Source organism: Arthrobacter sp. fls2-241-R2A-200, assembly GCF_030209745.1.
Classification (GTDB): Bacteria; Actinomycetota; Actinomycetes; order Actinomycetales; family Micrococcaceae; genus Arthrobacter.
Genome location: NZ_JARVRJ010000001.1, coordinates 1 through 114394 on the forward strand (window position 1 = coordinate 1; position 114394 = coordinate 114394).

106 protein-coding genes, 2 tRNA genes, 1 rRNA gene, 1 pseudogene and 3 riboswitches (1 of these 113 cut by a window edge) are annotated in these 114394 nt (G+C 62.5%); of the genes and pseudogenes, 62 read left to right on the forward strand and 48 right to left on the reverse strand.

Annotated features, from left to right (window positions below; all coding sequences use genetic code 11):
* Positions 1 to 203 precede the first annotated feature (203 nt).
* From rrf to QRN42_RS00020, 4 genes are all read left to right on the forward strand, one after another.
* Positions 204 to 320, forward strand: a 5S ribosomal RNA gene (gene rrf, locus QRN42_RS00005).
* A gap of 117 nt (positions 321 to 437) precedes the next feature.
* On the forward strand, positions 438 to 932 hold the full coding sequence (locus QRN42_RS00010; RefSeq protein ID WP_284977445.1) for an SRPBCC family protein: 495 nt from the start codon (positions 438 to 440) through the stop codon (positions 930 to 932).
* A gap of 93 nt (positions 933 to 1025) precedes the next feature.
* Positions 1026 to 2399: an FAD-binding oxidoreductase gene (locus QRN42_RS00015; protein ID WP_284977446.1), complete on the forward strand. Its 1374-nt coding sequence runs from the start codon at positions 1026 to 1028 to the stop codon at positions 2397 to 2399.
* 79 nt (positions 2400 to 2478) lie between these two features.
* On the forward strand, positions 2479 to 2940 hold the full coding sequence (locus tag QRN42_RS00020; RefSeq protein ID WP_284977447.1) for a pyridoxamine 5'-phosphate oxidase family protein: 462 nt from the start codon (positions 2479 to 2481) through the stop codon (positions 2938 to 2940).
* Positions 2941 to 3010: 70 nt separating this feature from the next.
* Here the strand turns inward: QRN42_RS00020 and QRN42_RS00025 are convergent, their stop codons facing one another.
* From QRN42_RS00025 to QRN42_RS00045, 5 genes are all read right to left on the reverse strand, one after another.
* Complete coding sequence (locus tag QRN42_RS00025) at positions 3011 to 4432, reverse strand: DUF4032 domain-containing protein (protein WP_284977448.1); 1422 nt, start codon at positions 4430 to 4432, stop codon at positions 3011 to 3013.
* Complete coding sequence (locus QRN42_RS00030) at positions 4429 to 6024, reverse strand: beta-N-acetylhexosaminidase (RefSeq protein ID WP_284977449.1); 1596 nt, start codon at positions 6022 to 6024, stop codon at positions 4429 to 4431. The genes QRN42_RS00025 and QRN42_RS00030 overlap by 4 nt, the downstream gene beginning before the upstream one ends.
* A gap of 78 nt (positions 6025 to 6102) precedes the next feature.
* Positions 6103 to 7185, reverse strand: a complete 1083-nt coding sequence (locus tag QRN42_RS00035; RefSeq protein ID WP_284974099.1) for an ABC transporter ATP-binding protein — start codon at positions 7183 to 7185, stop codon at positions 6103 to 6105.
* A 206-nt stretch (positions 7186 to 7391) separates the two neighbouring features.
* Positions 7392 to 8192 (reverse strand): trehalose-phosphatase, encoded by an 801-nt coding sequence (otsB, locus tag QRN42_RS00040; RefSeq protein ID WP_284977840.1) that lies wholly within the window; start codon positions 8190 to 8192, stop codon positions 7392 to 7394.
* A complete protein-coding gene (locus tag QRN42_RS00045; RefSeq protein ID WP_284977450.1) occupies positions 8182 to 9684 on the reverse strand; it encodes an alpha,alpha-trehalose-phosphate synthase (UDP-forming) in 1503 nt (500 codons plus the stop codon). Before QRN42_RS00045 ends, otsB begins: the two co-directional genes overlap by 11 nt.
* A gap of 175 nt (positions 9685 to 9859) precedes the next feature.
* Here QRN42_RS00045 and QRN42_RS00050 point away from each other — a divergent pair, with 175 nt between their 5' ends.
* From QRN42_RS00050 to QRN42_RS00065, 4 genes and pseudogenes are all read left to right on the forward strand, one after another.
* Complete coding sequence (locus tag QRN42_RS00050) at positions 9860 to 10738, forward strand: DsbA family protein (protein WP_284977451.1); 879 nt, start codon at positions 9860 to 9862, stop codon at positions 10736 to 10738.
* 166 nt (positions 10739 to 10904) lie between these two features.
* Positions 10905 to 10981 (forward strand) — tRNA-Thr (locus QRN42_RS00055).
* A gap of 230 nt (positions 10982 to 11211) precedes the next feature.
* Entirely contained in the window at positions 11212 to 11892 is a 681-nt protein-coding gene (locus tag QRN42_RS00060; protein ID WP_284977452.1) for a FadR/GntR family transcriptional regulator, read from the forward strand.
* 41 nt (positions 11893 to 11933) lie between these two features.
* Positions 11934 to 12700, forward strand: a pseudogene (locus tag QRN42_RS00065) (alpha-hydroxy acid oxidase); the annotation flags it as partial.
* Between the two features lie 106 nt (positions 12701 to 12806).
* Here QRN42_RS00065 and QRN42_RS00070 read toward each other — a convergent pair.
* From QRN42_RS00070 to QRN42_RS00080, 3 genes are all read right to left on the reverse strand, one after another.
* Entirely contained in the window at positions 12807 to 14030 is a 1224-nt protein-coding gene (locus QRN42_RS00070; protein ID WP_284977453.1) for a GGDEF domain-containing protein, read from the reverse strand.
* A gap of 184 nt (positions 14031 to 14214) precedes the next feature.
* Positions 14215 to 15297, reverse strand: coding sequence for a DUF1648 domain-containing protein (locus QRN42_RS00075; RefSeq protein ID WP_284977454.1), 1083 nt, complete (start codon positions 15295 to 15297; stop codon positions 14215 to 14217).
* Positions 15294 to 15686, reverse strand: coding sequence for a GntR family transcriptional regulator (locus tag QRN42_RS00080; protein WP_284974106.1), 393 nt, complete (start codon positions 15684 to 15686; stop codon positions 15294 to 15296). The genes QRN42_RS00075 and QRN42_RS00080 overlap by 4 nt, the downstream gene beginning before the upstream one ends.
* A 71-nt stretch (positions 15687 to 15757) precedes the next feature.
* Between QRN42_RS00080 and QRN42_RS00085 the strand changes: the two genes are divergently transcribed.
* On the forward strand, positions 15758 to 16591 hold the full coding sequence (locus QRN42_RS00085) for an SAM-dependent methyltransferase (protein ID WP_284974107.1): 834 nt from the start codon (positions 15758 to 15760) through the stop codon (positions 16589 to 16591).
* A gap of 110 nt (positions 16592 to 16701) precedes the next feature.
* On the opposite strand, the gene QRN42_RS00090 is transcribed toward QRN42_RS00085, so the two are convergent.
* The 4 genes from QRN42_RS00090 to QRN42_RS00105 all read right to left on the reverse strand — a co-directional run bounded on the left by QRN42_RS00090 (position 16702) and on the right by QRN42_RS00105 (position 19417).
* The gene (locus QRN42_RS00090) at positions 16702 to 17595 is read right to left on the reverse strand and encodes a glucose 1-dehydrogenase (protein ID WP_284974108.1); all 894 of its coding nucleotides are present in this window, start codon (positions 17593 to 17595) and stop codon (positions 16702 to 16704) included.
* Between the two features lie 184 nt (positions 17596 to 17779).
* Entirely contained in the window at positions 17780 to 18217 is a 438-nt protein-coding gene (locus tag QRN42_RS00095; protein ID WP_284974109.1) for a response regulator transcription factor, read from the reverse strand.
* Positions 18218 to 18267: 50 nt separating this feature from the next.
* Positions 18268 to 18705: a hypothetical protein gene (locus QRN42_RS00100; RefSeq protein ID WP_284977455.1), complete on the reverse strand. Its 438-nt coding sequence runs from the start codon at positions 18703 to 18705 to the stop codon at positions 18268 to 18270.
* Between the two features lie 49 nt (positions 18706 to 18754).
* Positions 18755 to 19417 carry a signal peptidase I gene (locus QRN42_RS00105; protein WP_284977456.1) on the reverse strand — a complete coding sequence of 221 codons (663 nt, stop codon included), beginning with the start codon at positions 19415 to 19417 and terminating at the stop codon, positions 18755 to 18757.
* 203 nt (positions 19418 to 19620) lie between these two features.
* On the opposite strand from QRN42_RS00105, the gene QRN42_RS00110 reads away from it, so the two are divergent.
* From QRN42_RS00110 to QRN42_RS00125, 4 genes are all read left to right on the forward strand, one after another.
* Positions 19621 to 19989: an ArsR/SmtB family transcription factor gene (locus tag QRN42_RS00110; protein WP_284977457.1), complete on the forward strand. Its 369-nt coding sequence runs from the start codon at positions 19621 to 19623 to the stop codon at positions 19987 to 19989.
* A complete protein-coding gene (locus tag QRN42_RS00115; RefSeq protein ID WP_284977458.1) occupies positions 19982 to 20455 on the forward strand; it encodes an SRPBCC family protein in 474 nt (157 codons plus the stop codon). The genes QRN42_RS00110 and QRN42_RS00115 overlap by 8 nt, the downstream gene beginning before the upstream one ends.
* Positions 20452 to 21267 (forward strand): alpha/beta fold hydrolase, encoded by an 816-nt coding sequence (locus QRN42_RS00120; RefSeq protein WP_284977459.1) that lies wholly within the window; start codon positions 20452 to 20454, stop codon positions 21265 to 21267. The genes QRN42_RS00115 and QRN42_RS00120 overlap by 4 nt, the downstream gene beginning before the upstream one ends.
* Before the next feature lie 139 nt (positions 21268 to 21406).
* Complete coding sequence (locus tag QRN42_RS00125) at positions 21407 to 23083, forward strand: RecQ family ATP-dependent DNA helicase (RefSeq protein WP_284977460.1); 1677 nt, start codon at positions 21407 to 21409, stop codon at positions 23081 to 23083.
* On the opposite strand, the gene QRN42_RS00130 is transcribed toward QRN42_RS00125, so the two are convergent.
* Both QRN42_RS00130 and QRN42_RS00135 read right to left on the reverse strand, forming a co-directional pair.
* Entirely contained in the window at positions 23080 to 24018 is a 939-nt protein-coding gene (locus QRN42_RS00130) for an NAD(P)H-hydrate dehydratase (RefSeq protein WP_410549659.1), read from the reverse strand. The genes QRN42_RS00125 and QRN42_RS00130 overlap by 4 nt on opposite strands.
* Positions 23996 to 24772 (reverse strand): histidine phosphatase family protein, encoded by a 777-nt coding sequence (locus QRN42_RS00135; protein ID WP_284977462.1) that lies wholly within the window; start codon positions 24770 to 24772, stop codon positions 23996 to 23998. The genes QRN42_RS00130 and QRN42_RS00135 overlap by 23 nt, the downstream gene beginning before the upstream one ends.
* Before the next feature lie 139 nt (positions 24773 to 24911).
* On the opposite strand from QRN42_RS00135, the gene QRN42_RS00140 reads away from it, so the two are divergent.
* A complete protein-coding gene (locus QRN42_RS00140; protein WP_284977463.1) occupies positions 24912 to 26189 on the forward strand; it encodes an NAD(P)/FAD-dependent oxidoreductase in 1278 nt (425 codons plus the stop codon).
* A 50-nt stretch (positions 26190 to 26239) separates the two neighbouring features.
* Here QRN42_RS00140 and QRN42_RS00145 read toward each other — a convergent pair whose 3' ends face one another.
* The 7 genes from QRN42_RS00145 to QRN42_RS00175 all read right to left on the reverse strand — a co-directional run bounded on the left by QRN42_RS00145 (position 26240) and on the right by QRN42_RS00175 (position 33486).
* A complete protein-coding gene (locus QRN42_RS00145; protein WP_284977464.1) occupies positions 26240 to 27094 on the reverse strand; it encodes a class II fructose-bisphosphate aldolase in 855 nt (284 codons plus the stop codon).
* On the reverse strand, positions 27085 to 28059 hold the full coding sequence (locus QRN42_RS00150) for a 1-phosphofructokinase family hexose kinase (protein WP_284977465.1): 975 nt from the start codon (positions 28057 to 28059) through the stop codon (positions 27085 to 27087). The genes QRN42_RS00145 and QRN42_RS00150 overlap by 10 nt, the downstream gene beginning before the upstream one ends.
* An 81-nt stretch (positions 28060 to 28140) precedes the next feature.
* Positions 28141 to 29298, reverse strand: a complete 1158-nt coding sequence (locus tag QRN42_RS00155; protein WP_284977466.1) for an SIS domain-containing protein — start codon at positions 29296 to 29298, stop codon at positions 28141 to 28143.
* 119 nt (positions 29299 to 29417) lie between these two features.
* Entirely contained in the window at positions 29418 to 30383 is a 966-nt protein-coding gene (locus tag QRN42_RS00160) for an ROK family protein (RefSeq protein WP_284977467.1), read from the reverse strand.
* Positions 30380 to 31216: a carbohydrate ABC transporter permease gene (locus tag QRN42_RS00165; RefSeq protein ID WP_284977468.1), complete on the reverse strand. Its 837-nt coding sequence runs from the start codon at positions 31214 to 31216 to the stop codon at positions 30380 to 30382. The genes QRN42_RS00160 and QRN42_RS00165 overlap by 4 nt, the downstream gene beginning before the upstream one ends.
* Positions 31216 to 32157: a carbohydrate ABC transporter permease gene (locus tag QRN42_RS00170; RefSeq protein ID WP_284974124.1), complete on the reverse strand. Its 942-nt coding sequence runs from the start codon at positions 32155 to 32157 to the stop codon at positions 31216 to 31218. Before QRN42_RS00170 ends, QRN42_RS00165 begins: the two co-directional genes overlap by 1 nt.
* Positions 32158 to 32163: 6 nt before the next feature.
* Positions 32164 to 33486, reverse strand: coding sequence for an ABC transporter substrate-binding protein (locus QRN42_RS00175; protein WP_284974125.1), 1323 nt, complete (start codon positions 33484 to 33486; stop codon positions 32164 to 32166).
* A gap of 198 nt (positions 33487 to 33684) precedes the next feature.
* On the opposite strand from QRN42_RS00175, the gene QRN42_RS00180 reads away from it, so the two are divergent.
* Complete coding sequence (locus tag QRN42_RS00180) at positions 33685 to 34443, forward strand: DeoR/GlpR family DNA-binding transcription regulator (protein WP_284977469.1); 759 nt, start codon at positions 33685 to 33687, stop codon at positions 34441 to 34443.
* Between the two features lie 32 nt (positions 34444 to 34475).
* Here the strand turns inward: QRN42_RS00180 and QRN42_RS00185 are convergent, their stop codons facing one another.
* Positions 34476 to 34778: a DUF3040 domain-containing protein gene (locus tag QRN42_RS00185; protein WP_284974127.1), complete on the reverse strand. Its 303-nt coding sequence runs from the start codon at positions 34776 to 34778 to the stop codon at positions 34476 to 34478.
* 158 nt (positions 34779 to 34936) lie between these two features.
* Complete coding sequence (locus QRN42_RS00190; RefSeq protein WP_284974128.1) at positions 34937 to 35668, reverse strand: DUF72 domain-containing protein; 732 nt, start codon at positions 35666 to 35668, stop codon at positions 34937 to 34939.
* Positions 35669 to 35849: 181 nt separating this feature from the next.
* Here QRN42_RS00190 and ftsW point away from each other — a divergent pair, with 181 nt between their 5' ends.
* Entirely contained in the window at positions 35850 to 37082 is a 1233-nt protein-coding gene (ftsW, locus tag QRN42_RS00195) for a putative lipid II flippase FtsW (protein WP_284977470.1), read from the forward strand.
* Here ftsW and QRN42_RS00200 read toward each other — a convergent pair.
* Positions 37048 to 37506: a MarR family winged helix-turn-helix transcriptional regulator gene (locus QRN42_RS00200; RefSeq protein WP_284974509.1), complete on the reverse strand. Its 459-nt coding sequence runs from the start codon at positions 37504 to 37506 to the stop codon at positions 37048 to 37050. The two genes, ftsW and QRN42_RS00200, sit on opposite strands and share 35 nt — an antisense overlap.
* A gap of 142 nt (positions 37507 to 37648) precedes the next feature.
* Between QRN42_RS00200 and QRN42_RS00205 the strand changes: the two genes are divergently transcribed.
* The 10 genes from QRN42_RS00205 to QRN42_RS00250 all read left to right on the forward strand — a co-directional run bounded on the left by QRN42_RS00205 (position 37649) and on the right by QRN42_RS00250 (position 47215).
* The gene (locus QRN42_RS00205; RefSeq protein ID WP_284977471.1) at positions 37649 to 38602 is read left to right on the forward strand and encodes an SDR family NAD(P)-dependent oxidoreductase; all 954 of its coding nucleotides are present in this window, start codon (positions 37649 to 37651) and stop codon (positions 38600 to 38602) included.
* A gap of 2 nt (positions 38603 to 38604) precedes the next feature.
* On the forward strand, positions 38605 to 39495 hold the full coding sequence (locus QRN42_RS00210; RefSeq protein WP_284977472.1) for an amidohydrolase family protein: 891 nt from the start codon (positions 38605 to 38607) through the stop codon (positions 39493 to 39495).
* Position 39496: 1 nt separating this feature from the next.
* On the forward strand, positions 39497 to 40717 hold the full coding sequence (locus tag QRN42_RS00215; protein ID WP_284977473.1) for an acyl-CoA dehydrogenase family protein: 1221 nt from the start codon (positions 39497 to 39499) through the stop codon (positions 40715 to 40717).
* A 55-nt stretch (positions 40718 to 40772) separates the two neighbouring features.
* The gene (locus tag QRN42_RS00220) at positions 40773 to 41228 is read left to right on the forward strand and encodes a MaoC family dehydratase (RefSeq protein WP_026542563.1); all 456 of its coding nucleotides are present in this window, start codon (positions 40773 to 40775) and stop codon (positions 41226 to 41228) included.
* Between the two features lie 37 nt (positions 41229 to 41265).
* Entirely contained in the window at positions 41266 to 42591 is a 1326-nt protein-coding gene (locus QRN42_RS00225) for an MFS transporter (protein ID WP_284977474.1), read from the forward strand.
* An 11-nt stretch (positions 42592 to 42602) separates the two neighbouring features.
* A complete protein-coding gene (menE, locus tag QRN42_RS00230; RefSeq protein WP_284977475.1) occupies positions 42603 to 44156 on the forward strand; it encodes an o-succinylbenzoate--CoA ligase in 1554 nt (517 codons plus the stop codon).
* A 158-nt stretch (positions 44157 to 44314) separates the two neighbouring features.
* Complete coding sequence (locus tag QRN42_RS00235) at positions 44315 to 44809, forward strand: DUF805 domain-containing protein (protein ID WP_284977476.1); 495 nt, start codon at positions 44315 to 44317, stop codon at positions 44807 to 44809.
* Positions 44810 to 44927: 118 nt separating this feature from the next.
* Entirely contained in the window at positions 44928 to 46133 is a 1206-nt protein-coding gene (lhgD, locus tag QRN42_RS00240; protein ID WP_284977477.1) for an L-2-hydroxyglutarate dehydrogenase, read from the forward strand.
* 104 nt (positions 46134 to 46237) lie between these two features.
* Complete coding sequence (locus QRN42_RS00245) at positions 46238 to 46540, forward strand: DUF4193 domain-containing protein (RefSeq protein WP_284974137.1); 303 nt, start codon at positions 46238 to 46240, stop codon at positions 46538 to 46540.
* Between the two features lie 129 nt (positions 46541 to 46669).
* Complete coding sequence (locus QRN42_RS00250; protein ID WP_284977478.1) at positions 46670 to 47215, forward strand: AMIN-like domain-containing (lipo)protein; 546 nt, start codon at positions 46670 to 46672, stop codon at positions 47213 to 47215.
* Positions 47216 to 47307: 92 nt separating this feature from the next.
* Here QRN42_RS00250 and QRN42_RS00255 read toward each other — a convergent pair whose 3' ends face one another.
* Both QRN42_RS00255 and map read right to left on the reverse strand, forming a co-directional pair.
* Complete coding sequence (locus tag QRN42_RS00255; protein ID WP_284977479.1) at positions 47308 to 48879, reverse strand: APC family permease; 1572 nt, start codon at positions 48877 to 48879, stop codon at positions 47308 to 47310.
* A gap of 360 nt (positions 48880 to 49239) precedes the next feature.
* Positions 49240 to 50016: a type I methionyl aminopeptidase gene (gene map / locus QRN42_RS00260; RefSeq protein ID WP_284977480.1), complete on the reverse strand. Its 777-nt coding sequence runs from the start codon at positions 50014 to 50016 to the stop codon at positions 49240 to 49242.
* Between the two features lie 179 nt (positions 50017 to 50195).
* Between map and QRN42_RS00265 the strand changes: the two genes are divergently transcribed.
* Positions 50196 to 50417, forward strand: a complete 222-nt coding sequence (locus QRN42_RS00265) for a hypothetical protein (protein ID WP_284977481.1) — start codon at positions 50196 to 50198, stop codon at positions 50415 to 50417.
* 26 nt (positions 50418 to 50443) lie between these two features.
* On the opposite strand, the gene QRN42_RS00270 is transcribed toward QRN42_RS00265, so the two are convergent.
* Entirely contained in the window at positions 50444 to 51664 is a 1221-nt protein-coding gene (locus QRN42_RS00270; RefSeq protein ID WP_284977482.1) for an amidohydrolase, read from the reverse strand.
* Between the two features lie 74 nt (positions 51665 to 51738).
* On the opposite strand from QRN42_RS00270, the gene QRN42_RS00275 reads away from it, so the two are divergent.
* Positions 51739 to 52398 (forward strand): cyclodeaminase/cyclohydrolase family protein, encoded by a 660-nt coding sequence (locus QRN42_RS00275; protein ID WP_284977483.1) that lies wholly within the window; start codon positions 51739 to 51741, stop codon positions 52396 to 52398.
* A gap of 56 nt (positions 52399 to 52454) precedes the next feature.
* On the opposite strand, the gene QRN42_RS00280 is transcribed toward QRN42_RS00275, so the two are convergent.
* Complete coding sequence (locus QRN42_RS00280) at positions 52455 to 54005, reverse strand: MFS transporter (protein ID WP_284977484.1); 1551 nt, start codon at positions 54003 to 54005, stop codon at positions 52455 to 52457.
* Positions 54006 to 54077: 72 nt separating this feature from the next.
* Here QRN42_RS00280 and QRN42_RS00285 point away from each other — a divergent pair, with 72 nt between their 5' ends.
* The 8 genes from QRN42_RS00285 (at position 54078) to QRN42_RS00320 (ending at position 65219) form a co-directional block, all read left to right on the forward strand.
* Positions 54078 to 54617: a TetR/AcrR family transcriptional regulator gene (locus tag QRN42_RS00285; protein WP_284977485.1), complete on the forward strand. Its 540-nt coding sequence runs from the start codon at positions 54078 to 54080 to the stop codon at positions 54615 to 54617.
* 92 nt (positions 54618 to 54709) lie between these two features.
* Positions 54710 to 54807: riboswitch (glycine riboswitch) on the forward strand.
* A gap of 177 nt (positions 54808 to 54984) precedes the next feature.
* Complete coding sequence (gene gcvP / locus QRN42_RS00290) at positions 54985 to 57831, forward strand: aminomethyl-transferring glycine dehydrogenase (protein ID WP_284977486.1); 2847 nt, start codon at positions 54985 to 54987, stop codon at positions 57829 to 57831.
* A gap of 12 nt (positions 57832 to 57843) precedes the next feature.
* Entirely contained in the window at positions 57844 to 58992 is a 1149-nt protein-coding gene (gene gcvT / locus QRN42_RS00295; RefSeq protein ID WP_284977487.1) for a glycine cleavage system aminomethyltransferase GcvT, read from the forward strand.
* Between the two features lie 43 nt (positions 58993 to 59035).
* Entirely contained in the window at positions 59036 to 59422 is a 387-nt protein-coding gene (gcvH, locus tag QRN42_RS00300; protein ID WP_284977488.1) for a glycine cleavage system protein GcvH, read from the forward strand.
* A 252-nt stretch (positions 59423 to 59674) separates the two neighbouring features.
* Positions 59675 to 61087, forward strand: coding sequence for an L-serine ammonia-lyase (locus QRN42_RS00305; protein WP_284977489.1), 1413 nt, complete (start codon positions 59675 to 59677; stop codon positions 61085 to 61087).
* A gap of 103 nt (positions 61088 to 61190) precedes the next feature.
* Entirely contained in the window at positions 61191 to 62279 is a 1089-nt protein-coding gene (locus tag QRN42_RS00310; protein WP_284977490.1) for a lipid II:glycine glycyltransferase FemX, read from the forward strand.
* 107 nt (positions 62280 to 62386) lie between these two features.
* Positions 62387 to 63703 (forward strand): peptidoglycan bridge formation glycyltransferase FemA/FemB family protein, encoded by a 1317-nt coding sequence (locus QRN42_RS00315; protein WP_284977491.1) that lies wholly within the window; start codon positions 62387 to 62389, stop codon positions 63701 to 63703.
* A gap of 28 nt (positions 63704 to 63731) precedes the next feature.
* Positions 63732 to 65219: a threonine/serine exporter family protein gene (locus QRN42_RS00320; RefSeq protein WP_284977492.1), complete on the forward strand. Its 1488-nt coding sequence runs from the start codon at positions 63732 to 63734 to the stop codon at positions 65217 to 65219.
* A gap of 13 nt (positions 65220 to 65232) precedes the next feature.
* Here the strand turns inward: QRN42_RS00320 and QRN42_RS00325 are convergent, their stop codons facing one another.
* Together QRN42_RS00325 and QRN42_RS00330 are read right to left on the reverse strand one after the other, a co-directional pair.
* A complete protein-coding gene (locus QRN42_RS00325) occupies positions 65233 to 66075 on the reverse strand; it encodes a siderophore-interacting protein (protein ID WP_284977493.1) in 843 nt (280 codons plus the stop codon).
* 175 nt (positions 66076 to 66250) lie between these two features.
* Positions 66251 to 67021 carry a uracil-DNA glycosylase gene (locus tag QRN42_RS00330; protein ID WP_284977494.1) on the reverse strand — a complete coding sequence of 257 codons (771 nt, stop codon included), beginning with the start codon at positions 67019 to 67021 and terminating at the stop codon, positions 66251 to 66253.
* 127 nt (positions 67022 to 67148) lie between these two features.
* Here QRN42_RS00330 and QRN42_RS00335 point away from each other — a divergent pair, with 127 nt between their 5' ends.
* The 5 genes from QRN42_RS00335 to QRN42_RS00355 all read left to right on the forward strand — a co-directional run bounded on the left by QRN42_RS00335 (position 67149) and on the right by QRN42_RS00355 (position 71677).
* Positions 67149 to 67460 (forward strand): DUF3263 domain-containing protein, encoded by a 312-nt coding sequence (locus QRN42_RS00335; RefSeq protein ID WP_502869470.1) that lies wholly within the window; start codon positions 67149 to 67151, stop codon positions 67458 to 67460.
* A gap of 49 nt (positions 67461 to 67509) precedes the next feature.
* Complete coding sequence (locus tag QRN42_RS00340) at positions 67510 to 68124, forward strand: LytR C-terminal domain-containing protein (protein WP_284977496.1); 615 nt, start codon at positions 67510 to 67512, stop codon at positions 68122 to 68124.
* Positions 68125 to 68309: 185 nt separating this feature from the next.
* Positions 68310 to 68513 carry a cold-shock protein gene (locus QRN42_RS00345; protein ID WP_284974157.1) on the forward strand — a complete coding sequence of 68 codons (204 nt, stop codon included), beginning with the start codon at positions 68310 to 68312 and terminating at the stop codon, positions 68511 to 68513.
* A gap of 310 nt (positions 68514 to 68823) precedes the next feature.
* Complete coding sequence (gene groL / locus QRN42_RS00350) at positions 68824 to 70449, forward strand: chaperonin GroEL (RefSeq protein WP_284977497.1); 1626 nt, start codon at positions 68824 to 68826, stop codon at positions 70447 to 70449.
* A gap of 145 nt (positions 70450 to 70594) precedes the next feature.
* Positions 70595 to 71677 (forward strand): RNase H family protein, encoded by a 1083-nt coding sequence (locus tag QRN42_RS00355; RefSeq protein ID WP_284977498.1) that lies wholly within the window; start codon positions 70595 to 70597, stop codon positions 71675 to 71677.
* A 126-nt stretch (positions 71678 to 71803) separates the two neighbouring features.
* Here QRN42_RS00355 and QRN42_RS00360 read toward each other — a convergent pair whose 3' ends face one another.
* From QRN42_RS00360 to QRN42_RS00375, 4 genes are all read right to left on the reverse strand, one after another.
* Positions 71804 to 72094: a WXG100 family type VII secretion target gene (locus tag QRN42_RS00360; RefSeq protein ID WP_284974160.1), complete on the reverse strand. Its 291-nt coding sequence runs from the start codon at positions 72092 to 72094 to the stop codon at positions 71804 to 71806.
* Positions 72095 to 72224: 130 nt separating this feature from the next.
* Positions 72225 to 73670, reverse strand: coding sequence for a sensor histidine kinase (locus tag QRN42_RS00365; RefSeq protein WP_284977499.1), 1446 nt, complete (start codon positions 73668 to 73670; stop codon positions 72225 to 72227).
* 2 nt (positions 73671 to 73672) lie between these two features.
* Positions 73673 to 74383, reverse strand: a complete 711-nt coding sequence (locus tag QRN42_RS00370) for a response regulator transcription factor (RefSeq protein WP_284974162.1) — start codon at positions 74381 to 74383, stop codon at positions 73673 to 73675.
* Positions 74384 to 74493: 110 nt separating this feature from the next.
* Positions 74494 to 75126 (reverse strand): LysE/ArgO family amino acid transporter, encoded by a 633-nt coding sequence (locus tag QRN42_RS00375; protein WP_284977500.1) that lies wholly within the window; start codon positions 75124 to 75126, stop codon positions 74494 to 74496.
* A gap of 69 nt (positions 75127 to 75195) precedes the next feature.
* Here QRN42_RS00375 and QRN42_RS00380 point away from each other — a divergent pair, with 69 nt between their 5' ends.
* Both QRN42_RS00380 and QRN42_RS00385 read left to right on the forward strand, forming a co-directional pair.
* Positions 75196 to 76122 (forward strand): LysR family transcriptional regulator ArgP, encoded by a 927-nt coding sequence (locus QRN42_RS00380; RefSeq protein WP_284977501.1) that lies wholly within the window; start codon positions 75196 to 75198, stop codon positions 76120 to 76122.
* A 96-nt stretch (positions 76123 to 76218) separates the two neighbouring features.
* Complete coding sequence (locus tag QRN42_RS00385; RefSeq protein ID WP_284977502.1) at positions 76219 to 76443, forward strand: hypothetical protein; 225 nt, start codon at positions 76219 to 76221, stop codon at positions 76441 to 76443.
* Between the two features lie 477 nt (positions 76444 to 76920).
* Here QRN42_RS00385 and QRN42_RS00390 read toward each other — a convergent pair whose 3' ends face one another.
* The 3 genes from QRN42_RS00390 to QRN42_RS00400 form a co-directional block, all read right to left on the reverse strand.
* On the reverse strand, positions 76921 to 78579 hold the full coding sequence (locus QRN42_RS00390; protein WP_284977503.1) for a DNA repair helicase XPB: 1659 nt from the start codon (positions 78577 to 78579) through the stop codon (positions 76921 to 76923).
* A gap of 40 nt (positions 78580 to 78619) precedes the next feature.
* On the reverse strand, positions 78620 to 81082 hold the full coding sequence (locus QRN42_RS00395; RefSeq protein ID WP_284977504.1) for a helicase-associated domain-containing protein: 2463 nt from the start codon (positions 81080 to 81082) through the stop codon (positions 78620 to 78622).
* 90 nt (positions 81083 to 81172) lie between these two features.
* Complete coding sequence (locus QRN42_RS00400) at positions 81173 to 81388, reverse strand: hypothetical protein (protein ID WP_284977505.1); 216 nt, start codon at positions 81386 to 81388, stop codon at positions 81173 to 81175.
* A 222-nt stretch (positions 81389 to 81610) separates the two neighbouring features.
* Between QRN42_RS00400 and QRN42_RS00405 the strand changes: the two genes are divergently transcribed.
* Together QRN42_RS00405 and QRN42_RS00410 are read left to right on the forward strand one after the other, a co-directional pair.
* Complete coding sequence (locus QRN42_RS00405) at positions 81611 to 81994, forward strand: cold-shock protein (RefSeq protein WP_284974169.1); 384 nt, start codon at positions 81611 to 81613, stop codon at positions 81992 to 81994.
* A gap of 8 nt (positions 81995 to 82002) precedes the next feature.
* Entirely contained in the window at positions 82003 to 82566 is a 564-nt protein-coding gene (locus QRN42_RS00410) for a DUF3027 domain-containing protein (protein WP_284977506.1), read from the forward strand.
* Positions 82567 to 82673: 107 nt separating this feature from the next.
* Here QRN42_RS00410 and serC read toward each other — a convergent pair whose 3' ends face one another.
* Positions 82674 to 83804 carry a phosphoserine transaminase gene (gene serC, locus QRN42_RS00415; RefSeq protein ID WP_284977507.1) on the reverse strand — a complete coding sequence of 377 codons (1131 nt, stop codon included), beginning with the start codon at positions 83802 to 83804 and terminating at the stop codon, positions 82674 to 82676.
* A 299-nt stretch (positions 83805 to 84103) separates the two neighbouring features.
* Here serC and QRN42_RS00420 point away from each other — a divergent pair, with 299 nt between their 5' ends.
* The 10 genes from QRN42_RS00420 (at position 84104) to QRN42_RS00465 (ending at position 95298) form a co-directional block, all read left to right on the forward strand.
* A complete protein-coding gene (locus QRN42_RS00420; protein ID WP_284977508.1) occupies positions 84104 to 84799 on the forward strand; it encodes an iron-dependent transcriptional repressor DtxR in 696 nt (231 codons plus the stop codon).
* Positions 84800 to 84940: 141 nt separating this feature from the next.
* Positions 84941 to 85182, forward strand: a riboswitch (cyclic di-AMP (ydaO/yuaA leader).
* Positions 85183 to 85186: 4 nt separating this feature from the next.
* Positions 85187 to 86011, forward strand: coding sequence for a M23 family metallopeptidase (locus tag QRN42_RS00425; RefSeq protein WP_284974173.1), 825 nt, complete (start codon positions 85187 to 85189; stop codon positions 86009 to 86011).
* 145 nt (positions 86012 to 86156) lie between these two features.
* Positions 86157 to 86316: riboswitch (cyclic di-AMP (ydaO/yuaA leader) on the forward strand.
* 61 nt (positions 86317 to 86377) lie between these two features.
* Positions 86378 to 87082, forward strand: a complete 705-nt coding sequence (locus QRN42_RS00430) for a C40 family peptidase (protein ID WP_410549680.1) — start codon at positions 86378 to 86380, stop codon at positions 87080 to 87082.
* Positions 87083 to 87181: 99 nt separating this feature from the next.
* Positions 87182 to 87979 carry an NlpC/P60 family protein gene (locus tag QRN42_RS00435; protein ID WP_284977510.1) on the forward strand — a complete coding sequence of 266 codons (798 nt, stop codon included), beginning with the start codon at positions 87182 to 87184 and terminating at the stop codon, positions 87977 to 87979.
* 285 nt (positions 87980 to 88264) lie between these two features.
* On the forward strand, positions 88265 to 88765 hold the full coding sequence (locus QRN42_RS00440) for an HNH endonuclease (protein ID WP_284977511.1): 501 nt from the start codon (positions 88265 to 88267) through the stop codon (positions 88763 to 88765).
* Between the two features lie 54 nt (positions 88766 to 88819).
* Positions 88820 to 89419 (forward strand): molybdenum cofactor guanylyltransferase, encoded by a 600-nt coding sequence (mobA, locus tag QRN42_RS00445; protein ID WP_284977512.1) that lies wholly within the window; start codon positions 88820 to 88822, stop codon positions 89417 to 89419.
* On the forward strand, positions 89409 to 89726 hold the full coding sequence (locus tag QRN42_RS00450; protein ID WP_284977513.1) for a DUF6457 domain-containing protein: 318 nt from the start codon (positions 89409 to 89411) through the stop codon (positions 89724 to 89726). The genes mobA and QRN42_RS00450 overlap by 11 nt, the downstream gene beginning before the upstream one ends.
* The gene (locus tag QRN42_RS00455; protein WP_284977514.1) at positions 89723 to 91195 is read left to right on the forward strand and encodes a molybdopterin molybdotransferase MoeA; all 1473 of its coding nucleotides are present in this window, start codon (positions 89723 to 89725) and stop codon (positions 91193 to 91195) included. Before QRN42_RS00450 ends, QRN42_RS00455 begins: the two co-directional genes overlap by 4 nt.
* Positions 91183 to 92049 carry a formate dehydrogenase accessory sulfurtransferase FdhD gene (gene fdhD, locus QRN42_RS00460; RefSeq protein ID WP_284977515.1) on the forward strand — a complete coding sequence of 289 codons (867 nt, stop codon included), beginning with the start codon at positions 91183 to 91185 and terminating at the stop codon, positions 92047 to 92049. The genes QRN42_RS00455 and fdhD overlap by 13 nt, the downstream gene beginning before the upstream one ends.
* Before the next feature lie 183 nt (positions 92050 to 92232).
* Entirely contained in the window at positions 92233 to 95298 is a 3066-nt protein-coding gene (locus QRN42_RS00465) for an alpha-mannosidase (protein ID WP_284977516.1), read from the forward strand.
* Between the two features lie 9 nt (positions 95299 to 95307).
* Here QRN42_RS00465 and QRN42_RS00470 read toward each other — a convergent pair whose 3' ends face one another.
* The 5 genes from QRN42_RS00470 to QRN42_RS00490 form a co-directional block, all read right to left on the reverse strand.
* Positions 95308 to 96114, reverse strand: coding sequence for an amino acid ABC transporter ATP-binding protein (locus tag QRN42_RS00470; protein ID WP_284974182.1), 807 nt, complete (start codon positions 96112 to 96114; stop codon positions 95308 to 95310).
* Complete coding sequence (locus QRN42_RS00475; RefSeq protein WP_284977517.1) at positions 96101 to 96760, reverse strand: amino acid ABC transporter permease; 660 nt, start codon at positions 96758 to 96760, stop codon at positions 96101 to 96103. Before QRN42_RS00475 ends, QRN42_RS00470 begins: the two co-directional genes overlap by 14 nt.
* The gene (locus tag QRN42_RS00480) at positions 96761 to 97576 is read right to left on the reverse strand and encodes an amino acid ABC transporter substrate-binding protein (RefSeq protein ID WP_284977518.1); all 816 of its coding nucleotides are present in this window, start codon (positions 97574 to 97576) and stop codon (positions 96761 to 96763) included.
* 230 nt (positions 97577 to 97806) lie between these two features.
* Entirely contained in the window at positions 97807 to 98535 is a 729-nt protein-coding gene (locus QRN42_RS00485; protein ID WP_284977519.1) for a hypothetical protein, read from the reverse strand.
* Positions 98532 to 99254 carry a hypothetical protein gene (locus tag QRN42_RS00490; protein WP_284977520.1) on the reverse strand — a complete coding sequence of 241 codons (723 nt, stop codon included), beginning with the start codon at positions 99252 to 99254 and terminating at the stop codon, positions 98532 to 98534. Before QRN42_RS00490 ends, QRN42_RS00485 begins: the two co-directional genes overlap by 4 nt.
* A 187-nt stretch (positions 99255 to 99441) precedes the next feature.
* Here QRN42_RS00490 and QRN42_RS00495 point away from each other — a divergent pair, with 187 nt between their 5' ends.
* Positions 99442 to 101103, forward strand: a complete 1662-nt coding sequence (locus tag QRN42_RS00495) for an ABC-F family ATP-binding cassette domain-containing protein (RefSeq protein ID WP_284977521.1) — start codon at positions 99442 to 99444, stop codon at positions 101101 to 101103.
* Between the two features lie 3 nt (positions 101104 to 101106).
* A complete protein-coding gene (locus QRN42_RS00500; protein ID WP_284977522.1) occupies positions 101107 to 103020 on the forward strand; it encodes an ABC transporter ATP-binding protein in 1914 nt (637 codons plus the stop codon).
* A 33-nt stretch (positions 103021 to 103053) separates the two neighbouring features.
* Here the strand turns inward: QRN42_RS00500 and QRN42_RS00505 are convergent, their stop codons facing one another.
* The 3 genes from QRN42_RS00505 to QRN42_RS00515 all read right to left on the reverse strand — a co-directional run bounded on the left by QRN42_RS00505 (position 103054) and on the right by QRN42_RS00515 (position 103996).
* Complete coding sequence (locus QRN42_RS00505) at positions 103054 to 103467, reverse strand: NUDIX hydrolase (RefSeq protein ID WP_284977523.1); 414 nt, start codon at positions 103465 to 103467, stop codon at positions 103054 to 103056.
* 2 nt (positions 103468 to 103469) lie between these two features.
* A complete protein-coding gene (locus QRN42_RS00510) occupies positions 103470 to 103922 on the reverse strand; it encodes a DUF6314 family protein (RefSeq protein ID WP_284977524.1) in 453 nt (150 codons plus the stop codon).
* A 1-nt stretch (position 103923) separates the two neighbouring features.
* Positions 103924 to 103996 (reverse strand) — tRNA-Arg (locus tag QRN42_RS00515).
* A gap of 107 nt (positions 103997 to 104103) precedes the next feature.
* Between QRN42_RS00515 and QRN42_RS00520 the strand changes: the two genes are divergently transcribed.
* A complete protein-coding gene (locus tag QRN42_RS00520; protein WP_284977525.1) occupies positions 104104 to 104901 on the forward strand; it encodes a hypothetical protein in 798 nt (265 codons plus the stop codon).
* On the opposite strand, the gene QRN42_RS00525 is transcribed toward QRN42_RS00520, so the two are convergent.
* Positions 104898 to 105581, reverse strand: coding sequence for a hypothetical protein (locus tag QRN42_RS00525; protein ID WP_284977526.1), 684 nt, complete (start codon positions 105579 to 105581; stop codon positions 104898 to 104900). The genes QRN42_RS00520 and QRN42_RS00525 overlap by 4 nt on opposite strands.
* A 33-nt stretch (positions 105582 to 105614) precedes the next feature.
* On the opposite strand from QRN42_RS00525, the gene QRN42_RS00530 reads away from it, so the two are divergent.
* From QRN42_RS00530 to sucD, 4 genes are all read left to right on the forward strand, one after another.
* Positions 105615 to 106460, forward strand: a complete 846-nt coding sequence (locus QRN42_RS00530) for an inositol monophosphatase family protein (RefSeq protein WP_284977527.1) — start codon at positions 105615 to 105617, stop codon at positions 106458 to 106460.
* Positions 106461 to 106570: 110 nt separating this feature from the next.
* Complete coding sequence (gene pcrA / locus QRN42_RS00535; protein WP_284977528.1) at positions 106571 to 109093, forward strand: DNA helicase PcrA; 2523 nt, start codon at positions 106571 to 106573, stop codon at positions 109091 to 109093.
* Positions 109094 to 109325: 232 nt separating this feature from the next.
* Positions 109326 to 110495, forward strand: coding sequence for an ADP-forming succinate--CoA ligase subunit beta (sucC, locus tag QRN42_RS00540; RefSeq protein ID WP_284977529.1), 1170 nt, complete (start codon positions 109326 to 109328; stop codon positions 110493 to 110495).
* A 12-nt stretch (positions 110496 to 110507) separates the two neighbouring features.
* A complete protein-coding gene (gene sucD / locus QRN42_RS00545) occupies positions 110508 to 111410 on the forward strand; it encodes a succinate--CoA ligase subunit alpha (RefSeq protein ID WP_284977530.1) in 903 nt (300 codons plus the stop codon).
* Positions 111411 to 111638: 228 nt separating this feature from the next.
* On the opposite strand, the gene QRN42_RS00550 is transcribed toward sucD, so the two are convergent.
* Positions 111639 to 114394: the 3' portion of a chitobiase/beta-hexosaminidase C-terminal domain-containing protein gene (locus QRN42_RS00550; protein WP_284977531.1), read on the reverse strand. 187 nt of this gene lie beyond the right edge of the window; only the last 2756 of its 2943 coding nucleotides appear in the window; its start codon lies off the right edge, out of view; it ends in the stop codon at positions 111639 to 111641.

Below are 114394 nucleotides of genomic sequence, written 5' to 3' on the forward strand. Positions count from 1 at the left end.
AAAGACTCGTGAAGCTGACCGGTACTAATAGGCCAACAACTAACACCACACACAACACACTGCACGCGTCCACTATGTGGTTCCCAACCAACAACCCGGGAACAAAACACACAACTGAATAACAACCAAGCACCACAGTTGTAACCACAACATACTTCCCACCCACAAACCCACACGGGTTTGGCAGGGACGGGTAACAAGGTTACGGCGGTCATAGCGTGGGGGAAACGCCCGGTCCCATTCCGAACCCGGAAGCTAAGACCCACAGCGCCGATGGTACTGCACCCGGGAGGGTGTGGGAGAGTAGGACACCGCCGGACATACTTTAGGTAGAGACCCCCCGAACCACACGGTTCGGGGGGTTTCTCATTTAACTACCGGTCTATTTAGGCGCTGTCCATTTAAGCGCGCCCGCACCGCAGGTAGAGTTGGTGCTCATGGAAAGCCTCTTCAGTCATCCCGTAGCGGAACCAGACCCGAGCCAGCCAGGCAGCAGTGACCTGGACCCTTTGGTTTTCACGGTAGTAGTGCCGACGAACGTATCGCACGCGTTCATGGGTTTCACGGATCACCCGCACCTTTGGTGGCCGTTGGAGGAGTTAAGCGTCTTTGGTGCCGACGCCCACGTGGAATTCGAGGAGAACCTCATCCTCGAGACTGCAGAGGATGGCCGAACGTCGGTTTGGGGGACCATTGATGATTGGCAGCCGCCTTTGTCCTTCCACGCCGACTGGTATCCAGCAAGCACTGCTCTCTGGTCCACGGAGATCCGCGTAGTTTTTCGAGCTGTAAATGGAGGCACCGAGGTAAGGGTCATCCACGATGGCTGGGAGGGCGCCGAAGAGCCCTTAGCCACGCGGGATTCCTATGCGGACAGGTGGCCACGAATACTAGAGAGATTCACACGGTTCATGGGCGGAGTTGTTGGCTAGATCATGCAGGGAACGCCCTTGACCGATGGAACTCCGTCCGATGGACCTCCGGCCGATGGACCTCCGTCCGATGGACCTCCGCCTGCGCACGACATGACGCATGGCTTCCTGCAGGAGCTGGCCGATGGCTTGGAGGTCGGGCAACTTTCCCAAGACCGCGGCGTTCTTCTGGCGTACTCTGCCGATCAGGGGCCACTGCTGGAGCGTCACCTTCCTGTCGCCGTCGTATGGGCAGAGTCTGTTGAGGACGTTCAGCACGTTGTTCGCAGTTGCGCGCGCTTTGCAGTGCCCGTAGTCGCCCGCGGCGCAGGGACCGGTGTTTCGGGAGGTGCCCACGCTACTCCAGGCTGCATCGTGCTGAGCCTTGAGCGCATGAATCGTATCCTGGACCTCAGCCCTGACGATGAGACCGCCGTCGTCGAACCTGGCGTTATCAACGCGGACCTCAATGCTGCAGCTGCCGGTCACGGCCTGATGTACGCGCCGGACCCTGCAAGCTACAAGATATCCACCATCGGGGGAAATGTGGCCACCAACGCCGGGGGGCTGCGGTGCGCCAAATACGGCGTGACGCGGGACTCTGTCCTTGCGTTGTACGTGGTGCTGGCTGATGGTTCTTTGATCCACACGGGCCACCAGACTTTCAAAGGCGTTGCAGGCTATGACCTGACGGCACTGATGGTCGGCTCGGAGGGAACGCTGGGCATTGTGGTGGGGGTGACCGTTCGGCTGAAGTACCTGCCTTCCGTGGTGCGGACCATGGCTGCGTTCTACGGGGACTTCCGCAGCGCGGCCGCCGGTGTTCTGGCTGTGGGAAGGGCCCGTGTGCAGCCGGCAATCATGGAACTCCTGGATAGCGGCACGCTGGAGCAGCTGGACAAACTGCACGGCAGTGACCTCCAGAAGCGTGGCCGGTCGCTGCTGCTGATCCAGACCGATGGTTTCGGCGCGGACGCGGAGGCGGATGTGGTTCGGCGCGTCCTGGCCGACGGCGGGGCCACAGTAACCACCGAAGCCAGCGCAGAAGCTGAGATGTTGGTGGAACTTCGCCGGAGCAGCCGTGGCGTGGAGATGGACGATGAGTTCCGAGTGGGCGAAGACATTGCAGTGCCGCGCTCCCGCTTGGTGGACTTCGTTGCCGAGCTTGAGGCCATGGCTTCACGCTTCCAGGTTCGACTCAAGGTAGTGGCGCATGCGGGCGACGGCAATCTCCATCCAACATTTTGGATGGAGCGGGTTGATCCGGTGACTGATGAGCACGCCCGACTCCGGCTCAACGCCGCCCTCGATGAGTCCATCCGCGTGGGGCTGGAGATGGGCGGAACGATTACCGGCGAGCACGGTATCGGGCAGTACAAGCTGCGGTGGCTGGGCCAGGAACAGCCCGAACCAGTACGCACATTGCAACGCCGCATCAAGGAACTCCTGGACCCCGCCGGCATACTAAACCCAGGGAAAGCCATCTAGCGGGATTGAGGAGCCACGCGGGGCCTTGGTGCCCATCGGAGGCCTGTTGGCGCGTCAGGGGCTGGCGTATCCTCGCCCTATGACGAACAAACCCGCTACCGAAATTTTGGAGACCCATCAATGCTGGGACCTCCTGCGCGGAGTTTCTGTGGGCCGGCTCGCCGTCGTCGTTGACAGCGAGCCGGACATCTTCCCTGTGAACTACAAGGTCGACCATGGAACTCTTGTCTTCCGTACGGGCGAAGGCACCAAGCTTCACGCAGCACTCAGCGAAGGTCCTGTCGCCATGGAAGCCGACGGCGTCAATGCCGAAACCGGTGTTGCGTGGAGCGTAGTAATCAAAGGAAACGCCTCAGCCGTGAAACTCACCGAGGAAGTGCTGGACACAGTGGGGCTACTCCTGTTCCCCTGGGAGGCAGGGCAAAAGGACCACTTCATCAGGATCACGCCAAGCAAGGTGACTGGCCGGCGCTTTACAGTAACACCGCCGGTGACCTGGTGGACGCCCTTGGACGAAGCGCCCAGCGCACGCAACGAGTAAATCCCCGCCTTGTCGCGATTCGCCCGTCGCGATTCGCCCGTCCCGATTCCCTTGTTACGGCCCCAGGCCTTCAGTCGTCGGAGTCCGGGTATTCCTCTTCAGCTTCGTCGTCGTAGCGCCCGGACTCCTCGACTTCGACCTCGAGGATCTTGAGCATTTCGGTGTCCGGGTTGAGCATGATGGCTGCTTCGTCGCGCCGGTGCTGGAGCACGGTGTCCAGATAGGACTGCACGGTCTCGGCCAGGGGAACGTACCTGTCCTGCTTCTGGCTCATGTACCAACGGTGCTCTAATACTTCGTGCACCACCTCGGCTGGCTCCAGCTTCCCGGCCAGATGCCGGGGGATGGAACGTACGATCGGCTCGAAGATCTGGCTGACCCAGGCATGGGCGCTGATTTCCTCGTCAAGATCCGGATTGTTGTCGGCCCGGAACTGGTCCATGTCGTTGAGGAGCCTGCGAGCCTGGTTCTCTTGGGCGTCCAAGCCGGTAAGCCGCAGTAGCCGCCGTTGGTGGTGGCCGGCGTCGACGACCTTTGGCTGGAGCTGGATGGTGGAGCCGTCCGCCGTCGTCTTGATGGCGTATTCCCCGACGTCGAAGCCGAGCTCGTTCAGTCGCCTGATGCGGGCACCGACGCGCCAACGTTCGCCGAGCTCAAAGGACTCCTTCTCCGTGAGCTCGGTCCAGAGGCGGCGGTAACTGCCCATGATCAGTTCACTGGTGGCCACTGGGTCCACCTTTTCCTCGATGAGCCCGCCGTCCAGCAGGTCCATCAGTTCTCCGGCAATGTTCACGCGGGCAATCTCGAGGTCGTACTCACGCTGGCCCATGGACAGATCCGGGTAGAGCTCGCCCGTTTCAGCGTCGACCAGGTAGGCCGCAAAGGCGCCCGCATCCCGGCGGAACAACGTGTTGGACAGCGAGACGTCACCCCAGTAGAAACCGATCAGATGCAGCCGGACCAGGAGCAACGCTTGGGCGTCGATGAGCCGCGTCAGGGTGTCCTTGCGCAACATTTGGGAGAAGAGTGCGCGGTAGGGCATGGAGAATTTCAGGTGGCGGGTCACGAGGACGGGGTTCAACGGCCTGCCGTCCACAGTAGTGCGGCCTGTAATGACCGCCACTGGTTCCACGCACGGGACATCCAACCGGGCGAGCTTCCGCAGCATGTGGTATTCGTGGCGGGCCACGTGCTCGGACGTTTCCTTGATGGCGATCACTGAACCGCCCAGGTGGGCGAAACGCACGATGTGACGGGAGATACCGCGGGGGAGCGCTGCGAGGTTGTCGGCGGGCCAATCTTCCAAGGCGATGTGCCACGGCAGATCCAACAGTTCCGGATCCGCTGCTGCTGCGGTGATGTTAAGGGAACCGATGACGCTCGCCGGCGGACTGGCGTCCTGGCCGCTGGCGGAGCTTGTCCTGGGGAGCTTGCCGATCTGCCCGTAGTCGGTGGGTTCGTCGTGCCACTGGGCCTCGTTGTACTCGCTCATGCTTCAATTCTTCCGTATTCTCCCGTGGCGGATGCCGAACTGTCGGTGAAGGGCCACTCAGGCCTGGCCGACCAGTCGACGTCGGGCGCTTCCTGGAAGGCGACTCCCTGCCTGGCGAGCCGCTCGCCCATGGCACCCAAACGACGTCGGAAGTCGCCTGCGTTGCGCATCTCCTGCCCGGTCCACCCGACTTCCGCCAAGGAAATGGCTCGCGGGTACAGGAGCCACTGTGCCTGCTGGTTGGTGCGGACGGTTTCGGACCACAAGGGGCCTTCGACGCCGAGGATGTGCTGATCGTGCAGACGGCCCTGGGCGGGATCCCAGTTGTAGTACTCGGACCACGTGAAGGGGCCGCCTTCTACCCAGGAAAGGCCGATCGGGCTGTCAGGCCCGTACTTCTGGTCCAAGTAGGTGGTCGCGGACGGAGACATAAGGACCTTGACGCCGTTTGTCCCAACCTGCTGGAGTACAGGATCGAAGTCGCCGTGCCAGTACTGGACCACGGCCTGTTCTGGCAGCTCGACGGCGGCGTACTCGTTCCAGCCCATCACGGCTTTTCCGGTCTCAGCAGCAATGCGAACAAACTGCTGCACCATAGCGACGTAGTCGTCGTGGCCGGTGACGTGGGCTTCATCGCCACCGATGTGGAGGTAAGGCCCAGTTGTGATCTCAGCAAGCTGGCGGAGGACCTCACGGACGAATTCGTAGGTGGCAGGCAAATCCGCGGTCATGGTCGACCAACCCACCTCCGCCGTGGTGCTCATGGGCTTGGATTGGCCGTCCGGGTTGAGCTGGGGGATCGCCGCGAGGGCTGCGTTGACGTGGCCCGGTAGGTCGATTTCGGGCACCACCAGGACGTTCTTACTGGCCGCGTAGGCCTGGATGTCCCTGAAGTCTTGCTGGGTGTAGAAGCCGGACTTACCGCGGGGAGGAACCGCTGTGGCTACCTCAACGGCACCGGCCCCGCCCACCGCTGTGAGCTGGGGGTAGTCCAGCCCAGACGGGTTCTCCGCTGGCTCAAGAATTTCGATCCGCCACGCCTGATCGTCCGTGAGGTGCAGGTGCAGGGCGTTGAGTTTGAACTGGGCCATGATGTCGATCTGCTCCTTCAACTCCTCCACGGAGAGGAAGCTGCGTGCAACATCAAGCATCAGGCCGCGGTACGCGAAGCGTGGGGTGTCTGCGATCTCGACGGCGGGAATTTCCCAGGTGGCGGTGGTGTGGCCGGCGCTGGGGTGGCTTCCTTCGAATGCGGGTGGGAAGAGTTGCCGTAGGGTTTGGACTCCGTTGAAAAGCCCGGCGCCAGTGGCTGCTGTGATGAGGACCCTGTCTTCGGTGGCGGAGAGTGTGTAAGCCTCAGGGCCGCCGTCGAACTTTTCCTCCAACGCGAGGATGATGTCACCGCTTTCGCGGTCTTCGGCCAGGGGCAAGGCGAAGCCGGTACCGCGTCGAAGCTGTGAGGCAAGCTGTTCCGCTGCCGGTGCGGAGCTGCCGTTCGCAATGATCCGTGCCGTCGGCGAAAGGATGAAGGCCTGCCGATCGGAGAACTCAACGTGCGAAGGCCGGGGAATCAGGTTATCCGTCGTGTTCATGCCGTGCTTCCTGGGAGAAGGTTAAAGCGAGAGCGGCCCGACCTGGAGGGGTCGGGCCGCTATCACACTGCGGATCCGCTAGTCGCCCAAACGCAGGCCTGTCTTGGTGTCGAACAGGTGCACGTGGCCGGACTGCGGACGAACGAAGATGGACTCGCCCTTCATCGGGGGGCGGCGGCCGTCGACGCGTGCCACGATGTCGTAGCTCTTGCCGTCGAGCATGGTGTGACCGTAAACGTAGGCGTCCGCGCCGAGTTCTTCGACGACGTCGACCTCAACCTGGAGTCCTTCGCCGTTCCCGACGGTCTCGAGGTCTTCCGGACGGGAACCGACGGTGACCGTCTGTCCGTGAGCTTCTTCGAGCACATTGCGCGGCACGGGGTAGACTGTACCGCCGAACTGAACGCCGCCGTCAACCACGGGAAGTTCCAAGAGGTTCATGGCGGGGGAGCCGATGAAGCCTGCAACAAAGACGTTCACCGGGCGGTCGTACAGGTTGCGCGGCGTGTCGACCTGCTGGAGGAGGCCATCCTTCAGGACTGCCACGCGGTCACCCATGGTCATGGCCTCGACCTGGTCGTGGGTCACGTAGACGGTGGTAACCCCAAGACGCCGGGTCAGGGAAGCGATCTGCGTGCGGGTCTGAACGCGGAGCTTGGCGTCAAGGTTGGAAAGCGGCTCATCCATGAGGAAGACCTGCGGGTTACGGACGATTGCACGGCCCATGGCAACACGCTGGCGCTGGCCACCGGAGAGTGCCTTCGGCTTGCGGTCCAGGTACTGCTCAAGGTCCAGAAGCTTGGCGGCTTCGCGGACACGCTCTGCGCGCTCTTCCTTGGAAACGCCCGCGATCTTCAGTGCGAAGCCCATGTTGTCGGCGACGGTCATGTGCGGGTACAGAGCGTAGTTCTGGAAAACCATCGCGATATCGCGATCCTTCGGCGGAACATCGGTGACGTCGCGATCACCAATCAGGATGCGGCCGGCGTTGACATCCTCAAGGCCTGCGAGCATGCGCAGCGAGGTGGATTTACCGCAACCGGAGGGTCCAACGAGGACCAGGAATTCGCCATCGGCGATGTCGATGTTGAGCTTATCGACGGCGGGCTTATCTGTGCCCGGGTACAGACGCGTAGCGTTATCAAAAGTAACTGTAGCCACAGTTATCAATCCCTTCACCGGCAGGTACGTGCCGGACGATCCGTTGTGAATGGTTCATTTTCTTCAGTTGAACTCCCCGGCCGAGGGCCGGGGAGGATCGTGTGACGCCGCACGGTACTGTGCGTCACATCACACTCAAGAGTATGTCAGATTTATGCATGAACTACCTAAACGTTACGAACGTCACATGTGTGACTGGTCACGCACTAGCCTTCTGTTGTAAGACGGCGGCGCTCCCGAAGTAGGGCTTCCAGCAATTCGGCAACATGTATCGGAGCCTCGACGCGGTACTGGGCCTGGGTGAAATCGAGGCCCACCTTGACGCCCAGATCATCGCCACTGAGCCTGCCGAGCGCGTCCTCATCAGTCACGTCATCTCCGGCGAACAGAATGGCGGTAGCTCCCGTGGCTTGCCGCAGGAACTCCACGGCCTCACCCTTTGATGCCTGGACTACCGAGGTCTCCAAGACCCGTTTACCCGTCTTGAGGTAGACGCCGGGATGGTCGCTGAGCACACGTGTAGCGGCTTCGACGGCGTCTTCGGCAACGTCGTCGTCCGCCATTCTGGTGTGGAGGACGACGCCGGCTGGCTTGTCTTCGAGCACCGTCCCCGGAGCTTGCTTGACGATGTCCGCGAGAACCTCGCGGACCGCCGACAGCCTTGCGCGTTGGTCCTCGTCCAACTCCAGGCCGACCGACCCCTCGCCCAGCCACACTTCAGCTCCGTGGCTACCGATCAGCAACGTGTTCGCGGGAGGCGAGGCGACCAGCCGCAAACTGTCCAATGCCCGGCCCGAAATGAGTGCCGTCGTCGTGCGGGGAAGCTCGGCGAGGTCAGCAAAAGCTGCTGCCGAGCGCGGCAGGGGACGCGCATCCTCCGCGCGGTCAACCAGCGGAGACAGCGTGCCGTCAAAGTCCAAAGCCACCAAGAGGTGGTCCGTAGCGGCAATCTTGCGGATGGCGTCCAAGAGTTCGGGGGCAAGCGTCAATGACTGCTCAGCTGTCATCACGAACCACTTTCTCCTCAAGCGCGGCTAGGAACTCCGCGGACCAGTAGTCGACGTCGTGGTCAAGGATCTGCTTGCGCATGAGCTTCATGCGGCGACGCGCTTCCCTGGGAGGCAGATTGATTGCCTTCAAAATGGCGGACTTCAGGCCGTCGATGTCGTGGGGGTTAATGAGGAGTGCCTGCTTCAACTGGTCCGCGGCGCCGGCGAACTCGCTCAGGACCAGTGCGCCGTCGTCTTCAGACCGGGCGGTGACGTATTCCTTGGCGACCAAGTTCATGCCATCACGGAGGGCGGTTACCAACATGACGTCGGCGGCGAGGTAAAGGGCCACCATCTCCTCCACCGGGTAGCTGTGGTGAAGGTACCGGACGGCCGTGTTTTGGATGGTGTCGTAGGTGCCGTTGATGTGGCCCACGGTTCCTTCGATTTCCTCGCGCAGAAGCCTGTATTGTTCCACGCGCTCACGGCTGGGACTCGCTACTTGGATGAGGGTGGCGTCTTCAACTTTGATGCTGCCATCGCGCAGGAGTTCCTCGAAGGCTTTGAGCCGGTGCCCGATGCCCTTGGTGTAGTCCAGCCGGTCCACTCCAAGAAGGACCGTCTTGGGGTCGCCCAGATCCCTCCGGATCTGCCGGGCGCGCTCAATGATCTCGGGCTTGGCGGCAAGCTCCCTGATCTGATCCACGTCGATGGAGATCGGGAAGGCTTGTGCCCGGGCAATGTGGGTGACCTTGCCGTCGGGGCCCTTGACGTGGATCTGCTGTTGCTTGACGCTCGCACCGAGGAACCGCCGCGCGGAACGCATGAAGTTGCCGGCGTCGCTTGGACGTTGGAAGCCCAAAAGGTCAGCGCCCAGCAGCCCGTCAATGATTTCGCGGCGCCAGGGAAGCTGCGCGAAGATCTCCGGGGGCGGGAACGGTATGTGGTTGAAGAAGCCGATCTTCAGGTCCGGGCGTGCTTCACGCAGCATGCGGGGAACCAGTTGGAGTTGATAGTCCTGGACCCACACCGTGGCACCGTCGGCGGCGTGGTGAAGGACGGCGTCGGCGAATTTCCTGTTGACCTGACGGTACGAGTCCCACCATGTTCGGTGGAATTCCGGAGGCGCGATGACGTCATGGTACAAAGGCCAAATAGTCGCGTTGGAGAAGCCCTCGTAATAAAGCTCAACTTCGTGGCTGCTCAGCTGAACCGGGACCAGGTCCATTCCTTCGTGGCTGAACGGATCAACGGTCTCATCAGGAGCCCCGTGCCATCCCACCCACGCGCCGTCGGACTTGGTCATCATGGGCGCGAGCGCAGTGACGAGCCCGCCGGGGGACCTGCGCCAGCCGTCGCCGCCGTCGTCATTGCCGTCGGTGCTGCAGCGATCGACCGGCAGCCTGTTGGAGACCACCATGAAATCGAACGAGTTGGCAGACGGCTGTTGAGCGTGTGGCGTCTTGCCGCTTTGCTCGGTTGTGAGTTTTTGGCTTGCCGGTTCCTGCATTAATGCTCCCTGGGGTTGCTGTGACTCACCTTCCAGCCTACTAGCGGAATCTTCTGCGGCAGTTGATCGTTCAACAACGGGAGTCGGCAAGGTGCGGTCAAGCTCCGGGTTGGCTCCCGTAAACTGTCCCCGTTGCCCTAGCTATCCGTACGACGTCGAGTAACCCGAGGAATTGATGAGTCCCGCAAACGAACCCCGCCTGTCCAAGGCTGAGAAGACCGCCCAGGCCCGGGAAAGAGCGCGCCAGATCCGCGAAGCGCAGGTGAAGAAGGACAAGCGCAACAAACTCCTCATCGGTTGGGGCATCGTGGTAGCCGTTGTCGCGATCATCACCGTCATCGCCTTGGTCGTCTTGAACAGCGTCCAGCAGAACGCTCCCATCGCTGACAAGGGCCCGACGCCGGCCAACGCCAACGCTCACGGCGGCGTCACCCTCCTGGCAAACAGCAACGTGGTCAAGGTGGACCCCACTACGGTCAACGTCGCCGATGTTCCCTCCGCCCCGGCCACCAAGCCAACCACCATTGCAGTTCCTGGCGGCGCTCCTGAGGCCGGTAAGCCTGTGAAGGTCATCGCGTACGTCGACTTTATCTGCCCCATCTGCAAGAAATTTGAAACGACTTACAGCGATGCGCTGACCAAGTTCCGTAACGACGGCAAGATCTCCCTCGAGTACAGGCCGATCGGCTTCCTGGACGCCTCCTCCACCACCAACTACTCGTCCCGCGCGGCCAATGCAGCGGCGTGCGTTGCCAACGTATCCCCGGATAAGTACGCAGATTACTTCAACCTCCTTTACTCCCGTCAGCCGGCTGAAGGCAGCGCAGGCATCGCGGACAAGGACCTGAAGTCGATGGCCACAGAAGTCGGTGCGGCGAACATCGATTCCTGCGTGGACAGCAAACAATTCCGGCCCTTTGTGAAGGTGGCAACGCAAGAGGCCGCCGCTATCGGAGTCTCCGGCACCCCGACGGTGTTCGTTGACGGCAAGCAGTGGGACGGTACCAGCGACTTCAACGCTGTGGTCCAAGCCGCGATTGACGCCAAGAAGTAAGTTCAGTCAAAGCACGACGGCGATCGGGCACTTGGTGGGACCGTTGCGGTTCCGGCTAGTGGCCGATCGCCGAATTTCCGTGCGGGGATTGTCTGGGCTACCCTTATCTAGCGCCGTTTTGTTGGCAGGGGTCACTGCTGTTGCCCCACGAATGCCGCGCGGTTTCGCCTCCTTAGCTCAGTTGGCCAGAGCACCGCTCTTGTAAAGCGGGGGTCGTCGGTTCGAATCCGACAGGGGGCTCCACGAACCCCTCCGTTCCGGCGATTTTGCCCGGGATGGAGGGGTTTCTTGTTTGAAAAGCAGGGCACTACGCGCTTAGGGCACGCCTTCAGGAAGCCTGACGACACCAGCGGACTAACGGGCGGAGGCCGCCCGCGGACCGATACCCGTGCCGGGCCAAGCGGGCTCCCGTCACCGTGCTCACCACCGGGATGTCGAGTGGTGGTGTGCTTGACCTGCAATAATCGATGGAGATGAAAGCGCACGAAGCAGTGATGAACTGGGTGACCGCAGAACTGTCGAGCGGTCGTCTTCGAATCGGCGACCACCTTCCGAGTGAACGGGCGCTGGCTGAAACGTTGCAAGTCTCTCGGAGCTCGTTGCGTGAGGCATTAAGGGTTCTTGAGGCCCTTGGAACAATTCAGGCGACCACTGGTTCCGGGCCGCGTTCGGGCACCGTCGTGACTGCGGCACCCGAGCAGGCGTTGGCACTGGCGCTGAACCTGCAGTTAGCGACGAGCCACGTAGAGCACTCACACGTGTATGAGGTGCGATTGCTGCTTGAGACATGGGCTGCGGAGCACTCGAATCCTGATGGGGGAGACTGGGACGCTGCTGAGCGGCTGCTTAAGCTCATGGACGACTCCGGTACTCCTATCCAGGATTTCCTTCTTCTCGACGCCGAGTTCCACGTAACAGTTTCGCGCGCCGCCGGAAATCCCCTCATTAGCACGCTCATGGATGCCCTCCGCGCTTCCATTGCAGATCACACACTCGCCCGCGCCCAAGCGCTCCCGGACTGGGACAGCACCGTCACACGCCTGCGTTCCGAACACCATGCAATCTTGGACGCGCTCCGCCGCGGTGACCGGGCAGCAGCTGCTGAACTTGTCCGCCAGCACATTCGCGGGTATTACATGGAGACCGCAAACTAAGTTCGGCGGCCGTCCGGTAGTGCACTGAGACGGCGTCATCGCGGTCATTGCAGCACGTCGACACTTCGATCGAGGTCCTCGGCGACCTCTCCGCGCTGCCTTTTGGGATCGCTCCAACCGGGTTTACTCGTCTCATGCAAACCGAGGGGGAAATTGCGGGAGCTGGAGCCGCCGGGGCTGCCGGCATTCCCTTCACCTTGTCCACGCTGGGGACAACATCGATCGAACAGGTCAAAGCCGCTAAACCCCGGCGGCCGCAACTGGTTCCAGCTCTACGTCATGCGTGAGCGCGAGATCTCTTACGGCCTTGTTGAACGCGCTGCGCGTGCTGGCTTCGACACGCTCATGTTCACTGTCCATGTCCCTGTCGCCGGGTTTCGGATGCGCGACAAACGCAATGGATTTTCAATCCCTCCCCAGCTCACCGCGGGTACGGTCATGAACGCCATACCCCGCCCATGGTGGTGGATGAATTTCCTAACGACTCCCAAGCTGGAATTTGCCTCGCTGTCCTCGACCGGAGGTACCATGGGTGACCTGCTGAACTCGGCAATGGATCCGACGATTTCGTACGCTCGGGGCGAAGTTCACGCTCGTCGGGCGAGCCTACCTCTACGGCCTCATGGCTGGTGGGCGAGACGGTGTGGACCGCATGATCGAGATTCTTCGCAGTGAGATAGAACGCACGATGAGCCTGCTCGGTGTCTCCTCGCTCGACGAACTCGAACCACGCCACGTGACGCAGCTGAGTCGGCTTGTCCCCATCCCGGAAGGGCATGTAGCTCTCGCGGAGCACCTGACCTCCTAGACACGATCCTGTCAGTTCGAATCCGACAGGGGGCTCCATGAACCCCTCCGTTCCGGCGATTTTGCCCGGGACGGAGAGGCTTTTCATTCACGGTTGCCTGGTTTTGTTAGGGCTGGCCCTCGCGGGCCAGGGAATCCGGCGCTGCATGGGGCGCTCGGTCGCCGACCACCCTGTCCCGCCCTTGCGCCTTGGCGCTATACAAGGCCGCGTCCGCCACGCTGATCATGAACGCGAGGTCCACCCAGCCGCCGGTGCTGGACGTGACTCCGTAGCTGACGGTCGGCAATGGCATGCCGTTCGGTCCTTCCGTGGCGGCCAACCTGTCGCTGATCTCCGAGGCGATCTCCTCTGCGCGCTGCTGCGATGCGCCCGGCAACAGTGCGATGAACTCTTCGCCCCCGTACCGGCCAAGCACGTCAGAGGAACGGACCGATGCTGAGCAGGCCTTGGCGAACGCCTTCAGCGCTGCGTCTCCAGCCGCGTGCCCGTAGTCATCGTTGATGGCCTTGAAGTGGTCCAGGTCCGCCAGGATCAGCGCCGCTCCGGATGCTTTTGTCTCGGCCCGACTCAGCACAGCACCGGCCAGGTCCAGGAAGGCTCCCCGGTTGAGGAGCCCCGTCAGATGGTCCTTCTCCGCCCGTCGGCGCAGCTTATCGTGCAGTTGCTCATGGCTGAGGTTGCTCATGCTGAAGGACGCCGTAATGAGGAGTACCAAAAAGACCACGCCTGCCGGAGCAGGACCGAAATAGCGCTTAAAATCTTCGCCGGCGGCTCCCTCTGCTGCATAGCTAAGCCAGCGGGCAAGGAAGTATGCGGCCGTCAGTCCGGCGGTGGTGGCAACAAGCCTGGTGGCCCGCGCACGTTCTGAGGGGGCGAACCAGAATTCCACTGTTGCCATAGTCATGCCCGCCAGCATGAGGCCCAGATACGCGAAGCCGCCGGACCAAAGATCGGTGAAGGGGTTTTCGAGGAAGGAGCAGACGGCGGCGATTCCGGCTGCCACAGGGATGGGCCAGGGGTGGCCCTCGCGGCCGCAGACGGCTCGGGCGCCGGCCCAGATGCAGAACACACCTGCAACCATCAAGGCCATTCCGACGTGGCAAGCCCAAGCCAGCCATGTGGGGTCGCAGAAGAGTAGCGTGGAGCGCCCGGCCATGAGAAGGAGCAGGGACACGCACCACCACCCTGCAGAGGCTGACCGCGTTCGGCGGTACGAAGCCCCGGAAAGAATCAGGAGTGTCACCGTGACAATGCCCAAGCACACCTGCACAGAGAGCGGATCAAGGGCCGCGACGCCGTCTTGCCAGGGGAATGCGGTTAATGAACTCACCTTTAGCGCCTCGGTGCCCCCGCGGGTTCCTCGTGCGGTTTCGTGGTTCGATCAGTCCCAAAACACATATATCCCCCGAAATTGACGTCAGTCAGCCGCTTCCGGCCACAAACGCCTAGTCAAACACGACTTGAGGCGGATCGGCGGGTAGGCAGACTGCGGGTCGTGTCGTGCGGTACGAACGTTAGGAGTCGAAGCGGAGGATGAGGATCAGGCTGATTACTGCCAAAATACCGGCCAAGAGGAAGGCCGCTCTGGGATTGCCCAAGTTCACGGTCCACCCGATACCAAACCGACGCGGAACAAGCAGGGCATGGTCTTCCTTGTTGATGTAGAACAAGCCACTGCGCCAGAACTTGTCATCATCGCGGTGAGCCAAGCCGGTATCCACCCCGGGGGTGTCCCGTCCGAGGCTCTTTCGGGCAAGAACCGCAATGGTGACGGCCACTGCAGCAAGGATGGGCAACGCCACCACCAACGGAGCCCACGCGGTGACTGTGCCGGTCCACATCAATAATGACGAGCCGAGCATCGCAAGATTGATCGTCGTCAGCAGCCCGAGTAGCACTTTCGCGCCAAGCGTCATGTATTCCCGCGACCACCGAGCCGAGCTCGCAGGATGTGCCGGGTCAATGTCCGGCCGGCTGCGGGCAATGGCGAACGCGGCACCTCCCAGTAACGCGCTGATTCCAAGCTGCACAAAGACCAAGGAGAAGGCTGCGCCAACAGACTTCGTGACCACTCGGTTCGGAACACCATTGGCGCCATAGTGCACTGCAAGCACGCTTGGCATGGCAGGATACATCAGCGCACCCAGCGCCGTTGTAACCACGACGACGGCCAGCGCGCCAGCCAGCCAAACCCAGGGGTACCGGGGTGGATTGGTCCGGAGTCCGGTGTCTATCGCAATGCCTTGGTGAACCCCCTCGTACCAGCCTCCCGCGGCTTTGGCGGACCGGATGCCTTGGTTGGCCATGAAAAAGCACCAGTACCAAACGCCGATCAGAACCAGCACGGACACGGGCAGCAGTAAGGGTTGTCCCGTCAGGGTGAAGGTTCCCACCCCCAAGACCGTCACGACGATGCCGCTGACCAACACGCGCCAGCGGTAGATCCGGGCTTGGCCTGCTACTACGGGATCTGCCGCATGGTGGGCTGGTATCCGCACACCAAAAGGGACGGTACGGCTGGTCACCGACGGCAAAACGAAGGCAAATAGGAGGACCAATCCCAGCAACAGGAGGCTCAGAATTATGCCAATGCTCATGAGTTGTCCTCCAACTCGTTGTTCGCGAATGAATCAATGACGGATCTGCACGTGGCGAGGAGCTCCTCCGTGGGCATGCCTTTGGCGACTGCTTCAGCCAGCAGGGTCTTGGCTCGCGCCGCCCAGTCCGCTGGGAAGGACGGATGCGGGTCCGGCACCGTGACCACCGCACCGGTCTTCCGGTTGAGGCGGATAAGGCCTTCCCGCCGCAGGAGGTCGTACGCCTTGTTCACCGTATGGAAGTTGATGCCGGAGTCGGCGGCAAGTGCCCGCGTGGCTGGAAGTGGACTGCCTGGGCGAAGCTCGCCGACGGCGATCGCCTCCACTACTTGATCCCGGAGTTGCTGGTAGATCGGCACCTCGTTATCCAGGTCCACGGTAAGGATCACCGCATCCACCTCCTCTTTGTTATATATGTTATACAACAAATAAAACTCGCGCCAGATGCTACATTGCGGCCATGACAGATTCGACGTCGCCCGATGACCGGCAAGCTCACAAGGCGGTGGTGGGGACCGGCCGCTGGATAGCTGCGGCGAGAGCACAGGAAAGCGCCCGCGCGGATCGTCTTTTTAACGATCCTTGGGCTGGCGTCCTGGCAGGCGAAAGTGGTCGGGCGAGCCTGGACGCCGCCCCCTACAACCCGTACCTGCCGGTCAGGACCAGATATTTTGACGATCTGATGACCAGCGCGGCCCGGCCGGGGGCACAGATCGTCCTCTTGGGAGCCGGCATGGATACGCGGGCATTCCGGCTGCCACTACCGCCGGATTCCACGGTTTACGAGATCGACCATGCCGAAGCGTTCGATGAGAAGGAGAGCATCCTGCAGGGAACGCCACCGGGGTGCGAGCGCAAGTGCGTTTACGCTGACTTGTCGGGGCCGTGGCGAGAGGCACTTCTGGACGCCGGCTTCGATCAACAACGCCGCACGATTTGGGTTGCCGAGGGGCTCCTGTTTTATTTGGCGGCGCCCGATGTCGAGACGTTGGTCCGTGATACGGGAGCGCTCTCCGCCCCCGGCTCGCAGTTCCTGGCGGACACGTTCGGCACCGGCCTGTTGGAGTTGGAATCCATGGGGCCGCTGGTAGCAGCCCGGAAAAGCTCCGGAAAGCCGCTGCCATTTTGCACGGATGCACCCCAAGCCCTGTTTACGGACCGGGGCTGGACTGACGCGACGACGGTTCAGCCCGGCCAGCCCGAAGCGAACTACGGCCGGTTTCCGCGGGGGACCGGTGCGGAGCGGGTGGGCCCGGCAAATCTCCGCACCTACCTGGTGACGGCCACGCGGTAGCGCCGCCCGTTTTTGCTGCAACCCTCGCTGCGCGCCCTTGCCGCAACCCACGACGGCGGCGCGCCCGGGAAACCGCTGGGGGCGCCGCCGTCGTCAACCAACGGCTTGGGTTACGGAGTCGGGTTGCCGCCGTTGACGTTGAGGGTTTCGCCCACCACGTAGCTCGACTCCGGGGACGCCAGGAAGACGTAGGCGGGTGCGAGCTCAGCCGGTTGGCCGGCGCGGCCGAGCGGCGTCGACTGCCCGAACTCGGGCAACTCCTCCTTCGGTTGGCCACTGCTGACCTGCAACGGTGTCCAGATGGGCCCCGGCGCCACGGCATTAACGCGGATTCCCTTGGGTGCCAGTTGTTGTGCCAACCCCTTGGTGAAGTTGTTGATGCTGGCCTTGGTGGTGGCGTAGTCCACCAGAGTCGGCGACGGGTTGTAGGCCTGGATGGATGTTGTGTTGATGATGGTGGAACCTGCCGGCAGGTGGGGTAGTGCTGCCTTGGTCAGCCAAAACATCGCGTAAACGTTGGTCTTCAATGTGTGGTCGAACTGTTCGTCGGAAATCTCGGCGAGGTCTTCCTGGGCCACCTGTTTGCCGGCATTATTCACCAGGATGTCCAGGCCACCCAAGACCGCGACGGCGGTGTCCACCACTTCACGGCAAACGGCAGGGTCCTTGAGGTCGCCGGGCACTTTTACCGCCTTGCGGCCGGCGGCTTCGATGAGCCCTGCAATGCGCGATGCGTCCTCTTCCTCTTCGGGGAGGTATGAAAGCACGACGTCGGCCCCCTCGCGGGCGAACGCGATCGCCGTCGCAGCGCCAATACCGGAATCGGCGCCGGTAACAATGGCCTTGCGGCCCTCCAGTCGTCCGGTACCGCGGTATGTGTCTTCGCCGAGGTCTGCCTTAGGGGTCAGTTCGGCGTCGAGGCCGGGCTCGGGCTGGTGCTGTTTCGGCGGGGAGATTTGCTCATATGCGGTGACGGGGTTCCGGAAGGTGTACTGATCAGTCATGGTGGTCCTCCTGATAGTTAGGTCTGGAACACGGGCAAGCTATCCGGGGGTAATGCGCACGGGCATCACCAAGATGATAAGCAAGCTTACGGTTTCCAGCCTAATCATGGAGACGGCCTGTGCCAAGCCGATGGCGAGAGCAGGCGACCGGATGAGTGCCAAGAGCAAGCTCTCCGGAAAGGCGTTAAGGCAGGGGCCCTTGCGTGAGGGGGTGGGGGATGGGAGAAACGGCAGGCGTAGCCACAGCAACGTCCGAATCCGAAGGGAACAATTTCTGCACCAGGTCCCGCAAGGCCGCAGGGCGGAACGGTTTGGAAAGATAGGCTGTGGCGCCGGCTGCAATCCCGTCCAGCTCGTCCCCAGGTTGTGCAAATGCCGTGATCATGATGATGGGAACCTGGGTGAACTTCCTGAGGGCCCGCGCTACTTCACGGCCGTCCATGTCGGGAAGTCCGACGTCGAGCGTTATCATCGACGGCGCCGTGGCAGCCGCCGCCAAAAGCCCGTCAGTGCCGGTTTCCTCAACGCTGACGGAAAAGCCGGCGGAGGAGAGGATCGCCTCAAGCAAACCACCGATGTCCTCATCATCTTCAATGACAAGGCAAGTGCGGAGCGGCGTCATGGTCCTCCTTGAAAGTCCGGTATCAGTCTACGACGCCGGGCTCAGCAGGACTAGCAGATGAGGGATCCAGTAAGCGCCGTGCCTGTCCACATTCGCGAGGTCCCGGGGATCTTGTAGTAACCGCGGATCTCGTAGGTCCACGTGCCGATGGTCTCCAAGCCGGAGGTGTATGTTTTCCCGGCGGCGGTGCTGAGATCCCCGGTGAATTCCAAAACATGTGATCGGTTATAAACCTTGATCTCGTGGTAATTGGCATATGTCACCGTGCTGAATGAGTTCACCGTAACGGTGGCGCGGCGATTGTTGGCAGTACAACTCATGGAGACGTTCGCGCTCGCAGGTGCGGCGAGTCTAGCCGCCGAATACTGGGGATTGGCGGCGTCGTTAGAGGTAAACGACGCAAGGGCGGCGGCTGGTGCCGAGAACAGGGCGACGACGACGGCGACGCCGATGGCAGCCAAACGGGGGAGGCGGCGACGGATTGACATTTCGCTGCGCTCCTTCCGTGGTCTGATTCGTTGTTGTTCTGGGAAATCGTTAGGGCTTGTCCGCTGCTGCGGGCGTGGTGGTTTTGCCGGGCTTCTTGGTCCAGATAGAGGTGAGCATGCCGATGACAAGGACGGCCGGCGCCCCGTAAAGGAGGATATTCATGACAATCGGTGCGCGCAGGGCACGGATAGCGGCGCCAAGGTACGGGATAGTGAGGACTTCTTTGTCCACGGTTGTGCCTTGCAGCGTCGCAACCCAGGGGTCAACGCCATTGTTGGCGTCCCCCTTGGTCTGTACAGTGGTGCCGCCGGTGGCCGTGGTGGTGATGTCGGTGATGCGGTGGGTCTCGACGCGTTGATCTTCAACAGGGATGTGATAGGTGATGATGTCTCCAACCTTGACGTCCTTGATCGGGGTCGGGACGGTGACCACCACGTCGCCCGGGTTGATCAGGGGCGCCATGGAACCGGTGAGCATAGTGGAGGTGTGGTAGCCGAGCACGCGTGGGCCGAGGGCAAGAAGCAGGAATGCGAGGGCCGCAAGGATGAGCATGCTGACGCCGATGACCTTCGCGATGGCCCTGACAAGGCGACGGAAAGTCCCGAGGCTTCTTGCCGGGGCTGCGGGGGTCGCGGTACCTGCTGCGCGCTCGCTGGAGGCGGAACGGCGGCCGGGGAGGGTGCCGTCGGTGATGCTTGTCAGCGTAGTCATCTGGGGCCATCCTTTGTTGTAGTGCTCGTCCTCTGCTTTCTCAAGTCTCGATTGGCTGGATCAAGGTGCCCTGCAGCAAACCCTCAAGACTTGCTCAGGAATCCCGTCGGGGCTGATGGAAAAGGCTTGACAAAGGATGCCAAGGGTCTAATGTAAACCATACGGTTATATAACTTTAGAGTTATGAAGGGTAATGGTTCGGTATGGTCGATCAACTTAGTGCAGTCTTTGGCGCCTTAGCTGATCCCACGCGACGGGCGATCCTGCAGCGGCTTTCCCAGGGTGATGCCCAGGTTTCCGATTTGGCCGCACCTTTCCAGATCAGCCAGCCGGCCATTTCAAAGCACCTCAAGGTCCTTGAGGATGCGGGGCTGATCTCCCGGAGGCGGATAGCGACCTCCCGGCTGAGCCACCTTGAAGGCCAACCGCTCAAGGAAGCCACTGATTACATGGAGCGGTACAAGAAGTTCTGGGATGAATCGTTCGACAAGCTCGACGACGCCCTGGCGGCATTGCAGAACGGGATTGGCGACAACAATGAAGACAACGACGGGAGCGGCCGTGATGCCTGAATACCACCAACGTGAAGTTACCGACCGTGACGTGTTCGTCTCACGCTCTTTCAATGCTCCAAGGGACGTGGTGTGGCGCTTCTGGACCGAACCCGAATTGCTGACGAGTTGGTTTGGCCCGTCCGGAGTCACTGTGGCCGCGGAGAGCGTCGTGGTAGAACTTGCGGAAGGTGGACGATGGGAACTCGATATGCAGGACCCGGCAAACGGAAGCGTGCACCCGATCCGCGGCCGCATCCTTCATTGGCAGGCGCCCGAGTTCCTCGAGATCCAGATGTCGGCTGAAACGTCAGTGGGAGCAGTCGACGGCGTAGTCCTTCGGCTTGAGTTCCATGATCACGGACACAAGACACGTATGACCCTGCACCAAGGCCCATTCAGCGAAGAGCTCCGCGACATGACGCTGGCCGGATGGGTCCTAGCATTCTCCACGCTCGACACCATCCTCGAAAGGTACGCCTCATGACAACAACGACCCCCAGCTCCCTGGTGGAAGCCATCACCTCCGTCGATGGCACCACCATTTCAGTGGAACATCTGGGCAGTGGCCCGGCTTTGGTGTTGGTCGATGGAGCTTTTTGCGGCAGGTCCTTCGGCCCCTCCAGAGCCCTCGCCAACGCGCTGGCAGAATCCTACACGGTGTATTTTTACGATCGCCGTGGCCGTGGAGACAGCACTGATACCGCACCGTACGCCGTGGAACGGGAGGTCGAGGACCTCGCGGCCGTACTCCAACACGCAGGTGGCAACGCTTTCGTGTACGGCATCTCATCCGGGGCGGCGCTGGCCCTCGAAACCGCTGCAGCGGGGGTGCCTATGCGGGGGCTAGCCACATACGAGGCTCCCTACACCGGGGTGGGCTCCCACGCAGACTCTCCCGTGGACCATGCCGCCCACCTCAAGGAACTCCTGGCCGAAAACAAAAGAGGTGCCATGGTGTCCTACTTCCTCGTGAAGATGATCGGTGTGCCCGCCTTCGTCCCCATCATGCTCCGGCTGATGCCCAAGGTGTGGGCAAGCCAAAAGAGTGCGGCCAACACTTTGCCCTACGAGGTCGAAGTCTGCAACAACTTCACGGCGCCTGTCCAAAGGCTCGCGGCGGTAGGCGTTCCTACGCTGGTGATGGTGGGTAGCAAGGCAGCCCCGGCAATGTCCGCCGCCCAGCGAGCGATCGCTGCCGCTGTCCCCCGAGCGGTTCACCGCACTCTCGATGGCCAGACCCATCAGGTGTCTGCCAAGGCCATCGCGGAAGAACTGAGGGGTTTTTTCCTTCCCTGAGCAACCGGGGATTGACTGACGAGCGTTCGGCGTTTTCCACAGGCAGGGGTCCGGAGAACGCCCGCGGGCCGGCGGCGCGCTAGGCTGGAGGGGTCGGCTGAAGCAAGTGGCCGCAGGTCCAACCAAGCGGAGCCATTCAATGTCCGACGATCTTGCCTTGGGCGCGCTTGCAGCGTCCTCCTTCTCACTACCGTCGTTGCGCGATGGTCAACTCAAGGGCATGACCGCCCTCGTCGAAGGCCGCGATGTGCTCGCCGTGATGCCCACAGGGTACGGAAAATCCGCCACCTACCAAGTGGCGGCCCGGTATCTTCACAACGCCACTGGACGCCCCGCCGTCGTGGTTTCGCCTTTGATCGCGTTGCAGGAAGACCAGCTGGACGGGCTGGAGGAGGATCTTGGCGGTGGGGCAGCCGTCGCCATCAATTCCTCGCACAGCGATTCGGAGGTGGAGGCCGCGTGGCAGGCAGCGGAGTCCGGGGAGGTCACTTATCTCTTCCTCGCACCCGAGCAACTGGCCAAGCAGGAAACCGTTGATCGCCTCGCCAAGCTGGGCATCACACTATTCGTGGTCGATGAAGCCCATTGTGTGTCCTCATGGGGCCACGATTTCCGGCCCGATTACCTCAACCTGGGACATGTTCGGGAGCGTTTGGGCAACCCGCCGGTAGCTGCGCTCACCGCCACTGCCTCGCCCCCTGTGCGTGATGAGATCGTGGAGCGGCTGGGGATGACGAATCCGCTCCTGATTGTCCGCGGGTTCGACCGGCCCAACATCTCTTTGGAGGTGGTCCGGCACCACGAGGACAAGGCAAAGAGGCGGAAGGTGGTGGAACAAGTCTCCGAACTCGCCGCGGCGGGCGGGATCGGCTTGGTGTACGCCGCCACCCGCAAGGACACTGAGAAGTACGCGGAGAAGTTGGCTAAGGCCGGCCTACGGGCCGCCGCCTACCACGCGGGACGGTCGCCAGCCGAGCGGGAAAGCATCCATGAGGGGTTCCTGCAGGATCAGTTCGACGTCGTCGTTGCCACCACAGCCTTCGGCATGGGCATTGACAAGCCGAATGTCAGGTTCGTTGTCCATGCCGATATTCCGGAGTCCTTGGACGCCTACTACCAGGAGATCGGCAGGGCAGGTCGCGACGGCGAACCGGCCACAGCAATCCTGCACTATCGCGCCGAGGACCTGGGACTTCGAAAATTCTTTGGCACCCACGCTCCGGATGCGGAGGCCCTCACGGCCCTGCTGAAAGTCCTGAAGTCAGCCGGCGCGCCGGCTACGAAGAGTGCCTTGGCTGAGCTGACGGGGTTCCCGCCCAGGAAGGTCACGGGCCTCGTGAACCAACTCGAAGAAGCCGGCGCCGTCGTATTAGGGAAACGGGGGGTCCGGCTAAAGTCCACGTCCAAATTGTCCACACTGGTGGACCGCGCGATTGAACTTGGCCAGGCCCGCCAGCGCATCGACCAGTCGCGGCTGATGATGATCCGCGGTTATGCCGAGACCGACACCTGCCGCCGGCAGTTCTTGCTGGGCTACTTCGGGGAAGACATGCCCGAGCCCTGCGGTCACTGCGATGCTTGCTCCGATGCGGCCAACCGTGGCGGCGACGCGTCCCACCATAGTGAGGAGGGCACCGACGACGCCGTGGCGGACGAGCAGTTCCCGGTGCAATCATCCGTGATCCACAAGGAGTGGGGTCCGGGTTTGGTCATGCGTCACGAGGACGACGTCATGACCGTCCTGTTCGAGCAGGAGGGCTATAAGACCCTGTCTCGAACCGCCGTCGTGGAGAAAGAACTGCTGAAACCCGCTTAGTTAAGCTCCAACATGAGGGCCGGAATCTCATCGGCAAGCTCGCGGGCCAGGAAACCGAGGGGTCCGAGCTTGCTCGCCAATCGGTCGGCCGCGGCAGCGTGAAGATGCGTCCCCCAACAGGCTGCCTGCACGCCGCTGGTTCCCCGCGCGCGCAGCCCTGCGATGGCGCCTGCTAGGACGTCCCCGCTGCCCGAGGTTCCCAGCCCGCCGTGCCCGGTGGTGATCTTCCACAATTCCGGGGAGCCCGCTGACTCCTCCGGGCCTGCTGACTCCACGGAGCCTCGGCTCACCGTTCCGGCGATGATGCCCTGGCAGCTCACCACGGCATCGAAGCGGCGGGCGATTGCAGCCACATCCGCTTCCAGGTCCTCGACATCCCTGCCCAGGAGAACACCGGCCTCTGTGGGATTCGGCGTGAGGATGAGCCGGCCCCGCCAAGGCCCGATCATGTCCTCCACCCTCGTGAGTCCGGCCAATGCGTAGGCGTCCAGTAGGATCGCAGGGCCGTCCCCGCCGTCGCCCTCTTCGCGTTCCAGCAGGCCTCTCAGGAGTACTTCGGTCAGGTCCAAGTCATCGAGTCCCGGACCGATCAATAGTGCGTCGGCTCGGTCAACATAGGAAGCTATGGACTCCAACCCTTCGCCGGTCAACGACCCCTCTGCTGTTTCCGGCATGGCCATGGCTCCGCATTCGGGCAGGGCAACTCCCACATGGACCGCCACGGAACCGGCGACAGCCATGGTCAGCTTCCCGGCCCCTGCGCGAAGGGCTGCCGTGCCGGCGAGCAACGCTGCCCCAGGTGTCGCCCGGGCTCCGCCAAGGACCAACACCGAGCCGCGCGAGTACTTGTCACTTCCCGGAGCCGGCAAGTCCCAGTCCCGAAGCAGTGACGGCGTTACGAGCGTGGGCTGGCTACTGGGGGTGGACATTGGCATCCCCTCCGTGCTCGGTGACCGCCACGTTCTGCTCGGTCAGGTGGTCGGCAACGTTGAAGCTTTCCAGTGTCCAAGGGCCGACTCCGGACGGCCGCACGAAACGCGTAACGGATGCATTTAACACAGACGTGCTCGATGCGAGGTCCAGGATTTCCTTCTCAGACATGCCCTCAAGGACGTATCGAACCAGCAGGATCAGAGCATCGTGGCACACGAGCATCAGCCGTTGACCACGGGCTGGATTATCCAGTTCGTTCAGGATGGAGCGCAGCCGGAGGGCAACATCAGCCCACGACTCGCCCCCTGGCGGCCGGTAGTACAGCTTGCCAAGCCAAAGCCGCCGCTCGGCCTCCTCGGGGTACCGCTTGTCGACGCCGCGCCCCGTGAGCCGGTCGAGGATGCCCAGTTCCCGGTCGCGGAGCCGCTCGTCTGTGGTGACGGTGACCGGCCAGCCTGCGACTTCGACGGCGATGCGGGCCGTTTGCTGTGCCCGCGCGTAGGGCGATGAGATCACGACGTCGGGACAGAGCTCGGGGGAGATGCGGGACAAAGCAACTCCGAGGGCTTTGGCCTGCTCTTGCCCGACGTCGGACAGGTGCACGTCCGGGTCCCGGGCAGGTACGTCGATGACCTCTGCTCCGGCGATGCGGGCCTCGGTGGCCGCGACATTGCCTTCACTCTCTCCATGCCTGACAAGCAGCAACTCAACAGGGCCCGCCCCATGCGCTACGTCTGAAATCCCGATCTCCTCCAAGAGTGACCACCCCTTCGAATGCCCGCATGCTTCGGTTTACTATCCTCGTGCGTACCCACCGGTCCGAAAAGTAAACGGGCGACGCCGGCCTGCCGCAGACCCCCTGTTGCCGGGACGGCAGGTGAAGTATGTTGCTGAGATGGAGGACACATACCAAGTCATTGTGGTCGGAGCCGGATTTGCAGGGGTCGCAGCAGCCAAGGAGCTGGGCCGCAAAGGTATACGCGTCCTGCTGATCGACTCAAACAGTTACCACCAATTCCAACCGCTCCTGTATCAGGTTGCCACGTCCCAGATCGGCGTTTCGGCCATCGCCCGTCCATTGCGGTCCGTTTTCCGCAGGTTGAGCAGTGTCAGGGTGTTGACGGCGAAGGTGTCATCGGTCGATGTGCACCAAAAGTCCGTCACCACCGCGGACGGCAGGGTATGGCGGGCAGAGATCCTGGTTATCGCCGTGGGCGCCGTGCCCAACTTCTTCAACACTCCCGGGGCTGAAGAGTTCGCATACCCGCTGTACTCGGTCACTGATGCCACCCGCCTGGGCTCCGGTCTCACCCGGCTTCTTGATCAGGCGGACAGAAGTCTCGATGCAGCGGTGGACGTGGTGGTGGTGGGAGGCGGTCCCACCGGCGTCGAGACCGCTGGTGCCATGGCCGAGAACGTCAAGTACGTAGTGGGAAAGTATTTCTCGCCCGAACTCGCAGCCCGCTGCCGGGTTCACCTGGTGGATATGGTTCCCAGCGTCCTGAACGTGTTCTCCCCGAAATCCCAAAAGTATGCCGCTGAGCACCTGCAAAAAGTCGGTGTCCAGTTGCATATGGGAGTCGGTGTCACCGAAGTGCGGGCCGACGGGGTAAAGCTTGCAGACGAAAGCTTTGTGCCTGCACGGATCGTGGTGTGGGCCGGCGGTTTGAAGGCAGGGGACCTGATCGCCGGATCAGGCCTGTCGCAGGGCCGGGGCGGCCGGATCGATGTTCAACCGGACCTGACAGCTCCCGACGTCGACGGCGTTTACGTTATTGGGGACGCCGCGAACATTACCGACTCGACCGGCGCAAAGCTGCCCCAGCTGGGTTCGGTGGCGCAGCAGGCCGGCAAGTGGGCCGCGGCCAACATCATCGCTGACCTGAACGGGGACGAACGGAAACCATTCCACTACGTTGACAAGGGGTACATGGCGATGGTCGGGCGCGGTGCAGCCGTAGCGGAGCTCGGACGCAAACGACTCCAGTTGCAGGGCCCCTTTGCGTTTTTGTCGTGGCTCTTGGTGCACCTTGCCTTGTTGTCCGGGACACAACAAAAAGTCCGAGCCTTGTTTTCCTGGCTCAACGGGTACCTCCTCCACAGCCCCGCGCAGGTGGTTGTCAGTGGCCCGTTCGAGAAGGAATCTGACCCTCCCGCCGCAGACAACCCGTAGTCGGCGGCCCGGTCACGGCGATGCCTTCAGCCCGGAGTTACCCGCGGGGGCTACGCCTCATTCGAACGGGCGGTGCCTGCGAACAACCTCAGGAGCCGCGATACTTCGGGCACCAGTGCGTCACGGCCGGCGCCCAGGTACTTACGGGAGTCGACAACGGTTGGATGCGAGTCCAGATAGTCGCGGACTGCACGGGTGAAGAATCCATTCAGGTGTGTGGACACGTTAATCTTGCTCATGCCCGCGGTGATCGCCTCCGAGATTGTTTCGTCCGGCACCCCCGATGATCCGTGGAGGACGAGGGGAACGTTGAGACTGTCCCTCAAGCGGCGGATCAAGGTCAGGTCAAGGGCTGCGTTCCGTTCTGTCATTGCGTGGGAGGACCCCACTGCGACCGCCAAGGCATCGACTCCGGTTCTCCGGACGAAGTCGGCGGCTTCCTCCGGATCGGTTCGCACGCCGGGGGCGTGGGCACCTCCTTTGCCGCCGACTTTCCCGAGTTCCGCTTCGACATAGACGCCCATCGAGTGGGCGTATTCCGTGACTTTTGCCGTCGTTTCGAGGTTTGCTTCGTAGGGAAGATGGGCGCCGTCGTACATGACTGAACCGAAGCCCAGGTCCACGGCCTGGATGGCGAGGCTCGCGTCTTCGGCGTGATCGAGGTGCAGGGCGATGGGGACATTGGCTTCCCGTGCGAGTGACATGCAGGCCAACGCAAGCGGCTCCAGGCCTCCGTGGTAGTTTGCGCAGTTCTGTGAGATTTGCAGAATGAGCGGCAACCCCGCAAGCTCGGCTCCTGTGATGAGTCCTTCGACGGTTTCAAGGTGAATAACGTTGAAGGCACCTTGTCCGGTCCGGGAGGCAACGGCGTCGGCCATGATGTCTGCCGTGGGAGTCAGTGGCATGGGATGTCCTTTTGCAGGGTGACGAGTACTTCTTTTTGGAGGTCTGAATAGTTCGCTGCGATTTCGCCTGCACCGGTGGTGAGAACCGCGGCCGAGCCCCAGGCAGAGGCAGTGCGCAGGAGTGTCGGGAGGTCAGCGCCGTCGCTCAGGCACACGGCGGCAGCAGCCACTGCTGCATCACCTGCTCCAGTGGGGTTGCCCGTAAGGGTGCGGCCGGGCGAGGCGGCCCAGTGCGCCTCGGGCTGATCGCGGGTGAACGCGAGCATGCCTTTCTCTCCGGTACTGACGATTACCGTGCGGGCCCCGAGTTGAAGAAGCCGCCGGGCCGCCGTAGGCAGATGCTGCTCTCCGGTGGCTTCGATCAGCTCATGATGGTTGGGTTTGAGCAGGTCCGCGCCCGCCTTGGCGGCGTCGAGCAGTGGCGGCCCTGAGGTGTCGACAATGACCGGGACTTTGTGGTGATGTGCGAGGGCGATCATGTCTTGGTAGAAGCTACCGGGTGCGTTGGGCGGCAGGCTGCCCGAAGCGGCTAGGACGGAAGCTTCCTTCCTATCGAGAACAGCCTCCACAGCCGCCAGGATTTCGTCCCAGATTGTTGAGGGCAGCTCTTCGCCGCGTTCGTTGAAGATGCTGGTCTGGAGGTGTTCTTCATCGACGAAAGCGATACTCCTGCGGGTCTCCGTACTCGCTGGTATGAGGAGGTGTGGAAGCCCGGACTGTTCAAGTTCGGCGCGAAACAGGGCGCCGGTGGCACCGCCCACGGGAGCAATGGCCAGGACAGCTGAACCCGTCTGGTGAGCCACACGCGCGACGTTCAGCCCCTTGCCACCTGCCCGTTGGAGAGGTGCGTCGACCCGGTGGGTTTGTCCCAGGTGGATCGCGGGAAGGCCGTACGTGATGTCGAGAGCGGGGTTGGGAGTCACGGTCACGATTTTTCGGCCGTCGCGGGCGGTCGAAGAGATCACAAAGTATTCCTTTCGGTCAGGGAGGACGGGGCGGCCTTCGGCAGGGTTGCGTGCGTGGGGAAGGCCGAGGACCCTAACCGACTAGTAAGTTTCGGTCCGCTCGAGCGGGTGAATTCGGACGCCTTGCACCACGCGGTTGACGTCTCCGGACGGGAAAGGGTTGTCAGGGGTCAGGCCAAGCTGCAGGGAAGCAAGCAGCGCTAAGAGTTGAGCGAAAAGCACATATGCCGGTGCCAGAAGGGCGTCATCCAGAGCGGAAAGTTCCGGGAAAACCCATGACTGGCCGGAAATGTCAGCTTCGGGGTGGACCGAGACTGCAACGGTGTTTTCCGCGGCGATACCTGACCGCAGCTCAGCAAGGATGTCCAGGTCGTAATTGCGGGTGTAGGCGTCCGATGATACGAAAACGATCACCAGTGTCTTGTCGGTCAGGACGGATTTGGGTCCATGACGGAAGCCGAGCGATGAGTCGTGGTACGCGATGACTTTGCCGGCGGTCAGTTCCAGGAGTTTGAGCGCGCATTCCTGCGCGAGGCCTGCAAGGGGGCCGCTGCCGAGGTAGACGACCCTGTCGTAACCCTTGAGGGCCAGCTTCTCCATCATCTCCTGCGGGCCCAGGATGCGTTCGGCGGCTCCGGCGAGTGCGTTCACGGCGGTGTTATCCGCACCACGGAGGATCAGGAGGCAGGCGAGCAGCATGGAGGTGAAGCTCGAAGTCATTGCGAACCCTTGGTCGTTCGCGCGTTCGGGCATCAGAATTGCGAATGATTTGTCACGGCCCTGGTGGATCTTGAAGAGATTTCCTTGCCTGTCGCAGGTGATGACCAGGTGGCTTACGTCGGTGAGAATTTCATCCGCGAGGATGGTCGCAGCGCTGCTCTCAGGGCTGTTGCCGGACCGGGCGAAGGAGATAAGGAGCGTCGGTACGTCCTCAGCGAAGCACTCGTGCGGGTTGGAGACAATGTCTGTCGTGGCGACGGCATCCACGCGCCGCTGGAGTTGCCGTGCGAGTGAAGGGGCTGCGATCCGTCCCGCGAAGGCCGATGTACCCGCGCCTGCGAGGATGATGCGCAGGTTTGGCCTTTCAAGCAGTGGCGAAAGGAACGAATCGAGGTTCTCGCGTTGGTCTTCGATGAGCTTGGCGACACCACGCCAGACGTCCGGCTGCTGGGCGATTTCGCGTGCCGTTGCCTCTGATCCTGCCGTGTGATTCATGTGGGTGTTGGTCGTGCTGGACAAGTCGTGTCTCCTTGAGTTGGGACGAAGTGTAGGTGCGCGGCCCGTGTAGGGGTGCCGCGGGGGTCATGGGCCGGCGAACCACGCCGTCCGGCAGGTTGGGGCGTGGGCGGCAGCGGATCTCATGAGAGGGCCTTCCGTGCCAGGATGCCGGCCCCGAGGCAGGCGGCGTTGTCGCCGAGGGAGGCGGTGACCAGCTTCGGTTGCTGTTGCCATACGAGGATGCGGCGGAGTTCCTTTGCAACGGGTTCGAGGAGGGTGTCCCCGGCGGAGCTGAGGCCGCCGCCGATGACGATCAGGCCAGGGGCGAGCAGGCTTACGTAAGCTGCGAGTGCGCGTGCGATGCTCTCGGTTGCTTCCGCCCAGACGCTCAGGCCTGCGGGGTCCCCGGCATGCATGCGTTCTACTACCGGCTTCGCGCCCTGAACGTTCGCCCCCGTCAGCCGGTTGTAGCGCCGCGCGATGGAGGGGCCTGTCGAGACTGTTTCCAAGCAACCGATGGCGCCGCAGGCGCAGAGTTCACCGGAACCGACGTCCAGGTGGCCGATTTCGCCGGCGTACTTGTTGGCGATGGCGTGACCTTCGACGAACATGGCCCCGGAGATCCCGGTTCCGATTGGCATAAAAAGCACGTCGTCATGTCCTCGGGCCGCGCCGAGTTCGCGCTCTGCCAGTCCGCCCGCTCTTACGTCGTGGCCGAATCCAACAGGCAGCCCGGTGTGCTCATTGATGATCTTGACGAAAGGAACATCCCGCCAGCCAATATTTTCGGAGTACAGTGCGGTCCCGGTCCGGTCATCCACCAGGCCCGGGACAACCAGTCCGATGGCGCGGGCGCCGGGCGCGTGTCCCAGAAGTTCGTCAACGGCGCTGATGACGGCTTTGACCACGGCGTCCGGGCCTTCTTCCCTGGGTGTGGGCCACCGGTGATAGGAGATGGCTTCTGACCCGGAGAGGACGGCGCCTTTCATTGCCGTACCCCCGACGTCGAGGGCGACCGTCAACTCCCCGGTAGTGAAGCCTGGCAGCGCCGTCCCCGGTCCTGTGGGCCGCTCAGAGGGGATGCGGTGCGGGTGCTCTCCGGTCATTTGACGCTTCCCGCGAGCATGCCGCTGACGATGTAGCGGTTGAGGACAAGGGCGATGCCGGCAGGGACGGCGAGGGCAACGACGCCGGCGGCGTTCAGGAGCGTGTACGGCACAAGGTGCCGGCCCTGCAAGGACGCGATGACCACTGTGAGCGGCTGCGTGGACAGGTCGCTGGAGAGGACCAACGGGAAGAGGAACTGACCCCAGGCAAAGAGGAAAGTGATGATCGCCGTCGAGATGAGTCCGGGCCGTGCGAGCGGGAGGACTATGTGCCAAAGGACCTGCATCCGGCTGGCGCCATCGATGTTTCCGGCTTCTTCGAGGGCGATCGGCAGGCTAGCCATGTAGTTATGAAGGATCCACGTTGCGAGGGGAAGGAAACCCGAAACGTAGACAAGCACGATTCCCGTATAGGTGTTCACCAGGCCGAAGGCCGTGAGGATCTGGTACAGCGGAATGAGCGTGGTGTAGGCGGGAAAGGCCATCGTGGCCAGCACGGCGTAGAAGAGCACGCGCCGGCCCTTGAACTGTATGCGGGCAAATGCGTAGGCCGCCAACGTAGCCAGAATGAGTGTGATCACCGTGGCTGCGGCACATTCAATGAAGATATTGATCGACGATTGCTGTACTGACTGCGCCAAGTCGCTTCCGCCGGACAAGAGGGAGCTGTAGTTGTCCAGGGAGGGGGTAGGCGGCAAATAGTTGGATGGCTTCGATCCGGCTTGGGCATCGGTCTGGAGACTGATGTTCAGGGCCCAGTAAAGGGGAACCAATGACCAGAGCAGGATGAACGCAATGCCAAGTCGGCGCATGAGGGGTGTGCGTTGTTTCATCAGAATTCCACCGGTCGATAGACAAATTTCAAAACGAGTAGCGAGGACGCGAGGGTTGCCAGGGTGATGAGCAGGGAGAGGGCATAGCCCTCACCGAAGTTCAGGTTTTGGAAACTGATGAAGTAGGTCTGCATGGTCACCGAGGCGCCCGTCGCGGCTGATCCGTTGAGGATGTAGGGCTGGTCGAAGACGTTCAGGGTTGCGATGATGCCCTGAACCATGGCGATGGTGATCCCTGGCCGCGCGAGCGGGAGGGTGATCCTGCTGAACGTGGTCCATGCCGAGCATCCGTCGAGTGTGGATGCCTCATAAAGGTCGGCCGGGATGTTCTGAAGCGCGGCCAAGACCAGCAACGTCGACAGTGGGGTAATCTGCCACACCTGCACCAGTTCTATGCCAAGGATGGTGAGGAAATGGTTCTGGCCCAGGAACACCAAATAGTGATCGATGAGGTGGAATGAGCTCAAAATGCTGTTCAAGAGTCCGGTGTTGCTATCCCAGATGCTTCCCCAGACGATTCCTTCGACGACTCCAGGCAGCGCCCAGGGCAGAATGAGCACTGCGATCAGGACCGAGCGTCCTCTGAATTGTTTCTGCAGCGTTATGGCCATGGCAATGGCGAGCACAGTGGAGAGAAGCACGCCGATGATGACGTACAGGGCAGTGTTGCCCATGCTCGCAGTGATGGCCGGGTCAGCGAAGAGCTGCCGGAAATTGTCCAGTCCATTGAACTCATCCGGTGGGTTCAACGGCTGAACGCGGAAGAACGCTTCGACGAGGGTGAACCCGGCCGGTATCAGGGCCAGGCCGACGATGAAGAGTGTCAGCGGTGTCACCAACGCGTAGGGGAGCAAGTCCAGACGCCGCCCACGGCGTGCGGCGTCCGGAACTTGTCCACCCCGAGCTGGCGGCTTTTGCTTGAGGCGCAGGCTCGTGCTCATCGTTTCCTACTGCCCGGCCAATTTGGTTGCTGAATCCGAGATGGCTTTGATCGCCGCGTCGACGGTCATGCTGCCAGCCGCTGCTGCGTGCAGATTGGTGTAGACGGAATTGGAGAACTGGGGGTACCAGACTGGTGCTCCCGCGGGAAAGACGGGCTTGCTGCTCTTGAGCATTGTGGTCAGTTCCTGCCCTCCAGCGAGCCCCTTGGCCGCTGTGAGCTTTTCGAGTCCTGTCAGCCTGGAAGGAAGGAAGTATCCGGGCATTACCTTGTCCGGCCCGTTGGCGCCGGCGAAGTCAGCTTGGTTCTCTGCGGAGGTGAACCATTCGATGAATTTCGCCGCTGCTTCGGGGTACTTGGCCGTCTTCAGGATCCCGATGCCATCCGGGTTGCTGACGTTCGCGGTTGCGCCGGTCATGCCCGGCGTCGGGATGTACTGCACTGCGCCGTTGACAGAGGATGAAGCGGGGACGTCGTACAAGCTGCCGACGTTGCCTGAGTAGTCCGCGAATGTGCTGGCGGTGACGCCCTTGGCCATCAGCGTCTGCTGGCTCTCGCTGTCGCTGACGTTGATGTTGCCCGCAGGGACCAGGCCATTCTTGATCGCGTCAACCATCCACTGCGCCGCCTTATATCCGGCTGAGTCCGGAGAGCTGAACTGCGGCTTTCCGCTTTCGTCCAGAATCTTGCCGCCAAATGCCTGGGTTGTCTCGTACCAGTAGGTGGACAAGCCTTCGGCAGCGGCGAACGGGATGTTGAGTGGGTTTTGAGCGACGCCCGCGGCTTTCACCTTCTGAAGGTCCTGGGTGTACTCATCAATGGTGGTGGGCATGGCGGAAATTCCGGCCTTTGCGAACATCGCTTTGTTGACCGTGGTCACCAGATAGGAGGCATCGAAGGGGACGCCGACAATGTGGCCGTTGGACGTGAAGGAACTCAGCTGCGGCATGTCTGCTGCGTAGGCCTTTTGGTCGATGTACTTTTCCATCGGCAAGAACCAGCCGAGCTTACTTTCCTGACCGACCCGCGACCAGTCGACGTCGGTCGCGTCAGCGAAGTAGGTGTTGGAGGTCGACGCAGCGGCGATCTTTGTCTGCAGGCTGTCCCAGTCGATCGTCGACCACTTGACCGTGATGCCGGTGCTCTTTGTGAACGCGTCCAGTGACTTCTGGGGAGGAGGGGCGCCGAACAAAGCCACGGTGATCGTGACGTCCTTCGTCTGTGAAGAGGAGGCTCCTGCGCCTCCTGTGCAAGCTGTCGCAAGGACGCTGAGCGCCGCTGCTCCCGCGACCAGAGCGGTGCCTCGCAGGCGGTTTCGCTTGGAAATCATCGGTCGACCTTTCATCAAACTGTGCATAACGATGCTAAAACTGCTCATTTCCGTAACTCTGAGCAAGTATTGCATGTGATGTGCATTACGCGCAATAAATATGCACTGATAATTGATCGAATCGTTCGAACGCGCAGAGTTGGGGCGCAAAGTGCGCGTTTCTTGCAAATAAATGCGCAAAGGCGTTAATCTTGGAGGGTGGCCAGAAAACAGAGACTGAATCAGATCGTGGGAGCCGTGCTCGAAGCCGGCAACATCGATGTCCCGACGCTTGCTGAACTCTTCACCGTGTCGGAGGCGACCATTAGGCGCGATCTGGAGCTGCTGGAAGAGCAGCGGCTCGTGACCCGCACACGAGGGGGTGCTTCTACCAACGCCGCTTTCAACGATCTGCCCTTGAACTATAAGACGGCCCAAGACCTCCCCGAGAAGCGTCGCATCGCAGAGCATGCCCTGACCTATCTGAACGGCTCACGGGTTGTTGGGATGACCGGCGGGACGACGGTGAGCGAATTCGCCCGCATGCTCATGGGCAGGGAGCATCTCAGCATCGTCACGAACGCGCTCAACATCGCAACCAGCTTGCTGGCCAACCCCGGACTGAGGGTCTTCATTGCCGGCGGCGAAGCCAGGGCCAGCAGCCAGGAAACAGTAGGTCCGATAGCCGAGCAGTTCCTGACGGACTACAACATCGACGTAGCGTTTCTAGGTGTCGACGGCGTTGACCCCGACGCCGGTTGCACGAACTATGACCCGATGGGCGCCCGTGTCAACCGTGCCCTGCAGCAGCGCTCACGCACGACAATAGTCCTCGCCGACGCAACAAAAATTTCCAGAATCGCGTTGGCACCCGTTTGCGCCATGGCCGAAGTCGATGTGCTCATCACGGACACCAGGGCGCCCGAAGCGGTGGTGCAGCAGATTCGCGACCAAGGCTGCGAAGTCATTTGCGTGTGAGTGCTAACCCGGGCGGAGTGTGTCGGTCGGGGTCAGCTGGGGCGCCCACGATCTACTGATATCCGGGCAACCCTCGCGCGGTGGGCCCTGTCCGCCCGCACCGCAGAGAACAACAGCAGAAGCCCGGCTACTGCCAGCAGAAATGCGTGCAGGGGGATAGCCAGCAAGATCAGTACCAAAGCGCCAGCCGCCGCGAGCACGTCCCGGAGCCGGGGCTGGATAGGACCACGGACGGGGATGCCCGATTCCAGCTGCCGGGCAAGTCTGGGGTCTTGGATAAAGAGTTCCCGTTCGAGTTGGTGCAGAACCCTTTGCTCCCGTTCGGATAGCGGCATGGTGATCCCTCCTGAACGCTATGGCAACCTGATGTGAATTGCCGGTCCAGCGGTTCCCCCTACGACCGGGATACCAGCAGTAGGATAAGCTAAGCATGCTGATTATTTAGTCCGCAAGGGGTTTTCGCGAAGCGGACGAATCCGTCCGCAGGCAGGGGTTAGCCGGTGCCCAGGAAAGCCCGCAGGGTGTCCGCATTGCGCACCGCGTGGCCTCCGCCGTCGTTGTTGAAGTAGGCGAAGACGTCCCGTCCGCCGTCGCTCCACTCGCGGATCCGGTCAGCCCACCAGCCGAGGTCCGCATCCGAGTACGAGCCCCCGTAAAGGTGTTCATGATCGGGCCCATGAAGCCGAATGTAGACAAACGAAGCTGTCGCGCGGAGTATGCACGGCAGATTGGCTCCGCTCATGATGCAGTAAGCGGCGTTGTGGCGTTCCAATAGCGCATAGACCTCGGGGTGGTCCCAGCTATCGTGGCGAAACTCGACGGCGACCCGGATCCACTGCGGCAGTGCGGCGAGGAAGTAACCAAGCCGGGCGTCATCGCGGGCAAAACCGGGCGGAAGTTGGACCAGCAGGACGGCCCTCTTGTCGCCCAATTCGTGCCAGCAGCGCGCAATCCTTTCGATCCAAACTTCGGGACCGTACAACTTTTTCCCGTGGGTCAGTCCCCTCGGTGCCTTCACGGACATGGCAAAACCTTGGGGAAGCCGGCTTCGCCAGCCGGCGAACGTGGTGTCCCGCGGCCAGCGATAGAAACTCGCATTGAGTTCCACGGTACTGAACCGCGCCACATAGTGGGCCAGGCGCTTTGCCGAAGGCAAGCCTGGCGGATAGAGCACGTTCTCCCAGTGATCGTAGCTCCAGCCCGATGTTCCGATGTGGATGGCCATGTTTGGGATGGTAGTCGTCGCGAGTGCGGATCTGCACCTTCATAGGCCCTGCCGACACGCACGAAGGGTGCGTATGAAGGGTTAAGGGGCATGGTGGGCATATCGTCTTTGTGTTGCCGTTCTCCAGACGAATGGCCGAACGGGAGTAGAGCCGGACTAGCCGGACCAAAGCCAGGAAAGCATGACGATGACAGCTACCACCAAGACACCCATGCCTCCTCAGGACCAACCCCGCGGCCGGCTGGGTGCAGTGCGTCGATGGTTTACGCAGGAAGGCGTGGACCGCCAACGTCCCGTCATTATCGCCGTCGTCCTGACGCTGGCTGCGATCGGCCTCGTGGAGGTTGCCTCGGCGTCGTCCGTGGAGTCGGTCGCGTCCGGGGTGAACCCCTACGATCTGCCTCTGAAGCAGGGCATGTGGACCCTCGCCGGCGTCGCGTTGATGTTGGTCCTGGCCGGATTGCCTGCCCGCATCATCCGCAAGCTGGCGTGGCCAATGCTGATGGTTTCCGTGGTTGCTTTGGGCTTGGTGTTCACGCCCCTGGGAATGACGGTCAACGGCAACCGGAACTGGCTCAACGTGGGCGGATTCACCGCGCAGCCCTCGGAATTCGCCAAGCTGGCCCTGATCGTCTGGGCCGCATCCGTTCTGTCCCGCAAGCAGCATCTGCTGGGCCAATGGAAGCATGCAGTGATCCCCTTGCTGCCTGCCGGAGGCATGATCATGGCGCTCGTTGCCCTTGGCCATGACTTGGGAACCACCATGATCGTCATGCTGATCCTGGGTGCCACGCTGTTCTACGGCGGGGTCCCCATGAAAGTCTTCGGCGCCGCGGCGGCGGCATGCGCGGCGGCAGCCTTGGTGCTTGCGGCCAGCAGCGGAAACCGCATGGGCCGGATCTTTTCCTGGCTTGGAGCAGGCTCGGCGGAGGACGCCCAAGGCGTGGGTTACCAAGCCCTCAATGGCCAATATGCGCTCGCGTCGGGGCGCTGGTTTGGGGTGGGTTTGGGGCAGAGCCGGGAAAAATGGAACTGGATCCCGGAAGCCCATAACGACTTCATCTTCAGCATCCTGGGCGAGGAGCTGGGGTTGGCTGGGACGTTGCTGGTCCTTGGCCTCTTCGCCGTCCTGGCCATCGCGATCTTCACCGTGATTGCCCGGACCACGGATACGTTCGCCCGGGTACTCTCCTGCAGCGTGATCACCTGGCTGTTGGGGCAGGCCCTGATCAATATCGCCATGGTCAGCGGGTTGCTGCCGGTTATCGGCGTCCCGTTGCCGTTCATCTCCTATGGCGGTTCTGCCATGGTGTCCTCGCTGGCGGGTATCGGCATGATCCTTGCCGTGACGCGCACCGGCCAGCAACCAAAGGTCCCGGCTACCCCCACAAAGCTTTCTTCAGCAGCGCTCTGAGTTCGGCGTTTTCACCCTCGGTCAGGCGAGCCAGCTGGGTTTCTTCGCACGCATCCAGGGCGATGCGGGCTTTGGCGTGAATTCGGCGCCCCTCGGCGGTTGACACGATGATTTTCGCCCGCCTGTCCTGCTTTCCTTGCGCGCGTTCCACCAGGCCCCGGTGTTCAAGATCGTCCACGAGGCTAACCACTTGGCTGGGGTCAAGGCTGAGGAAATCGGCCAGTTCGCGTTGGGTGGGTTCCAGGCCGCTGCAGGCAAGAGTAAGGACCGAGAACGAGCGCTCGCGGAGGCCGTAATCGCTGAGGGCGCGGTTGTTGAGAACCGACCCTGTGGCGTGCAACTTGGCGAGCAGCAGGCCCACGTCGTTGCCGATTTTTGCCGCGGCCAGGCGCGGCTTTTCGACGTCAGTGCTTTGCGGACCCATGGCAACTCCAATAGTAATGAAAAACAATCGTTGACTTTTTCAATGATCCGTATTCTCATTGATCATGACAAGGATCTCACGATGCAGTGGGATCGTCCCCACCGGTCCCGACCGGTTAGGTTACTGCATGCGAAGGAGCGCCATGAGTTTGAACGGCAAGGTTGCAATCGTTACCGGGAGTGGGCAGGGTCTTGGACTCGCTTACGCGAGGGAGCTCGCCCGCCAGGGTGCCGCCGTCGTGATCAATGACGTGAACGCCCAGACAGCTGCGGAAGCAGTGGCCCAGATTGAGGCCGACGGCGGCCGGGCCACCGCCGTGGTGGTTCCGGTGGGCACCACCGAGGCTGCCAAGGCCCTTGTGGCCGGTGCAGTGGAGGCATTTGGCCGGCTGGACATCCTGGTGACGAACGCCGGGATCCTGAGGGACAAGAGCCTGTTGAAGATGACGGACGAAGATTTCGACCTGGTCATCAACGTTCACCTGAAGGGTACGTTCACCTGTGTCCGTGAGGCATTTGCGTACTTCAAGGAAAACAACATCCCGGGCCGCATCATCACCATCGGTTCGCCCACCGGTCAGCGCGGCAACTTCGGTCAGACGAATTATGCCGCGGCCAAGGCGGGCATCGTGGGCATGGTCCGCACGTGGGCGCTGGAAATGAAGAAGGCCGGCGTGACGGCTAACTCGGTGATCCCCGTGGCGGCGACTGCCATGACCAAGACGGTCCCGTACTTCCAGAAGGCCGTAGAGGCTGATGAACGCGGTGAGGCGATGCCGTCCTTCTTCCGGCATGACCTTGGTTTTGGAACGGCCGACGACGTTGCCGGGCTGATCGCGTTCCTCGCCTCCGACTCCGCTGCCGGGATCACCGGCCAGGCGATCGGTGCCGGTGGGGACCGGCTGCAGGTTTGGACGCATCCGACGGCGGCCACCACCGAATACCGGGAGGGCGGATGGAGCTACGAGGCGCTGGCCGAGAATGCGGACACCCTGTTCAGCGCGGCAAACCTGCAAGGCTACGGTGAGGAATTCCTGCCGTTGCCTGAGGATCTGCAGCCCGAACTCGCTAAGCCCGCACCCGCACAGGCCCGCTGACCATGTCCGACCGTTACGAACTCGGCATCGACGCCGCGAACCTCGATGCGATCGACATGCACGTCCATCTCGAGGTGGACAGCTGCGGGCATGGCTCGCTTCCCGAAGCCCTGACGGAGGCTTCTGCGAAGTATTTCAAGTCAGAAGACCGTACTCCGTCGCTGGATCGGATCGCGGAGGTGTACCGCGAACTGAAGATGGCCGCCGTCGTTTTTACCGTCGACGCCCGGACGCAGCTCAAGCATGAGCCCAACAGCATCCCGGAGCTGATCGCCAGGGCCGCGAAGCACAACGATGTGTTGATTCCCTTCGGCAGCGTGGACCCGCGCACGGGGGAGGACGCAATCGCGGGGGCGAAGCACCAGGCCATTGAGCTGGGCGCCCGGGGTTTCAAGTTCCACCCGTCCCTCCAGGGCTTTGACCCGTCCAGTGAACAGTTCTATCCGTTGTGGGAAACCCTGCAGGAACTGGGCCTGCCGTGTATCTTCCACACTGGCCAGAACGGCATGGGGGCAGGTCTTCCCGGTGGGTTTGGAATCAAGCTGGCGTACTCGAATCCGTTGCTGCTGGACGCCGTGGCCGCCGATTTCCCGGGATTGCAGATCATCATGGCCCACCCCTCGGTGCCGTGGCAGGACGAAGCAAACTCGATCGCGACGCACAAGTCCAACGTGTTCATTGACCTCTCGGGCTGGTCGCCCAAGTACTTCCCGGAATCTCTCGTCCGTCTGTCCAACTCCGTGTTGCAGGACAAGGTGTTGTTCGGCACGGACTTCCCGCTGATCACGCCGCAGAAATGGCTGGGCGCGTTCGCGGACTTGCCCCTGAAAGACGAGGTTCGGCCGAAGATCCTCAAGGACAACGCTGTCCGGCTGCTCGGGCTGGGCGGTTGAGATGAGCACGACAGTTGCCGATGAGCGGCTCTTCGCGACGGCGGACTGGTACGACGCCGAAGCACTCCTCACCACCGAGGAACGTGCCGTGCTGGCGCGGTTACGGAATTTCCTTGACGCGGAGGCGAAACCGCTACTGGCCGAGTACTGGGAACGGGGCGAATTCCCGGATCAGCTGGCGCAGCCGCTTATTGATCTGGACCTGATGGAACCTGCCGCGCTGACCACCAACGGCCCGGCCCGGGGTATTTACCATGGCTTCCGGATCTTCGAGCTGGCTCGAACGGATGCCTCACTGGCCACCTGGTACACAGCCCAAGCCGGGCTGTTCCGGACGGCCATCCGGGTTGGTGCCTCCGAGGAGCAGCAAAAAGAGTGGATGCCCCGCGTGGTGGATTTCTCGCTCAAGGGCGTGTTCTCGCTGACCGAACCGGAGCACGGCTCGGACATCGCCGGCGGGCTCGCCACCACGGCTCGCTTCGAACCGGGAGTCGACGGCGGGGGCGGCGGAGGTGCTTGGGTTGTGGACGGCGCCAAGCGGTGGATCGGGGGTGCCACCACGGCGGATGTGCTGTGTGTATTCGCCCGGGACGTCGCCGACGGTCAGGTCAAAGCGTTCCTCGTGGACCGGCAGGCTCCCGGGGTGGGCTTGGAAAAGATCCAAGGCAAAACCTCCTTGCGGATGATGCAGAACGCCCATATCACCCTCGACGGCGTGCGCGTTCCCGAGGCCATGCGCCTGCACAACGTGAACTCGTTCAAGGACGTCGCAGCGATGCTTCGGGCCATGCGCTCCGACGTAGCCTGGATCGCTACCGGCATCCAAGCCGGGGCTTTCGAGGCCGCATTGTCTTACGTCAAAGAGCGCCAACAGTTCGGCCGCCCTGTGGGGTCCTTCCAACTGGTCCAGGAAAAACTGGCCCGCATGCTCGGAAACATCACCGCGTCGCTCTCTCTGGTGGTGCGCCTGACCGAACAGCAGGGCCGGGGGATCTACCGGGACCAAGACTCGGCCTTGGCCAAGATGCAGACGAGCCTTCTGATGCGGGAGACCGTCGCCCTGGCCCGCGAAGTGGTGGGCGGCAACGGCATTACGCTCGCCGCCGACGTCGGGCGTTTCCACGCCGACGCCGAAGCCGTCTATTCGTACGAGGGGACCCACGAGATCAACGCCCTCATCATCGGCCGGGCGCTTACGGGCGAGAGTGCCTTCACCCGCTAACCCGGTCGCTTTTTACGGACAACTTTCCACAAACAACCACTACCAGGAGGCAATGATGCCCAATCTCGTCGTCGATTTCGACACGCTGCTCACCATGTCCGGCAAGGACCTCGGCACCACCGACTACCGCGAAATCACCCAGCAACAGATCAACCTGTTCGCCGACGCCACCGATGATCAGCAGTGGATCCACGTTGACCCCGAACGCGCCAAGGACGGCCCCTTCGGCGCCCCGATCGCGCACGGGTTCCTGACCCTGTCCCTGATCATCCCGTTCTGGGGTGAGCTGTTCGACGTCGACGGCGTCACCACCAAAGTCAACTACGGACTGGACAAAGTCCGCTTCACCTCCCCGGTCAAAGTGGGCTCCAAAGTCCGCATGAACGGCTCCATCGCCGAAGTCACCGAGGTCAAGGGCGGCGCCCAAATCAAGGTCAACGCCACCATCGAAATAGAAGGGCAGGAACGCCCCGCCGTCGTCGCCGAATTCCTCGCCCGCTTCTACAAATAAACAAACCCAACCCTCCCTCCTCTCCCAAGGAACAGCCATGTCAGGACGCACTGCTCTCGCTCAGTCGAGCACGGCCACCAAGCGCAAAGAGGCGCGTACGGTCATCTTGTCCAGCTATCTGGGCAGCACCATCGAGTTCTACGACTTCCTGCTGTACGCAACCGCCGCGGCAGTTGCCTTTCCGAAAGTCTTCTTTGCGGGAACCGACGAGTGGGTGGGCGTCGTAGCCGCCTACGCCACGTTCGCCGCCGGGTACGTGGCGCGTCCGCTCGGAGGAATTATCTTCGGGCACTTCGGTGACAGGATTGGCCGTAAGGGGATGTTGATCATCTCGATGGCCATGATGGGTATCGCCTCGACCTTGATCGGCGTAGTGCCCGGAACCAGTGTCATTGGGCCGTGGGGCGCAGTGATACTGGTGTTCTTACGGGTCTGCCAGGGCATCGCCGTCGGCGGTGAATGGGGTGGGGCCGCACTCATGGCCTTGGAGCATTCGGACCCGAAGCGCCGTGGCTTCGCGGCATCGTTCGTGAACGCCGGCGCGCCGACAGGTGCGGTCCTCGGCACTGTGGTGATGGGAATCTTCTCGGCCCTCCCGCAGGGCGCTTTCCTCGCGTGGGGGTGGCGCGTGCCCTTCCTCCTGTCCTTTGTGCTCCTGGTGGTTGGCATGTTTGTCCGGCTCCGGGTTTCTGAAAGCCCGATCTTCGCCGAAGCCGTGGCAAAGGAAAACTCCCAAGGCACCAAGCGCAAGATCCCGCTGCTGGAAGTCCTCCGCAGGCCCAAGGCATTGCTCATGATCATGTTTGCTGGAGCGGCAGGCTTCGGCCTCCAGGTAGTCCTGCCCACGTTCTCTGTCACGTTTGCAGTGTCCAAGGGAGCGCCACAGCAGGGTGTGCTCTATGCATTCGCGGGAGCCTCCGCTATTTCCATCCTCTTCGTCCTACTCGGCGGCAGGATGTCGGATCGATTCGGACGCAGGCCGGTCATGGTGACAGGACTGGCACTGTTCGTGCTTTATCTCTTCCCAATGTTCGGCATGCTCGGTTCGGGCAACATCGGCTTGATCTTCCTGGCATTCACGGTGGCCTTGATCCTGCATTCATCCCTGTACGGGCCGCTCGCCGCCTTTGTCTCCGAACAATTCGGGACCACCAACCGGTACACAGGTGCTGCTGTGGGGTACCAACTGGCCACCCTGATCGGTGCCGGCTTCACGCCGGGCATCGTGGCCGGGTTGTACAAGGACGGCGGCCAGAGCATCGTCCCCGTGGTGGTGTTCCTGGCGGTCATGTCAGTGGTCTCCATTGTCTTCATCCTGCTGACACGGGAATCTAAGAACAACGACCTCACCACGGTCAGTTAGGAGGACTCACCATGGACAACAACGGAGTTGGCTCGTGGCTGCATCGCCGACGCATCAAATCCGCGGCAAAGGTGGCGCTCATCTCAGGCGAGCGGACCCTGAGCTACGCAGAACTCGCGGACAGGGCAGACCGGCTGGCCGACGCACTCCACAACAGGGGAGTGAGGAAAGGAGACCGGGTTGCCTACCTCGGCGAGAACCACCCTTCATTCGTGGAAACGTTCTTCGCTTGTGGACTGCTCGGCGCCATCTTCGTCCCCTTGAATACCCGGTTGACTGCGCATGAACTCCAGTTCCAGCTCCAGGACTCGGGGGCGCGGCTCATGGTCAACGCGGCAGCCCTGGACAACGTGGCGGCGGCGTCCTTGGTGGACACTGCGGTAACCCACCGCCTCGTGGTGGCATCCGACGTCGGCAGCTCCGTGGCTGTCGTCCCTGAGCTGCCGGCCGGCGTCGAGCATTACGATGCAGCGATCAGCGCCGCCGCAGGCGCGCCCACGGATGAGCCGGTGACCCTCGACGACGGTGCCATGATCCTGTACACCTCGGGCACCACAGGCAAGCCAAAGGGTGCGCTGCTGACCCACGGCAACATCACGTGGAATTGCATCAACACCGTGGTGGACATGGACCTGAACCGGAACGATGTTGCCCTCATGATTTCGCCGCTGTTCCATGTGGCCTCCTTGGACATGGGTTTGCTGCCGATGCTGCTCAAGGGAGCAACGGTGGTGCTGGAGTCCAAATTCGACGCCGGAAGGGTGCTGCAGTTGGTGGGTCGCCACAAAGTCACCACTCTCAACGGAGTTCCCACCACGTTCCAGATGCTGTGCGACCATCCGGACTGGTCGACGGCGGACCTCAGCTCCTTGGACAAGCTCACCTGCGGAGGATCCGCGGTTCCGGCCCGCGTGCTCGATGCCTATGAACAGCGGGGCGTCGGCTTCACGAACTGCTACGGAATGACCGAAACAGCCCCCGGAGCCACCATGTTGCCCGTCTCCCGCTCCAAGGACAAAGCAGGCTCTGCCGGGTTGCCACACTTTTTTACCGACATCCGTATCGCCGATCCCCTGGGTGGACCGGCCCCCGCGGGCTCAGTAGGGGAGATTCAAATTTCCGGGCCAAACGTCATCAAAGAGTATTGGAACAGGCCGCAAGCCACGGCGGAAAGCTACGCGGATTCGTCCTGGTTCCGTTCGGGTGACATGGGCTGCCAGGATGATGAAGGCTTCCTGTTCGTGTCCGATCGGATCAAGGACATGATCATTTCCGGAGGTGAAAACGTCTACCCGGCCGAAGTGGAGGCAGCTATCGCGGAACTGTCCGCTGTTGCGAGTGTTGCCGTGATTGGCGTAGCCGATGATAAATGGGGTGAAGTTCCACGGGCGATCATTACCCTCCGCGAGGGCCAGTCACTCACGGAAGAGCAGCTGCGCTCGCATTTGGACGGTCGCTTGGCAAGGTACAAGATTCCAAAATCCGTGGTGTTTGTCGAGGAGATGCCCCGGACGGCCAGTGGAAAAATCCGCAAAATGGACCTGCGCCGTCAGTTCGCAACTTAAGGTTAAATTTCGCGTGGGCCGGACCGAATAACGTCCTATTAAGGTAATTCGACGTTAAATGTTTCTTTCAATATGCCTTTACCGCTGCTGCGGGCACTACGATAAGCACGACTCATCCTGAGTATGACTTATCAACACTAGCCCCGGGGGATATACCAATGAGCTACCCGCAGCAACCGCAACAGACACAACCTTATTCAGCACAGGCCGGCGAGCCGCCGCTTTGGGCTCCCTACTATGGCGCCCCCATTGGTGCCGCAGTGAAGCGTTTCTTCAAGAAGTACACGGCCTTCACGGGACGGGCGAGCCGCAGTGAATACTGGTGGTGGACTTTGGTTTCGTTCATCGTCAGCACGGTCCTGAACATCCTCGCGTCGGTTATCGGTGCGGCCGGAGCAACGGTCTCCGATTCCGGTGCTACGGTTCCGGGTGCTGGGGCCATCCCGTTCTACATCCTTCTCGTCATCTGGGGCCTTGCGACGATCATCCCGTCCTTGGCGCTGCTGGTCCGCCGTCTGCACGACGGCAACTTCAGCGGCTGGCTGGCGCTGCTGGTGCTTGTGCCTTTCCTCGGCGCACTGGCAGTACTTGTGCTCTCGCTCTTGCCGTCCAACCCGGCCGGCCAGCGCTTCGACCGGCCCACAGCCGGCTAGCAGTACCCGCAAAGAAGGGGCGGCGCACTTTTTGTGCCGCCCCTTTCGCATGCCGCCCTTTCGCGTGCCGTTCGTGCGATGCTGTGGAGTGAGTTGGACCCCAACGGTGAGGAGTGCCATGTCTGCCGCAACGATCAAGCGATGCGCCGTCATCGGGGGCGGAATCATCGGCGTCGCCGTAGCCCGGGAGTTGGCCAACAAGCTCGACGGCGTCCAGGTCACCATCTATGAGAAGGAAGACCGCCTGGCCGCCCACCAGACAGGGCATAACTCCGGCGTGGTCCATGCCGGCCTTTACTACGAACCCGGCGGCTTGAAGGCGAGACTATGCCGCCGGGGGGTGGACTTGTTGCAGGATTTCTGTGCCGCCAAAAACCTCCCTTACGGGGCCTGCGGCAAGCTGGTGATCGCCCAGACGGCAACAGAAAACAAGCGCTTGGAAGCCATCTTTGCCCGCGCCCTGGCCAACGGAGTTCCGGGTGCACGGATGCTCACGGGTGAGCAGATTAGCGAGGTTGAGCCGAACGCCGTCGGGCTTTCCGCTTTGCATTCCCCGGAAACGGCGATTGTTGATTACGCGGCCATCACCAACGCCCTGGCCGAGGATGTACGCAGGCAGGGCGGCACCATCCGGCTGGGCCAGGAGGTTACCTCGCTGGAGCATCGCGGGGCCGGAGTGGTAGTGCGCACAAAGGGCGGCGAGGAAATCCATGACGTGGTGGTGGCCTGTGCCGGTCTGCAGTCAGACAGGCTGGCGCATGCAGCAGGGGAACCGGGCACCCCTCGAATCGTCCCGTTTTTTGGACAGTATTTCCTGCTCGGACCGGAATCCCGGGATCAGGTCAAAGGGCTGATTTACCCGGTTCCCGATCCCAAGCACCCGTTTCTCGGCGTCCACCTGACCAAGCGCATCGACGGCGAAATGATGCTTGGACCGAATGCTTTCATCTCCTTCGGACGCGAATCGTACACATGGAACCGCGTGAGTGTCCGTGACATCGCCAATTACGCCCTGTTCCCGGGGTTCTGGAATTTTGCCGGACATAATGTCCCGTCCGCCATCCGCGAATTCAGAACCGTCGTCAGCAAGAAGAGGTTTATCCGCGAAGCCATGCGTTTTGTTCCATCACTGGATGGCGCGGATATTTTGCCCGGAACTAGGGGCGTTCGCGCCCAAGCGATGAATAGTGACGGTTCACTGGTGGACGACTTTGTGATCGCACGACGCCGCAACATGGTTTTGGTGCGAAACGCGCCGTCGCCGGGGGCAACGTCGTCGCTCGCCATTGCGGAGTACATCGTGGAGCAGGCATTGCAGGACTGAATGTTGCCTTCAGCACACTATTCACTGTTACCGCAGCACATGCCCTAAACTGCTTCACTGAGGTGCCGGTATGGGCGCCCTGCAGCGACGAAAGCGAACCCTTAATGGCTACTGATTACGACGCTCCGCGCAAGACTGAGGAAGAGTCTCCGGCTGACTCACTTGAAGCCCTCCAGGCCTCCCGCGTGCCGAGCGCCCAGACTGCTGTCATCGACCTTGACGAGAACGATACCGCCGAAGGAATCGACCTCCCGGGGGCGGATCTGTCCGGGGAAGAACTGACCGTTGTGGTGGTCCCCGAGCAGTCGGACGAGTTCACTTGCGCCTCTTGCTTCCTGGTCCGCCACCGTTCCCAAGTGGCCCTGGAAAAGAACGGCTTGAAGTACTGCAAGGACTGCGAAGGCTGAGAAAGTCACGGAGCCGTCACTTTCGCTGTGCATCCCTAACGGTTGAGCGCCGAAGCAGCAATTTTCCGCTCTGAACCCTCCCTGCCCTCCTACGATTGAGTTGTCAATCTTGCCTGAAGGGGGCAAAAAATGAGGAAATTCAGGGCCGGTTTAGCAGCGGTGTTCGTAGCCGCAGCATTCGGCCTGATGGCGCCGGGGCCAGCCTCGGCAGCGGCATATTGCGGGATCACGTGGGGTTCTTTGGCCAAGGCCGATCCCACCATGAGTTCCGCGCAGGTCACCAACGTCCGGACAGGCCAGCAGGCATGTTTTGACCGGTTGGTGGTTGACCTTACGGGAACAGTGGCCGGGTATTCGGTGCAGTACGTTCCCGCGGTGGTCCAGGACGGGTCCGGGATGCCGGTGCCGTTGAGGGGCGATGCCGCCCTTCGTGTGGTGGTGAATGCGCCGTCGTATGGTCCAAGTGGTCAGCCGACTTTCACGCCGTCGTCCGCCACGGAACTCGCTAACGTCACCGGGTACCAGACGTTTCGTCAGGTGGCATACGCGGGGAGCTTCGAAGGTACCACCACGTTGGGGCTGGGTGTCCGCGCCCGGCTTCCGTTCCGGGTCTTCACCCTTGCAGGGCCCGACGGCGGCTCCCGGCTGGTGGTCGACGTCGCCCATCACTGGTAACTGATCCCGCAGCGAACGGGAGGGCATACCAAAGCGGCCGGTCCGCATGGAATTTCCATGCGGACCGGCCGCTTTTTCTCGAACTGGGAAGCCTACTCAGGCACCACCAAGGCAGGGGTATCCTTGCGGATGGTCTCGCCGCGGAAGAAGCCCGGGTGTCGCCGCGCCGTGATCAGCATGACCACAACGCCAAGGGCAAGGATTCCGATCCCGATGATGAACACCAAGCCCACGCCGAAGACCTCAGAGCCGCTGCCAAAGTCCGGCGACCAACTGTCCACTGCCGTCTGGAAGAACACCACGGTAAGCACAACGCCTCCGATCACCGGGAAGAGCAGGCGCATGAACACGTTCCGGACGCTGGAGAACAAGCTGTGCCGGAAATACCATGTGCAGGCGAAGGCGGTCATGGCGTAGTAGAAGCAGATCATGAGGCCAAGGGCCAAGATGGTGTCGTTGAGGACGTTTTCGCTGACCACCTTCATGATGGCGTAGAACCCGCCGGAGATCGCGCCGGCCATGATCGTGGCGAAGCCCGGGGAGCCGAAACGGGGGCTGACCGAGGCAAAACGGGGCGGCAAGGCGCGGTAGTGGCCCATGGCCAGCAAGCTCCGGGCCGGGGAAGCCATGGTGGATTGCAGCGATGAAGCAGTGCCGGACAGTACGGCCAGCGACATCAAGATAGCGAGGGGACCCATGACGGGGGAGGCCAGGGCGGCGAACACATTCTGCTGGTTGTCAGGGTTGTTCAGTCCGATGCCGTCCCCGCCAACGCCTGCCACCATCATGGTGGCCACGATGACTGCGATGTACAGGCCCAAGACCGCGATTGCGGTGGTGGTTCCGGCTTTACCGGCAGTTCCCTTTCCGCCCTTCGTCTCCTCGTTCACCGTGAGGCAGACGTCCCAACCCCAGTACACAAAGACGGCGAGGGACATGCCGGCCGCGAACTGGTCAAAACTGCTGATCTTGGCGGGGTTGAACCAATCCCAGCTGAAGGCGATAGCGGTAGGTGAATCACCGGATGCGGCATGGGTGAGGGCCATGACGATGAAAAGCGCCAAGACGACGATCTGGAACCCGACCATGCTGAATTGCACCAGTTTGGTTGCGTGCAGGCCGCGGTAGCTCACCCATACGGCAAGTGCCACGAACACCAGGCAGGTGAGGATATTCAAGGCTTTGTTGGAAGTCAGGTCCGCCAGGCCGGGATCGTTGAAGACCTGCGCCAGGAAGAGGTAGAAGAAATCCACCGCCACGCCAGCGAGGTTGGACAGCACGATGATGTTGGCCGCGAGCAACCCCCAGCCTCCCATCCAGCCGACGAAAGGACCGAACGCCTTGGTGGCCCACGTAAACGTAGTGCCGCTGTCCGGGGAATCCGCATTCAGCTCACGGTAAGCGAACGCTACGAGGATCATGGGGATGAAGGCGACGATAAAGATTGCAGGCAGTTCTACCCCGACGGCGCCTACGGCCGGACCCAGTGAGCTCGTGAGGCTATAGGCCGGGGCAACGGAGGAAATACCGAGGACGACGACGGCGAGGAGGCCCAGTTGGCCGCTCTTGAGTCCTTTGCCGCTAATACCATGTTCTGTTCCGGCGGCGTCTGCCCCGTCATTGGGGAGGGAAGCGCCGTTCTTGCGGCCGATGATTTGGCTCATGTCAGTGACCTGTTCTTGAAGAAGCCGGTTGCTGTTGGGTGGGGAAGTCGATACCGCCGTCCCGGGTGCGAGCCCGCGAGCGTGGGGCTTCGAGGCAGGAAAGTTCAATCATGTGGGGCGTTTACTCCGTGAGACGACGATCACTAAATGAATAGCGTTCATTTAGTATGGCCGCTGTCACGACTAAGTGCAAGGGGGCGCCTGTTGCCAGGCTTCTTGTTACGCGTCTGGGCGGCGTCGCGCGGTCGGTTGATCCGCCGTCCGTTGTTCCCGCCGTCGGTTGATCCGCCGTCGGGCGCGTTCTCCCGACGGCGGCTGTTCCCGCAGTCTGAGGGCGTGTCAGTTATTGCTGTCCGTGAGTCAGCCCTTTGACGGCAACGTGAGGATTTCTGCTCCGGTTTCGGTGATTGCGATGGTGTGCTCAGTATGGGCAGTCCGGCAACCCGTCGCGCTGCGGAGCGTCCAGCCGTCGGCGTCGGTGACGAGCTCGGCCGTATCCGCCATGACCCACGGTTCCAGTGCCAGCAGCAGGCCGGGCTGCAGTTGGAATCCGCGGCCGGGCCGGCCGGCGTTGGGTACGTGGGGATCCTGATGCATGGTCGAACCGATGCCATGGCCGCCGAAATCAACGTTGACCGGATATCCGGCCTCGGAGAGAACGGCGCCGATGGCGAATGAAAGGTCTCCGATGCGGGCCCCCGGCCGGGCTGCGGCGATCCCCGCGTCCAAGGCACGGCGGGTTGTCTCTATCAGTGCCACGCTCTCGGCTGGCCGGGAATCTCCAACGATGAAGCTGATGGCAGCATCGGCGGCTATTCCACGGAGGGTCACTGCGAGATCGAGCGTCAGCAGGTCACCGTCTGCAAGGTTGTAGTCGTGCGGCTTCCCATGCAGGACTGCGTCATTGACTCCGGTGCAGATGTAATGGCCAAACGGTCCACGACCAAACGACGGGGCATAGTCGACGTAACACGATTCAGCACCTGCGCCGAGGATCATCGACTTGGCCCACTGATTTATCTCCAGGAGGTTCGTGCCTACTGCACACCGTTCCTTGAGTGCCTGCAGAATGTCCGCGACCAGAGCACCTGCTGCCTTGGCTCGCAGCAATTCGTTGGGGCTAAGGATCTCGATCATGCGGCACCTATCGTCAAGCGTCCAATAACTATCCCGGCCATATTAGTGTGGGCGCAAATCAACATCCGGACCAGTTGAACTGACGCCGGCAGTTTTATAGACCGGCAGTGTTAAAAACAAGTCGACATCCGGTCCAGCTGCGAGGAACATTAAAGGACAGCCGTGGAAGGAGGTTGGTCATGTGCTACGCGTACTATGACAACTTCGAGCGGCGCACGAAGAAGGACTCCGCGCGCAAGCCCGAGATGCACCCAACTGAGGCAAAGGTGGAACAGGAGCCGCAGGCTCCGCCAAGGAAGCCCCCGCAGGCAGAAGGATCGCCGTGGTCGTTCCTGGTCCGCCGTCGTCGTGAATCCGAGGTAACCGAGCCAGCAACGGAGCGTGTCCGCCAGAACGCCTAGTTCCGTCCGCTGGTGGCGAGGTTCCGTCAGTTAGTGGCGAGGAATTCCCGCGCAGCTGTCACCAGTGCCTCGGTGCCATGAGTCAACGTCGGCTCGATGACAGGTGCAAAATGCGGGGAGTGGTTCGACGGGATGTCTTCCGGAAGGCGTCCCGTCGTCGCCCATTCCTGGAATAACGCCGGATCAGCGCCGCCGAGGAACCAGAAGACCAACGGAGCCCCGGCACCCTTTGCCAAGGCGCCCACATCCTCGCTGCCCGACACCGGGCCTGGGTCGATGATGTGGCCGGCGCCGAACTTCGCTTGGAACGCCGCGGTCACCCGACCGGCGGCCGCCTCATCGTTGAACGTCAACGGAAAGTGGTCCTCATAGCTGAACTCGGGCTCCCGGGGAGCCCCGGAAGCAGCGGCTTCGCCGCGGACCACCCGCTCAATGGAGCCCAGCACCTTGTCCCGGGTGGCGTCGTCGAATGAACGCACGCTCAACCCCAACGTGGCCGTTTCGGGGATGATATTGTTCTTGGTCCCTGAATGGATCTGCCCCACCGTGACCACCGCGGAATCGCTGGCGGCAAGCTCGCGGGAAACGATGCCCTGAAGCCGCACCGTTGCGGCAGCTGCCATGAGGACCGGATCTACAGTTGTTTCGGGTCGGGATCCGTGGCCACCTCGACCATGCAAGGTGATGGTCAGGGAGTCTGCGGAAGCCATGGCGACGCCGCCCCGGAGGCCCAACCAGCCGGCCGGGAACGGAGCTACGTGCTGGCCGAGGACGACGTCGGGCTTTGGCACCAAACCGTACAGTCCGTCATTCACCATTGCCTCAGCGCCGCCGCCCCATTCTTCCGCCGGCTGGAACACCGCAATCAGCGTTCCCCGCCATTCCTGCCGCGCGGAAGACAAAGATTCCACGGCCCCGAGCAAGCAGCTCACATGCACATCATGTCCGCAGGCATGCATCACGGGAACTTCATTCCCCTCCGGGTCAATGCCAACTTCTGCGCTGGCGTAGTCCAAGCCCGTGGCTTCCTTGACCGGCAATCCGTCCATGTCAGCACGCACCATGACCACCGGTCCCGCCCCGTTCTCAAGCACACCCACAACACCGGTTTTCCCGATGCCGCGATGCACCGTGAGGCCTAGTTGCTCAAGATGGCCGGCCACAATCCCGGCCGTTCGGACTTCCTGGAACGACAATTCCGGATGCGTGTGCAGGTCGCGGTACAGCTCTTGGAGGTCCATGCCCACAGCTTATCCACTGCACCACGCCGCGCTGCTTCAACAACTGCGTAGGTGGCCGGTCGCGGAGCACACTGGATGACATGACGAAATCCGACTCAATCACAACGCAGCAATCCACTGTTGAGGAATGGACCAAGGCGCTCGCCGAGTCCACTGGCTCCCCCGGGGGCGGAGCCGGCACCGGCGTCATGCTCGCTATTTCAGCAGCGCTGACGTCCATGGTGGCCGGGTATACGGACGCCGACGGCGAGAATCGCGATGCGCTTGCAGGGATCCGGGGAAGAGCCAAGGAGATGCGCGAAGCGGCGCTGAAATTAGCTGACGACGACGCCGTTGCCTCCGACGCTTTTGGCGCTGCCTTCCGCCTGGACCCGGGTCCGGAACGCGCTGAGGCAATCCGCCGCGCCTCCATAGAGGCCGCGAAATCGTCAGCAAGCCTGGGTGAGCGTGCCATGGAAGCCACCGAGGATCTTGCGTGGCTTGCCAAGCATGGGAATCCTGCGTTGATCGCCGATGTGGTGGTTGCCTTCGGAGCACTCCGGGCCGCGATCGCCGGCGCCCGTACCAACGTGAGCTTCGATCTGGCCTCCCTGACCTCGGCTGGTACTCCCTTGGCGAAGGTCAGGGAACAGCACCCGGAACTGTGGGGGACCGTGGGCAGGCTCACCGAGGCGCTGGAGCGGATCGACGGGATCACGGCCAGCGTAGACGCAAAGGCGGCGCCAACAGAGGCGTTGTGAGGCCCGCTCTGCTGGCTATTCCCGGCGGGAAGCGTGCAGAGCGGGCCACGCAACGGTTATTGCGCCTTCGGTACGCGACGCAGAACGACGCCGGCCAGTACCGCCGCTCCAGCCATCAGAACCAGCCCAATCGCCGCTGTGATGTGGACGCCGGAATCGAACGCGACCCGGGCAGCGTTCAGCAATGCCGCCGACGTCGGCTCAGGCAGGGTGCCCGCGGCGTCAACCGCGCCAGCCAAGGTCTCGGAGGCCTTCCCGGCAAGCTGCGAAGAGACGCCTTCGGGGATGACCAAGTTGTGCTGATAGGACGCGGTCAGGATGGACCCGAGAACGGCGGTGCCCAACAGCGAACCGAGTTCATACCCCGTCTCGGAGATGGCCGAGGCTGCCCCCGACTTGTCCGCCGGAACAGAGCCAAGGATGAGGTCGTTGGAGATGGTTTCCGCCGCGCCGACACCTACCGCCAGTACGGTCAATGCCGACAAGAGGAACACTGGGCCCTCACTGTGGTCCCCAAGCACGGCTACGAGGTAGCCCGCCGCGCTGAGCGTCAGGCCACCGGCAACCACGAAGCCGGGCCGTACGCGCTTGACCAGCGGCACCACCAGCATGCCGGCCATCACGGTCGCCAGAAGGGCGGGAATCATGGCGATCCCGGCCTCCATAGGGGACCTGCCTTCAACGAGTTGCAGGTGCTGGGCGAAGAAATAGATGAAACCCGTCATGGAGAACAGCGACAACACGTTGGCCACAATGGCCGTACTGAACACCTTGTTCTTGAAGAGGCTGACATCGAGCATCGGGCTGTCGATCCTCTGCTGGCGGCGAACGAACAGAACGCCCATCACCAGGCCAAAAACGAGGAAACCGGCCGAGGTGGCTCCAAAGCCATGGACTGCGGATTCCTTGATGCCGTAAACGAACGGGGCCATCGTCACGATGGACAACGCGATGCTGGGCGGATCAACCCGCCCGGGGTTCGCGTCTTTTGACTCGGGGATGAGCACCCTCCCGAAGGCCAAGAGCGGCAGCAACAGGAAAGCGGCCACCAGGAAGACTGCGCCCCACCAGAAGTGCTCCACCAGCCAGCCACCGAAGATGGGGCCAAGGGTAGCCCCACCGGAAAAACCCGCTGCCCATACGGCGATGGCAAGCCGACGCCGGTTGGGATCGGTGAAGATGTTCCGGATCAAGGACAGCGTGGAAGGCATCAGCATGGCTCCGAAGATGCCAAGGGCGGCACGACCGGCGATGAGCCATTCCGCCGAAGGGGCAAAGGCCGTAGCAGCCGAAACCGCCGCGAAGCCTGTGCTGCCGATCAGCAGCAACCGCCGTCGGCCGATCCTGTCGCCGAGGTTGCCCATGGAAACCAGCAAGGCAGCCAACACCAAGGGGTAGGCGTCGATAATCCACAGCAGCTGCACGCCGCCCACATCAAGGGATCGGGCGATCTGCGGCAGCGCAAAGGTCAGCGCTGTGTTGTCGACGGCGACCAGCAGCACCGGGAACATCAGCAGTCCCAGCGCCGCCCAGTCGCGCCACGGTGCTGGCCGGCCCAGAGCGGGCCGAACGGAGCGGGGAGCCTGAGTTGAGGACGGAGTGAACATGACACTTACTATACCGTCCAGACGGTATAGTTTCAATTCAGATCAACCGATCCTTTAGGGAATGATGTAGTCATGCCACGAAAACCAGTTGCCCGGGACGCCGTCCTGGACGCTTACGAAGCACTGCTCATTGAGGTCGGGGAGCGCGCCGCCACCCTCGACGCCGTCGCCAAGCGGGCAGGCGTGTCCAAGGGCGGGTTGCTGTATCACTTCCCGAACAAGGAATCTTTGATCACTGCTTTGCTGGCGCGTTTGGACCAGCTCGCGGAAGAGGACACGGAAAGGATGAAGGCAGCTCCTGAAGGAGCTGCTGTGCACTTCATCCGTTCCTCCCTGTGGGCTGACACGCCAATGGACCGCGCTTTCGTGGCTGCGACCCGCCTTGCCGAAGTGGCTCATGAAGAAACGAGGCTCAGGTTTGCCGCCATCCAGCAGATGTGGCTCGATGTCTTGGCAGAGGACGTGGGGCCGGACGTCGCCAAGGCGGTGAGCTATATGGGCGACGGCCTGTATTTCAACGCGATGTTCGAAGGCGGGCAGGACAATGGCAACGCCGGACGGGCGGCCGATGTCGAGATTCTTCTAGCTGTCTTGGACCGGCTGCGGAACTAACGGGTCATCATTTGCGGGCAGCGGCGCCGCATAGGACAATTAACATTTGTGGCGTGCCTGTCAAGGTGCCCATACACAACTGAACATGCCTTTGATCTGCGGCGGGAGAGTCCTGCAAGCAAGAGGTGCAGGCGCCGTAGGAGCAAATCCTCCCCAGGAATCTCTCAGGTCCATGCACCGCCGCGGCGAGGCAACTCTGGAAAGCAGCACAGCAATCGGCCCAACTCCGGGCAGGCTGCCGTGCTCACCGACGGTGCAAGCGATGATTGTCCACACAACGCGCGGAAACTCTCAGGTCCAATACAGAGTGGGGAGGGACCCAGCCGCTGTGGCGTACACAAACGCCGCCCAAGTAATGGAGTTCCCCGTGACGGTTAGTTCTGCCTCCACCACCTTCGTCGATCGGCATATCGGCGCACGACGCCAAGCCGACGTCGACACCATGCTCGCCTCCGTCGGCTATGACACGGTCGATGCCCTGGTTGACACCGCTGTTCCCAAAGATATTCGTCAGGACGTTGCACTCACGCTCCAGGACGCGTTGAGCGAAGTGCAGGTTCTCGCTGAGCTCCGCAGGCTGGCGTCCAAGAACAAGACGGCCGTCCAGATGATCGGGCAGGGTTATTACGACACCGTCACGCCCCCGGTGATTCGCCGCAACATCCTTGAGTCGCCGGCCTGGTATACCGCGTACACGCCGTATCAGCCGGAAATTTCGCAGGGCCGCCTCGAAGCTCTCTTGAATTTCCAGACCATGGTCCAGGACCTGGTTGGCCTCCCGATCGCCAACGCGTCGTTGTTGGACGAAGCCACGGCCGTTGCCGAAGCCGTCCTGATGATGCGCCGGGCGAACAAGTCCGCAGCTGCGCGTGATGGCAAGACCGTCCTCGACGCCGACTGCCTCCCGCAGACCATCGCCGTGGTCAAGGGCCGCGCCGAGGCGTTGGGTTTCGAGGTTGAGGTCGCGGACCTCTCGCTCGGGCTTCCCGAGGGTGCCATCAACGGTGTTGTCCTTCAGCAGCCGGGTGTTTCGGGCCGCGTGTTCGATCACTCTGCTGTGATCGCTGAGGCCAAGGAACGCGGTGCGTTGGTCACGGTTGCTGCCGACCTTCTGTCCCTGACGCTCATCACCCCTCCCGGTGAGCAGGGCGCTGACATTGCGGTCGGTTCCGCGCAGCGCCTTGGTGTGCCGCTGTTCTTCGGCGGCCCGCACGCGGCGTACATGGCTGTCCAGAAGGGCCTGGAGCGTTCCATGCCGGGCCGTTTGGTGGGTGTTTCCAAGGACGACGCCGGTGTCCCGGCCTACCGCTTGGCGCTGCAGACCCGTGAGCAGCACATCCGCCGTGAGAAGGCCACGTCCAACATCTGCACGGCACAGGCGCTGCTCGCGATCGTTGCTTCGATGTACGCGGTGTACCACGGCCCCGACGGCCTGAAAGCGATCGCCGAGACGGCTCACAACCACGCCCGCACGCTCGCGGCCTCCCTGAATGCTGCCGGCGTCGAGGTCCTTCACGGTTCCTTCTTTGACACCGTCACCGTCCGCGTCCCCGGTCGCGCTGCAGAGATCGTGGCCGACGCCGAGGCCAAGGGCATCAACCTCCGCGGCATCGACGCCGACACGGTTGGCATCTCGGTTGATGAAACCACCACGACGGCGGTAGTGGCCGACGTTGCGTCGGTGTTCGGCGCTTCGGTAGCCGAGTCCACGGAGGGCTTCGCACTTGAGGGGTCCGTGGAGCGTACGAGTGACTTCATGCAGCACCCGGTGTTCAACACGCACCGTTCCGAGACCCAGCTTCTCCGTTATATCCGTAAGCTCTCTGACCGGGATCTGGCGCTGGACCGCACCATGATTCCGTTGGGTTCCTGCACCATGAAGCTGAACGCGACCGCTGAGATGGAAGCGATTTCGTGGCCGGAGTTCGCCTCCATCCACCCGTTCGCGCCGGAGTCCCAGACCGAGGGTTGGCGTGAACTGATCAGCGACCTTGAGGCGCAGCTGACCGAGATCACCGGTTATGACCAGGTGTCCATCCAGCCGAACGCCGGTTCCCAGGGGGAGCTCGCCGGTTTGCTCGCGATCCGCGGGTACCACCGCTCCAACGGCGATGACCAGCGCAACGTGTGCCTGATCCCCGCGTCGGCGCACGGAACCAACGCAGCGTCGGCCGTGCTGGCCGGGATGAAGGTTGTCGTTGTGGCCACCGCACCGGACGGCACTATCGACCACGTGGACCTGAAGAACAAGATCGAGGCGCACCGGGACGCGCTCTCGGCCATCATGATCACCTACCCGTCCACGCATGGTGTCTACGACGCCGACGTCCGTGAGGTGTGCGACGCGATCCACGAGGCCGGCGGACAGGTGTACATCGACGGCGCGAACCTCAACGCACTCGTGGGCCTTGCCCAGCCGGGTAAGTTCGGCGGGGACGTTTCGCACCTGAACCTGCACAAGACCTTCTGCATCCCGCACGGCGGCGGCGGACCCGGTGTTGGCCCGGTCGCAGCGAAAGCACACCTGGCACCGTTCATGCCCGGCGATGCCACGTCCTGGACCGAAGGCAACGGCGTCCCGATCTCGGCGTCCCGTTTCGGTTCGGCCGGTGTCCTGCCGATCTCCTGGGCGTACGTGAAGCTCATGGGCGGCCAAGGCCTCACCGACGCCACCAAGTCCGCGCTGCTGGCCGCGAACTACATCGCGTCCCGCCTCAACGACCACTTCCCGGTCCTCTACACGGGCGAGGGCGGACTCGTTGCTCACGAATGCATCCTGGACCTTCGAGAACTGACGGCCACAACGGGTGTTACCGCTGAGGACGTGGCCAAGCGCCTCATCGACTTCGGCTTCCACGCCCCCACCCTGGCGTTCCCGGTGGCGGGCACCCTGATGGTGGAGCCCACCGAGTCCGAGGACCTGGCCGAGATCGACCGGTTCATCGAGGCGATGATCACCATCCGTGCCGAGATCGACCAAGTCGCCGCCGGGGACTTCTCCGTGCAGGATTCCCCTCTCCGCCGCGCACCGCACACGGCAGCCGCCGTCGTCAGTTCCGATTGGGACCGCGCGTACCCGCGTGAGCAGGCCGCGTTCCCCGTCCACCACCTCAAGCAGGACAAGTACTTCCCGCCGGTCGGCCGGATCGACGGCGCAGCCGGTGACCGGAACCTCGTGTGCTCCTGCCCTCCGATCGAAGACTTCGAGAACTAAGGGGTTCCTGCAATGACTGAGAACTACACCGCTCTCTACGAAGAGCACAAGAAGCTCGGCGCGTCCTTTACGGACTTCGGTGGTTGGCAGATGCCGCTGAAGTACTCCTCCGAGTTGGCGGAGCACCACGCCGTCCGTAAATCGGCAGGACTGTTCGACCTCTCCCACATGGGCGAAGTCTGGGTCACCGGCCCCGAGGCTGCCGCGTTCCTGGACTACGCCCTGGTGGGCAAGATCTCCGCCATGGCTCAGGGCAAGGCAAAGTACTCGCTGATCTGCGAGGCTGACGGCGGCATCATCGATGACCTCATCACCTACCGCCGCCCGTCACCTGTGGAGGGCGAGGACAAGTTCCTCGTCGTCCCCAACGCCGGCAACGCCAAGGTTGTGGCCGCCGAGCTGCTGGAACGCGCTGCCGGCTTCGACGTTGTCGTGGAAGACGCCTCCGCGTCGACTTCACTGATTGCGGTCCAGGGCCCGAACGCGGAAGCCATCCTCCTTCGCCTGGTGCCGGCCGAACAGCACGCGCTGGTCCAGGACCTGAAGTACTACGCCGCCGTCGAGGTCCCGTTCACGTTCGACGGCGGAACCCAGGACCTGCTGCTCGCCCGCACCGGATACACCGGTGAAGACGGCTTCGAAATCTTCGTGCCCAACGAATCCGCCGCTGCGCTCTGGCAGGCGATCACCGAGGTCGCAGAAGACGGAGAGCTCGTCCCGGCGGGCTTGGCCTCGCGCGACTCCCTGCGCCTGGAAGCCGGAATGCCCCTCTACGGGAATGAGCTCTCCCGCGCAGGAAACCCGTTCGCTGCAGGGCTCGGGCCTGTGGTGGCCCTGTCCAAGGAAGGCGACTTCGTCGGCAAGGATGCACTCGCGGCCTTGAAGGCAGACGGCGCCGGCTCTACCAGCGGGCGTAGGCTCGTAGGCCTCAAAGGCTTGGGGCGTCGCGCTGGACGCGGGCATTACCCGGTCTTGAAGGACGGCGCAGTGGTCGGTGAGGTGACCTCGGGCCAGCCGAGCCCGACGCTAGGCTACCCGGTAGCGTTGGCTTATGTCGACGTCGAACTCTCCGAGGTTGGCACCCCGCTGGACATCGATCTCCGGGGGAAGAGCGAGCCGTTCGAAGTCGTAGCACTGCCGTTCTACAAGCGCCAAAAGTAACCCGCCGGTTTTAGTTGTAGTCACCACACGTAAAGGAAACAGAATGCCCAAAGTAGCGCCCGAACTGCAGTACTCCGACGAGCACGAGTGGGTTTCCCGCGGCGAGGGAAACTCGGTGTCCGTTGGGATTTCCGAGGTTGCCACCGACGCGCTGGGCGACATCGTCTACGTTGACTTGCCCGAGGTCGGATCTGCCGTAACCGCTGGCCAGACCTGCGGAGAGGTGGAGTCCACCAAGTCCGTCTCGGACCTGTACTCGCCTGTCACCGGCGAGGTCACCGAGATCAACGACGCCGTTGTCAGCGATCCGGCCCTGATCAACAACGACCCCTACGGCGCGGGGTGGCTCTTCAAGGTAGCCGCTGAGTCCGAGGGCCCGTTGCTTTCGGCCCAGGAGTACGCCTCCAAGAACGGTGGAGACCTTTCCTGATCTCTGTGCCCGCCATTTCGTGGGCTCGCTGCGCAGGACGCCGTACGCTCGGCACGATCCGCAGCGAGGCCCCGAAACGGGCGCGGATGGGCGTAGCGTTGAATGCAGTAACTGAATAACTTGCGACGCCGGATTGCCGCCTTTGGGGGCCGTCCGGCGTCGTGCTTCGGTCGCCTTCCGTCACGAGCGGGAGTGGCCATCCGGCAGGACCATCTGCCGGAACGCCTCAAGTTTTATGAAGGAATCACGGCTATGGCTGTTGGTGTTTTTGATTTGTTCACGGTGGGTATTGGTCCGTCGAGTTCGCATACGGTAGGGCCGATGCGGGCTGGCGCGGTGTTTGCCCGGGAGCTTGTGGACAGCGGCGTGCTGGGGGACGTTGCGGGTTTGCGCGTGGATTTGTATGGGTCGTTGGCTGCGACGGGTCGTGGGCACGGGACCATGACGGCGACGTTGTTGGGGTTGGAGGGGTTTCAGCCCGAGTTGATCCTGCCCGATGAGGTGGAGGAGCGTCTCGCGGCGATCGCTGAGACCGGGTTGTTGAACCTGGCTGGTGCTTCGGGTGGGGGTGTGCAGTTGCCGTATGCGGTGGAGGATATGGTGCTGCATCCGTTGACTGTGTTGCCGCGGCATACGAACGGGATGAGGTTCGCGGTTTCTGATGCTGAGGGGAACGTTCTCAAGGAGGCGACGTTTTTCTCGGTGGGTGGCGGGTTCATTGTCCGTGAGGGTGAGGAGAACGCGGCCCGGGCTGAGTTGGAGGAGTCGAGGAAGGAGTTGCCGCTGCCGTTCCGGACGGCGGCCGAGTTGCTGGGCCGGTGTGCCTCGAAGGGGTTGGGAATCAGCGACATCATGTTCATCAATGAGCGGGCGTCCCGGTCTGAGGAGGAGATCCGGGAGGGTTTGCTGCATATTTGGGCCGTGATGGAGGCCTGTGTTGAGACTTCGTTGAAGCGTGAGGGTGTGTTGCCCGGGGGGTTGCGGGTCCGGCGTCGTGCTCCTGATTGGTTGGAGCGGCTCCTGAAGGAAGACAAGGACCGCAATGATCCGAAGTACTGGCAGGAGTGGGTGAACCTGATCGCGTTGGCGGTTAATGAGGAGAACGCCTCCGGCGGCCGGGTGGTGACGGCTCCCACGAATGGTGCTGCGGGGATCATTCCCGCGGTGTTGTATTACGCGCTGCACTACGCCCCCGGTATGGAGAACGCCACCCAGCGGGACCGCGATGACGTGGTGGTGAAGTTCTTGCTCGCTGCCGGTGCTGTGGGCGTGTTGTATAAGGAGCAGGCGTCCATTTCGGGTGCCGAGGTGGGGTGTCAGGGCGAGGTGGGGTCGGCGTCGTCGATGGCTGCTGCCGGGTTGGCTGAGGTGATGGGTGGTACGCCGGGTCAAGTGGAGAACGCGGCGGAGATCGCGATGGAACACAACCTGGGGCTCACGTGTGATCCGATCGGGGGGTTGGTGCAGATTCCGTGTATTGAGCGGAACGCTATTGCTGCGGCGAAGGCGATCAATGCCGCGAAAATGGCGTTGTGGGGTGACGGTACACACCGGGTGTCCCTGGATGAGGTGATCGTGACCATGCGGGAAACGGGCAAGGACATGTCCGACAAGTACAAGGAAACCGCGATGGGCGGCCTCGCCGTCAACGTCGTCGAATGCTGAGCGCAACCGCCTGATTTTTTGATCCCGATAGACTGGGTCCTGCATGTCCGCATGCACGCTCCACTCTGAACACCTACGCTCAACACGGCACCAAACCCTGAGATTGGACACGGCCACCTTGCGAGAATTTACCGCCCGCTTTGCCACCGCCGAGGAAACCGATAACTGGGACAAGCACATCACGGCGAATCCCAACGGCGGCAACATGCTGCAGTCGGACGCCTATGCGGCAGTCAAGGACGGCAACGGTTGGCTGGTCCGCCGCCTGGTGGTGGAGACTGCCGACTACACCAGCTACAACCTGTTGCTCGAGAAGAAGTTCCCGGTCCTCGGCCGCCTCTGGTACCTCATCAAGGGACCAGACGCCGCCTCTGTCGAGGACATCAAGCCCATGCTCACGGCCGTGGCGGCCCTGGCGAAGGATCAAAAGCTAAACGTCTTCACCATCAAGATAGAGCCCGACGTCGTCGAGTCGCCTGAGGTGACAGCGCAACTGCGCGCAGCCGGTTTGGTCAAGGCTCCGAACATCCAGTCGAACGACTTCACGGCGATCCTGAACATCGCGGCACCGGCCAATGAAGTGCTCCGGAGCATCTCATCACGGGCGCGGAACGCCGTCCGCAGGGCTGAACGCGAGGGATGCGAGGTTCTGCAGGCCGAGCCGGGCGAGGACAGCTACCGCAAGCTCTATGCGCTGATGCAGAACACCGTGAACGCCAAAGGCGCCATGCCGCTACGCAGCTACGAGTACTACGCCACTTTCTGGGGCGAGTTCTGCAGCCGCGGCCAGGGACACTTTTTCTTCGTCTACGAGGACGGCGCACCAAGCGTGGGCGCTTTCGTCATCAATTACGGTTCCAAGGCGACGTACAAGGACGGCGGCTCCACGCAGAACCGCAAGCAGTACGGCGACTCGCACTTGGTCCAATGGGCAGCCATCCAGCGGATGCAGGAACTCGGCTGTGTTGAGTACGATTTCTGCGGGACCCCTCCGGCTGCCCGCATCAAAGACAAATCCCACCCCCTGTACGGCCTTGGATCCTTCAAGACGAGCTTCACCAAGACCGTCACGGATTTCGTCGGGTGCTACGACATGGTCCTGAGCCCGCTCCGCTACAAGCTGTGGCTCAAGGGTGCCGAGAAGGTCTTCCGTCGACTCGAAACAATGCGTACCGGCGGCCAGTTCTACTGAGCGCGTAAGAACAGCCAGCAAGCAAGGCCCGCCCCGGCTACTCACGGGTGCAAAATCTACTTTTAGGTGAGGTAATTTCTTTGACACCGATTCAGGCTGGAACCGAAATGGAATTCGTGATTCTCAGCGACACTGATTACGAGACGTTCGCCAAAGGACACCCTCAGGGTAGCTTCATCCAATCCATGGATCTGACGAGGTTCCAGCGCGCACGCGGGCAGGAAGTGGAGCTCTTCGGGGTTACCAGGGGTGGAAGCCTCATCGCTGCCGGGAAACTCGTCTACGCGTCCAATCGCTTCGGCTACAAGACCGTGGACTGCGCCAAGGGCCCGCTGATGGATTATTCCGACGCCGCGGCGGTGCGCTTCGTCGTCGAGCAGTTGAAGAAGCACGCGGCTACCAAGAAAGCTGCTGAACTGCGGATCTCACCCAACGTCCGGTACATCGCACGGGATGAGGAAGGCGCGGAACACCCGGAGATTGAGGACAACCGGCCTCTGATGAAGGAATTGGAGGGCCTTGGATTCCAGCATCAGGGTTTCGATATGAACTTTGCCAACATCAACTGGATGTTCGTGAAGCAGCTCGACGGGATCGCGGATTCCGAGGAACTCATCATGGGTATGAACTATCGGACGCGTAAGGCCATCCGTAAAGCCGAGAAGAACGGCGTCTACCTCGAACAGGCCACCCTGGAAACACTGGACGACTTCTACAACGCCCTCAGCACGGCAGGGGATGAGAAGGGCTTCACCTACCGCGAACGCGAGTACTACGAGCAACTTCTCCGCAACACCTCCGATGAGTTCACCAAGCTCATGATGGCCAAGATCAACATCCCTGAGTATCGGGCGTCCATCACCGAGCGCCTGGAAGCTGAATCCAAGACGTTGGCCGAACTCAAGCGCGAGGTCGAAGAAACCGGCAGCAAAAAGAAGGCCAACCGGATCAAGGTTGTACAGGACCTCGTGGACAGCTACGAGCGGAGCCTGAAGGACATCGAACGATTCCCGGACTCGGTGGGCGTGGCCACCGTTGCCGCCATTCACTTCGCATGCTCAGGTGATGAACTGGTGTGCGTCATAGGTGGAACCGTCCAGGACTACATCTATTTCAACGGCGCAACATCCCTTTACTGGGGCATGATGCTCCATGCGCTGAACAACGGGTACTCCCGTTACAACTTCTATGGCACGTTCGGAATCCAGGGCCAGGACGAGACTGGCCACGGCGGTTACGAATTCAAGAAGGGGTTCGGCGGTGAAGTTGTCCAGCTGATTGGCGATTTCGTGGCGCCCGTGAATCCCGTGGCCTTCACCGCGTACCGGACGGCCAGGAAGCTTGCAGGGACTGTCCAGACCGTTCTGGGAAGATTACCAGTAGAGAAGTTGCCCGTACTGAGGAAACTCCGGGGGAATCGCTGATCAAAGAGGCAAAGGGGAGGATCGCTGCGTGACTGAATGGCCCGAAGGGTCCGGCGGCCGTCCGCCAATGGATGGCTTGCCCAAGACCCAGCCGCTGCGCCCATCGCAGGTGCGGCAGAACGTCACCGCAAAACGCATGCTGATGCGATTGGTCCAAGGGGACAGTCCGCCCACCGCGCCCATGAATATCGTGGACCGGCTTGCGGGAAGTCCTTACGCCAATCCCACCATCCAGGTGGCAGGAGTGGACGCCTCCGCCCGGAAAACGATCGACTTCGCCCTGCATCTGGCCGAAGTCATGTTCCGTTACGGTGCCGGTGCCCTTGAGGTTGAGACCAGCATGATTGCCGTGACAGCAGCCCTGGGCCTCAAAAACGTTGAAGTGGACATCACCAACCAGTCTGTCGCCATCAACTACGCGCCCAAGGACCAGACGCCCATTACGCTTCTTCGCGTGGTCCGGTCCTGGACGAATAATTATGCGGGGCTCGCCCAAGTCCACCAGTTGGTGACCGACATCATCGCAGGGGGAGTAGGCCGTGACGAAGCAGTTCGTCGCCTGAACGGCATCATTCGCAGCGCCAAGCCGTTTCCACGCTGGATGGTAACCATGGCCTTCGCAGTATTTGCCGCGGTCTTCGTGGGCGTCCTGGGTGGAGGCCTGGGAGCGTCCGCCGTTGCTTTCGCTTCAAACCTCATGGTCAGCTTGCTGGCACGTCAACTGACCAAGTGGCGGACCGCGGATTTCTTCGTCACCATGGCGTGCGCGTTCCTGGTGACCTTTATCGCGTTGATGCTTCGATGGGCCGGCGTAGACATCGCGCCTTCGATTGTGGTTGCTGGCGGCATCTTGCTGTTGTTGCCTACAGGTCGGCTCGTTTCAGCCGTGCAGGACGCCATCAATGGCTTCCCCGTCACGGCCGCGGGACGGTTCCTCTCCACGTTGCTCACCTTTGGCGCCATCGTTGCGGGCATCGCCGTCGCCGTGGTGGTGGGAACGGTGATGGGAAACGCGGTGCTGGACGTCACCCAAACATTCCCGGACGCGTACCCTTTGTGGGGCAAAGCGGTCTTGATAGCCATCGCTGTGTTGGCCATCGGAGTCACCGAACAGACGCAGATGCGATTGCTCCTCCCGACGGCGGCGGTAGGTATCGTGGGCTTCTTTGTCCTGTGGGGGGTCGGCCAAGGGGGTGTCGGGGACCGCCTGTCTCCGGCGGTTGCCGCCGTCGTCATCGGTTTGTTGGCCAGGGTCCTCGCGCTCAAACTGGGCGCCCCGCAGCTGGTGGTCGCTGTTCCGGCGGCCCTGATCCTGCTTCCGGGGCTTACTATATTCCGCTCCATGTATGTTTTGACCGTTGAGGGTGGCAACATTCTGGTGGGGGCCGGCGGCATGCTGAATGCAGGTGCGATTGTGCTCGGGGTGGCCGCCGGAATTGTGCTGGGTGACAACCTTGCCCGGCCGCTGACCAAGGGGCTGTCCAGCAATGAGCGGCGCCGGGTACGGCGGCGCTAGTACCTGGAAAGGCCTAGATTTTGCCTACGGGCAATTTCTTCTCGGCTTGGAATACTTCCTCCACGCGGCCCTGCGCCCAGTACCCCGAGAGGGAGACCTGAGAACGCTCCAAGCCCCTTTGGCTGAAGAAGATTTCGCGGAGACCCTTCATGTAGCCGCGCTCCCCATGGGCGAACACGTCCACCTGGCCCGGTAACCACTCGATGCCGCGGAGCGCCTCAAGCAGCAGCTCGCTGGATCCGGCGGGTACTCCGCGGCGGAACAGCCAGTGGAGTTCGACGCCCGAAGGTGCCGCGATCGGGAGAATATCGGCCTCGCTGTCCACCTCCAGGAACACCATGCCCCGGGCTTCTTCGGAGAGCGACTCGACGCAGGCTGCGATGGCCGGAATGGCCGCGTCGTCGCCGGCAAAAAGGTGCCAGTCGACGTCGGGCGCTGGGCTGTATGCGCCACCGGGACCAGTGAAGATCAGGTCGTCTCCGGGTTGGGCGGCGGCGGCCCATGGTCCAGCCAAGCCTTCGTCGCCGTGGACCACAAAGTCGATGGCCAGTTCCTTGGCTTCCATGTTGACCCATCGGACGGTGTAGGTCCTTGTATGCGGCCACTGCTCGCGGGGCATGCTTTCCCGGATGGCCCACAAGTCCAGCGGCAGTTGGTAGTCGACGCCGGGCTGCGGGAAAACGATCTTGACGTATCTGTCTACGTGCTCGTTGTTTTCGTAGTCCGCGAAGCCCTCTCCGCCCGCCACAATCCGCACCATGTGGGGCGAAAGGAGCTCTTTACGCACCACCGTCAGGTTGACCTGCGGGCGGGTTTTGCGTGTGGCGGAGGATGTCGATGGGAGTACGGCGTTCATAGAAGCAAGCCTAGGCCACTGCTGGCCGGAACCGCCCCCTCGTTGTGGGGCCCGCTCTGAAGCCTAAAGCACCCTCCAACCCTGCAGAGCAGGCCCCACAACGGAGCAAACGACGCCCTTCAGACCCCTCCAGCTCGTGGGGCCTTGACTCGTGAGGCCTTTACTCACGGGCCGGTCAGATGACCGGAAGTTCCCAGTCAATCGGGGCGGCGCCCTGCTCGCGCAGCAACTCATTGGCCTGGCTGAAGGGCTTGGAACCGAAGAACCCGCGAGAGGCCGAGAGCGGACTGGGATGGGGAGACGAGATGGACGGGGCACCTGCCAGCAGGGGTTCGACAGACAACGCGTCCTTTCCCCACAGGATCGCCACCAGCGGGCTCTGCCGGCCCAAGCCGTCGGTGCGTTCCGCCACCGCCGTGACCGCCGCCGTCGTGATAGCCTCCCAGCCTTTCCCGCGGTGCGAGCCGGCAGCTCCCGCGGAGACACTGAGGACCCTGTTCAGGAGCAGGACACCTTGATCGGACCAAGCGCTGAGGTCTCCGTGGACGCGGGGCGGCAGGCCAAGGTCATCGTGGAGCTCGCGGTAGATGTTCGCCAGGCTTCGCGGGATGGGCCGGGTCTGCCTGGCCACGGCAAAGGAAAGTCCGACGGCGTGTCCCGGTGTCGGGTACGGATCCTGGCCGAGTATCAGTACCTTGACGTCGGCAAGGGGGCGCCGGAACGCCCGCAGGAGGTTGTCCGCGGACGGCAGCACCTGGATGCCGGCGTCGGCCTGGCGCGCCACGAAAGCCAAAACGTCGCGGAACTGTCCTTCCAAGGGAGACAAGGCAGCCGCCCAGTCGGGCGCCATCAGCTCGTCCAACGGCCTGCCCGCCAGTTCGGCAAAGCCAACGTCCGGCACCGCCGCCGGTTCAAGATCAAAGAGAGCATCCTCGCCAGTCACCACGCCATTGTCCCCTGCGTCCGGCGCCCATGCGAATGACAGCGTTGTTATTCGCCCCTACCATGGGGGTAGGTCTTTTCCCATCTGAGCGTCGAAGGAGCCTGCCATGGCAGAACCAGCACCGGATCCGATGGCGCAGCAAGCCACCCACTTTGACCGTGCGGACTTTGTCGGAAATACCCGCCCCGATTCCCCGCTCAGTGAGCGCGATCAGCGGATGTTGTCCCTGGAAAGGCAATGGTGGAAGTACTCCGGCGCCAAGGAACAAGCCATTCGTGAGCTCTTCGATCTCTCGGCAACGCACTACTACCAGATCCTGAATGCGTTGATCGATACCGAAGATGCGTTGGCCCACGATCCCATGCTGGTCAAGAGATTGCGTAGACTACGTACGTCCCGCCAGCGCGCGCGGACTGCGCGCCGCTTGGGGTCCGACGCGTAAAACGCCCGGCTGATCTGTCAGCAGCAACCAGCAAGGACAACGCTTCACCATGACCAAATATGCCAGGGACGAGTTCGACCAGGTCCCAGAGAACAGCTCCCGGCAAGGCGTCCACCGCGACGCCCAAGCAACGTCCCGGCCCGCTTTGTGGCCGGTCCTCACCGTCGGGGCAGTGGCCTTGGTGCTTGGCTTGGTGGCGTTCTTGATCCTTCCGCGCCTTGGGTTTGTGGCACCGAGCGCAGCGCCTAGTGCTTCGACGTCGGCACCCCGCCAGAGCAGCGCGCCGCCGTCAGCGGCCCCTAGCGCATCGAGCAGCGCCCCGGCTGCGTCCCCGGCGCCCAGCGCGACGCCGTCGGAAACTCCCTCGGCGACCCCGACGGCGGCTCCCGTGGACAAGTCCACCCCGGTGGCTGTCTACAACGGTGCCGGCACGGCCGGTTTGGCCTCCAAGGTCGCCGGCTTGGTCCAAGGCGGCGGCTGGACCTTGGGTACGGTGGGCAACTGGGGCGGCCTGCCACAGAAATCTTCCGTCATCTTCTATAACGCGCCCGCCCAGAAGGCTAATGCCGAAGCGTTGGGTACCCTTCTCGGGATCCAGCAAGTAGTCGAGGCCCCTGACGTCCAGCAGCCGCTCGTTGTGGTCGCAGGTCCGGGTTACCAATAAACGCCGGGTCACCAATAAACGCCGAGTCACCAGGAAAACACGGCACCATCCCGGTTAAGCCTCAATAACAAAAGCGATGCACTTCGCCAGCGCGGCACCGCGTTGCGACCACAGTGGTTACAGTGGATTAACTCCGGCCCGGAGATCCCGGCTACCGGACTTTGGCTACTGTGAAAGTGGGCATCATGGCTTTGGGAACCGTCAAATGGTTCAACGCCGAAAAGGGTTACGGCTTCATCACTGTGGATGATTCCGGCGACGACATTTTTGTACACTGGTCCGCCCTTCAAATGGACGGATTCCGGGCCCTTGAGGAGGGCCAGAGGGTTGAGTTTGAATTGGGCGAGGGGCAGAAGGGCCCCCAAGCCGAGAGTGTACGCGTCGCCTGAGCCACGGACACTGGCTGCCGACGCCGGCTGGAACCTTTTCGTTTATAGCGCAGCATGGAGCCGCTGCTTGCACTCTCCCCGGGTGAGTGCTAATTATTGAGTTAGCACTCCAACGGTTCGACTGCTAAGTGCGGCCCGGTTAATCCGGCCCAAAAGCTAGCGAACCGGCGGGGGATCAAGAAACACCTTTTGGTGGGGTGAGGTCCGGAGCGCGCGGCATACAGAGGCCGCAAGCGAAAGGCCGTCCGTCGCGGGCACTCCATCAGACAGGTACCTTCTTAACGACTGTCCCGAAAGGACTACCGCCGTTATGGCCAAGATCATTGCATTTGATGAAGAGGCACGCCGCGGCCTCGAGCGGGGTTTGAACATCCTCGCAGACGCCGTCAAGGTCACCCTCGGTCCGCGTGGACGCAACGTCGTCCTCGAAAAGAAGTGGGGCGCCCCCACGATCACCAACGATGGTGTTTCCATCGCCAAGGAGATCGAGCTGGACGATCCTTACGAGAAGATCGGTGCGGAACTGGTCAAGGAAGTTGCCAAGAAGACGGATGACGTCGCTGGCGACGGAACCACCACCGCAACGGTTCTTGCCCAGGCACTGGTCAAGGAAGGCCTGCGCAACGTAGCGGCCGGCGCTGACCCGCTGTCCCTCAAGCGCGGCATCGAGAAGGCTGTTGAAGCAGTCATCAATGAACTGCTGTCCTCGGCCAAGGAAATCGAAACCAAGGAAGAGATCGCAGCCACGGCTTCCATCTCCGCCGGCGACCCGGAAATCGGCGCACTGATCGCCGAGGCCCTGGACAAGGTGGGCAAGGAAGGCGTCATCACGGTCGAGGAATCCAACACCTTCGGCTTGGAGCTTGAGCTCACCGAGGGCATGCGCTTCGACAAGGGTTACATCTCCGCATACTTCGTCACCGACGCTGAGCGCCAGGAAACGGTCCTCGAAGACCCGTACATCCTGATCGTGAACTCCAAGATCTCCAACGTGAAGGAACTCGTTGCAGTCCTGGAGAAGGTCATGCAGTCGAACAAGCCGCTGCTGATCATCGCTGAAGACATCGAGGGCGAGGCCTTGGCCACCCTGATCGTCAACAAGATCCGTGGCACCTTCAAGTCCGTTGCCGTCAAGGCTCCGGGCTTCGGTGACCGCCGCAAGGCACAGCTCGCCGACATCGCCATCCTCACCGGTGGCCAGGTCATCTCCGAAGAAGTTGGCCTCAAGCTTGAGAACGCCGGCCTCGAACTCCTCGGCACCGCCCGCAAGGTCGTTGTCACCAAGGACGAGACCACCATCGTTGAAGGTGCTGGCGACGCCGAGCAGATCGCTGGCCGCGTGGCCCAGATCCGCGCCGAGATCGAGAACTCCGATTCCGACTACGACCGCGAGAAGCTGCAGGAACGCTTGGCCAAGCTGGCCGGCGGCGTTGCAGTCATCAAGGCCGGCGCGGCTACCGAAGTAGAGCTGAAGGAACGCAAGCACCGCATTGAGGACGCTGTCCGCAACGCAAAGGCTGCCGTTGAAGAAGGCATCGTTGCCGGTGGTGGCGTGGCCCTCATCCAGGCTGGCGCCAAGGCATTCGCCAACCTCAACCTCGAAGGTGACGAGGCAACCGGTGCCAACATCGTCAAGGTTGCCATCGACGCTCCGCTCAAGCAGATCGCTTTCAACGCTGGCCTCGAGCCGGGCGTTGTAGCGGACAAGGTTCGCGGCCTGCCCTCCGGTCACGGCCTGAACGCTGCCACGGGCGTCTACGAAGACCTTCTGGCTGCCGGCGTCAACGACCCCGTAAAGGTCACCCGCTCGGCTCTCCAGAACGCCGCTTCCATCGCTGGTCTGTTCCTGACCACCGAGGCAGTGGTTGCTGACAAGCCCGAAAAGAACGCCCCGGCTGCCGGCGGCGACGACATGGGCGGCATGGGCGGCTTCTAAGCCCTCCCGCTCTTTGCACTAAGAGCATCACGACGGCGGTCCCCACCATTTGGTTGGGGGCCGCCGTTTTGCTGTGCCCGAGTACTTATATGCGCTCTTTGAGCTGCGCGTTTTAGTGTCAGTAAGGTCTGGCAGGATTAAGTGCATGACGATTATTGCTGCCGCCGACGGGTCCGCCCTCGGTAATCCTGGGCCGGCCGGTTGGGCCTGGTATGTTGACGATTCCTGTTGGCGGGCAGGGGGATGGCCACATGGGACCAACAACCAAGGCGAATTGATGGCTGTCCTGGACTTGTTCCGGTCCACGGCGCATGTTCCCGAGCAAGATTTGCTGATCCTGTGCGATAGCCAGTACGTCATCAACTGCATCACCAAGTGGATGCCGGGTTGGAAGCGGAAGGGATGGCGGAAGGCAGACGGCAAGGCTGTCCTGAACGTGGATCTGCTCAAGGACATCGATCAAGCCATCACCGGACGCAAGTACACCTTTGAATGGGTAAAGGGGCATGCCGGGCATGACCTCAATGAAGCGGCGGACGAGCGTGCACGCGCGGTGGCCGTTGCTTATCAGCAGGGCGTAGCTCCCCGCAGCGGGCCGGGCTTCCCGGGAGCTTCGGCTGGGGTGCGTGGCGAGCTTGGGGGCCGTCCTGCCGGGCTGCAGAGCCATGGCGCGCAGCCCCAAGAAGCACGGCCCCAAGAGGCGCAGCCCCAGGCCCTGGCCTCGTTAGCCCAGGGCACCCGCCAGCAAGCCCCCGCTGGTGACCAGCAGTCCCGGACAGGACGGACATCCTGGCCGCATTCGGAGCCGACCCTTTTCGGGGAGTCCGGAATCTTTGGCCAGCCTGACCTGTTCAGCGAGCTCGACGAACAAACTTCGGTGGTGCCGCTGTCGGCCGAAGACACGGTCTTGGCGTTGGAACGCGAGATGCTCAGGCCGGAGGTGCGGGCGGACATCGGCCGGATTGGCGTTCTGCTCCACCCGGACTTTGCCGAGATCGGAAGCTCGGGGCGATTTTGGACCCGGGATGCCATGATGATGGCCCTGGAGGAAGATCCCGGTGAACCCACTGAGCTAGAGCTCCTGAGCGCAGATCGCCTGAACGAGGACACCATACTCCTGAACTATCGCAGTCTGGCACCTGCGGGTGCTGCCTTACGCAGTTCCGTGTGGATGCTGGACCGGGGCCAATGGCGGCTGAGGTTCCATCAAGGGACAAGTGAACAGTAGCGGAACACGCTAGCGGGCCGACCAGCCGCCCGGACCAGACCAATTAAGACCTGCGAGGCCCGCCTTCAAGGGGGAAGAGAGGGGCCCCGCAGGAGTCATCTCGGCCGATGGCCGTGGGAGGAAAAGCTAGAAAGCGAAGCGCTGGGTGTTGCCCTGTTCCACCTCAAGGTAACTGGTAGCAGCTGAGGACAGCGCCGCGTCAATGGACGCGAGCGAGGCTTCCACCTTGCTCTGGGTCAGGGACCACTCCACGAGGAGGGCCTGGAAATTGGTAGCGGCGGAACCCTTCCAGGTGGCCTGGAGTTCCTCCAAACCCCGCCTCATGGCTTGGACGTCGGTACTGACTCTGTCCACTGTTGCCTTGACGTTGGCGGACTTGAGCTGGAGCAGCTCGGTATCGACGGAGATGACGCTCATAGGGGATGCCTTTCGACGAAGATGTTCCGCTAGATGCGGCGGGTTGCGTGGCCACATCAATCAGCCTAGGTAGCCGGCGCCCTGGGCAGTACCAGCCATCGCCTCTATGTGGATAACGGCCGGGGTACAGCTACGTGGACAAAAGCTCGGCGGGCGCTTCGTGGAAGGGGAGGCTGACCACCATGGTGGCACCGCCGCCGTCGGTCTCTTTGACCCGGACGGAGCCGCCGTGTGACCCGACGATCGCGGCAACGATTGCCAATCCGAGCCCGCTGCCACCGGTTTCCCGGGTGCGGGACGTGTCCGCCCGATAGAAGCGCTCGAAGATCTTGTTGGTTTCATCTTCCGGAATGCCGGGGCCGTGGTCCCTGATCTCGATGACCGATTCCGCGCCGTTTGGAGTGTGCTGAACTCCGACAGCAAGTTCTATGGGACTTCCCTCCGGCGTGTACCGCAGGGCATTTCCAACGAGGTTGCCTATGACCTGTCGGAGCTTTGCCTCGTCGCCCTGCACGGGGGCGGGGGTTGGTGCAGCGCCGGCAAGTCCCTGCAGCGTGATGGAGCGGTCGCCGCAGGAGGCCTTGGTGTCGACTACGGCGTCGTGGGCAAGGAGTTGCAGGTCCACAGGTTTGAGCTGCAAGGGGCGTTGCTCATCCAACCTGGCCAAGAGCAGCAGGTCCTCCACCATGGAGCCCATCCGTTTTGCTTCGCTCTCGATGCGCCCCATGGCCATGGCAACGTCTTCCTCGGTGGACAAGGCGCCATGGCGATACAGCTCGGAGAAACCACGGATGGTCACCAAAGGAGTGCGGAGCTCATGGGAGGCATCAGCGGCGAACCGGCGCATGCGGCCCTCGGACGCCGCCCGCGCGGCGAACGAGGCCTCAATGTGGGAGAGCATGGTGTTCAGTGACCTGCCCAGCCTGCCCACCTCGGTGTGCGGGTTGTCGAATTCCACGCGGCGGGATAGGTCACCCGCAGCAATGGCCGCCGCTGTTTTCTCCACCCGCGCCAGCGGCCGGAAAGACCGCGCGACCGTCCAGGTGGCGATGAAGAATGCCAGCACCAGCGTCAGTAAACCAACGCCCACCACCACTAGGAGGGCGTGCTCCATGACCTTGTCCACAGGGGTAAGGGGGAGTCCGATGATGACAACGCCGCTCTGCCCGTTGGCGACCACTCCCACGGCAACTACACGCCAGTTGGTACCGGCCGTGCCCCTGACCTGGAAGGGGACATTGCCGCGATCCTTGGCTTCGGCCGGAGTGATGTTGGAGATCGCCGGCCGGTCGTTCTGGCTTCCGCCGAACGGGTAGGGGGCAAGGTTGGGTACGTAAAGGGTCAGCGAATAATCGGTGGGCACCGCAGTGTTGGGCTCAGACAGCTTGTCGAAGGATTGCTGGTCCTGGGCCAGCGCTACCGCGGCCTTGAGCTTGTCGTCCACCTGGCCTTGCAGATAGCTCTTGACGAGGGTCAAGGTGCCAGCGCCGGTGGCTGCCAGCGCCAACAGCAGCAGACCCATGATGATCGCCACGAGCTGCGACCTCAGGGACGCCGACTTCCAGCGTTGCAGCAAGGTCAGCGCTTCTCTGCCGTCCGCAGCACGTAACCGACGCCGCGTTTGGTCTGGATGAGGGCGGCAGCGTCAGGATCGATGTCCACTTTGCGCCGTAGGTAGGAGATGTAGGACTCGACGATCGACGCGTCACCGTTGAAGTCATACTCCCACACGTGGTCGAGGATTTGGGCTTTGGACAGGACGCGGTTGGGGTTGAGCATCAGGTAGCGCAGGAGCTTGAACTCTGTCGGCGAGAGCTCGATGACCGTCCCGCCGCGGCGGACCTCGTGGGCGTCGTCGTCCAGTTCAAGATCGTCAACCCGGATCACGGCGTCGTCATCTTCAAGCGGCTGCGTCCGCCGAAGGACCGCCCTGATACGTGCAACTACTTCGTCGAGGCTGAAGGGCTTGGTGACGTAGTCATCGCCGCCCACCGTGAGGCCGGTGACCTTATCCTCGGTGTCGTCCTTTGCCGTGAGGAACAGGACCGGGAAGTGCTTGCCGGCCGCGCGAAGGCGCCGGGTGACGGTGAAGCCGTCCATGTCCGGCAACATCACGTCCAGTACCGCGAGGTCCGGAGCGTGGAGTTCCGCGGCAGCCAGGGCCTCGCGACCATTCGACGCAGCAACGACCTCGAAGCCTGCAAAGCGCAGCGACGTGGACAGCAGCTCGCGAATGTTGGGTTCGTCATCGACGACAAGCAGCTTTGCTTCCGGACCGTTCTTTTTCATGCATCCATGATGCTCCCAGTTTCTGGGAGTTTTCTGGATACCGCATGTGTGCTTACTGCGCGTCGTCGTTGGTGCCGCTGGTGGAGCGGACCCATATGGATTCGCTGCCGTCACCGGCCGAGTATTAGCCCGAGGCCCAACGCCACCATCGTGACGGCGATGGTGCCGTCAAGGATTCGCCAGGACAGCGGGCGCGCGAAGAAGCCGCGCAGGAAGCGGGCTCCGAATCCCAGGGAGCAAAACCAGAGGACACTTGCCGCCATGGCACCGGCGCCGAACCACCACTGCAGGGAGGCGCCTTGTGCGCTGGCCAGTGAACCAATCAGGGCGATGTCCAAGTACACGTGCGGATTAAGCCACGTCAGCGCCAGCATCGTAGTCACGAGGGTAATCGCGCCCCGCTTGGGTTCCCCGGGCACCGGAGCCGCGTCCGCGCTGAGCGATTGCGGAGTCAGTGCACGCTTGGCCGCCATGGCACCGTAGGTCACCAGGAAGGCTGCACCAACAAAGCGAAGCACGACGACGGCGGTAGGCGCCGCCGTCACGAGGGCGCCGATGCCCAATACACCTGCGGCGATGAGGACGGCGTCGGACAGGGCGCAGACCGCGACAATCGGAATTATGTGCTCCCCGCGGATTCCCTGCCGTAGAACGAAGGCGTTCTGAGCGCCGATGGCAACGATGAGGGCCAGTCCCGTGGCAAGGCCGAGGCCGGCGGTGTGGAGAAAGTCTTGGTAGGTCACTCATTCAAGCTACTGATAGAGGGGTAAATTAGACCAGCTAAAGAAACTTCGTTAGCGTAAGATCTCCTTATGTCCAGTTTCTCCTCCGAGCAGTTGCTCACGTTCGCCACGGTCCTCTCGGAGGGCACATTGGATGCTACCGCGCGGGTACTGCACATCACGCCGTCGGCGGTTTCGCAGCGCCTGAAGGCCTTGGAGCAGTCGGCCGGCAGGGTTTTGCTGCAGAGAAGCAACCCCGCCCAGGCCACTGAAGCCGGCGAGGTGGTGTTGCGTTTGGCGAGGCAGGTGGCCCAACTCGAGGCGGACGCCGGGCGGGAATTGGGACTCAGCCTGGACGGGGCGCAGGTTGCTGTCCCCATCGTGGTGAACGCTGACTCTTTGGCGGTCTGGTTTCTGAAGGCCCTGGCGCAGGTCCCCGACGAACTCAACCTCACCTTTGATCTGCATCGCGACGACGAACAGCATTCCACCTCGCTGCTGCGTTCCGGGACGGTCATGGCAGCGGTTACGTCAACACCTGAGGCTGTTCAAGGGTGCCGCGTGGAGAGCCTCGGGGTCATGAGGTACGGGGCCGTGGCGCGACCCTCCTTTGTCAAGCGCTGGTTCTCCGAGTTTCCGCAGGGGATGGACGCCAACGTCCTCAACGCAGCACCGGCGGTCGATTTCGATCGGAAAGACACATACCAGTGGGCCTATGTGCAGGCACTCGGCAAAGCGACAGGGGGTGTGGTTCCTGAGGGCAAGGGACCGCGGCACTATGTTCCGGCAACCCAGGACTTCGCGGACGCCATCCGTTTGGGGCTTGGCTGGGGCTTGATCCCCGAGGCCCAATGCGCACCGGATATTGCCAGGGGTCGGCTGACGGAACTCTTTCCGGACCGCCCCTTTGACGTGCCGCTGTATTGGCAACGGTGGAAGACGGCATCCCCGGTCCTGGAGGCGCTCAGCGACACGGTGCGGGCGGTCTCGGGACAGTATCTGCTCCGGATCCGCTGAACGCCTGCTTCAGATGCTGAAACACGGTCCGTTGAAATTCAGAACACGCCCACGGATGCTGCTAAAAATGTCAGTGCCCGGTTCCACACTTAAAACATGGCAAACTCAGCAGCTCCAGTAAGCATCCACCAGCTCCAAGACCTCGAGGGTGTCGAGTTCCACGTGACTTACCTGGACACCGATACCGGCCGGGTCCGCCGCGAAGACTTCCAAGACCTCGCCGCGGCGGAACGCTTTGCCAGTGCCCAACTTCGCGACGCCGACTGCTGGGCTGTCGTGGACCACGTCAAGGTCACGGCCACCAGCAGGATGGTTGCCTAGCAACTGCAATGGCTGCGCAGCGGCTGCATGGTTGCCTGGCAACTGCGCACGCATCAAGTTTGGAGCCGGTGTTCCGGGTCCTCAGCGATGACGGAACACCGGCTCTCGCGGCCCAAGCCGCGCGGATGGCGGTCCGAGGCAGGTTGCTGGTCGCCCGATCAACGGGCCAGACAACAACTGCCCGCCACCAAAGCAGGAAAGAGACACTGATGACAGCAAGCAACGGATAGTTCCCGCGTACATCACAGATCCAAGCGTGGACCACCGGGCGTTACGCAGGGTGGAGTGCTCGTGGGACTATCGCAGGACTTCAGGCCCTTAAACCGTCGGCTCCCTGGCTACGGGCTACCCCCACCGCCGACGACTGGCCGCCAAGTTGCCTGGACCAAGGGCAACCCTTCAGGGCGGAAAGCTTCACTTCGAATCGTAAAGTCGCTGGAGGTTAACCGCAAGACCCCCGGGCTTGGATTGCCGCGGCTATTGCCCTTGCTCGATGCCCTTCCCAACGTCTTTGGCGTCCATGATCCGGTACGCGTAGCCTTGCTCAGCCAGGAAGCGTTGGCGTTTGGCAGCGAAGTCCTGGTCCAAGGTGTCCCGGGCCACCAGCGAGTAGAAACGCGCGGCACGGCCGTCTTTTTTGGGACGCAGCAGCCGACCCAGCCGCTGCGCTTCTTCCTGGCGTGAGCCGAAGGAACCGGAGACTTGGATGGCTACCGAAGCTTCTGGCAGATCGATGGAAAAGTTGGCCACTTTGGACACCACCAGCGTGGTGATTTCGCCCCTTCTAAAGGCGTCAAAGAGGCTCTGGCGTGCCTTGACCGTGGTTTCGCCTTTGATAAGCGGGGCACCCAAACGCTCGGCGATCTCGTCCAGTTGGTCGATGTACTGCCCGATCACCAAGAGCTGTTCGCCTTTGTGCACGTCAACGAGTTCCTCCACCAGGGCGGTCTTGGTTTCCGAGGTAGCACAGAGCCGGTATTTGTCCGCGTCGTCTGCCATGGCGTAGGCCACCCGTTCGTCCCTGGGGAGGTCCACCCGTACCTCCACACAGTCCGCGGGCGCGATATAACCTTGGGCCTCGATGTCCTTCCACGGGGCGTCATACCTCTTGGGGCCGATCAGGCTGAAAACCTCGCCTTCACGGCCATCCTCCCGCACCAGGGTTGCAGTTAGTCCCAGCCGACGGCGGGCCTGGAGGTCCGCTGTCATGCGGAAGATCGGGGCGGGCAGCAGATGGACCTCGTCATAGATGATGAGCCCCCAGTCGTGGCCGTCCACGAGTTCCAAATGCGGATAGAGGCCCCCGCGCTTGGTGGTAAGCACTTGGTACGTGGCAATGGTGACAGGCCGTACTTCTTTGACGGCACCGGAGTACTCGCCAATCTCATCCGCCGTGAGTGAGGTCCGCTTGAGCAGCTCATCCTTCCACTGCCGGGCCGAGACCGTGTTGGTCACCAGAATGAGCGTGGTGGTTGAGGATGTTGCCATCGCTGCGGCGCCCACGAGTGTCTTTCCAGCCCCGCAAGGAAGTACCACCACGCCGCTGCCGCCGGCCCAGAAATTCTCGGTGGCCACCTTCTGGTAGGGGCGCAGCTGCCAGTTGCTTTCGTCTAGCCTGATCAGGTGCGGCTGCCCATCGACGTACCCAGCCAGGTCTTCTGCCGGCCAGCCGAGCTTGAGCAGCAGTTGCTTCAGCTGACCGCGCTGGGAGGAATGGACCACCACGGTTTCGCCATCGATTCTGGGCCCGAGCAGCGGGGCGATCTTCTTGGCCCGGATGACCTCTTCCAGAACTGGGTAATCGTCGGTGCGCATCACCAGGCCGTGCTGGGGGTCTTTCTCGAGCCGGAGCCGACCATAGCGCGACATGGTTTCTTCGACATCGATCAACAGCGAGTGCGGCACGGGAAACCGCGAATACTTCAGCAACGTGTCCAGCACCTGCTCGGCGTCCAATCCGGCAGCCCTCGCGTTCCAGAGCCCCAGGGGAGTCAAACGGTAGCTGTGCATATGTTCAGGGGCCCGCTCAAGTTCGGCGAAAGCGGCGATGGCATGCCGGGCCTCCGTGGCCAGCTCATGATCTACCTCGAGCAGGATGGTCTTATCACTTTGAACGATCAGGGGACCGTCGGTCACGGTTGATTCCTCACTAGCACGGCTTGGGCGAAGGCAGCCGTCATGAATGCACTTCTCCTGCGGGTTCCACATCGATAATCCGATGAATTGACAGCACACGCTCTGTTTCCTTGGCGGGATCGAATACGCGCACACGTCCACCGGACACGGACACTGGAACAACGGTTTCAGTGTTTGCATTCCCCAAGCTGTCCACCACATTCATGGTGACAGCCTGTTTAAGCCGGATGGCCTTTTGGAGTGTTTCCAGTCCCAGTTGCGTGGCAGTTTCACCGGTGGAGTCAGCCGGAGCCGGCTGTTGGCGCCGCAGAACCGACAACTGCGCCTCGACGTCGTCGTCCGGGGGAGCTGTGCGCGGAGCCGTATAGACGGGGCGGGCACTGCCGGGACTCGGCGCCGTTCGCTTGAAACGCACGACGGCGGGCTCGGCCTCTTGCACGGCGGGGGAGAGTCCCAGCTCACGCAGCACGCGCGCCGTTTCGCGCGGGCTGGCCGAAGAGGTCAAAACAGTGGGCGCGATACGCACCAGGCTCAGGGCGGACGTGCGGGCTTCGCGAAGCAGGTCCATGATGGCTGTTTCGTCGTCGCTTTGAATGAAGCTGGCACTCGTGCCGATCCGCAAGCGGCCGTGCCTGGACGCCGTGTCCTGCACGAGGTACGCCAGTGGTTGCGGCACCGGGGTTGCGGAGTGTTCGCGGAGGAACGCCAACAGCGAGTCCGCATCCTGTCCGGCGTCGAGCGCCCGGCGGATGGTGGTGGGGGAGAATCGGTAGATCGACGCCGGGCCCTGGCCTTCGGCGTCGGCCATCAACAGGAGTGTCTCGCTGAGTTCGGGGGCCAGATACCCGGGTGCCACGGCCGTGAGGTCTGCCTGCAAGAGGATGTGGTTGACGGCAGCAGGCAGATGTTCGCCGAGGATATCGAGTGCGCGCTCAGGTTGGCCGGCGGCGATCGCGGAGCCCAACTGCGTGAACGCGCCCGAGCCCATCAGCCCCAGGATCTCCGCCTCTTCCAGGATCCCGCGGACCAACGAGCTGAACCGGCGGGCCATCCGGGGCTGGGCCCACTCGGCACGCTGCAGCACGGCGCGGGCGTCCAGGACAGGCGCCTTTCCGTCCGGCGCGGCTGCTTCGGCCGTGAGTTCGTTGAGTATTTCCAAGATCCTCCGCCGGACCACCGGAGCATCGGGACGCTGGGCCTCTGCGGACAGCACGTTGATGGTGGCCGAAGCCCCTCCTGGGTGGGATGCAGACGTGGGACCTGCGAGCCGTTGCCCCACCAATGAGGGTGCGCGCTCACTGGCCAACCACGCGTTGACAAGCCATAGCCACTGCTCCTGCCGGGGTAGGCCGAGCCACTCCAAGGACGGTGGCTGTACCCACGACGAGCTGTCCACATCCAGGCGCACGAGTCCGGCCAAAGCGCACAGCTCAAGCAGCACGTCGGTCTGGTGTTCGCCGCAACGGATCGATTCAGCCAAACGGCGTAGCTCACGGACGCCCACCCCACCGCTGCGAAGCGTAGCCAAGGGTTGCTCACGGACCCCGAAGAGCAACTCCCCGGCCAAGCGCAACGTCTCGGCGATGGCGCCCATGGCAGCGTTGCGGCGCAGGGAGGCGCTGGTGCTGCCGAGCTCCGGCACTGGCGGAGAGAGCGTGAAGTCCTCCACGATGTAGCCGCCGCGAAGAGCCAGCCCCACGCTGTGGGGCAACTCCACATGGCCAGCGTCCAGGGGGACCAAGAGACTGCGCGCCAGTAACCAATCGATAGGTCCGACGTCGGAATTTTCGTGGGTCACGGAAGCCCGGCGTTGCGCTTGGGGCACCGCGCCCATGGCCCAATCGCCGAACTTTTCCAATAACGCCAGGGTACGTTCGGGTGCGGTGGCCAGAATGGCGTGCACCTTCTCCGGCGTTGCCGTCCAGCGTTGCAGGGCAAGCGCCGCGTCCATGGGGGTGCTTGCCGCTTGTATGTCTTCACCGCTGCGGTGGACTTCGGCCACGAGCTGGACCACGCGCTGGGCGTAAGCGGGCTGGAGCCGGACCAGTTCCGTATAACTACGACCCAACCCCGCCGGGTAGATGCCGATAACGTCCTTAAGGCTTCCGACGGGAAGGTAGAAGCGTTGCCGCGCTGTCGCGGCCGGCGAGCCCGCGGGCGGATCCGCACGGTGAACCAAGGCCAGCTCCTGCAGCTTGGCGAGGATGCGGTCCAGGGCCGTCAACGTGGACCCGGCGATGACTTTCTTCAGCCCGGCAGCTGAAACGCTGTGGCCCGTATCGGTATTGGTGCAAAGGTGCAGTGTTTCCAGGACCTGCATTTCCGGTTTATTCAGCCGTTCCAAGGCCCGTTGCACACTGACACGTGCGCTGGCCCGCGCCGCCAGGGCGGCGAAATCCGGTGCCATGGGGGAGATCAGGTCCGGTCGCGCAGCAAACAACGCCCGCAGCGAGTCATCGCTGCGCGCTTCCAGTTCCTTGCTGAGCGCGCGAATAAGGGACATCAATCCAACGTTACCGCCACTGGAGCGCCGCTGGTTGTTCGCGGACTTTCTTGGGGGTTGTTATCGCCGGTATTGCAGGTTCATGCCGCGCTACTGGCGGCGGCGCTCCCGGATGGCACCCACCATCACCAGGGCAGCGAGTATGAACGCCAGCGGCAGTCCGTACAGCGCCGTTGACGTGACCCACACCGGTGCCACACCGCCGTCGAACGCCACAACCATGACAGCCCCGACGGCGGCGAGGGACACCGCTGCTACCAGCGCGGCCAAAACCATGAGGGGGCGGCGAGGGCCCGGAGAAGTCATATCCCAACGCTAGCAGCAGCATTCGCACGCGGGCCTTAGCACGAGGAGGCAGCCCTCCACAGCCGCCGCGGGCGTGCAAAGCGGGAATAGCGTGTCCGGCAGGATAACCTTGGAGGAACAGACCAACACGGACCGGGCTGCCACCCTCGATCCCGCAGAATCCTGCGGATGCGGTGTAGGCCCGGCGTGTCTCCCAGAGCAAGAACGAAGAAGGTTGATTACGTGCCTACCGGCAAGGTCAAATGGTATGACAAAGAAAAGGGCTTCGGGTTCCTCGCGGCCGAAGACGGGCAGGAAGTATTCCTTCCCAAAACATCGCTGCCTGCCGGCGTCACCGAACTGAAGGCTGGAACGCGGGTCGAATTCGGCGTCGCAGATGGCCGTCGGGGTGCCCAAGCATTGGGACTGCGCGTCCTTGAAAAGACGCCGTCCGTTGCCAAGGCCAAGCGGATGGGAGCCAAGGACCTCGCGCCCTTGGTGCAGGATCTGGTGACGGTTCTTGATAACTTGTCCGGCACGCTTTCTGCAGGGAAGTACCCGGAGGGCAATAAAGCCAAGGCCATCGGTATGGCGCTCCGCAAGGTCGCCGACGAGCTGGAAGCCTAGGACCCCGCATGACACCCGAATCCGCACAGGATGCGAAGGCCGGAAGGCGCACGGGCTTGCCCTCATGGCGCACGGGAAAGCCGGACGCATTCCTCGCAGCGGCCGTGGATACCGCCCGCCAGGCCGTGGAAACCATAGCCAAGCCGGGTGAAATTGGCGCGCACATCGGCGCCAAGTCAGAAGGTGACCGGGTGGTAACCCACTTGTTCGAGTCCAAGCTTGCCGGTTACGGCGGCTGGCAATGGTACGCGGTGGTCACCCGCAATTCGCGGTCCAAGGTGGTGACCGTCAACGAACTCGGACTTCTTCCGTCTGAGGACTCCATCCTGGCGCCCGAATGGGTTCCGTGGGCCAAGCGTGTTCGGCCGGAAGATGAGAGGCCCTTGGTGGAAGAAAGCGTGGAAGAGGTCTCCGAGGAGTCCGTCCAAGCGGACGAGGACGACGCTTCGGCGCCCGATGACGACGCGTCGGACGACGACGCCTCGGACGACGACGAGGCCTCCGACACTGCCGAGGAGTCCGGTGCTGCCTCGGACGAGTCCGACAGCTCCGATATCAACGGAGCCGGCTAGGTCTTCACGACGACGTCGGACCTCGCCCGGGCGTTAGAGGCAATCGGCGTCGTCCGGACCTACCCGAACGACGCCGACCCATGCCTGCGCGGCAGCCGCGCCTGAGGCTACTTCTTCAGCTCGCCCACCACGTAGTCGATGCTGGCCAAGAGCGCGGTGACATCATCCGGCTCGATGGCCACGAAGGTGGCGATCCGGAGCTGGTTCCGGCCAAGCTTGCGGTACGGTTCGGTGTCTACCACACCATTGGCGCGCAGCACCTTGGCGATGGCGGCAGCGTCAATGGAATCGTCAAAGTCGATGGTGGCGATCACGTTGGAGCGGTCCTCGGTGTTGGCCACAAACGGCGTGGCATATTCGGACGCCTCTGCCCACGAGTAAATGCGGCCGGCCGAATCAGCCGTGCGTTTGCTGGCGAAGTCCAGGCCGCCGTTGCTGTTCAACCACTGCACCTGTGCATCCAGCGTTACCAAGGTGGACAGGGACGGGGTGTTGTATGTCTGGTTCAGCTTGGAGTTGTCGATGGCGGTCTGCAGATCCAGGAAGTCCGGAATCCAGCGGCCGCTCGCCTTGACGCGGGCCGCGCGTTCCAAAGCGGCGGGGGAGAACAAGCCCAGCCAGAGGCCGCCGTCGGACGCGAAGTTCTTTTGGGGCGCGAAGTAATAGACATCCGACTCGGCAACGTCAACGTCCAAGCCGCCGGCCGCCGACGTTGCATCGACCAGGACCAGCGACCCGTCGTCGGTACCTTCAACGCGCTTGACGGGAGCGGCGACGCCGGTGGACGTCTCATTCTGCGGCCATGCGTAAACATCCACGCCTGCCTCGGCTGCGGCGACGGGACGGGTGCCAGGCTCCGATTTGATAATGGATGACGCGTCCAGGAAAGGTGCCTTGTCAGTGGCCGCGGCGAACTTGGATCCGAACTCGCCGAAGGAAAGGTGCTGGGCTTTCCTCTCCACCAAGCCGAAGGCTGCGATGTCCCAGAACGCCGTCGAACCGCCTACTCCCAAGACGACCTCGTAGCCCTCCGGGGCACGGAAGAACTCGCTGAGGCCTTCACGGACCGAGCCCACCAGGTTCTTGACGGGGGCCTGGCGGTGGGAGGTGCCGAGAATGGTGGTGGCTGCGGCAGACAATGCCTCGACCTGTTCCGGACGGACCTTGGAGGGTCCTGCGCCGAACCGTCCGTCCTTGGGCAGCAGGTCGGCGGGAATGGTGATGCTGTTGTCGCTCACGTTGGCTCCATGGGGTATCGGTTAGAGGGGGGTCGTGGCAGGTGGCATCTACTGCCCCTTCGACTCCCCAATTCTGCCCGAACACCCTCCTTGGCAGGAACCTGGAGTTGTCATAGTCCGCCACGTGGAACGCACGCAGACCATATGCAACCGTTCCCGTTGACGGAATTATCAAGAGTAATTCCTAATAAGCTAGGCTGGTCTTGCGTTAAGGGCGGGCGAATCAAGCCCCGCCCACCGAGTTGGGCGCGGTACGGTGGAGCTACGCAAGAGACTGCGTTCGAGGAGAGCTGAGCGGGATGACGGATCTGATCGATACCACTGAGATGTATCTTCGGACCATTTTGGAGCTTGAAGAAGAGAACATTGTTGCCCTTCGCGCACGCATTGCCGAGCGTCTCCGACACTCCGGCCCCACCGTGTCACAGACCATCGGACGCATGGAAAGGGACGGCCTGGTCATAGTTTCCAATGACCGCCACCTGGAACTGACCCAAGCGGGCCGTAAGCGGGCCACCGAAGTTATGCGTAAGCATCGGCTGGCCGAGCGGCTCTTGGCAGATGTGATCGGATTGGATTGGGCCTACGTCCATGACGAAGCCTGCCGTTGGGAACACGTTATGAGCGAACGCGTCGAACGCAGGCTTTACGAGCTTCTCGAGCACCCCACCGAATCTCCCTACGGCAATCCGATCCCAGGGCTCGAAGCAATCGGTGGTTTGGCCGCCGTCCCTGCGGACCGCCCGGATGTCAACCTTCTGCAGGCCATGGACGGTTACGGCTCCGATTCGCGGGTGCTTATCAGCCGCCTCGCCGAACCTATCCAAGTGGAGCCGGAGCTGTTGACCCAGTTGGATGAAGGTGGAATCCGGCCAGGAGCATTAGTGTCACTGGAGCGAGTGGGCGAGTACATCTCCGTTCGGGTCCCCGGCATTGAAGGCGCCTTGGAACTTCCTCCCGAGGTCGCCGGCCACGTCTTTGTTTCCCTCGGCTAATACGCCGGGCAACATTAAGCGCCGCTGCAATTCTCCTGCTGCGGCAGGACTTGCCATCACTATTTCCCTGTTGATAACGAATTTATTACTGGGGGACTTAATCCCCTATAGTTGATTATTGGCGCCGATACCAAAGCGTTACCTGATCCGGAGCCGAACTCTGCCAGCGGATCAGGTGTTCCACCCCTTACTGGCAGAGGCGGGGGAACCACTAGCGGCTGTCTAAAGAAGCAGCCTTGGGGTGAAGTCCGCAGCAGAAGTGCCCACTGATACAGGTCCTCATGGGGATACCTGTGTGCCGTGAGCGCTGAGCGCGGGCCGGGTCTTTGAACTCTCTGACTCGAATCCGACAGCTAACTTCGCAGGCTTTTCAGAGAGGAATAGAGTTTGACATCGCAGAACGTCAGGGGCCGCCGTCGCGCATCCGGCCCTGCTGCTGAGGTGGGGCCTGCCCGCGTTGCTACGGAAATCCGGCCCCGCGAGGCCAGCCGCCAGCGGCGACGGAAGGGTCCGCTGCGTCAAGTGGCCGACTTCGCCGCAGCCAGCGGAGTGGGTCAGAAAGCCGGCATCGCCCTTGCTGCTACCGGCTTGGCACTGACAGTCGGCCTGCCAGGCACCAGTCCGATGATGGCTACCTCGGACTCTGGCCAAACCGAGTCTGCGCTGTCTGTAGCCGGTACCCAGCCGGAGGTATCCGCAGCGGCATCGGCCAAAATCGACTTCAGCCGTGCTGCCGTTTCCACGGCAGCGGATCCCGATGGCAAGCTGAAGCAGCTACTGAGCGCCCAGTCTGTGGCCAGCATCCAGCGTTCATCGTCCCAAGGCACTTTGGGTGCCCCCTTGGACACACTTGTCACGGCATCGCCGTTCGGTTATCGCGTCAGTCCGCTGACGGGCGGCACCGGTGACTTCCACCGCGGCCAAGACTTCGTGGCGCAGTGCGGCACCGCGGTCCATGCTGCCGCGGCCGGCAAAGTAACTTTCGCAGGATGGCACGAGTACGGTGGCGGCAACCGTGTGGTCATAGATCACGGAAACGGCTTGGAGACTACCTACAACCACCTGTCGTCTTTCAACGTCAAGGTGGGCCAGACGGTCAGCCGCGGCGACGTCGTGGCCCTCAGCGGCACCACGGGAGCCTCCACGGGCTGCCACCTCCACTTTGAAGTCCAGGTCAATGGCGAAGTCGTTGACCCCATGGGCTGGCTCTGACCAACGTGATGGCCATCTCTCGATTCCATGAGGCCGCTCGTGACCTGAATGTGACATTCGCGTTCAACTGTTGTACCGTACATAACGCATCGGCTTTTTAGGGGGCCGGTGCACTTGAGTGGATTGCCTAGCTCTGCCACCGCTCGAGTTCCGTTCGCAAAATCGTCTGGCAGGGGCGGGGGAACCACTTCTGGTCTTCGCAAGAAGGCCTTGGGGTTAAGTCGCAAAGCTTCTCTGAAGCAGCGCGGCCGGATGACTCCCATCCGAATCCGACAGCTCACCTCGCAGGCATTGGGAGAGGCTACCTACGTGTCATCACGCACTACCCCTGCGCGCCACCGCGCCCAAGCGGTTCGTAAGAACCCCTTGAACACTCTTTCTACGGCTGTTTCTTCCAACGCAGGTACAGTAGGCCGCCAGGCCGTCGTGTTGGCAGCAGCCTCCGGTCTCATTCTCAGCGTTGGTTTGCCCGCACAGGCTGCCGACACCGGCGTTTCCGCTTCGGAAGCCTCCGGTACCCAGCAGATGGTAGCCACAGCAGTGGTAACCGCGGAGCCCACCGCCACCGTTGCCTTCGAGAGCCCCGTTGTGGCCACGCAGGAGGCTCCGAAGGTTGTCCAGGCAGTTGCCGAGACTCCCGATGCCTCAACCCAGGCCGCTACAGGCGCCACGAACAACGCAGGCACGTCGGAAACTGTTACCGCACAGTCGGCCGTAGCCAAGGATGGCGTTTCCAGCGCCGCAGCTTCGGGCCTGGCAGCAATCGCCTACACCGGCATCGGCCACCCCTACGTTTGGGGCGGCACCACGCCTAACGGTTGGGACTGCTCCGGCTTCACTCAGTGGGTCTACGCCCAGGCTGGCATCAGCATCCCACGCACGAACGCCTGGACTGTCATGAAGCCCACCAACACTCCTGCTCCTGGCGATCTCGTCATGCAGAATGGCGGAGCCCACGTTGGCATCTACGTTGGCAACGGCATGATGATCAGCGCCTTGAACCCGAGCCAGGGCACGTTGCTGCATGCAGCAGCTGCCACGGGTACATCCTCCTTCTTCACTCTCCGCTAGAAAAACACCCAGTTCACGACTGAGCAGCATTCCCCCAAGTGCTGGTCGGTCACTACCCGCGCGTAACCCCATAGCGCGGATACGAAAGAGAAAAACATCATGATCAGTGCAAACAAGGTTGCACGGCACCGCGCGGAAGCTCCCAAGACGAGCTCGCTTGCCGTCATCGCAAAAGCAGTCAGTGAGAACGCAGGTGGCGTCGGCCGCCAGGCCGCAGTAATTGCCGCCGCTTCAGGCCTTGTCCTGACCAGCGGTGTAGCTGCCAACGCGGCTGATACGAACGTTCAGCGTGAGTCGACCTCCACGTCCACCCTCGACGTCCAGTCGGTAGCACAGGCAACGATCGCAGCTGATTCCACTGTTGCCATCTCTTACGAGAGCCCCGTGATCACCACGGTAGAAGCTCCGGCCCCCGTGGTTGAGCAGGCTCCTGCCAAGGCGGAAGCTGCGCCGACGGCAGCTGCTCAGGCCAGTGCCCCCGCGACCACTGCCACCACCGGCGGTAACGCAACCCTGGCTGTGAACTCCACCTCCAGCGCTACCAAGGCTCCGGTTGCCTCCAGCGGCCTCGGTGCTGCAATTGCTGCAGCCGCCTACGCGCAGTTGGGCGTGAACCAGGACTGCACCATGCTGGTCACCAACTCGCTGGCTGCCGTGGGCATCCACTTCCACGACTGGCCTGCTGGTTACCTCTCCCTCGGCCGCACGGTCAGTGCAGCAGAAGCACAGCCCGGTGACCTCGCCTACTACGCCAACGGCGGTTTGGCCGGCGAGGCCCACATTGCCGTGTACGTAGGCAACGGCATGGCGGTCCACGGTGGCTGGGACGGCTACACCACCAAGCTGTTCAGCGTAAACGTAGGCTCCGGCCCGGTCTTCATCCGCGTCAACGGCTAAGTTCACCTCTTCCGAACACCCTGCTGGCTCCATGCCGGCAGGGTGTTCTGCTTTAACCGATGTGTTCTTCTTTAACCTGCAGAGGATGCTCTGGAACGCCGCACATGGGGCGCCTAATTCTGAACACCGCACAAATTTTTGCCGACATCGCACGTGAAACGACAGATAAATTCGTTGATATGGCATAGAAGTGCTTACCCTTATGGTGTCGAACCACAGCCCGTACATGCAGAGGGCAGCCGGCCCTCGTGCCCCTGACGGGTGCGGCCGTGAAGAGGTACGTGCATGCGCACACTCGTTCTGAATGCTGGATATGAACCGCTGGCGGTAGTAACGTTCCGCCGGGCGCTGGTCCTTGTGCTCACTGGGAAAGCAAGCGTGGTGGCCGAAGGCGACGATCCCGTCGTCGGGCCGCAAGAGATTCTCGGAAGACCTTCCGTGATCCTCCTCAACCGCTACATCCGTCCCAAGTACAACCGGGTCACCGCCGTGAGCCGGCGCGGTGTTCTTCGCCGCGACGGACACCGCTGCGCCTATTGCGGCAAAACAGCACACACTATTGACCACGTCCACCCCAAATCCAGGGGCGGCGCGGATTCTTGGGAAAATTTGGTTGCGGCGTGCCTGAAGTGCAATAACGCCAAGAGCGATCATACGTTGGCGGAAATGGGCTGGAAACTCCGCTTCAAACCCGGCGTGCCCCAAGGAACAATGTGGCAGATCAAGGAACTTGAGAAACCTGCCCCGGACTGGGATCCCTTCCTGTTGCCTGAATCCGCTGCCTGACGTACGCGATTGCGGCTTAAGGTGAGTCCCGCCCATGACCGGTAGTGTGGGCGGATGGAATTCGATGCCGTAATTCTCGCTGGCGGCAAGGCCACGCGGCTGGGTGGTGCGCCGAAGAACGAACTACGGTACGACGGCGACACCCTCCTGACCCATGCCCTGCGCGCTGCCGAAGGTGCCGGGGAAGTGGTGGTTGTGGGACCGGGCAGCATGGAGGTCCCTGAGGGGATCCTCAGGGCGCGGGAAGAACCCGTTTTTGCCGGGCCGGCCGCCGCCATCGCGGCCGGGTTGGATCGTCTTGGCGCTAACGGTGCTTCCGCGCCTTGGACGTTGGTACTGGCATGCGACATGCCACACGCTGTTCGTGGCGTGGCCCCTTTGGTGCAGCGGCTCCAATCCGAGCCGGGCATGGATGGCGCCATGGCGGTGGCCGCCGATGGCCGGAAGCAGCCGCTCCTCGGGATGTACAGCAAGGCCGCCCTGCAACGGGAAGTTGAAGCGGCACGCGATTCGGGTAGGTTGACCAACTCCTCTGTTTTCGGGCTCCTTGCTAGGCTGAACCTGCTGACTGTTGCCGTCCCTGCCGGTTCCACCGATGACGTAGACACTTGGGCGGACGCAGCGGCTTTGGGCATTGAGGATCTTGGGCATTGACGATGAGTTGGAGGCGGACATGAAGAGCCAGGAAGAGACGCTCGAGGAATGGTGCCGCGTACTGTTGCAGGCCTTTGAGCTAGAGGGTGTGGAAGTAGACGTCAATGGGGTCCTCTCCGTAGCAGGGGTAGCCGCGCATTCGGTGGTGCGGCCGGCGGCACCCCTGACCACGTTCATCGCCGGTTACGCAGCGGGCATGGCCCGGGGCATTGGCCAGGCAAACGACGCCGACTCCATGGCTGCTGCCTTGGATGTGGCCCGGAAAGCTGCCATGGACTACACGGAGCCCGGGACCGAAGCGGAATGACGGAGGCCCCCCACCCGGGCCACCACGCGGCACATACGTGGGCTGAGGCCCGGCAGCGTGCCTTTGAGGTCGCCACCCCGATCCCGCCGAGCCCGGTTCCGCTCCGGCGAGCCCTCGGGCGCGTCCTGGCCAACGACGTCCTGGCAGTCCAGGACATGCCCCACTATGCATCGTCAGCCATGGATGGCTGGGCAGTGAACGGCAGCGGGCCGTGGATCTTGAGCGAGCGGGGCCACAGGCTGGCGCCGCACCAAGCCAGCCCCATCGTCACCGGAGGACTCATCCCGCCCGGTGCCAAGGCGGTTCTCCGCAGCGAAAGCGGGGTCATTACCACCGATGATGACGGGCTGCCCGTCCTTGTCTTGGGCGGGGCCGCAAAACCGGGTGAGCCCCGCAATGGGCAGCACATCCGCAAGGCCGGGGAGGAAGCCGCTGCAGGGGAAGTGTTGATCAAAGCCGGGACTGTGATAAATCCAGCCCATATAGCGTTTGCCGCCCTTGCCGGGCTGGACGAACTCAACGTGCTCGGCAAGCCCTTGGTCAGATTCCTGCTGACGGGATCGGAAGTGGTGACCTCGGGCGTCCCACTGCCGGGGCAGGTCCGGGACACCTTCGGACCCCAACTGGGAGCCGTCGTCGAAATGTTGGGCGGTATCGCGGGCGAACAGACAAGGGTGGGAGACGATTACGGCCAGTGGCTTGCTGCGCTTCAGGAGCCCGAGCCAAACTTGGCCGGAGCAGAGATCATCCCCACAGAACTCATCCCCACAGAAGCAGCCGTTGAAACGGAAGTTCCTGCCGACGTCGTTATCACCACGGGCGGGACGGGCGGCTCGGCGACGGACCATCTCCGGCGAGCCGTGTCCGAGCTGGGCGGCCGGTTGTTGATCGACGGCATCGCCATGCGGCCCGGCCATCCCGCGGTGCTTGCAGAGCTCCCGGACGGACGGTTCATACTCGGCCTGCCGGGCAACCCGCTGGCTGCCATGATGGCGCTTCTTACCATCGGCGGTCCGCTGCTCGCAGCCTTGGGCCATGGTCGCATGGACACCGCGCAAGACGTTCCCTGCGGCACGATGATCGACCCCGATCCGGGACGGACCCGCCTCATGCCGTTCAAGCTGCTGTACGGGTTGGCATCTCCTGCGGGTCATTCAGCCGCCGGAATGATGCGTGGTCTGGCGGGCGCCGACGGCGTCATGGTGGTCCCGCCGCACGGCGTGCAGCTAGGAGATATGGTCCCGGCTTTCGCATTGCCCTGGGGTAAACCGCTTCCTTCGCCCAAGCCTGCCGAGGAGAAACCCCGCAAGCCGCCGGTGCGGGCAAGGGGCAAGGCGCCGGCAGGGCCTGTGGACTGGAGCGCTTTGGACGCTAAGGGCGTTTGTTGGACTGAGGTGGCCAGCGGTGGTGCGGCTTGCCATGATGGACTCATGAACAGGGAAGAACGGAGCGTGACATGGGACGCGTGACCCAGCGCCGCAAGGTGCACAAATTTGTCCTGGACGGCTCCCCGCAGGCCCTGGAACACCCCGTCCGTTACAAGGAGGACGTCCTTGCGGTGGAAGAACCCCTGGAGATCCGTCTTGGGGACATGTCCTTCTCCGTGACCATGCGGACGCCGGGGGACGATTTCGACCTCGTGGCCGGATTCCTCGTTTCCGAGGGCATCATCTGGGAACCTTCGCAGTTGATCTCGGAGCGTTTCTGCGCAGGAGAAGACGAAAACGGGGTGCAGACGTTCAACGTGGTGGACGCGCAACTGAGGCCTGACGTGGCGTTGCCGGCCATCGGACGGAATGTATACACCTCCAGTTCGTGCGGGATTTGCGGCACGGATTCCATCGAGGCGGTCCGGAAGTCCTCGCACCACAGCCCTGCCGACGATGAGCTGGTGGTTCCGGTGCGTACGCTCGCCTCGCTCCCGGACAGGCTCCGGGAGGCTCAGGCTGTCTTCGCGAAGACCGGCGGGGTCCACGCCGCCGGACTTTTCAAGATCCACGACGACGGCGGGGCGGAACTTCTGTGCCTCCGCGAGGATGTGGGGCGGCATAACGCGGTGGACAAGGTTGTAGGCTGGGCGCTCCGTGCGGGCCTGTTGCCATTGCGGGGGATGGTACTTCAGGTATCCGGCCGGGCCTCATTCGAACTCGTGCAGAAGGCGGCCATGGCCGGTGTCCCGGTACTGGCTGCCGTCAGCGCGCCGTCGAGCCTTGCCGTGGAGCTTGCCGAAGAGTCCGGAATCACCGTGGCCGGATTCAGTCGGGGAGCAAGCCTGAACGTCTACACCGGCCGGGAAAGGATTTTGGCTGAAGGTCCGAAATGACGCGGGCCGGGTAAGCCAACCGGGGGGCCCAGCTCGTTTGGCTTTGCTTGGTTATGGGGCCGTAACCACGTAGATTTTATCCATCGATTGGAACCGCGGACGGGTTGGAAACGCCGCCTGCGTCAACTCGCGGGGAGCATGCTGCCAGCCTCGACCGAAAGCTGATGCCCAAAGGGGAATTCATTGCACGATGACCGCCGGATCACTGAACAGCGCCTGGACAGGTTTGTCAAGGATCGCCTTCTTCCGGCCATCTACGGCAGGTCCGTGCCACTGCGACTCAGCAGCTGGGAAGCGCCCGACGAACCGGTTCCGGCCGCGGAGGCTATCAGGCAGGTGTTCAGTCCGCAGGAGCACGGAGCGCCGTGGGGCAGGGCGTGGAGTACCAAATGGTTGCGCTTGCAGGGCGAAGTTCCTCAGGGATGGGGCAGCAGCGACGCCACGGCCGTGGAGATCGTGGTGGATCTGGGCTTCACCAGCGACGTACCCGGTTTCCAATGCGAAGGCACGGCCTGGTCCGCTGACGGCAGCATCATCAAGGCCATATCGCCCCGCAATTACCATGTTCCGTTGAAACTGCTGGGCGGCGGAATGTCCGTGGACTTCTACGTGGAGGCCGCGGCAAATCCCGATGTAGCACAGGGGTGGTCGTTCGCTCCCACCCAACTGGGCAGCAAGGCAACGTCCGGCCAGGAGCCCCAATACCGGTTGGGCCGGATCGCCATCGCGGAACTTAATGAGGCAGTCTGGGAACTGAACCAGGACGTCTGGACGCTGAGCGGTTTGATGCACGAGCTTCCCGTTGAGCTACCGCGCCGACACGAGATCTTGCGGGCGCTTGAACACATGCTTGATGTCATGGACCCGGACGACGTCGCGGGGACGGCTGCGGCGGGCCGGGAAGCATTAGCCGAGGTTCTCAGCCGACCGGCTTACGCTTCGGCCCACCAACTGCTGGCCACCGGACACGCGCACATCGATTCGGCGTGGCTGTGGCCTGTCCGTGAAACCATCCGCAAGTGCGCCCGTACGTTCTCCAACGTGGTGGCATTGATGGAGGAGAACCCGGATTTTGTGTTTTCCTGTTCCTCCGCCCAGCAGTTGGCCTGGATCAAGGAAAATTTCCCGGAGCTCTTTGTCCGCATCCGGGAAAAGGTGAAATCCGGGCAGTTCGTCCCTGTGGGCGGTATGTGGGTGGAGTCGGATACCAACATGCCGGGCGGGGAAGCCATGGCCCGCCAGTTCATCGAGGGCAAGAGCTTCTTCCTGAAGGAGTTCGACGTCGAATGCCAGGAAGCCTGGCTGCCCGATTCCTTCGGATATTCCGGTGCCCTCCCGCAAATCGTCAAAGAGGCCGGTTCGCGTTGGTTCCTCACCCAGAAGATCTCCTGGAACAAGGTCAACCGCATGCCGCACCACACCTTTCTGTGGGAAGGCATCGACGGCACACGGCTCTTCACCCATTTCCCGCCGGTTGATAGCTACAACGCCGAGTTGCATGGGCGGGAACTTGCCCACGCGGAGCGGAATTATCGTGAGCATGGCCGCGGCACCATGTCCCTGGTTCCGTTCGGTTATGGCGACGGCGGCGGCGGGCCCACCCGCGAGATGGTGGCCGCCGCGCATCGCACGGAAGACCTGGAAGGCTCGCCGAAGGTTCGGATGGGGACAGCAAAGGACTTCTTCATCGCCGCCGAGGCCGAATATGCCAACCCACCGGTGTGGGTGGGGGAGATGTACCTGGAAATGCACCGTGGAACCTACACGAGCCAGGCCAAGACCAAGCGTGGTAACCGCCGCAGTGAGCACCTGCTGCGGGAGGCGGAGCTGTGGTGCTCTACCGCCGCAGTCCGCCTCGGTGCCGCCTACGTGTATCCCAGGGAAAAACTCAAGCGGCTGTGGCGGCTGGTATTGCTTCAGCAATTCCATGACATCCTGCCAGGTAGTTCCATCGCTTGGGTGCACCAGGATGCTGAATGGAACTACGATGCCATTGCCCGCGACCTCGAAGCCATCATTACCGAGGCAGCACAAGCCTTAGTGGGGCACGGCGAGAGGGAATTCCTTCTCAATGCCACGCCCCATCAGCGTGACGGCGTAGCGGCGCTGGGTGCCGCCGAAACCCGCGCCCCCGACTTAACCGTTCAGGTGACTGAAGCGGACAGCATCATCCTGGACAACGGAATTATCCGCGCGGTGGTGGACGCCAACGGCCTGCTCACCTCCTTGGTGGACCACGCCAGCGGCCGCAACGCGATCGCCCCCGGCCAGGCCGGCAACCTCCTGGAGCTGTTCCGGGACACACCCAACGAATGGGACGCCTGGGACATTGAAGAGTTCTACCGCCGCAACGTCACACCGCTCACGCACGCGGACGCCGTCGTCGTCGAACGGACGGAGGGCGGGGTGGTCGTTGTGGTCAGGCGCCACGTGGGCACGTCCGCTATCACGCAGCGCATAACCCTTGACGCCGGTTCGCCGTCGCTGGGGATTGCTACCACCGTGGACTGGCAAGAACGCGAAAAGCTGCTGAAAATCGCCTTCCCGCTGGACGTCAGGGCGGACCGTTCAGCGTCCGAAACGCAGTTCGGGCACGTGTTCCGGCCGACGCATACCAACACCTCCTGGGACGCGGCAAAGTTCGAAATCTGCGCGCACCGTTGGATCCATGTGGCCGAACCGGGTTACGGCGTGGCCGTCAGTAACTCATCCAGCTACGGACACGACGTCACCCGGGCCGTCCGCCCGGATGGCGGAACCACGACGACGGTGCGCACCTCGCTGCTGCGTTCTGCCACCTTCCCGGACCCGGACGCGGACCGCGGCGAGCATACTCTTGAACTGACCATCCGGCCAGGAGCCAGCATCGCGGATGCAGTGGAGGAAGGCTACCGGACCAACCTCAAGCCCAGGTTCGTCACGGGTGGCCGGCCGGTAGAGCCTCTGGTGTCGGTGTCCAACCCGGGGATAGTGGTCGAAGCCGTGAAGCTCGCCGAGGACGGATCGGGCGATGTCATTGTCCGCTTGTACGAATCCTTGGGACAGCGTTCCACGGGCACGGTCAGGCCCGGATTCGCTGCGACAGCGGTGACGGCGACGGATTTGTTGGAACGGACCGCCTCGCCAGACGGAATGCCAGCAGACGGAATGACAACCGGCGGAGTGGCAGCGGTTGAAGCGGCAGAGGATTCTGCCGTCCACTTGGTGCTGCGTCCGTTCCAGCTGGTGACTTTGCGCTTCAGCCGCTAGCTGTCCACCTCAGACGTCGTGCTGGAGGCGTTTGACGAAGAGCTTGGTCCGTTCCTGACGGGGTGCGCGCAGCACCTCGGCCGCCGGACCGCGCTCCACCACAACACCGCCGTCCATGAAGATAACCTCATCGGCGACATTTCGGGCGAACGCGAGCTCGTGGGTCACGATCACCATGGTCCAACCTTCTTCGGCGAGTTCCTTGATGACACCCAGGACGTCGCCTACGAGTTCGGGATCCAAAGCCGACGTCGGCTCGTCGAACAGAAGCAGCTGCGGCTTCAAGGCGAGAGCCCGCACAATGCCCACCCGCTGTTGCTGCCCGCCTGAGAGCTCAAAGGGATAAGCGTCACGCTTATCGGCGAGCCCCACACGCTCCAACAGCCGTTCTGCCTCGGCGATGGCCTCGGAGCGTGGCCGCTTCTGGACCTGGACCGGACCCTCGATGATGTTCTTCAGCACGGTCATGTGCGGGAACAAGTTGTAGTGCTGGAACACCATGGCGCTGCGGTCGCGGAGCTCCGCGACGTCCTTCTTGCCTACCTTGGCAGCGAAATCGATGGACAGTCCCGCGGAAGAATCACCATCGACGCCGGTCCCGCCGAAGGTGACCGTTCCGCCGTCGGGAGTTTCCAAGCCGTTCAAGCACCGCAGCACCGTTGTCTTACCCGAACCCGAAGGTCCGATAAGGGCCACGACCTGCCCGCGGTGGATATCGATGTCGATATCCTTCAGCACCGTGTTGCTGCCAAAAGCCTTGGCCAGGTTCCTGGCCTTCAACACGGAGGGGGAGGAGGAATGGTTAGTGGGCGACATAGCGGTCCAATCTCCTCTCCACGGCGGACTGCGCCGTGGACAGGACCAAGCAGATGACCCAGTAGACCAAGGCTGCCTGCAGGTACAGGGCCATGAACTCCTGGCTGAACGCAGCAATTTGCTGGGCGTTCCGGAACAGTTCGGTGACCAGGATCAGGGACGCCAGCGACGTGTCCTTGACCAACGAGATAAACGTATTGGACAAGGGTGGGACAGAGACCCTGGCGGCCTGGGGGAGGATGATGCGCAGTAGGGTCTGCGGGCGGGACATGCCGATGGTGTGACCGGCTTCCCACTGCCCCTTGGGCACGGACAGGATCGCGGCGCGGATGATTTCGGCAGCGTAGCCACCGACGTTCAGGGAGAACGCGATGATGGCGCTGGGCCACGGATCCAATTTGATCCCCATACTGGGCAGGCCGTAGAAGATCACGAACAGCTGCACCAGAAGTGGTGTTCCGCGAATCACGGAGACGTAGAAACGTCCGATCCCTGCAAGCAGCCAGTTGGGGCTAAGCCTCAGGAGGGCGACCACCAGTGCCAGTACCAGGCCGAAAGCAAAGGACGCGAGGGTCAGGGGAATAGTCCCCGTCACGGCGCCCGTGATCAGCGGGCCGAAGGAACTCCAAACGAGGTCCCAGTCCATCTACTTGGTGACGTCCGAGCCGAAGTACTTCTCTGAAATCTTAGCGAGCGTCCCGTCAGTCCGGAGATCGTCCAGAGCCTTGTTCACCGCGTTGGTGAGTTCGTTCGCGCCCTTGCGGAAAGCCATGGCGCTTTGGCTCTTGTCCGGTGCCTCGGCAGCGACTTTCAGTCCCGCGTTCGGGTTGGTCTTGGCGTAGTCGAGGTAGGTGAGCTTGTCGTTGACGGTGGCGTCCACCCGTCCCTGCTGGACCAGCGTCACGGACTGGGCCCAGCCTTCAACGGCCTGGACGTTTGCTCCGGCTTGCACAGCCATCTTGTAGAAATTGCTGGTCAGCGACTGGGCAGTGGTTTTGCCCTTCAGGTCAGCAAAGCTCTTGATGCTGGAGTTATCGGACTTGGTGACGACGACGCCGGTGGAGACGGTGTACGGCGTGGAGAGGTTGTACTTGGCTTTGCGATCATCGTTGATGGAGATCTGGTTCGCGATGGCATCGAAGCGCTTGGCATCAAGGCCGGCAAAGATACCGTCGAACTGGGTTTCCTGGAAGGTCGCTTTGACGCCCAGCTTCCCGGCCACGGCCTTGGCGATTTCGACGTCGAAGCCGGTCAGGTCGCCTGCGCCTTCGGCATGGAAAGTGAAGGGGCGGTACGTTCCCTCAGTGGCGATAACGAGTTCGCCCTTGGACTTCACGTCGGACAAGGAGGTATCTCCACCAGATTGAGCTGGTGTGGAACCTCCACCGCACGCAGAGAGTGCCAGGGCGGCGGAGGCCAAAGTGGCTGCGAGGACAGAGCGGCGTGTGTGAAGGGTGGTCATGGAGCCATCTTAGTCATCGTGATGGGCCCGTCCCGTCACCCTGCCATGGGAAACGAAGGGATGCTGCCTGATTGCCGCTTAAAAAGGCTGAGTGGGGGCGGTCCCCAACAGTCCGCCACCACTCATCCCCCCAATTGCGTTCACATGAGCGCCACTTCCGCCGGAGACCCGTTCCCTGTCTCCGGTGTTGGGCCGCTGCCTCGTTCACACATTCATGATTGTGCCACGATCTAATGCTTTTGTGAAAGCCCTAAGTCGAAATTCTTCGTTTTGCGACGCGCGTAGGCCTTGGAAAGCCATATTCCCGCCAAGCCCAGCGCGGTAGCGAGCACCGCGGAGTAGTTGATGAGGGAGCGCAGCCATAGGTGGACAGCAGGGATCAGCGGGAACAGCTGCGATACCAGCAGGAGGGCCAGGCCCACGAAGAGGAGCGCGGCTGCGCCGCGCAGTAAGGCCGGTGGTCGTCCCGTGACAGTGCGCCAGATCGCCGGCAGCAGGCACGCGGCGACGAATCCAGGATAGAACCGACCTAGCGCCGCGTAGGCCTCCATGGAAGGTCCCCACGTCAGCCCGTTCATGCCCACTGTGGATCCCCGCGTGTCCGTGATGACGAAGAAGAACGTGGTCAGCCCCACCGTGAGGCCGAGGACGGTCAGCCCCCACGGGCCACGGATGGCGCGTTCGGCCGAGGCGGAAGCGAACCCCATGGCGATCTTGACACCCATCAACAGGAACGTTCCGTACAGGAGGAAACGGAGGATGAGGTTGGTGACATTGACGCCGCCGAGCACAGCGTCCAGCGCAAGATAGGGGCCTTCGATGCTGAGGAGGATATCCAGTGTCATCAAGGCGAAGATGTAGAACAGAACGCGATTCTCACCCCGCAGCAAGCTTGGTAGCCGTGCGATGGTTATAGCCAGGCAGACCACGAGCGTGGCCCAGGGCAGGACAGCCGTCATCCGAGGTTCTCCCAAATCCGTTCAGTGCGTTCGTGGTCTTGTTCTTGGCGGCGCAACGTTTTGCCGAGGGCTTGGAGCCGCTCTCCGGCCAGCGTCACCAGCTCGCCCTGCGTCATGGCGTCCAGGGCTTCTTGCCGGGCGTTTGGCGGCCACCCCGCCTCCGCTTCGGTGATCAATCCACCGGCCACCAGCCCGCCAGCGGGTCCGACGCCGGCAGCTCGCGAAGTAGCGATGGCCAGTTCCGGGGGAAGCCTGTTCGCGGTCAAATGTGCCGAAAAATTCTGTGGCGCGATCCCGGTTGCCTGGCTGACCCGGTGCCGCAACTCGCCGTCGTCGATCGCGTCCACCCAGTTCCGCACCGCGGTGGGGTGCGGTGTGGCTGACAGCACCATCGCCGGGATGGAACCTGGTTGGCTGCGTTCAACCACTGCCCGGAGCAGGTCGACTGTTGCTACCTGGCTCACCAGTTCGCAGGCCGTGGGAGGGACGGGGTCACCTCGAAGGACGGCGTAGAGATCGAAGGTGGCCAGTGCCTGCACCGGGTTGATGTCAAAGCCGCGGCTGATGCTCACCAAAGTGGACTCCGCCACCTTGCCGCGGACCAACTGCTGGGCCAGCGTTGTCCGTTTGATCCCGGCAATCCTGCAGACGTCCGCCGTGCTGGCATGTGGCGCAACACCATGGAGCCAGCGTTGGAACGACTTGGACTGTAACGGCATGTGGGTCTTTCCGGGATGAAGTTTGGGCCGGGATGATGTTGGGGCCACGACGATTTTACGACGACGCCACATTGAATTATGCTTGATGCTTGAACCCGTTGGTCCGTACACCCCCCAAGTCCGGACCAACGGGTTTTTCCATGCCTGCGCATATCGCGGCCTGAATCTCGCGTTTTGAGGACTGACAATGACTGCAACCTTGGTGGCCAAGGATCTCGCAGGTGGTCATGGCCACCGTACCCTCTTTTCCAAGCTGTCCCTGACCGTGGCTCCCGGCGACGTTGTGGGGGTCGTTGGCGCGAACGGGGCCGGCAAGTCGACGCTGCTGCGCATCCTCGCGGGCGTGGACCAGCCCCAAGAAGGGGCTGTCAGCTTGGCGCCGTCGGATGCCTTCGTCGGCTGGTTGCCGCAGGAACATGAGCGCGTAGAGGGCGAGACCATCGGCGCCTACATCGCCAGGCGTACCGGCTGCGCCCAAGCCACCGCCGAGATGGAGTCCTCGGCAGAAGCGCTCGGCTCGGGTGCCCCAGGATCCGATGATGCCTATTCTTTGGCGTTCGATCGCTGGATGGCGTCCGGAGCTGCCGACATTGACGATCGGATTCCCGCCGTCCTTGCCGACCTTGGCCTGGAACTCGGCGCGGACGCCCTGATGACCGGACTCTCCGGTGGCCAGGCTGCCCGCGTTGCGTTGGCCGCGCTGCTGCTGAGCCGATTCGACGTCGTGCTTCTTGACGAGCCGACCAACGACCTTGATCTGGACGGCCTTGCCCGGCTTGAGGCCTTTGTCCAAGGTTTGCGGGGCGGGGTGGTCCTGGTATCACACGACCGTGAGTTCCTGGCCCGCTGTGTCACGACTGTAGTGGAACTCGATCTTGCCCAGAACTCCGTTGCTGTGTACGACGGCGGCTATGAGGCTTTCCTCGAGGAGCGGGCCGTGGCTAAACGCCATGCCCGTGAGCGCTTCGAAGAGTTCGCCAACACCAAAGCGGATCTGGTGTCCCGGGCGCGCACACAGCGGGAATGGAGCTCCCAAGGTGTACGCAACGCCATGAAGAAGAGCCCGGATAACGACAAGATCCGGCGCGCGGCCAGTACCGAGTCCTCCGAGAAGCAGGCTCAGAAGGTTCGCCAGATGGAGTCCCGCATTGCCCGGCTTACCGAGGTGGAGGAGCCGCGCAAGGAATGGCAACTGCAGTTCAGCATTGGCCAAGCACCGCGTTCCAGTGCCGTCGTGGCCACCTTGCGTAACGTCGTCGCACGCCAAGGCGACTTCACGCTGGGACCGCTCAACCTCCAGTTGAACGGCGGTGAGCGAATCGGTATAACGGGCCCCAGCGGCGCCGGCAAATCCACGCTGCTGCGCCTGTTGCTGGGTACGCAAGTACCCGACGACGGCGACGCTTCCATGGGTGCCTCGGTGGCCATTGGCGAGATCGACCAGGCCCGCGGGCTGCTCGACGGCGAACGGCAGCTCGGTGACGCGGTGGAAGCTGTGCTGGCAGACTGGAACAGTGCAGACGTTCGCACGCTGCTGGCCAAGTTCGGCCTCAAGGCGGACCACACTTCACGCACGGTGGATTCGTTGTCCCCGGGAGAACGGACGCGTGCCGCGCTTGCGCTGCTGCAGGCCCGGGGCGTGAACCTTTTGGTGCTCGACGAACCGACCAACCACCTGGATCTTCCGGCAATCGAGCAACTCGAGGAGGCGCTGGAGGGCTACGAAGGCGCGCTTTTGCTGGTGACCCATGATCGCCGGCTCCTGGAGAACGTGCGGCTCGACTCACGCTGGCACTTGGAAAACGGCCAGGTCCAGGAACTGCATCACACCTCAAGCCAGGAGAAGTAACCAATGAGCATGGACCGCGTGGCTTGGAGCTCGCTGTACAACATCACCACGGCGAAAAGTGGCTCGCAGCCATTTTCCCGGGCCACCTTGAAGCGGGTGCTGGGTTTCGCTGCCCCGCACAAGGCAAAGCTGATCGCTTTCGTCCTCGCCTCGATCGTGGCAGCCTTCCTGGCTGTTGCCACACCTGTGCTCGCAGGCCAGGTGGTCGGTGCGCTGATCGCCAAGTCCGGAGTGGACAAAGTGGTGTGGCTTGCCATCCTGATCGCCATCGTGGCTGTGGGCGAGGCCGGTGTGGGGCTCCTGACCCGGTGGTTGTCCTCCACGATCGGTGAGGGAGTCATCGTGGACCTCCGTACCCGGGTGTTCGATCACGTGCAGCGGATGCCCATTGCCTTCTTCACACGAACCCGGACCGGCGCGCTGGTCAGCCGGCTGAACAATGACGTCATCGGCGCGCAGTCCGCTTTCGCCGGAACGCTCTCCGGCGTGGTGAGCAACGTGGTGGCCCTGGCTTTGACTTTGGCCGTCATGCTCAATACTTCGTGGCTGGTGACGGTGCTCGCCATGATCCTGCTGCCGATCTTCCTCGTTCCGGCCCGGCGCATGGGTTCCAAGTTGGCGGATCTGCGGCGCGAGGCTGCAGCGCACAACGCGGCCATGGGTACCCAGATGACGGAGCGCTTCTCAGCCCCGGGCGCCACCTTGGTGAAGCTTTTCGGCCGGCCGGACGAGGAATCCCGTGAGTTCGCGGCCCGGGCAGGCCGTGTGCGGGACATCGGCATCCGCATGGCAATGCTCCAGTTCACGTTCGTCACCGCCCTGACCCTGGTCTCAGCGCTTGCTTTGGCTTTGGTGTACGGACTCGGTGGGTGGCTGGCACTCGGCGGGCAGTTGGCGCCCGGTGACGTGGTGGTTCTGGCCTTGCTCTTGACGCGCCTCTACGCTCCGCTGACCGCGCTGTCGAACGCCCGGGTTGAAATCATGAGCGCTTTGGTCAGCTTTGAAAGGGTGTTCGAGATTCTGGACCTGCAGCCGCTTATCACCGAAAAGGCGGATGCCGTGGCTGTTCCGGCCGGGCCGGTTGCCGTGGAATTCGACGACGTCCGTTTCTCCTACCCCTCCGCGGACAAGGTCTCCCTTGCTTCCCTTGAGGATGTCGCCACCTTGGATACCAGGGGCGGCGAGGAAGTCCTCCACGGGATCAGTTTCAGGGTGGAACCGGGACAAACGGTGGCCCTGGTGGGCTCCTCCGGTGCCGGCAAGTCCACCGTGGCCCAGCTGCTCTCGCGGCTGTACGACGTCGACTCCGGAGCCGTGCGTTTGGGCGGGCACGGGCCAGGCGACGGCGTTGACGTGCGCGATCTCCGCTTTGATTCGCTGCGGGACACCTTGGGCATGGTGACCCAGGACGGGCACCTGTTCCACGAAACCATTGCCTCCAACCTCCGGCTCGCACGGCCCGGGGCCACCGAGGAGGAAATGTGGAGTGTCATCCGGCGGGCCCGGTTGGAGCCCATGGTCCGGTCATTGCCTGACGGGTTGGAGACCGTGGTGGGGGAGCGGGGTTACCGGCTTTCCGGTGGCGAACGCCAACGTCTCACTATCGCCCGCCTCCTCATCAAGCAGCCGCGCGTCGTGATTCTTGATGAGGCAACTGCCGCGCTTGACTCCACCAACGAAGCAGCAGTCCAAGCAGCCTTGGGGGAGGCGCTCGAGGGGCGCACCGCCGTCGTGATTGCTCACCGCCTCTCCACCATCCGTGCCGCGGACGTCATTCTGGTGGTTGAGGACGGAACGATTGTGGAGCGCGGTACCCACACTGAACTGCTGGCCGCCGACGGCCGATACACGGAGCTGTACCAAACCCAGTTCGCTGAGGCCACCGCGGCTGTCCAGGAAGCGCTGCCCGAGCTCTAACCCGTCTGCGAGCTGCCGGGCCCCGTCTGCGAGCTACTTGGGCGGGGTCAGCAGCGGGATGATGTGGTCGGTCAGCAAGGGGGCCAGGTCATCGGGCAGGGGAGCGGCGAGGTCCAACCAACGAATCTCCGCGATCTCCGCGGACGGGTGTGCCTCCCACGTTCCAGGCGCAGTGAAAACCGTGGCCTCGATGTTCGTGGCAGCTTCATTGGCGGCGGCCGCGAGCCACACGCCCAACGGTTCAAGATCCGCCGCGGGTACCTCGATGCCGACCTCCTCGGCGAGTTCCCGCGAGGCAGCCTCGGCGGCGGTTTCGCCCTGTTCGGGCTTGCCGCCGGGGTGCATGAACTTGTCCGTGCCGCGCTTTCGCACGGTCAGCAGATGGCCTTCCCTGTTGAAGACGCAGACGGCGCTGACGATGATCAGGTCGGTGTCGGTATGGCGCACATTTACCTCCCGGAGTCGATTCTGCTCAGGTGGGATGTGAGCAACAGATCTTTGGCGGGGCCGCGCACGTCCCAGCTGAAGCTGAACGAGTCAGGCCCGAGGTAGCTGTAGTTGACGCGGTAATCGTCAGGATCGCACCAGTGCTCGTCCTGATGGCCTTGCTCGGAGAAGCTCATCACGTGGAATGGCCTGCCGTCAGGGAAGAAGACGTCCATCGAGGCGGCATCCGGCCCGGGTGTGAGAACGTACTCGCGGAAGGCGGGGCCCGAGTGGGTGGGCCAGTGCATGGTGCCGTCTTCACGGTAGTCAAGGCCGCCGTCGAGGTTCTCGAGATAACGCACGACGCCGGTATAGGTGCCCCGGGTCCCGGTGGAGCGGTCCAGGAGATCCCTTTTCACACTCCAGTTTCCGGCCAAGTAGGACCGCAAATCCTCAGGAGGCTGCTGCTGGTTCAAGTGCCCTCGATTGGAATCGAACCAACGACACCGGCTTTAGGAGAGCCGTGCTCTATCCACTGAGCTACGAGGGCCTGTGTGTCCACGGCTCAAATCCCGCTGCTGGAGCTCCAGGTCCTGGACACGACTACAAGCATACAAGCTGGCAGGCCGGTGCTTGAACACCGCTAGGCTGGCTTCCATGAAAGGTCATGCGGCTGTAACGGCAGGAGCCGGCTCCATCCTTCATTCCGTCCGGCGGATCAGGGCAGACATCGGTGCCTGGGCGCAACTGAGTGTGCTCCAGTACTTCCTTGCCGAGGCTGCAGTCATCGAGGCTTGGGCAGGACCCGAGCCGTACAGCAGGGCCACGGGACTCATCAGCGATCTCGGGGCCAAATATTGTGGCATTTATGACGATCGTGCCGTGTGTTCGCCGTTGCACGAGCTGATGAACGCCTCCTTTGTGGTCCAAGGCCTGGCATTGATTTTCGGCGCCATCTTCCTCACAACCGGCTTGCTGTCGGTGGCAGCCCGCCCCGGCGTGGAACCGCAACGGTTCCGGCTGGTCGAAAGCTCCAACAACGCCTCCGATGCGGCCCGGGCCAGGCTGGTTGCCCCGCCGTGGATCATGGCCGTGGCCATCCGGATTCTCACAGGAGTCGCGGGAGTGGGAACCGTAGTGGTGGGGTTGGTTCCAGAGGACCTGCATTCACCCTGGCACTTCGCCGGGGCGTTGATGTTTTTTGGCGGGGGAGCCGTAACGCTCCTCTTGTTGGGAATCCTGTGGTTCCGTCAGACCCCGGTCAGTTGGTTCCTTTTGGCCTGCGGCCTCGTTTCCCTTGTGGCGCTGGTGACGGGAGGGCTTACGCGGATGGATGTGCCCGAACCCGGCCTGCTGGAACGGCTGATGGGGTATCCCGTGACGATCGGCTTGGCCGTAGCCGGGTTGGTGATCGCCCGTCGCGTTCACAGGGCACGGAAAGAAGCTGCTCGCTAGCGCTGATCCCGCTGTTCCGCCCGGGCCTGTTCCGCCCGAGCCTGCTTTGACCGCTTTCGGCCGAGGTATACCGCTGCCGCGCCACAAAGGATGCTCAGCAGGAAAAGTACCCAGGAAGCAACGGTGACGGCCGAGGCCAAGGCGACCAAACCGGCGTCGGGCGTGGCCGCGCCCACCATCGAATCGATGGCGATGTTGGACCACAAGTGGGCCACCACGAACAGCAGGGGAGCGGCCCACATGGCCCGTCGCAAGGACCTGCGGGACACATTCGTCCCTATCAGCAGAAGCCAACTGAAGCCGAAGATCAGCGGAAACAGTGTTCCAGCGGTCTTGTGGAGGTAGCTGAGCTGCCCCCGGGCGGCATCATCCATGGCCGCATGCAGGTGGGTGATGTAATCGGTCGAGAAACCACCGGTCAGCGAGTCGGGCATGGCCATCCCGCCCGAGAGCTGAGTCATCTGGTTCAGCGTGAGCAAGTGCAGGTACCAAAAAAGGAACAGGCTGGCCACAACGCCGGCGATCACGATCAGCTTTGAGTTGTTCGGCGCCTGCTCCGGCGAGCGCCCGGCAGACGAGCTGGTGCCGGCGGCCGGTTTGATCACGGGAGGCGGGGTGTGATCCACAACCACTGCCTTGGCTCCGTGCTTCTTGATGCGCTGCGCTTGTGTTTTGGCCATGGTAATCATTATCCCGCCACATAAGCTGTAACCATGACCACCGGCAGGCACACCGCAACTGAACTGGACCCCACGCTCGATGACTACCAACTGGCAAGCGCCTTGGTTCGGGAGGCAGGCCAACTCGCCCTCCTCATGCGCATGGGCGGACTGGAAGGTGAACGGAAGACCTCGGTGTCCGACGTCGTCACGGCAGCTGACCACGCCGCCGAGGCGTACGTCATGGAACAGTTGCGGCGCTGCCGCCCCGAGGACGGCATCCTGGGCGAGGAGGGGGCATCTGTTTCCGGAACCAGCGGCCGTACGTGGGTGATCGATCCTGTGGATGGCACGTACAACTTCCTGCACGGATCCACCTACTGGTGCTCCGCAATCGCGCTGAAGCACGACGACGGGACAGATGCCGGGCAGCGGACCGTTGACCCGTCCGTGGTGCTTGGTGCCATTTACCAACCGGAGTTGGATAAGTTGTGGCTAGGCGGCCAGGAACGCGCTGCTACGTTGAATGGCGAGCCCATTTCGGGCCCAAGCGCAGCATCGGTTGCCGGGATCTGCGCCGCCACCTACATCCATCCCACGTGGCTGGCCGATCCCCGCACGGCCATGCCGTGGCATGCTGCCGCCGTTTCCGCGGCGTCGCTGCGCATGTTCGGTTCCGGCTCATGCGACTTGGGCCGCGTGGCCGACGGCGAACTCGGTTGCTGGTTCCAGCACAGCTGCCCGGAATGGGATTGGTTGCCGGGCAAGGCAATCGTCCGTGCCGCAGGTGGGGAGACCGCCGTCGTGCAGGTCAATGGAATGAACTGGTTCGTCGCTGGAGGCCCGACGGCGGTTCGCGAGTTGAGCGCGGCGCTCACCTCCGTCCCGCAGTTTGCCTAGCGAAGGCTCGCCGCGGGTGGCTGGCTTCTGGATGATCCGGGCCAGCGGTGAGTGCTTGGGGTGAGCGCCCGTCCTGAGTGTCAGGGGCACCGCCTAGACTGGTAGGCACCATGGATATGTTGTTTGACCCTTACGCAAACGGACCCTTCAAAGCAGGCACCAAAGCCGCAGTCAAGGCTGCCCCTGAGCTATCCCGCACTGGTGGAGGTGGCTCCATGGCAACGCCTGCGCCCGCTCCAGAGGGTCCGGCAGCAGGCGGTTGGGGCAACCAGGCGTCCTCGGGACTCCCGACGGCGGATGCCCTCCTCCAGGGGTTGAACCCACAGCAGGAAGAGGCCGTCAAGCACGCAGGAAGCCCGTTGCTCATCGTGGCCGGCGCGGGTTCGGGCAAGACCCGAGTGCTGAGTAACCGCATCGCCTACCTCATAGCCACCAAGCGCGCCCACCACGGCGAAATCCTGGCCATCACCTTCACCAACAAGGCAGCGGCGGAAATGCGGGAACGCATCGAGGCTTTGGTAGGCGGCCGGGCCAAGTCCATGTGGATCTCCACCTTCCACTCCTCCTGCGTCCGGATTCTGCGGAGGGAGGCCGCGAGCGTTGGCCTGAACTCGAATTTCTCCATCTATGACTCGGCCGATTCCCTGCGCCTGATCACCCTGGTCTCAAAGAACCTGGATCTTGATCCCAAGAAGTTCGCGCCCAAGGCCATCCAGCACAAAATCTCAGCGCTTAAGAACGAACTGATCGACGCCGATTCGTACGCGTCTTCTGCAAACTACAACGACCCCTTCGACACGGCCGTGGCCGAGGTCTTCAAGGGTTACACCCAGCGGCTGCGGCAAGCCAACGCCATGGACTTCGATGACCTCATCGCAGAGACCGTCTACATGTTCCGGGCTTTCCCTGCGCTCGCAGAGTCTTACAGGCGCCGGTTCCGCCATGTCCTGGTGGACGAGTACCAGGACACCAACCACGCCCAGTACGCGCTGGTCAGGGAAATCGTGGGCACGGGAGCGGACACCGACGTCGAGCCGAGTGAACTCACGGTGGTGGGCGATTCCGATCAATCCATTTATGCGTTCCGTGGCGCCGACATCCGCAACATCGTGGAGTTCGAGGCAGACTATCCCAATGCGCGCACCATCAAGCTCGAACAGAACTACCGGTCAACGCAGAACATCCTCAGCGCTGCCAACTCGGTCATCTCCCGCAATCCCAACCGCCAGGAAAAACGCTTGTGGACCGCGGAAGGCGACGGCGAAAAAATAGTGGGCTACGTGGGGGAGAACGAGCACGACGAAGCCCAGTTCATCGCCAAGGAAATCGACCGCCTGCAGGACGAGGAAGGCCTGCGTCCTGGCGACGTCGCGATCTTCTACCGGACCAACGCCCAGTCGCGGTCCATCGAGGACGTCTTGGTCCGGGTGGGCTTGCCGTACAAGGTTGTTGGCGGCACCCGGTTCTACGAGCGCAAGGAAATTAAGGATGCCCTGGCGTACTTGCGCGTGTTGGTGAACCCGGACGACGACGTCAACCTTCGGCGCGTGTTGAACGAACCCAAACGGGGGATCGGCGACCGCGCTGAAGGAGCCGTGGCAGCCTTGGCTGAGCGGGAACGGACATCATTCATGACGGCCGCCCGCCGCGCAGACCAAGCGCCTGGCATGGCAACCCGCTCCGTTAACGCCGTGCTGGGCTTCGTGAAACTGCTGGACGACCTTGCCGAAGTCGCATCCGGTTCTGGTGCGTCGGCAGCACTTGAAGCCGTCCTTGAGCAGACCGGCTACCTTGCCGGGCTTCGGGCCAGCAACGATCCCCAAGATGAGTCGCGGGTTGAGAACCTCGCCGAACTTGTGGCTGTGGTCAGGGAGTATGAGCGTGACAACCCGGAGGGCTCGCTCGGCGAGTTCTTGGAGCAGGTTTCGCTGGTGGCAGACGCTGACCAGATCCCCGATGCTCCGGGCGGGGACATTGATGCCGCAGTTGCTGAGGCCAAGCGGATGGGAGTGGTCACGCTGATGACCCTCCACACGGCCAAGGGCTTGGAGTTTCCCGTCGTCTTCCTCACGGGCATGGAGCATGGAATTTTCCCCCACCAACGCTCGGCAACAGACCCTAAGGAGCTCGCGGAAGAACGCCGGCTGGCCTACGTGGGCCTCACGCGTGCTCGGAAACGCCTCTACGTGACCCGCTCCGAGGTCCGCAGCATGTGGGGTCAAAGCCAGTACAACCCTGCCAGCCAGTTCCTCGAAGAAATCCCCTCCGAGCTCGTTGAGTGGAAGCGCGAAGGCATGAGCCGCCAAGCGGGTGGTTGGGGCAGTGCGCCCATCGGCTCAAACAGGTACGGTGGCTCGTTCTGGGGCGCCGGAACGTCCCGCGGCGCTGCCGCCAGCCCCACCGCAGGGTTCGACGCAGACGTCCCTGCCGCCGTCGTCCGCAGCAGGGTCCAGCCCCAAAAGGAAGTCATTTCGGTGGTGGTCGGGGACAAGGTGAACCACACGAGCTTCGGCAACGGCGTGGTGCTGGGCATCGAAGGCGCAGGGGACAAGACGGTGGCCAAAGTGAAGTTCGACGTCGGTGAGAAGCGCCTGCTGTTGCGGTACGCGCCGCTGACGAAATTGGACGTATAAGAGCGTGATTCTGCGGTATTTCTACACGTGATAGAAGTGTAAGGTTACTCACTTAACAGGTAGTGTGTAGCTGGCGGGACTCCTCAAAGGGCTAAAGTTCCGAGAGGACCTTACGCAATGTGACTGGCTTTCATCCCGGTTGTTTACCGCGTACTTTCCGCAGCTGGCTAACGCGGTCATCGCGGTTCCCGGCTGAACAGAAAACTACTTCGACGTAGAAGGACACTAAACCGTGGACCTGTTTGAATATCAGGCGCGCGATATGTTCGAGGCGCACGGTGTACCCGTGCTCGCTGGCATCGTGGCGCACACCCCTGAAGAAGCAAAGGCAGCTGCTGAGAAAATCGGCGGCGTAACTGTCGTAAAGGCACAGGTTAAGGTCGGTGGCCGTGGTAAGGCTGGCGGCGTCAAGGTTGCCAAGACTGCCGAAGAGGCGCTTGAGTACGCCACCAACATCCTGGGCATGGACATCAAGGGCCACACCGTCAACAAGGTGATGATCGCCCAAGGCGCGGACATCGCCGAGGAATTCTACTTTTCGGTCCTGTTGGACCGCGCCAACCGCAACTACCTGGCCATGTGCTCGGTTGAGGGCGGTATGGAAATCGAGCAGCTGGCTGTTGAGCGTCCCGAGGCTCTGGCCAAGGTTGCCATCGACCCCGCTGTCGGCATCGACCAGGCCAAGGCCGACGAGATCGTCGCAACAGCAGGCTTCCCCGAGGAATTGCGCGGCAAAGTTGCCGACGTCATCCTGAAGCTCTGGGACGTCTTCAAGAAGGAAGACGCAACGCTGGTTGAGGTCAACCCGCTGGTTCGCACCGGTGCAGGCGACATCGTTGCTCTCGACGGCAAGGTTTCCTTGGACGAGAACGCAGACTTCCGCCACGTGCACCACGCCACGTTGGAAGACAAGGACGCAGCTGATCCGCTCGAGGCCAAGGCCAAGGCGCAGGACCTCAACTACGTCAAGCTCGACGGCGAAGTCGGCATCATCGGCAATGGCGCCGGTCTTGTGATGTCAACCCTCGACGTCGTTGCTTACGCCGGCGAAAACCACGGCAACGTCAAGCCCGCCAACTTCCTTGACATCGGCGGTGGAGCATCCGCTGAGGTCATGGCCAACGGACTGGACGTCATCCTCGGCGATGACCAGGTCAAGAGCGTTTTCGTGAACGTATTCGGTGGCATCACCGCGTGTGACGCCGTCGCAAAGGGCATCGTGGGTGCGCTTGCCGAGCTTGGTTCCTCCGCGAACAAGCCGCTGGTAGTTCGCCTCGACGGCAACAACGTTGAGGAAGGCCGCCGCATCCTGACCGAGGCCAACCACCCGCTGGTTACCCTGGCCGCCACCATGGACGAGGGCGCCGACAAGGCCGCCGAGCTCGCCAACGCAGCTAAGTAAAGGGACCCGAGAATGTCTATCTACCTCAACAAAGACTCCAAGGTCATCGTTCAGGGCATCACCGGCGGCGAAGGCACCAAGCACACCGCCCTGATGCTCAAGGCCGGCACCAACATTGTTGGCGGCGTCAACGCCCGCAAGGCCGGCACCACGGTCATGCACGGCGACAACGAAATCACCGTCTTTGGCACCGTCAAGGAAGCCATGGCTGAGACGGGCGCAGACGTGTCCATCGTCTTCGTCCCGCCTGCATTCACCAAGGACGCCGTCGTAGAAGCAATCGAAGCAGGCATTGGCCTGGTCGTTGTCATCACTGAAGGCGTACCGGTCCAGGATTCCGCCGAGTTCTGGGCGCTGGCCCAGTCCAAGGTGGACGCCGACGGCAAGCAGGTCACCCGTATCATCGGCCCGAACTGCCCCGGCATCATCACCCCGGGTGAGGCCTTGGTTGGCATCACCCCGGCCAACATCACGGGCAAGGGCCCCATCGGCCTCGTGTCCAAGTCCGGTACGTTGACCTACCAGATGATGTACGAACTCCGCGACCTCGGTTTCTCCACCGCGATCGGCATCGGTGGCGACCCCATCATCGGCACCACGCACATCGACGCCTTGGCTGCGTTCGAAGCTGATCCCGAGACCAAGGCCATCGTCATGATCGGTGAAATCGGTGGTGACGCTGAAGAGCGCGCCGCTGACTACATCAAGGCCAACGTCACCAAGCCGGTTGTCGGCTACGTGGCCGGCTTCACCGCTCCCGAGGGCAAGACCATGGGCCACGCAGGCGCCATCGTGTCCGGTTCCGCCGGTACGGCCCAGGCGAAGAAGGAAGCTCTCGAAGCTGCAGGCGTGAAGGTCGGCAAGACGCCGTCCGAAACGGCCACGCTCTTGCGCGAAGTTTTCGCTACGCTCTAGCTCCCAGAACGCCAGAACGCCAGTACGCCAGTACGACGACGGCCCGGCGCCTTCCCACGGAAGGTACCGGGCCGTCGTCGCGCGTTAACCATTCGTTGTGGGGCCCGCTCTGCATGTCATTTCCTCGTCGCAGGGGGCAGAGCGGGCCCCACAACGAGCCGGGCATAGCTGACGCGGACCGAAGAGTCTGGGGGAAAACTCCGGCCCGCGCCAGGTTCATGGGGCCGGTTAGCCGATGATCTTCATCGACTGCCAGCCAGTGCCAAGGCTCGTGGGGGTGCCGAATCCTCCACTTCCTGTGCCCGGATAGAGCCAGAGCGTGTCGCCGATGCGGCCGATGACGTCGTTTTTACCGTCGCCGTTGAGGTCCCGGGGGCCGGCTAGGGCCGTCCGGTCGCTCCAGCTTGTGGTGATCTTGCTCCACGTGGTCCATCCGCTCGCTCCGTTTCCGAGGTACAGCCAGAGGGAACCCGAGCTGGCGCCGCGTGCCAGCACGTCCGCCTTCCCATCGCCATTGAAGTCGCCCGTGCTGAAGATCGTATCCATCACGTCCCAGCCGGTGCCGACTGTCGTTGGCGTCCGGAGCCCGCCGGTGCCGGTGCCTTGATACAGCCGCAGATCACCGTTGGCGCGCATCGCCATCACGTCCGGGATGCCGTCTCCGCTGAAGTCCCCCGGGGAGAACAGCTGCGTCAGGAGGCTCCAGCCGGTACTGACCTGGATCCTGGTACCGAAACCGCCTGCGCCGTCACCCGGGTACAGCCAGAGGACATCGCCGGCCCGTGCCAGCACGTCGGGCTTGCTGTCTCCATTGAAGTCTCCCGGAGTGATCACATCAGTCACGGTGGACCAATTCGAGGCAGGTACCGCTAGCTGCCGCGTCAGCAAGCCGCCGGTGCCGTCACCCGGATAGAGGTACAGATTTCCTGAAGCGTCCGTCGCCAGGACATCGGCTTTGCCGTCCCCGTTGAAATCGTGGGCCGACGGCGGCCCGGCTACCGGAACGCTGTACGTCTGCGTTCCGACCGCGGACGTGTTGCCTGCGGTGTCCACGCCAATGTACTTCAGGACCATGGCCGAGTTGCCCATGGTGATGGGTCCTGTGTACTTGAAGTCCGTGGCAGAGGTGGTGGCCGTGGGGGTGCTGCCATCTTGCGTGTAGTAGATGGTGGCGGGCTCATTTGCCGTCAGGGTGATCGTTGCACCGCTGGCCAGGGCCCGACTGGTGGGATTGGCCGTCACCACAGGAGCGGTTGTATCCGGCGGCACCGTATACGTCTGGGTGACGACGTCGGACACGTTGCCCGCTGTATCACGGGCGAAATACTTCAAGGTCATGGGGTCAGGACCGTTGAAGGTTATCGGCGAGCTGTACACCACTCCCGCCGTCAGCGGATCGCTGCCGTCGGTGGTGTAACGGATCTCCGCCGGCTCGTTCGCGGTCAACGTGATCTTGGTGCCGGGCGTGTATGCCCCGCTCAAGGGATTTGCCGTGACCACGGGTTTGGTGGTGTCTGGGCCGGTGGAGTACGTCTGCGTTGCTACTGCGGACGAGTTGTTTGAGGAATCCACGGCAAAGTACTTCAGGGTCATCGCACCATTGAGGGTGATGGGAGTGGTGTACTTGCTGCTGGCCGTCGTGGGAGTTGATCCGTCGGTGGTGTAGTAGATCGTCGCGGTCTCGTTGGTGCTCAAGGCAACCTGTTGACCTGGATTGTATGTTCCTCCGGCTGGAGTGGCGGTCACTACGGGAGCAGTGGTGTCTGCTCCGAGGTAGGTCTCGAACTCTGCCAGTCCGACGTCGGTTGTGGTGGAACTGACGGAGGTGATGTTGAACCGGACGGAGCTAACGGTCCGTGCCGGGAACGTGATGGTGAGCCCTGATCCGTTGTTGGGCAAAGCCGGTACCTGCACGGTGCTGCCATCCGAGAACTGCAGGCTTCCGCCGGTAACTTGGTTGCTGAGGTCAGGGCGATCGAACAAGGTGACTGAGCCGATGGTACGGGTCGGAGCGTAGTTGTACTGGATCCAAGCCCCCGCTTTTTCTCCCGCCGTCACCCATTCCCGGGTAGCGTCCATGGGAGCTCCCCAGTCGTACCCGTCGCGCGCCTTTTCGGGACTTTGGTCCGGTCCCTTTTGGGAGGAGGCGGTGACAGTAGCTCCTGTGGACTTGTCCGCGTTGCCCGTCCATTCAATGGCTGTGATGTACTGCCGCTTGAGCCATTGGTCATACGGCGAATCCGGGCAACCTTCGCCGGGCGAATCACAAATGTACATGTCATAGCCGGCAAACTTCACGAACGTATCCACCTTGGCGGTGAGCTCCGCGCCCGTGACGTTTTGTGGGTACTCGTCAATAACGTAGGCGTCGTAGGCCGTCGCCGTATGTGGTCCGGTGAAGCTCCGCGAGGCAAGTTGGGCGAACTTGGCAGTGGCCCAGTGGTCGCTGTGGTCATACGGCTGCTTGTACGTTCCGGTCCAATCCTGAGTGCGGAATGTGGTGGGCTGGAAGTCGGCGACCAGGCGGTTCAGCGTGTTCTGGAACTGTGTTTTGGTGAACGTCGCGGAGTTGTCCACCGGTCGGATGGCTGAGAGCCTGCCGTCCCAGAGCTTCAAAATGCTTTGGTCGTTGTACGCGGCGCTACCGTCTCCGTTGGGGAAACCATCGGGCAACCGCATGAAGATCACAGAGATATTGGGAGCAGCGTTGAGGGTCTCCTTGGTCAGCGCGCGGTTCGGCAGACCGGCGTCGCCTATTGTCCAAGAGTCGGCGACGCCGGCCATCTTGGCGTAGCTGGCCCGGATTCCTGCTTCGAGGCTGTGCCAGTAGGTGGGCCCCTCGCCTGCCTCACCAGCGGTGGTGTACACGGTTTCGAGGCAACGCTTGGCCTGGATATCGCGCATGAAGTCCGGGCTGAGGAAGATCAGGTCGTCGTCGGTATGCGCCACAATTTGCATTGCGCCGCCGGCGCCCGAACATGACG

Coding starts and splice junctions, on each gene's coding strand:
- QRN42_RS00010 (WP_284977445.1), top strand. CDS start 438: ATGGAAAGCCTCTTCAGTCATCCCGTAGCGGAACCAGACCCGAGCCAG.
- QRN42_RS00015 (WP_284977446.1), top strand. CDS start 1,026: ATGACGCATGGCTTCCTGCAGGAGCTGGCCGATGGCTTGGAGGTCGGG.
- QRN42_RS00020 (WP_284977447.1), top strand. CDS start 2,479: ATGACGAACAAACCCGCTACCGAAATTTTGGAGACCCATCAATGCTGG.
- QRN42_RS00025 (WP_284977448.1), bottom strand. CDS start 4,432: ATGAGCGAGTACAACGAGGCCCAGTGGCACGACGAACCCACCGACTAC.
- QRN42_RS00030 (WP_284977449.1), bottom strand. CDS start 6,024: ATGAACACGACGGATAACCTGATTCCCCGGCCTTCGCACGTTGAGTTC.
- otsB (WP_284977840.1), bottom strand. CDS start 8,192: ATGACAGCTGAGCAGTCATTGACGCTTGCCCCCGAACTCTTGGACGCC.
- QRN42_RS00045 (WP_284977450.1), bottom strand. CDS start 9,684: ATGCAGGAACCGGCAAGCCAAAAACTCACAACCGAGCAAAGCGGCAAG.
- QRN42_RS00050 (WP_284977451.1), top strand. CDS start 9,860: ATGAGTCCCGCAAACGAACCCCGCCTGTCCAAGGCTGAGAAGACCGCC.
- QRN42_RS00060 (WP_284977452.1), top strand. CDS start 11,212: ATGAAAGCGCACGAAGCAGTGATGAACTGGGTGACCGCAGAACTGTCG.
- QRN42_RS00075 (WP_284977454.1), bottom strand. CDS start 15,297: ATGAGCATTGGCATAATTCTGAGCCTCCTGTTGCTGGGATTGGTCCTC.
- QRN42_RS00085 (WP_284974107.1), top strand. CDS start 15,758: ATGACAGATTCGACGTCGCCCGATGACCGGCAAGCTCACAAGGCGGTG.
- QRN42_RS00090 (WP_284974108.1), bottom strand. CDS start 17,595: ATGACTGATCAGTACACCTTCCGGAACCCCGTCACCGCATATGAGCAA.
- QRN42_RS00095 (WP_284974109.1), bottom strand. CDS start 18,217: ATGACGCCGCTCCGCACTTGCCTTGTCATTGAAGATGATGAGGACATC.
- QRN42_RS00100 (WP_284977455.1), bottom strand. CDS start 18,705: ATGTCAATCCGTCGCCGCCTCCCCCGTTTGGCTGCCATCGGCGTCGCC.
- QRN42_RS00105 (WP_284977456.1), bottom strand. CDS start 19,417: ATGACTACGCTGACAAGCATCACCGACGGCACCCTCCCCGGCCGCCGT.
- QRN42_RS00110 (WP_284977457.1), top strand. CDS start 19,621: ATGGTCGATCAACTTAGTGCAGTCTTTGGCGCCTTAGCTGATCCCACG.
- QRN42_RS00115 (WP_284977458.1), top strand. CDS start 19,982: ATGCCTGAATACCACCAACGTGAAGTTACCGACCGTGACGTGTTCGTC.
- QRN42_RS00120 (WP_284977459.1), top strand. CDS start 20,452: ATGACAACAACGACCCCCAGCTCCCTGGTGGAAGCCATCACCTCCGTC.
- QRN42_RS00125 (WP_284977460.1), top strand. CDS start 21,407: ATGTCCGACGATCTTGCCTTGGGCGCGCTTGCAGCGTCCTCCTTCTCA.
- QRN42_RS00130 (WP_410549659.1), bottom strand. CDS start 24,018: ATGCCAATGTCCACCCCCAGTAGCCAGCCCACGCTCGTAACGCCGTCA.
- QRN42_RS00140 (WP_284977463.1), top strand. CDS start 24,912: ATGGAGGACACATACCAAGTCATTGTGGTCGGAGCCGGATTTGCAGGG.
- QRN42_RS00145 (WP_284977464.1), bottom strand. CDS start 27,094: ATGCCACTGACTCCCACGGCAGACATCATGGCCGACGCCGTTGCCTCC.
- QRN42_RS00160 (WP_284977467.1), bottom strand. CDS start 30,383: ATGACCGGAGAGCACCCGCACCGCATCCCCTCTGAGCGGCCCACAGGA.
- QRN42_RS00165 (WP_284977468.1), bottom strand. CDS start 31,216: ATGAAACAACGCACACCCCTCATGCGCCGACTTGGCATTGCGTTCATC.
- QRN42_RS00170 (WP_284974124.1), bottom strand. CDS start 32,157: ATGAGCACGAGCCTGCGCCTCAAGCAAAAGCCGCCAGCTCGGGGTGGA.
- QRN42_RS00175 (WP_284974125.1), bottom strand. CDS start 33,486: ATGATTTCCAAGCGAAACCGCCTGCGAGGCACCGCTCTGGTCGCGGGA.
- QRN42_RS00185 (WP_284974127.1), bottom strand. CDS start 34,778: ATGCCGCTATCCGAACGGGAGCAAAGGGTTCTGCACCAACTCGAACGG.
- QRN42_RS00190 (WP_284974128.1), bottom strand. CDS start 35,668: ATGGCCATCCACATCGGAACATCGGGCTGGAGCTACGATCACTGGGAG.
- ftsW (WP_284977470.1), top strand. CDS start 35,850: ATGACGATGACAGCTACCACCAAGACACCCATGCCTCCTCAGGACCAA.
- QRN42_RS00200 (WP_284974509.1), bottom strand. CDS start 37,506: ATGGGTCCGCAAAGCACTGACGTCGAAAAGCCGCGCCTGGCCGCGGCA.
- QRN42_RS00205 (WP_284977471.1), top strand. CDS start 37,649: ATGAGTTTGAACGGCAAGGTTGCAATCGTTACCGGGAGTGGGCAGGGT.
- QRN42_RS00210 (WP_284977472.1), top strand. CDS start 38,605: ATGTCCGACCGTTACGAACTCGGCATCGACGCCGCGAACCTCGATGCG.
- QRN42_RS00215 (WP_284977473.1), top strand. CDS start 39,497: ATGAGCACGACAGTTGCCGATGAGCGGCTCTTCGCGACGGCGGACTGG.
- QRN42_RS00220 (WP_026542563.1), top strand. CDS start 40,773: ATGCCCAATCTCGTCGTCGATTTCGACACGCTGCTCACCATGTCCGGC.
- QRN42_RS00225 (WP_284977474.1), top strand. CDS start 41,266: ATGTCAGGACGCACTGCTCTCGCTCAGTCGAGCACGGCCACCAAGCGC.
- menE (WP_284977475.1), top strand. CDS start 42,603: ATGGACAACAACGGAGTTGGCTCGTGGCTGCATCGCCGACGCATCAAA.
- QRN42_RS00235 (WP_284977476.1), top strand. CDS start 44,315: ATGAGCTACCCGCAGCAACCGCAACAGACACAACCTTATTCAGCACAG.
- lhgD (WP_284977477.1), top strand. CDS start 44,928: ATGTCTGCCGCAACGATCAAGCGATGCGCCGTCATCGGGGGCGGAATC.
- QRN42_RS00245 (WP_284974137.1), top strand. CDS start 46,238: ATGGCTACTGATTACGACGCTCCGCGCAAGACTGAGGAAGAGTCTCCG.
- QRN42_RS00250 (WP_284977478.1), top strand. CDS start 46,670: ATGAGGAAATTCAGGGCCGGTTTAGCAGCGGTGTTCGTAGCCGCAGCA.
- QRN42_RS00255 (WP_284977479.1), bottom strand. CDS start 48,879: ATGAGCCAAATCATCGGCCGCAAGAACGGCGCTTCCCTCCCCAATGAC.
- map (WP_284977480.1), bottom strand. CDS start 50,016: ATGATCGAGATCCTTAGCCCCAACGAATTGCTGCGAGCCAAGGCAGCA.
- QRN42_RS00265 (WP_284977481.1), top strand. CDS start 50,196: ATGTGCTACGCGTACTATGACAACTTCGAGCGGCGCACGAAGAAGGAC.
- QRN42_RS00275 (WP_284977483.1), top strand. CDS start 51,739: ATGACGAAATCCGACTCAATCACAACGCAGCAATCCACTGTTGAGGAA.
- QRN42_RS00280 (WP_284977484.1), bottom strand. CDS start 54,005: ATGTTCACTCCGTCCTCAACTCAGGCTCCCCGCTCCGTTCGGCCCGCT.
- QRN42_RS00285 (WP_284977485.1), top strand. CDS start 54,078: ATGCCACGAAAACCAGTTGCCCGGGACGCCGTCCTGGACGCTTACGAA.
- gcvT (WP_284977487.1), top strand. CDS start 57,844: ATGACTGAGAACTACACCGCTCTCTACGAAGAGCACAAGAAGCTCGGC.
- gcvH (WP_284977488.1), top strand. CDS start 59,036: ATGCCCAAAGTAGCGCCCGAACTGCAGTACTCCGACGAGCACGAGTGG.
- QRN42_RS00305 (WP_284977489.1), top strand. CDS start 59,675: ATGGCTGTTGGTGTTTTTGATTTGTTCACGGTGGGTATTGGTCCGTCG.
- QRN42_RS00315 (WP_284977491.1), top strand. CDS start 62,387: ATGGAATTCGTGATTCTCAGCGACACTGATTACGAGACGTTCGCCAAA.
- QRN42_RS00325 (WP_284977493.1), bottom strand. CDS start 66,075: ATGAACGCCGTACTCCCATCGACATCCTCCGCCACACGCAAAACCCGC.
- QRN42_RS00335 (WP_502869470.1), top strand. CDS start 67,149: ATGGCGCAGCAAGCCACCCACTTTGACCGTGCGGACTTTGTCGGAAAT.
- QRN42_RS00340 (WP_284977496.1), top strand. CDS start 67,510: ATGACCAAATATGCCAGGGACGAGTTCGACCAGGTCCCAGAGAACAGC.
- QRN42_RS00345 (WP_284974157.1), top strand. CDS start 68,310: ATGGCTTTGGGAACCGTCAAATGGTTCAACGCCGAAAAGGGTTACGGC.
- groL (WP_284977497.1), top strand. CDS start 68,824: ATGGCCAAGATCATTGCATTTGATGAAGAGGCACGCCGCGGCCTCGAG.
- QRN42_RS00355 (WP_284977498.1), top strand. CDS start 70,595: ATGACGATTATTGCTGCCGCCGACGGGTCCGCCCTCGGTAATCCTGGG.
- QRN42_RS00360 (WP_284974160.1), bottom strand. CDS start 72,094: ATGAGCGTCATCTCCGTCGATACCGAGCTGCTCCAGCTCAAGTCCGCC.
- QRN42_RS00370 (WP_284974162.1), bottom strand. CDS start 74,383: ATGAAAAAGAACGGTCCGGAAGCAAAGCTGCTTGTCGTCGATGACGAA.
- QRN42_RS00380 (WP_284977501.1), top strand. CDS start 75,196: ATGTCCAGTTTCTCCTCCGAGCAGTTGCTCACGTTCGCCACGGTCCTC.
- QRN42_RS00385 (WP_284977502.1), top strand. CDS start 76,219: ATGGCAAACTCAGCAGCTCCAGTAAGCATCCACCAGCTCCAAGACCTC.
- QRN42_RS00395 (WP_284977504.1), bottom strand. CDS start 81,082: ATGTCCCTTATTCGCGCGCTCAGCAAGGAACTGGAAGCGCGCAGCGAT.
- QRN42_RS00400 (WP_284977505.1), bottom strand. CDS start 81,388: ATGACTTCTCCGGGCCCTCGCCGCCCCCTCATGGTTTTGGCCGCGCTG.
- QRN42_RS00410 (WP_284977506.1), top strand. CDS start 82,003: ATGACACCCGAATCCGCACAGGATGCGAAGGCCGGAAGGCGCACGGGC.
- QRN42_RS00420 (WP_284977508.1), top strand. CDS start 84,104: ATGACGGATCTGATCGATACCACTGAGATGTATCTTCGGACCATTTTG.
- QRN42_RS00435 (WP_284977510.1), top strand. CDS start 87,182: ATGATCAGTGCAAACAAGGTTGCACGGCACCGCGCGGAAGCTCCCAAG.
- QRN42_RS00440 (WP_284977511.1), top strand. CDS start 88,265: ATGCGCACACTCGTTCTGAATGCTGGATATGAACCGCTGGCGGTAGTA.
- mobA (WP_284977512.1), top strand. CDS start 88,820: ATGGAATTCGATGCCGTAATTCTCGCTGGCGGCAAGGCCACGCGGCTG.
- QRN42_RS00455 (WP_284977514.1), top strand. CDS start 89,723: ATGACGGAGGCCCCCCACCCGGGCCACCACGCGGCACATACGTGGGCT.
- fdhD (WP_284977515.1), top strand. CDS start 91,183: ATGGGACGCGTGACCCAGCGCCGCAAGGTGCACAAATTTGTCCTGGAC.
- QRN42_RS00470 (WP_284974182.1), bottom strand. CDS start 96,114: ATGTCGCCCACTAACCATTCCTCCTCCCCCTCCGTGTTGAAGGCCAGG.
- QRN42_RS00475 (WP_284977517.1), bottom strand. CDS start 96,760: ATGGACTGGGACCTCGTTTGGAGTTCCTTCGGCCCGCTGATCACGGGC.
- QRN42_RS00480 (WP_284977518.1), bottom strand. CDS start 97,576: ATGACCACCCTTCACACACGCCGCTCTGTCCTCGCAGCCACTTTGGCC.
- QRN42_RS00485 (WP_284977519.1), bottom strand. CDS start 98,535: ATGACGGCTGTCCTGCCCTGGGCCACGCTCGTGGTCTGCCTGGCTATA.
- QRN42_RS00490 (WP_284977520.1), bottom strand. CDS start 99,254: ATGCCGTTACAGTCCAAGTCGTTCCAACGCTGGCTCCATGGTGTTGCG.
- QRN42_RS00495 (WP_284977521.1), top strand. CDS start 99,442: ATGACTGCAACCTTGGTGGCCAAGGATCTCGCAGGTGGTCATGGCCAC.
- QRN42_RS00500 (WP_284977522.1), top strand. CDS start 101,107: ATGAGCATGGACCGCGTGGCTTGGAGCTCGCTGTACAACATCACCACG.
- QRN42_RS00520 (WP_284977525.1), top strand. CDS start 104,104: ATGAAAGGTCATGCGGCTGTAACGGCAGGAGCCGGCTCCATCCTTCAT.
- QRN42_RS00525 (WP_284977526.1), bottom strand. CDS start 105,581: ATGGCCAAAACACAAGCGCAGCGCATCAAGAAGCACGGAGCCAAGGCA.
- QRN42_RS00530 (WP_284977527.1), top strand. CDS start 105,615: ATGACCACCGGCAGGCACACCGCAACTGAACTGGACCCCACGCTCGAT.
- pcrA (WP_284977528.1), top strand. CDS start 106,571: ATGGATATGTTGTTTGACCCTTACGCAAACGGACCCTTCAAAGCAGGC.
- sucD (WP_284977530.1), top strand. CDS start 110,508: ATGTCTATCTACCTCAACAAAGACTCCAAGGTCATCGTTCAGGGCATC.